Source organism: Micromonospora sp. NPDC050417 (assembly GCF_044458865.1).
GTDB lineage: Bacteria > Actinomycetota > Actinomycetes > Mycobacteriales > Micromonosporaceae > Micromonospora_G.
The window spans coordinates 15461-130528 of sequence record NZ_JBITIH010000003.1 but is presented as its reverse complement, the minus strand read 5'-3'; the positions used below and the strand labels follow the sequence as shown (position 1 = coordinate 130528).

At 70.5% G+C, this 115068-nt stretch carries 101 protein-coding genes and 1 pseudogene (1 of these 102 running past the window's edge); 63 read left to right on the top strand and 39 right to left on the bottom strand.

Annotation, left to right across the window (positions count from 1 at the left end; all coding sequences use genetic code 11):
* A protein-coding gene (locus ACIBF5_RS05735) for an ABC transporter permease (RefSeq protein ID WP_396808836.1) crosses the window boundary here: on the top strand, nt 1-234 show its final stretch. It extends 594 nt beyond the left edge of the window; the window shows 234 of its 828 coding nt (coding positions 595-828); the start codon falls outside the window, past its left edge; its stop codon occupies nt 232-234.
* 123 nt (nt 235-357) lie between these two features.
* On the opposite strand, the gene ACIBF5_RS05730 is transcribed toward ACIBF5_RS05735, so the two are convergent.
* A complete protein-coding gene (locus ACIBF5_RS05730) occupies nt 358-1548 on the bottom strand; it encodes an ABC transporter substrate-binding protein (RefSeq protein ID WP_396808496.1) in 1191 nt (396 codons plus the stop codon).
* A 480-nt stretch (nt 1549-2028) separates the two neighbouring features.
* On the opposite strand from ACIBF5_RS05730, the gene ACIBF5_RS05725 reads away from it, so the two are divergent.
* The 4 genes from ACIBF5_RS05725 to ACIBF5_RS05710 all read left to right on the top strand — a co-directional run bounded on the left by ACIBF5_RS05725 (nt 2029) and on the right by ACIBF5_RS05710 (nt 6617).
* The gene (locus ACIBF5_RS05725) at nt 2029-5169 is read left to right on the top strand and encodes a nitrate- and nitrite sensing domain-containing protein (RefSeq protein ID WP_396808494.1); all 3141 of its coding nucleotides are present in this window, start codon (nt 2029-2031) and stop codon (nt 5167-5169) included.
* Entirely contained in the window at nt 5166-5576 is a 411-nt protein-coding gene (locus tag ACIBF5_RS05720) for a roadblock/LC7 domain-containing protein (protein ID WP_121158446.1), read from the top strand. The genes ACIBF5_RS05725 and ACIBF5_RS05720 overlap by 4 nt, the downstream gene beginning before the upstream one ends.
* A 65-nt stretch (nt 5577-5641) precedes the next feature.
* Nucleotides 5642-6013 (top strand): DUF742 domain-containing protein, encoded by a 372-nt coding sequence (locus ACIBF5_RS05715; protein ID WP_121158447.1) that lies wholly within the window; start codon nt 5642-5644, stop codon nt 6011-6013.
* Complete coding sequence (locus ACIBF5_RS05710) at nt 5994-6617, top strand: ATP/GTP-binding protein (RefSeq protein WP_121158448.1); 624 nt, start codon at nt 5994-5996, stop codon at nt 6615-6617. The genes ACIBF5_RS05715 and ACIBF5_RS05710 overlap by 20 nt, the downstream gene beginning before the upstream one ends.
* Before the next feature lie 273 nt (nt 6618-6890).
* Here the strand turns inward: ACIBF5_RS05710 and ACIBF5_RS05705 are convergent, their stop codons facing one another.
* From ACIBF5_RS05705 to ACIBF5_RS05685, 5 genes are read right to left on the bottom strand one after another with little or no spacing between them, the layout of a single operon-like run.
* A complete protein-coding gene (locus ACIBF5_RS05705; protein ID WP_396808491.1) occupies nt 6891-7979 on the bottom strand; it encodes a uroporphyrinogen-III synthase in 1089 nt (362 codons plus the stop codon).
* Nucleotides 7979-8335 (bottom strand): nitrite reductase small subunit NirD, encoded by a 357-nt coding sequence (gene nirD, locus ACIBF5_RS05700; RefSeq protein WP_396808489.1) that lies wholly within the window; start codon nt 8333-8335, stop codon nt 7979-7981. The genes ACIBF5_RS05705 and nirD overlap by 1 nt, the downstream gene beginning before the upstream one ends.
* Nucleotides 8332-10905, bottom strand: coding sequence for a nitrite reductase large subunit NirB (gene nirB, locus ACIBF5_RS05695; RefSeq protein ID WP_396808487.1), 2574 nt, complete (start codon nt 10903-10905; stop codon nt 8332-8334). The genes nirD and nirB overlap by 4 nt, the downstream gene beginning before the upstream one ends.
* A complete protein-coding gene (locus ACIBF5_RS05690; RefSeq protein ID WP_396808485.1) occupies nt 10902-12377 on the bottom strand; it encodes an FAD-dependent oxidoreductase in 1476 nt (491 codons plus the stop codon). Before ACIBF5_RS05690 ends, nirB begins: the two co-directional genes overlap by 4 nt.
* Nucleotides 12374-14542, bottom strand: coding sequence for a molybdopterin oxidoreductase family protein (locus ACIBF5_RS05685; RefSeq protein WP_396808483.1), 2169 nt, complete (start codon nt 14540-14542; stop codon nt 12374-12376). Before ACIBF5_RS05685 ends, ACIBF5_RS05690 begins: the two co-directional genes overlap by 4 nt.
* A gap of 145 nt (nt 14543-14687) precedes the next feature.
* Here ACIBF5_RS05685 and ACIBF5_RS05680 point away from each other — a divergent pair, with 145 nt between their 5' ends.
* From ACIBF5_RS05680 to glmM, 5 genes are all read left to right on the top strand, one after another.
* Nucleotides 14688-15389, top strand: a complete 702-nt coding sequence (locus ACIBF5_RS05680; protein WP_396808481.1) for a class I SAM-dependent methyltransferase — start codon at nt 14688-14690, stop codon at nt 15387-15389.
* A 199-nt stretch (nt 15390-15588) separates the two neighbouring features.
* Complete coding sequence (locus ACIBF5_RS05675) at nt 15589-17016, top strand: nitrate/nitrite transporter (RefSeq protein ID WP_396808834.1); 1428 nt, start codon at nt 15589-15591, stop codon at nt 17014-17016.
* Nucleotides 17017-17313: 297 nt separating this feature from the next.
* Entirely contained in the window at nt 17314-17757 is a 444-nt protein-coding gene (gene rplM / locus ACIBF5_RS05670; protein WP_396808479.1) for a 50S ribosomal protein L13, read from the top strand.
* Nucleotides 17758-17777: 20 nt separating this feature from the next.
* Nucleotides 17778-18266 carry a 30S ribosomal protein S9 gene (gene rpsI / locus ACIBF5_RS05665; RefSeq protein WP_396808477.1) on the top strand — a complete coding sequence of 163 codons (489 nt, stop codon included), beginning with the start codon at nt 17778-17780 and terminating at the stop codon, nt 18264-18266.
* Between the two features lie 115 nt (nt 18267-18381).
* Nucleotides 18382-19740, top strand: coding sequence for a phosphoglucosamine mutase (glmM, locus tag ACIBF5_RS05660; protein ID WP_396808475.1), 1359 nt, complete (start codon nt 18382-18384; stop codon nt 19738-19740).
* 28 nt (nt 19741-19768) lie between these two features.
* On the opposite strand, the gene ACIBF5_RS05655 is transcribed toward glmM, so the two are convergent.
* Both ACIBF5_RS05655 and ACIBF5_RS05650 read right to left on the bottom strand, forming a co-directional pair.
* On the bottom strand, nt 19769-20950 hold the full coding sequence (locus ACIBF5_RS05655; protein ID WP_396808473.1) for a pyridoxal phosphate-dependent aminotransferase: 1182 nt from the start codon (nt 20948-20950) through the stop codon (nt 19769-19771).
* Between the two features lie 27 nt (nt 20951-20977).
* On the bottom strand, nt 20978-21784 hold the full coding sequence (locus ACIBF5_RS05650) for an MmpS family transport accessory protein (RefSeq protein ID WP_396808471.1): 807 nt from the start codon (nt 21782-21784) through the stop codon (nt 20978-20980).
* Between the two features lie 318 nt (nt 21785-22102).
* On the opposite strand from ACIBF5_RS05650, the gene glmS reads away from it, so the two are divergent.
* A complete protein-coding gene (glmS, locus tag ACIBF5_RS05645; RefSeq protein ID WP_396808469.1) occupies nt 22103-24016 on the top strand; it encodes a glutamine--fructose-6-phosphate transaminase (isomerizing) in 1914 nt (637 codons plus the stop codon).
* 119 nt (nt 24017-24135) lie between these two features.
* On the opposite strand, the gene ACIBF5_RS05640 is transcribed toward glmS, so the two are convergent.
* A complete protein-coding gene (locus tag ACIBF5_RS05640; protein ID WP_396808467.1) occupies nt 24136-25761 on the bottom strand; it encodes an alpha/beta hydrolase in 1626 nt (541 codons plus the stop codon).
* 4 nt (nt 25762-25765) lie between these two features.
* Entirely contained in the window at nt 25766-26068 is a 303-nt protein-coding gene (locus ACIBF5_RS05635; protein WP_396808465.1) for a hypothetical protein, read from the bottom strand.
* 170 nt (nt 26069-26238) lie between these two features.
* Here ACIBF5_RS05635 and ACIBF5_RS05630 point away from each other — a divergent pair, with 170 nt between their 5' ends.
* The 16 genes and pseudogenes from ACIBF5_RS05630 to ACIBF5_RS05555 all read left to right on the top strand — a co-directional run bounded on the left by ACIBF5_RS05630 (nt 26239) and on the right by ACIBF5_RS05555 (nt 40741).
* Nucleotides 26239-26607: a holo-ACP synthase gene (locus tag ACIBF5_RS05630; RefSeq protein WP_396808463.1), complete on the top strand. Its 369-nt coding sequence runs from the start codon at nt 26239-26241 to the stop codon at nt 26605-26607.
* A gap of 144 nt (nt 26608-26751) precedes the next feature.
* Nucleotides 26752-28212, top strand: a complete 1461-nt coding sequence (locus ACIBF5_RS05625; protein ID WP_396808832.1) for an NAD(P)H-hydrate dehydratase — start codon at nt 26752-26754, stop codon at nt 28210-28212.
* An 88-nt stretch (nt 28213-28300) separates the two neighbouring features.
* A pseudogene (gene alr / locus ACIBF5_RS05620) lies at nt 28301-29407 on the top strand (alanine racemase); the annotation flags it as partial.
* An 83-nt stretch (nt 29408-29490) separates the two neighbouring features.
* Nucleotides 29491-30606 carry an alpha/beta fold hydrolase gene (locus tag ACIBF5_RS05615; protein WP_396808461.1) on the top strand — a complete coding sequence of 372 codons (1116 nt, stop codon included), beginning with the start codon at nt 29491-29493 and terminating at the stop codon, nt 30604-30606.
* Nucleotides 30603-31154: a tRNA (adenosine(37)-N6)-threonylcarbamoyltransferase complex ATPase subunit type 1 TsaE gene (gene tsaE / locus ACIBF5_RS05610; RefSeq protein ID WP_396808459.1), complete on the top strand. Its 552-nt coding sequence runs from the start codon at nt 30603-30605 to the stop codon at nt 31152-31154. Before ACIBF5_RS05615 ends, tsaE begins: the two co-directional genes overlap by 4 nt.
* Before the next feature lie 178 nt (nt 31155-31332).
* Nucleotides 31333-32019: a uracil-DNA glycosylase gene (gene ung / locus ACIBF5_RS05605; protein WP_396808457.1), complete on the top strand. Its 687-nt coding sequence runs from the start codon at nt 31333-31335 to the stop codon at nt 32017-32019.
* Nucleotides 32020-32093: 74 nt separating this feature from the next.
* Nucleotides 32094-32807 (top strand): tRNA (adenosine(37)-N6)-threonylcarbamoyltransferase complex dimerization subunit type 1 TsaB, encoded by a 714-nt coding sequence (gene tsaB / locus ACIBF5_RS05600; protein WP_396808455.1) that lies wholly within the window; start codon nt 32094-32096, stop codon nt 32805-32807.
* Nucleotides 32804-33241 (top strand): ribosomal protein S18-alanine N-acetyltransferase, encoded by a 438-nt coding sequence (gene rimI, locus ACIBF5_RS05595; RefSeq protein WP_396808453.1) that lies wholly within the window; start codon nt 32804-32806, stop codon nt 33239-33241. Before tsaB ends, rimI begins: the two co-directional genes overlap by 4 nt.
* Nucleotides 33234-34280 (top strand): tRNA (adenosine(37)-N6)-threonylcarbamoyltransferase complex transferase subunit TsaD, encoded by a 1047-nt coding sequence (tsaD, locus tag ACIBF5_RS05590; protein ID WP_121158472.1) that lies wholly within the window; start codon nt 33234-33236, stop codon nt 34278-34280. Before rimI ends, tsaD begins: the two co-directional genes overlap by 8 nt.
* A gap of 171 nt (nt 34281-34451) precedes the next feature.
* Nucleotides 34452-34706, top strand: a complete 255-nt coding sequence (locus ACIBF5_RS05585; RefSeq protein ID WP_396808830.1) for a hypothetical protein — start codon at nt 34452-34454, stop codon at nt 34704-34706.
* A gap of 386 nt (nt 34707-35092) precedes the next feature.
* On the top strand, nt 35093-36097 hold the full coding sequence (locus ACIBF5_RS05580) for a TerC family protein (RefSeq protein WP_396808451.1): 1005 nt from the start codon (nt 35093-35095) through the stop codon (nt 36095-36097).
* Between the two features lie 170 nt (nt 36098-36267).
* Entirely contained in the window at nt 36268-37464 is a 1197-nt protein-coding gene (locus tag ACIBF5_RS05575) for a cytochrome P450 (RefSeq protein ID WP_396808449.1), read from the top strand.
* 105 nt (nt 37465-37569) lie between these two features.
* Entirely contained in the window at nt 37570-38115 is a 546-nt protein-coding gene (locus tag ACIBF5_RS05570) for a SigE family RNA polymerase sigma factor (protein WP_396808447.1), read from the top strand.
* On the top strand, nt 38102-39460 hold the full coding sequence (locus ACIBF5_RS05565; protein ID WP_396808445.1) for a hypothetical protein: 1359 nt from the start codon (nt 38102-38104) through the stop codon (nt 39458-39460). The genes ACIBF5_RS05570 and ACIBF5_RS05565 overlap by 14 nt, the downstream gene beginning before the upstream one ends.
* Nucleotides 39461-39581: 121 nt before the next feature.
* A complete protein-coding gene (locus ACIBF5_RS05560; RefSeq protein WP_396808443.1) occupies nt 39582-40169 on the top strand; it encodes a helix-turn-helix domain-containing protein in 588 nt (195 codons plus the stop codon).
* Nucleotides 40166-40741, top strand: a complete 576-nt coding sequence (locus ACIBF5_RS05555; RefSeq protein ID WP_396808441.1) for a GNAT family N-acetyltransferase — start codon at nt 40166-40168, stop codon at nt 40739-40741. The genes ACIBF5_RS05560 and ACIBF5_RS05555 overlap by 4 nt, the downstream gene beginning before the upstream one ends.
* Here the strand turns inward: ACIBF5_RS05555 and ACIBF5_RS05550 are convergent.
* From ACIBF5_RS05550 to ACIBF5_RS05520, 7 genes are all read right to left on the bottom strand, one after another.
* Nucleotides 40707-41033, bottom strand: coding sequence for a DUF1707 domain-containing protein (locus tag ACIBF5_RS05550; RefSeq protein WP_396808439.1), 327 nt, complete (start codon nt 41031-41033; stop codon nt 40707-40709). The two genes, ACIBF5_RS05555 and ACIBF5_RS05550, sit on opposite strands and share 35 nt — an antisense overlap.
* A gap of 65 nt (nt 41034-41098) precedes the next feature.
* Nucleotides 41099-42283, bottom strand: coding sequence for an ROK family protein (locus ACIBF5_RS05545; RefSeq protein WP_396808437.1), 1185 nt, complete (start codon nt 42281-42283; stop codon nt 41099-41101).
* 28 nt (nt 42284-42311) lie between these two features.
* Nucleotides 42312-43574, bottom strand: a complete 1263-nt coding sequence (locus ACIBF5_RS05540; protein WP_396808435.1) for a sugar ABC transporter permease — start codon at nt 43572-43574, stop codon at nt 42312-42314.
* Nucleotides 43571-44386 carry an ATP-binding cassette domain-containing protein gene (locus ACIBF5_RS05535; protein ID WP_396808433.1) on the bottom strand — a complete coding sequence of 272 codons (816 nt, stop codon included), beginning with the start codon at nt 44384-44386 and terminating at the stop codon, nt 43571-43573. The genes ACIBF5_RS05540 and ACIBF5_RS05535 overlap by 4 nt, the downstream gene beginning before the upstream one ends.
* A 286-nt stretch (nt 44387-44672) precedes the next feature.
* Complete coding sequence (locus ACIBF5_RS05530) at nt 44673-45764, bottom strand: sugar ABC transporter substrate-binding protein (RefSeq protein WP_396808431.1); 1092 nt, start codon at nt 45762-45764, stop codon at nt 44673-44675.
* A 357-nt stretch (nt 45765-46121) separates the two neighbouring features.
* A complete protein-coding gene (ybaK, locus tag ACIBF5_RS05525; RefSeq protein ID WP_396808429.1) occupies nt 46122-46601 on the bottom strand; it encodes a Cys-tRNA(Pro) deacylase in 480 nt (159 codons plus the stop codon).
* 11 nt (nt 46602-46612) lie between these two features.
* Nucleotides 46613-47905, bottom strand: a complete 1293-nt coding sequence (locus ACIBF5_RS05520; protein WP_396808427.1) for a methyltransferase domain-containing protein — start codon at nt 47903-47905, stop codon at nt 46613-46615.
* 343 nt (nt 47906-48248) lie between these two features.
* Between ACIBF5_RS05520 and groES the strand changes: the two genes are divergently transcribed.
* From groES to ACIBF5_RS05505, 3 genes are all read left to right on the top strand, one after another.
* Nucleotides 48249-48563: a co-chaperone GroES gene (gene groES, locus ACIBF5_RS05515; protein ID WP_121158486.1), complete on the top strand. Its 315-nt coding sequence runs from the start codon at nt 48249-48251 to the stop codon at nt 48561-48563.
* Nucleotides 48564-48645: 82 nt separating this feature from the next.
* Nucleotides 48646-50280 (top strand): chaperonin GroEL, encoded by a 1635-nt coding sequence (groL, locus tag ACIBF5_RS05510; RefSeq protein ID WP_396808425.1) that lies wholly within the window; start codon nt 48646-48648, stop codon nt 50278-50280.
* A 242-nt stretch (nt 50281-50522) separates the two neighbouring features.
* Nucleotides 50523-52115, top strand: a complete 1593-nt coding sequence (locus ACIBF5_RS05505) for a sulfite oxidase (RefSeq protein ID WP_396808423.1) — start codon at nt 50523-50525, stop codon at nt 52113-52115.
* A 133-nt stretch (nt 52116-52248) separates the two neighbouring features.
* On the opposite strand, the gene ACIBF5_RS05500 is transcribed toward ACIBF5_RS05505, so the two are convergent.
* Nucleotides 52249-52632 (bottom strand): WhiB family transcriptional regulator, encoded by a 384-nt coding sequence (locus ACIBF5_RS05500; RefSeq protein WP_396808421.1) that lies wholly within the window; start codon nt 52630-52632, stop codon nt 52249-52251.
* A gap of 339 nt (nt 52633-52971) precedes the next feature.
* Between ACIBF5_RS05500 and ACIBF5_RS05495 the strand changes: the two genes are divergently transcribed.
* Entirely contained in the window at nt 52972-54009 is a 1038-nt protein-coding gene (locus ACIBF5_RS05495) for a response regulator transcription factor (RefSeq protein ID WP_396808419.1), read from the top strand.
* A 26-nt stretch (nt 54010-54035) separates the two neighbouring features.
* Here ACIBF5_RS05495 and ACIBF5_RS05490 read toward each other — a convergent pair whose 3' ends face one another.
* Entirely contained in the window at nt 54036-54446 is a 411-nt protein-coding gene (locus ACIBF5_RS05490) for a DUF5319 domain-containing protein (protein WP_396808417.1), read from the bottom strand.
* 309 nt (nt 54447-54755) lie between these two features.
* On the opposite strand from ACIBF5_RS05490, the gene guaB reads away from it, so the two are divergent.
* From guaB to ACIBF5_RS05475, 3 genes are all read left to right on the top strand, one after another.
* Nucleotides 54756-56246 carry an IMP dehydrogenase gene (gene guaB, locus ACIBF5_RS05485; protein WP_396808828.1) on the top strand — a complete coding sequence of 497 codons (1491 nt, stop codon included), beginning with the start codon at nt 54756-54758 and terminating at the stop codon, nt 56244-56246.
* 48 nt (nt 56247-56294) lie between these two features.
* Nucleotides 56295-57419, top strand: coding sequence for a GuaB3 family IMP dehydrogenase-related protein (locus tag ACIBF5_RS05480; protein ID WP_396808415.1), 1125 nt, complete (start codon nt 56295-56297; stop codon nt 57417-57419).
* Nucleotides 57420-57568: 149 nt separating this feature from the next.
* The gene (locus tag ACIBF5_RS05475; protein ID WP_396808413.1) at nt 57569-59038 is read left to right on the top strand and encodes a M1 family metallopeptidase; all 1470 of its coding nucleotides are present in this window, start codon (nt 57569-57571) and stop codon (nt 59036-59038) included.
* 9 nt (nt 59039-59047) lie between these two features.
* Here the strand turns inward: ACIBF5_RS05475 and ACIBF5_RS05470 are convergent, their stop codons facing one another.
* Entirely contained in the window at nt 59048-60235 is a 1188-nt protein-coding gene (locus tag ACIBF5_RS05470; protein WP_396808411.1) for an LCP family protein, read from the bottom strand.
* 308 nt (nt 60236-60543) lie between these two features.
* Between ACIBF5_RS05470 and guaA the strand changes: the two genes are divergently transcribed.
* On the top strand, nt 60544-62097 hold the full coding sequence (gene guaA / locus ACIBF5_RS05465) for a glutamine-hydrolyzing GMP synthase (protein WP_396808409.1): 1554 nt from the start codon (nt 60544-60546) through the stop codon (nt 62095-62097).
* A 10-nt stretch (nt 62098-62107) separates the two neighbouring features.
* Here the strand turns inward: guaA and ACIBF5_RS05460 are convergent, their stop codons facing one another.
* Complete coding sequence (locus ACIBF5_RS05460) at nt 62108-62422, bottom strand: PspC domain-containing protein (RefSeq protein WP_396808826.1); 315 nt, start codon at nt 62420-62422, stop codon at nt 62108-62110.
* 253 nt (nt 62423-62675) lie between these two features.
* Between ACIBF5_RS05460 and ACIBF5_RS05455 the strand changes: the two genes are divergently transcribed.
* The 3 genes from ACIBF5_RS05455 to ACIBF5_RS05445 all read left to right on the top strand — a co-directional run bounded on the left by ACIBF5_RS05455 (nt 62676) and on the right by ACIBF5_RS05445 (nt 65957).
* Complete coding sequence (locus tag ACIBF5_RS05455; RefSeq protein ID WP_396808407.1) at nt 62676-63623, top strand: NUDIX hydrolase; 948 nt, start codon at nt 62676-62678, stop codon at nt 63621-63623.
* A 134-nt stretch (nt 63624-63757) separates the two neighbouring features.
* Complete coding sequence (locus ACIBF5_RS05450) at nt 63758-64747, top strand: NUDIX hydrolase (protein WP_396808405.1); 990 nt, start codon at nt 63758-63760, stop codon at nt 64745-64747.
* Nucleotides 64748-64943: 196 nt separating this feature from the next.
* Nucleotides 64944-65957: a CDP-alcohol phosphatidyltransferase family protein gene (locus ACIBF5_RS05445; RefSeq protein ID WP_396808403.1), complete on the top strand. Its 1014-nt coding sequence runs from the start codon at nt 64944-64946 to the stop codon at nt 65955-65957.
* Nucleotides 65958-66039: 82 nt separating this feature from the next.
* On the opposite strand, the gene ACIBF5_RS05440 is transcribed toward ACIBF5_RS05445, so the two are convergent.
* From ACIBF5_RS05440 to ACIBF5_RS05430, 3 genes are all read right to left on the bottom strand, one after another.
* Nucleotides 66040-67293, bottom strand: a complete 1254-nt coding sequence (locus ACIBF5_RS05440) for a phosphatidylserine decarboxylase (protein ID WP_396808401.1) — start codon at nt 67291-67293, stop codon at nt 66040-66042.
* A 151-nt stretch (nt 67294-67444) separates the two neighbouring features.
* Nucleotides 67445-67744, bottom strand: coding sequence for a hypothetical protein (locus ACIBF5_RS05435; protein WP_396808399.1), 300 nt, complete (start codon nt 67742-67744; stop codon nt 67445-67447).
* A complete protein-coding gene (locus ACIBF5_RS05430; protein WP_396808397.1) occupies nt 67741-69387 on the bottom strand; it encodes a PspC domain-containing protein in 1647 nt (548 codons plus the stop codon). The genes ACIBF5_RS05435 and ACIBF5_RS05430 overlap by 4 nt, the downstream gene beginning before the upstream one ends.
* Nucleotides 69388-69622: 235 nt before the next feature.
* Between ACIBF5_RS05430 and ACIBF5_RS05425 the strand changes: the two genes are divergently transcribed.
* From ACIBF5_RS05425 to ACIBF5_RS05395, 7 genes are all read left to right on the top strand, one after another.
* The gene (locus ACIBF5_RS05425; RefSeq protein ID WP_396808824.1) at nt 69623-70864 is read left to right on the top strand and encodes a PspC domain-containing protein; all 1242 of its coding nucleotides are present in this window, start codon (nt 69623-69625) and stop codon (nt 70862-70864) included.
* Nucleotides 70865-70894: 30 nt separating this feature from the next.
* Nucleotides 70895-71572, top strand: a complete 678-nt coding sequence (locus ACIBF5_RS05420) for a LuxR C-terminal-related transcriptional regulator (protein ID WP_396808394.1) — start codon at nt 70895-70897, stop codon at nt 71570-71572.
* Between the two features lie 332 nt (nt 71573-71904).
* Entirely contained in the window at nt 71905-73542 is a 1638-nt protein-coding gene (locus ACIBF5_RS05415) for an ABC transporter substrate-binding protein (RefSeq protein WP_396808393.1), read from the top strand.
* A gap of 214 nt (nt 73543-73756) precedes the next feature.
* On the top strand, nt 73757-74692 hold the full coding sequence (locus ACIBF5_RS05410; protein ID WP_396808391.1) for an ABC transporter permease: 936 nt from the start codon (nt 73757-73759) through the stop codon (nt 74690-74692).
* Nucleotides 74685-75620 carry an ABC transporter permease gene (locus ACIBF5_RS05405; RefSeq protein ID WP_396808390.1) on the top strand — a complete coding sequence of 312 codons (936 nt, stop codon included), beginning with the start codon at nt 74685-74687 and terminating at the stop codon, nt 75618-75620. The genes ACIBF5_RS05410 and ACIBF5_RS05405 overlap by 8 nt, the downstream gene beginning before the upstream one ends.
* Nucleotides 75621-75629: 9 nt before the next feature.
* A complete protein-coding gene (locus ACIBF5_RS05400; RefSeq protein ID WP_396808388.1) occupies nt 75630-76664 on the top strand; it encodes an ABC transporter ATP-binding protein in 1035 nt (344 codons plus the stop codon).
* Nucleotides 76657-77667 carry an ABC transporter ATP-binding protein gene (locus ACIBF5_RS05395; RefSeq protein ID WP_396808386.1) on the top strand — a complete coding sequence of 337 codons (1011 nt, stop codon included), beginning with the start codon at nt 76657-76659 and terminating at the stop codon, nt 77665-77667. Before ACIBF5_RS05400 ends, ACIBF5_RS05395 begins: the two co-directional genes overlap by 8 nt.
* 157 nt (nt 77668-77824) lie before the next feature.
* Here ACIBF5_RS05395 and ACIBF5_RS05390 read toward each other — a convergent pair whose 3' ends face one another.
* Together ACIBF5_RS05390 and ACIBF5_RS05385 are read right to left on the bottom strand one after the other, a co-directional pair.
* A complete protein-coding gene (locus ACIBF5_RS05390; RefSeq protein ID WP_396808822.1) occupies nt 77825-78142 on the bottom strand; it encodes a chorismate mutase in 318 nt (105 codons plus the stop codon).
* Between the two features lie 294 nt (nt 78143-78436).
* Nucleotides 78437-80272 carry a bifunctional metallophosphatase/5'-nucleotidase gene (locus ACIBF5_RS05385; RefSeq protein ID WP_396808384.1) on the bottom strand — a complete coding sequence of 612 codons (1836 nt, stop codon included), beginning with the start codon at nt 80270-80272 and terminating at the stop codon, nt 78437-78439.
* A gap of 160 nt (nt 80273-80432) precedes the next feature.
* Between ACIBF5_RS05385 and pcrA the strand changes: the two genes are divergently transcribed.
* Nucleotides 80433-82943, top strand: a complete 2511-nt coding sequence (gene pcrA, locus ACIBF5_RS05380) for a DNA helicase PcrA (protein ID WP_396808382.1) — start codon at nt 80433-80435, stop codon at nt 82941-82943.
* 100 nt (nt 82944-83043) lie between these two features.
* Here pcrA and ACIBF5_RS05375 read toward each other — a convergent pair whose 3' ends face one another.
* Complete coding sequence (locus ACIBF5_RS05375; RefSeq protein WP_396808380.1) at nt 83044-83964, bottom strand: M23 family metallopeptidase; 921 nt, start codon at nt 83962-83964, stop codon at nt 83044-83046.
* Nucleotides 83965-84165: 201 nt separating this feature from the next.
* Nucleotides 84166-84888, bottom strand: coding sequence for a M23 family metallopeptidase (locus tag ACIBF5_RS05370; protein WP_396808379.1), 723 nt, complete (start codon nt 84886-84888; stop codon nt 84166-84168).
* Nucleotides 84889-85291: 403 nt separating this feature from the next.
* Here ACIBF5_RS05370 and ACIBF5_RS05365 point away from each other — a divergent pair, with 403 nt between their 5' ends.
* The 3 genes from ACIBF5_RS05365 (at nt 85292) to sucD (ending at nt 88278) form a co-directional block, all read left to right on the top strand.
* The gene (locus tag ACIBF5_RS05365; protein ID WP_121162491.1) at nt 85292-85696 is read left to right on the top strand and encodes a cobalamin B12-binding domain-containing protein; all 405 of its coding nucleotides are present in this window, start codon (nt 85292-85294) and stop codon (nt 85694-85696) included.
* Nucleotides 85697-86210: 514 nt separating this feature from the next.
* Nucleotides 86211-87389 carry an ADP-forming succinate--CoA ligase subunit beta gene (sucC, locus tag ACIBF5_RS05360; protein WP_396808377.1) on the top strand — a complete coding sequence of 393 codons (1179 nt, stop codon included), beginning with the start codon at nt 86211-86213 and terminating at the stop codon, nt 87387-87389.
* Between the two features lies 1 nt (nt 87390).
* Nucleotides 87391-88278 (top strand): succinate--CoA ligase subunit alpha, encoded by an 888-nt coding sequence (gene sucD / locus ACIBF5_RS05355; RefSeq protein WP_396808375.1) that lies wholly within the window; start codon nt 87391-87393, stop codon nt 88276-88278.
* A 122-nt stretch (nt 88279-88400) separates the two neighbouring features.
* Here the strand turns inward: sucD and ACIBF5_RS05350 are convergent, their stop codons facing one another.
* The gene (locus tag ACIBF5_RS05350; RefSeq protein WP_396808373.1) at nt 88401-88658 is read right to left on the bottom strand and encodes a hypothetical protein; all 258 of its coding nucleotides are present in this window, start codon (nt 88656-88658) and stop codon (nt 88401-88403) included.
* Between the two features lie 412 nt (nt 88659-89070).
* On the opposite strand from ACIBF5_RS05350, the gene ACIBF5_RS05345 reads away from it, so the two are divergent.
* The 3 genes from ACIBF5_RS05345 (at nt 89071) to purH (ending at nt 92698) form a co-directional block, all read left to right on the top strand.
* Entirely contained in the window at nt 89071-90375 is a 1305-nt protein-coding gene (locus ACIBF5_RS05345; RefSeq protein ID WP_396808820.1) for a DUF6350 family protein, read from the top strand.
* Between the two features lie 134 nt (nt 90376-90509).
* Nucleotides 90510-91130 (top strand): phosphoribosylglycinamide formyltransferase, encoded by a 621-nt coding sequence (purN, locus tag ACIBF5_RS05340; RefSeq protein ID WP_396808371.1) that lies wholly within the window; start codon nt 90510-90512, stop codon nt 91128-91130.
* Entirely contained in the window at nt 91127-92698 is a 1572-nt protein-coding gene (gene purH, locus ACIBF5_RS05335) for a bifunctional phosphoribosylaminoimidazolecarboxamide formyltransferase/IMP cyclohydrolase (protein ID WP_396808370.1), read from the top strand. Before purN ends, purH begins: the two co-directional genes overlap by 4 nt.
* A 301-nt stretch (nt 92699-92999) precedes the next feature.
* On the opposite strand, the gene ACIBF5_RS05330 is transcribed toward purH, so the two are convergent.
* A complete protein-coding gene (locus ACIBF5_RS05330; RefSeq protein WP_396808368.1) occupies nt 93000-93596 on the bottom strand; it encodes a hypothetical protein in 597 nt (198 codons plus the stop codon).
* A 126-nt stretch (nt 93597-93722) separates the two neighbouring features.
* Entirely contained in the window at nt 93723-94478 is a 756-nt protein-coding gene (locus ACIBF5_RS05325) for a helix-turn-helix domain-containing protein (protein WP_396808366.1), read from the bottom strand.
* A gap of 235 nt (nt 94479-94713) precedes the next feature.
* Between ACIBF5_RS05325 and ACIBF5_RS05320 the strand changes: the two genes are divergently transcribed.
* Both ACIBF5_RS05320 and ACIBF5_RS05315 read left to right on the top strand, forming a co-directional pair.
* Nucleotides 94714-95376: a DUF4097 family beta strand repeat-containing protein gene (locus ACIBF5_RS05320; protein WP_396808364.1), complete on the top strand. Its 663-nt coding sequence runs from the start codon at nt 94714-94716 to the stop codon at nt 95374-95376.
* An 11-nt stretch (nt 95377-95387) separates the two neighbouring features.
* The gene (locus tag ACIBF5_RS05315; protein ID WP_396808362.1) at nt 95388-96224 is read left to right on the top strand and encodes an alpha/beta fold hydrolase; all 837 of its coding nucleotides are present in this window, start codon (nt 95388-95390) and stop codon (nt 96222-96224) included.
* Between the two features lie 96 nt (nt 96225-96320).
* Here ACIBF5_RS05315 and ACIBF5_RS05310 read toward each other — a convergent pair whose 3' ends face one another.
* The 5 genes from ACIBF5_RS05310 to ACIBF5_RS05290 all read right to left on the bottom strand — a co-directional run bounded on the left by ACIBF5_RS05310 (nt 96321) and on the right by ACIBF5_RS05290 (nt 102238).
* Nucleotides 96321-97349 (bottom strand): ABC transporter ATP-binding protein, encoded by a 1029-nt coding sequence (locus ACIBF5_RS05310; protein ID WP_396808360.1) that lies wholly within the window; start codon nt 97347-97349, stop codon nt 96321-96323.
* Nucleotides 97336-98373 carry an ABC transporter ATP-binding protein gene (locus tag ACIBF5_RS05305; RefSeq protein ID WP_396808358.1) on the bottom strand — a complete coding sequence of 346 codons (1038 nt, stop codon included), beginning with the start codon at nt 98371-98373 and terminating at the stop codon, nt 97336-97338. The genes ACIBF5_RS05310 and ACIBF5_RS05305 overlap by 14 nt, the downstream gene beginning before the upstream one ends.
* Nucleotides 98374-98380: 7 nt before the next feature.
* Nucleotides 98381-99337, bottom strand: coding sequence for an ABC transporter permease (locus ACIBF5_RS05300; protein WP_396808356.1), 957 nt, complete (start codon nt 99335-99337; stop codon nt 98381-98383).
* Between the two features lie 93 nt (nt 99338-99430).
* Nucleotides 99431-100369 (bottom strand): ABC transporter permease, encoded by a 939-nt coding sequence (locus ACIBF5_RS05295; RefSeq protein ID WP_396808354.1) that lies wholly within the window; start codon nt 100367-100369, stop codon nt 99431-99433.
* 231 nt (nt 100370-100600) lie between these two features.
* Nucleotides 100601-102238, bottom strand: coding sequence for an ABC transporter substrate-binding protein (locus ACIBF5_RS05290; RefSeq protein WP_396808352.1), 1638 nt, complete (start codon nt 102236-102238; stop codon nt 100601-100603).
* A 532-nt stretch (nt 102239-102770) separates the two neighbouring features.
* Between ACIBF5_RS05290 and ACIBF5_RS05285 the strand changes: the two genes are divergently transcribed.
* The 3 genes from ACIBF5_RS05285 (at nt 102771) to ACIBF5_RS05275 (ending at nt 106168) form a co-directional block, all read left to right on the top strand.
* Entirely contained in the window at nt 102771-103631 is an 861-nt protein-coding gene (locus tag ACIBF5_RS05285; RefSeq protein ID WP_396808350.1) for a bifunctional methylenetetrahydrofolate dehydrogenase/methenyltetrahydrofolate cyclohydrolase, read from the top strand.
* Between the two features lie 195 nt (nt 103632-103826).
* Nucleotides 103827-104777 carry a malate dehydrogenase gene (mdh, locus tag ACIBF5_RS05280; protein WP_396808348.1) on the top strand — a complete coding sequence of 317 codons (951 nt, stop codon included), beginning with the start codon at nt 103827-103829 and terminating at the stop codon, nt 104775-104777.
* Between the two features lie 173 nt (nt 104778-104950).
* A complete protein-coding gene (locus tag ACIBF5_RS05275) occupies nt 104951-106168 on the top strand; it encodes an NADP-dependent isocitrate dehydrogenase (RefSeq protein ID WP_396808346.1) in 1218 nt (405 codons plus the stop codon).
* A 409-nt stretch (nt 106169-106577) separates the two neighbouring features.
* On the opposite strand, the gene galT is transcribed toward ACIBF5_RS05275, so the two are convergent.
* Nucleotides 106578-107660, bottom strand: a complete 1083-nt coding sequence (gene galT, locus ACIBF5_RS05270) for a galactose-1-phosphate uridylyltransferase (protein WP_396808344.1) — start codon at nt 107658-107660, stop codon at nt 106578-106580.
* The gene (locus tag ACIBF5_RS05265) at nt 107657-108427 is read right to left on the bottom strand and encodes a DeoR/GlpR family DNA-binding transcription regulator (RefSeq protein ID WP_396808342.1); all 771 of its coding nucleotides are present in this window, start codon (nt 108425-108427) and stop codon (nt 107657-107659) included. Before ACIBF5_RS05265 ends, galT begins: the two co-directional genes overlap by 4 nt.
* A 286-nt stretch (nt 108428-108713) precedes the next feature.
* On the opposite strand from ACIBF5_RS05265, the gene ACIBF5_RS05260 reads away from it, so the two are divergent.
* The gene (locus tag ACIBF5_RS05260) at nt 108714-109475 is read left to right on the top strand and encodes a Scr1 family TA system antitoxin-like transcriptional regulator (protein ID WP_396808340.1); all 762 of its coding nucleotides are present in this window, start codon (nt 108714-108716) and stop codon (nt 109473-109475) included.
* Nucleotides 109472-109654: a DUF397 domain-containing protein gene (locus ACIBF5_RS05255; RefSeq protein WP_396808339.1), complete on the top strand. Its 183-nt coding sequence runs from the start codon at nt 109472-109474 to the stop codon at nt 109652-109654. Before ACIBF5_RS05260 ends, ACIBF5_RS05255 begins: the two co-directional genes overlap by 4 nt.
* Before the next feature lie 96 nt (nt 109655-109750).
* On the opposite strand, the gene cysC is transcribed toward ACIBF5_RS05255, so the two are convergent.
* Nucleotides 109751-111280 carry an adenylyl-sulfate kinase gene (gene cysC, locus ACIBF5_RS05250; protein ID WP_396808337.1) on the bottom strand — a complete coding sequence of 510 codons (1530 nt, stop codon included), beginning with the start codon at nt 111278-111280 and terminating at the stop codon, nt 109751-109753.
* A 222-nt stretch (nt 111281-111502) separates the two neighbouring features.
* On the opposite strand from cysC, the gene ACIBF5_RS05245 reads away from it, so the two are divergent.
* From ACIBF5_RS05245 to ACIBF5_RS05230, 4 genes are read left to right on the top strand one after another with little or no spacing between them, the layout of a single operon-like run.
* Nucleotides 111503-112423: an ABC transporter ATP-binding protein gene (locus ACIBF5_RS05245; protein ID WP_396808335.1), complete on the top strand. Its 921-nt coding sequence runs from the start codon at nt 111503-111505 to the stop codon at nt 112421-112423.
* Entirely contained in the window at nt 112410-113288 is an 879-nt protein-coding gene (locus ACIBF5_RS05240; protein ID WP_396808333.1) for an ABC transporter permease subunit, read from the top strand. The genes ACIBF5_RS05245 and ACIBF5_RS05240 overlap by 14 nt, the downstream gene beginning before the upstream one ends.
* Complete coding sequence (locus tag ACIBF5_RS05235; protein WP_396808331.1) at nt 113285-114196, top strand: ABC transporter ATP-binding protein; 912 nt, start codon at nt 113285-113287, stop codon at nt 114194-114196. The genes ACIBF5_RS05240 and ACIBF5_RS05235 overlap by 4 nt, the downstream gene beginning before the upstream one ends.
* A 1-nt stretch (nt 114197) precedes the next feature.
* The gene (locus ACIBF5_RS05230; RefSeq protein WP_396808329.1) at nt 114198-114908 is read left to right on the top strand and encodes an ABC transporter permease subunit; all 711 of its coding nucleotides are present in this window, start codon (nt 114198-114200) and stop codon (nt 114906-114908) included.
* Nucleotides 114909-115068 lie beyond the last annotated feature (160 nt).

Below are 115068 nucleotides of genomic sequence, written 5' to 3'. Positions count from 1 at the left end.
CTGAAGGTGGCCATGCCGCTGGCCGCGATCGGCGCGGTGATCGGCGAGTTCCAGGCGGGTGCCGGGCGGGGACTGGGCACCCAGATCATTCAGTTCGGCGGGTCGGGCGACAGTGCTACCGCGTGGGTGGCGATCCTGCTGGTCGGGGTCATGAGCATCACGCTCTACTACGCGCTGGTCCTGGTCGAACACCTCGCGCTGCCCTGGGTACGGGAGACCACCTCGTCGCGCTGAGTCGTGCCTCGACCGTCCGGCTGTCGCGGCCGGGAACGGTCGGACCGCGGGTACAACCGGCGGCGGCCACGGTCCCGACCCGTCACCCGGGTCCGGGACCGTGGCCGCCGAGGAGCGTTCCGGTCAGCTGGCCAGGCGCCAGCGGCCACCACGGGCCACCAGCATGCTCAGCGCCTGCGGCATGAGGCCGGAGTGGTTGTCCGGGGTCAGCCGGATGGGGCCGGAGAGGCCGTCCATCTGCGACGTCTCCAGCACGTCCCGCAGCCCGTCCCGATTGACACCCTCGCTGGTGCTGTCGGCCCGTACCGCCGCGTCGGTGAGGAGCTGTAGCGCGTCGGCGGCGAACGAGGAGGCGCCGTGGTAGCCGCCGAACCGGGCGGTGTAGTCCCGGAACCACTGCTTGCGAGCTGCCTTCGCGGGCGTGGTGGCGATGACGTCATCGATCACCATTGTCTGGCTGAAGACCATTTTCGTGTCCTCGGCCGCGACACCTCCCTGCCCCTCCAGGAACAGGTCGCCGGCGGCGTGGGCGTCGAAGTACAGGCCACCCTTGAAATCGTCCGCCTTCGCCTGCGTGGCGGCCAGGAGGGATTGTTCGGAGTTGGTCCACACGACGATCGCGTCCGATTTGGCCTCGACCAAGGCGCTCACCGCCGCGGTGAGATCGGTCTCGCCGGCTCTGATCGCCTCAGTAGCGGCAATTTTGATCCCGGCCTTCTCCAGTTCACCCTTCATCGCGGTGTGTCCGTCACGGCCGTAGGCGTCATCGGTGTAGATCACACCGACGTCCTTGACTTTGGTTGGGGAGAGCTTCAGTTCGGAGACCAGGGTGGCGGCGCTGTCGAGTGCGTTCGGTGCGAGTTTGAACACATAGCGCCGATCGCTGATCGGGGTCGCCACTTCGTTGGCCGAGGCCAAGGCGATGGTGGGGATCTTCTTCTCGTTGATGGTCTTTGCCGCGGCGACCGCACAGGCGTCACAGCTACCCATGATGATGGCGCTGACCGAGGGGTCGTTCGCGAACTCACCGATGTTGCGCAGTGATTCGTTCGGGTCGGAACGGTTGTCCTTGACCTTGAGCGAGAGGGTCCGGCCACCGAGTACGCCGGACGCGTTGATCTGTTCGACCTTGAGTTCCAGGGCGCGTTGGTACGCCTCGCCCGCCGGCGCCGCCGCGCCGGAGAGTTCCAGGTCGGCACGGATGACGATCTCGCCGGTTTGCTGCGGATCGTCGCTGAACTGGCAACCGGTGAGCGACGTGGCCAGAATGGCCGAGGCGAGCACCGTGAGTGTCGCGGAGCGGATGGGCGTCAACTCAGTCCTCCATGTGCGCGGCTAGGGCGGGGTGCCCGGTCACCGGCGACGAATTCCGTCCTCAGTAGAAGGACGGGGGTGGTCTGTCGTACGGTGTGCGCGAAGCCTTCAAACCTGGAAAACCTTGCCAATGGCGAGCGCCCGGGTCAAGCGGGCGTTGTCGAGCATGTTTCAGGACGGTGATCCTACATTCGGGACACCGATCCCACATGTTGGCCGCGGCCGGCGTTTGCGGGCCTTAACTTTCCAGATGCAAGCGACCACTCTGACGATATTTGCCCAGTTCACGGGGCCTGTCAAAAGAAGGGATTCGGTGAGCAGAGTAGTGGTTCAGTCTCGTCCGACCGATTCCTGCCGTACCGCCGCTTCCCAAATCGGCCTGCTTCTGATGAAATCGCGGCCGTGCCGCGTGCGGCCCCATCCGTGGCAGCAGGCACCGGAGGGCTGGCCACGCGTGGAAGAAACGACGGAGGCGATGTCGTGAGCACCGGACCTACGACCCTGCCCGAAAACGGCCCGCCGGAACACGGGGCGCGGCGCCGCTGGTTTCCCCGACTGCGGGACACCAGGATTCGGTCCAAACTTGCGCTCATCCTGGTGGTGCCAGTCGCGGCGGTCCTCGCGCTGGCCACGGTCCGTTTGGTCGACGTCGGCCGGACGGCCTTGGACGCGAACATGATCCGGTCGTTGACCGCGCTCTCGACCGACGTGTCGGCGCTGACCCAGGATCTGCACAAGGAGCGAATGGCAGCGGCGGTTTACCTTGCCGACCCGGGCACCGACCCGGAGCAGTACAACCTGGCGGTCCGCCGTACGGACGAGCGGATCACCGCGTACTCCGACGAGCGCAACAGCATCGGCAACGTGCCGGAGTCGATGCGGGCGCGGATCGACAAGATTGACGACCACCTGGAAACCCTGAACGGCACCCGCCAGGAGGTGCTCGACCGCAAGCAGATGCTCGTCGTCGAGGCGGTGCTGCGCTACGGCGTGATCATTACCGACCTCGGGGACTACGGCGAAACGCTGGGTGAACTCTCCGGTGAGGGCCGGGTGGCGGACAGCCTTCGTGCCGTCGCCGCCTTCGCCCGTGCCAAGGCGGGCGCCGCGGAGGAACAGGCGGTGGGTTACACCGCTCTGCGGTCGGGTCAGCTCGACGAGGAGCAGTTCTCCGCGTTCCTGGCCACCCAGACCAGCCAGCAGGAGGCGTTGGCCTCCTTCGAGCTGGCCGCCTCCGCGAGCCAGAACGAACTGGTGGACCGGACCTACAGCGGTGACGCGGTCACCCTGGCGGAGCGGGCCGCCTCCGACGTCGGCCGTGCGGTCAACTCGCCGACCTCGCCCGCCTTCGCCAAGACCACGTCGGACGCGATCGGCGCGGTCATCGACCTGATGCGCTGGGCGGAAATCCAGCTTGAGGTCGAGCTGCTCGCCCAGGCGGACCAGGCCCAGTCGGACGTGGTCCAGCAGGCCGTGATCGAGTCGATCGTGGTGTTGATCACGCTGATCGTCGCCATCGCGCTCGCCGTGGTGCTGGCCCGGTCACTCAACGCCTCGCTGCGGAAACTACGTGAGGGCGCCCTCTCGGTGGCCAACCACGACCTGCCCGACGCGGTCAGCCGGCTGCAGAACGTCGGCAGCATCGGCGACGGCGGCGTGGAGGAGATCGTCCGCCAGGTCCGGGACCCGATCCGGTTGGACAACCGGGACGAGGTCGGACAGGTGGCGCTAGCCTTCAACGTCGTACACCGGGAAGCCGTCCGGGTCGCGGCGGAACAGGCCGCCCTGCGGACCAGCGTCTCGGCCATGTTCCTCAACCTGGCACGTCGAAGCCAGGCGCTGGTCGACCGCATGATCGGCGAACTCGACATGATCGAGCGTGGCGAGGAGGACCCGAAGCGGCTGGCCCAGCTCTTCGAACTGGACCACCTGGCCACCCGAATGCGCCGCAACGACGAGAACCTGTTGGTGCTCGCCGGCGCCGACTCGACCGCGCCCCGGCGCGACGACGCGCTCCTGGTGGACGCGTTGCGGGCCGCGCAGTCCGAGGTCGAGGCGTACAACCGGATCGAGTTCGGCACGGTCGACACGGACATCTCGGTGGCCGCGCACGCGGTCAACGACGTGGTCCGGCTCGTCGCCGAACTGCTCGACAACGCGACCCGCTTCTCCTCGCCGAACACGGTCGTGGTCGCCGACGCACGGCGGATCCGCGACTACGTCCTGATCCAGGTCGAGGACCGGGGTCTGGGGCTGAGCGAGGAACAGCTCGACGCGCTCAACCGCCGGTTGGCGGCTCCGCCGACGGTGGACGTGGCCGCGTTCCGGCTGATGGGTCTCGCCGTGGTCAGCCGCCTCGCCTCCCGGTACGGCATCCGGGTGGAGCTGCGCCGCAACGTCGAGGGTGGAACGGTCGCCCAGGTGACCCTGCCCAGCGACACCGTGGTGCTGCCGCAACTGCGGGGTCGCGAACCGCTCGCGACCCGACCCCGTCAGCCGCTCGCGGTCGAACCGGGTCCGGCCGCCGCACTGCCGGCCGCGCCGGCCTGGTCGGAGCCGATGGCACCGGCCGGTGCCCGCAGTTCTGCCGCCACCCTCACCGATCAGTGGCGGACCACCCCGCCGGCCCCGCCGGTCCCGGCGCCGGCCCAGCCTCCCGTGCAGTGGCAGACCGCCGACGTACGGGACAACACCTTCCAGGTCGGCGCCACCACCGCGCCGTCCACCCAGCACATGGCGGTGCAGCCGACGGCCGCCCACCCGCTGGTGACCCCGCCGACCGTGCACGCCAGCCTGGCGCCGCCGGTCGACACCCACGCCGGATCGCCGACCATGGCGTACCCGACGGTTCGTTCACTGCCGCAGCGGACCGCCGGCGCCTCGGCGGTCCCGAGCGCGACCCCGGCAGTCCCGGCACCCTCCGCCGGACTGCCGGCCGGGCCGGTCGCCGGCCTGGTCGCCGCCACTCCGCCGGCTCCGGTGGCCCCCGCGCCTCGGGTGGAACAGCCGGGCGAGGCGCCCATCTTCCGCGAGATGGAAGCGGTCTGGTTCCGTTCCCACGGACAGGACTCGACCGCGATTTTCAATGTTCCCCCGGGGGGTTACCAGACCCCGCCGGCACCGGCCGTGCCGGCGCCCCGGGCCGCCGAACCGGCGGCCCAGCGCGCCAGCCTCGCCGAGAGCGTCGCGGCTCGTGGTCGGGCCACGCTGCCGGCCCGCACTCCCGGCCAGACCAGCACGACCGGATACGGGGGACAGCCGGCCGCGCCGGTTCGGGCTCCGGAGCCGGCGCCGCCGGTGCTGACCCCGGAACCGGTGGCAGCACCCGTCGGCCCCGGTAGCGAGGCGTGGCGGACGGCGGCGGACGAAGGCTGGGCCCGCGCCACCCGCGCGGCCGAGCCGGCCAACGCCGGCACCACCCGGTCGGGCCTGCCCAAGCGGGTGCCGCAGGCACAACTCGTACCGGGAGGCGTCGAGACCAAACCCGGTCAGGCGCCGAGCCGCCGAACCCCGGACGAGGTACGGGGACTGCTGTCCGCCTACCACCGCGGTGTGCAACGCGGCCGTACGGCCGGCAGTGAGCAGAACGGCACGACATCAACCAAGGAGACGAGCCGATGAACAGGCCAGCAGCGATGCAGGACATGGGTTGGCTGCTCAGCAACTTCGCCGACAGTGTGGCGGGGATCGCGCACGTGGTGGCCGTCTCGGCCGACGGGCTGCTTCTCGCCTCCTCGCGGGACCTGCCGCAGGACCGCGCGGACCAGCTTGCCGCGATCACCTCCGGCGTGGTCAGTCTGACCGATGGCGCTTCCCGGATGTTCAGCGCCGGTGGAGTGCTCCAGACCGTCATCGAGATGGACAGCGGATACCTGTTCCTCATGTCCATCAGCGACGGTTCCTCGATGGCCGTGCTGGCCGCCCGGAGTTGCGATGTCGGTCAGGTGGGCTACGAGATGGCGCTCCTGGTCGAGCGGGTGGGCGCCGCGCTGGTGCCATTGCCACGTGAGGCGGTCGTTCGCCCCTAGTACGGATGTGACCAAGGACGGATGTCGGTGGTGCCGCGACCTCACCGGAAGGAGGTGACCGTTAGATGGACTATCCCCCACGTCGTGACGATCCGCGCGGCGCGCTGGTTCGGCCGTACGCGGTCACCCGCGGCCGTACCGAACCTCGCCAGGACATCGCCCTCGAGGCGGTGCTCACGGCGACTCCGGCGGCGGTTGCGGAGTCCCGGTTCGCCGGGCATGACAAGCACCGCATCGCGACTGTCTGCGAGGGAAGAGCGCAGTCGCTGGCGGAGATCGCCGCGTACACCCGGCTACCGCTCGGTGTCGCACGGGTGCTGGTCGCCGACATGGTGGCGGACAGCTTGCTGACGCTGCACAGTGCTGCTCCCGCGGAAGCGTACGAGGAGCGGATGGAACTGCTTGAGAGGGTGCTAAGTGGACTTCGCAGGCTATGACCCCGTCGGGGCACGCCGCAACCGGGGGATCACCTCCGCGAAGATTGTGGTTGCGGGCGGCTTCGGTGTGGGCAAGACGACGCTCGTCGGCGCGGTCTCGGAGATCACTCCGCTGACCACCGAGGCGGTGATGACAGCGGCCGGCGTCGGCATCGACGATCCGTCGAAGGTGCCGGGCAAGGAGACCACCACGGTCGCCATGGACTTCGGCCGTATCACCATGGCCCAGGACCTGATCCTCTACCTGTTCGGGACACCGGGTCAGACCCGGTTCTGGTTCATGTGGGACGAGATCATCCGTGGCGCGGTGGGTGCCGCGGTGCTGGTCGACACCCGGCGGATCACCGACGCCTTCGCGCCGCTCGACTACTTCGAGAACCGGAAGCTGCCGTACGTGGTGGCGTTGAACCGTTTCGACGGCGCGCCCCAGTACGCGCCGGAGGAGGTGCGGGAGGCCCTGGCCATCGCCCCGCACGTACCGCTGGTGATGACCGACGCCCGGCACCGGGAATCGGTCAAGCAGGTGCTGGTCACGGTGGTGGAGCACGCCATGGCGACCCTTCAGGCGCAACACGGCCGGGGCTTCCCCACCCCGGTCGGCTGATCCTCTCCGCCCCGGTGACCAGCGCCGGGGCGGAGCGTCCTCTCGGTACGGCTCGGCACCTGGTTCCCGTCGCGCGCAGGCGCGTCGCGAACCCGGTTGCCGAGTGCGGCGGGCGCCAGGGTGGGCCTCCGCTGGCGATCCTCCACGCCCACGGCTCCCGGATCTTGGCACAGTTCTGCCATTGGGGGGTCACTTTCCCATGTCTTTCCCGCGAAGCGATCCGTCGATGATGTATAGGCGTTCTTCGCTGAGTAAAGCGGCCGACTCCGCCGCTCAGTCGACCGGTAGTCGGTAGCCTCGTTTCACCACGGTCTGCACCACTCCCGGCGTACGCAGGGCTGCCCGGAGCCGGGCGACGGCCATTTCCACCGCGTGTTCGTCGGCGCCTCGGGGGAGGGTGCGCAGCAGGTCGGCGCGGGAGAGCACCCGGCCCGGGGTGGCGGCCAGGGCCCGCAGCACCGCCATCGGGGCCGGCGCCAGGGGGCGCAGCTCACCGTCGAGCATCGCGGCGTGGCCGCGCAGGGTGAGCAGGTGGTCGGCGACCTTGACGTGCACCGCCCGACGGGGAAGCTCGTCCACGATGCTGCGGACCAGGGCGCCGAGTCGGGCCCGGGTCGGGGCGAGCACCGGTACGCCGTGCCGGCGCAGTGGCGCGGCGGTCACCGGACCGACACAGGCGGCCATGACGTCCGACCGGAGCGCCTCCAGGACGGCGTCGCCGCTGTTGCCGGCGGCGCGCAGCAGGGCGCCGGCGGCCGGTGCGGAGGTGAAGGTGACCGCGTCCACCAACCGGCTGGTGATCAGGTCGACCAGCCGGTGCAGCGGGGCCGGGTCGGTCGGCGGAGCCCAGCGGTAGACCGGCACCTCGATCACGGTGGCTCCGGCGTCCTCCAGGGCGCTGGTGCACTCGGGTTGCCGCTCCCCGTGCAGTTGCATGGCGATCACCCGACCCGAGACGCCTCGTCGGCACAGGTGGTCGATCACCTCGTCGCAGCTCTCCGAGAGCGGCGACCACTCGTCGTGCAGACCGGCGGCCCGGATCGCACCACGTGCCTTCGGCCCCCGGGCCACGATGTACGCCTCCGAGAGCACCGAACGCAACGGCTCGGCGAGCCCCCAGCCCTCGGCCGCCTCCAGCCAGCCGCGCATGCCGATGCCGGTGTTCGCCATCACCACGTCGGGCGGGTTGTCGAGGCAGGCGCGGGTGGCCGCACGGAGTTCGGAGTCGTCGGCCAGCGGCACGATCCGCAGCGCGGGGGCGAGCACCACCCTGGCCCCCCGTCGTTCGAGCAGGGCGGCGAGTTCGTCACGTCGCCGGTCGGCGGTCACGCCGATGGTGTAACCGGCCAGCTCGTCGGACATCAGTTCTCCCGCCGGGTGCCGACCTCGACGACGTTGTCCCGGCAGCGGATGCGGTACGTGGGCAGGGCCACCCCGGGTTCGTCGAGGCACTCGCCGGTACGCAGGTCGTACACCTGCTTGTGCAGTGGGGACGCGACCGTGGGGGTGGTGCCCCGGCTGCCGACGATGCCACGCGACATGACGTACGCGCCGCCGATCGGGTCGAGGTTGCCGATCGCGAAGAGCTGCCCGTCGTGGGTCCGGAAGACGGCCACCTGCTCGTCGCCGACGAGTGCGGCGACGCCCCGCTCCGGCTCCACCCTCGGGTACGGGCAGACCGCCGTCCACTCCCGCGTACCGCCGTGGTCCTCACTCATCGCAGCACCCCATCGCTCGTGGTCGGCAGGCCCGTGCCACCGGTTGTCGGCAGGCCGAGCACCACCGGCTGACGTCTGGTGGTGGAGGGGACGGGCTGGCCCCGTTCCACCTCGAAGCTGATCGAGGGGTCGGGTGTGTTCGGCGCGTTGACGAAGGAGGTGAACCGACGCAGTCGCTCCGGGTCGTCGAGGGTCGCCCGCCACTCGTCGGCATAGTCGGCCACGTGCCGGGCCATCGCGGCGTCGAGTTCCGCGCAGAGCCCGAGGCTGTCGTCGACGATGACCGACCGGAGGTGCTCCAGGCCCCCGTCCATCGCCTCCAGCCAACCGGCCGTGCGTTGCAACCGGTCGGCGGTGCGGATGTAGAACATCAGGTACCGGTCGAGGTGGCGGACCAGTTCCTCGGTGGTGAGGTCGGTGGCGAAGAGTTCCGCGTGCCGGGGCCGGAAACCGCCGTTGCCGCCGAGGTAGAGGTTCCAGCCCTGGTCGGTGGCGATGATGCCGAAGTCCTTGCTGCGCGCCTCGGCGCACTCGCGGGCGCAACCGGAGACCGCGGACTTGAGCTTGTGTGGTGCGCGCAGCCCCCGGTAACGCAGTTCGAGGGCGATCGCCAGCCCGACCGAGTCCTGTACGCCGTACCGGCACCAGGTGGAGCCGACGCAGGACTTCACCGTACGCAGCGCCTTGCCGTACGCGTGGCCGGACTCGAAGCCGGCATCGACCAGTCGCCGCCAGATTCGGGGGAGCTGCTCGACCCGGGCGCCGAACAGGTCGATCCGCTGCCCGCCGGTGATTTTCGTGTAGAGGTTGAAGTCCCGCGCCACCTCGCCGATCACGATCAGCTTCTCCGGGGTGATCTCGCCGCCGGGGATCCGGGGCACCACCGAATAGGTTCCGTCGCGCTGGATGTTGGCCAGGAAGTGGTCGTTGGTGTCCTGGAGTGCGGCCTGCTCCCCGTCGAGCACGTAACCGCTGCCGAGCGAGGCGAGGATCGAGGCGACCACCGGTTTGCAGATGTCGCAACCACGTCCTCGGCCGTGTTCGGCGACGAGTTGGGAGAAGGTCCGGATGCCACGGACCCGGACCAGGTCGAAGAGTTCCTGTCGGCTCTGGTCGAAGTGTTCGCAGAGCGCCTTGGACATTCGTACGCCGGAGACGGCGAGCAACTGCTTGAGCATCGGTACGCAGGATCCGCAGCTCGTACCGGCGCGGGTGCACGCCTTCAGCCCTGGTACGTCGGCACAGCCGTCGTCGATGGCGGCCACGATCTGGTCCTTCGTCACCGCGTTGCAGGAGCAGACCTGCGCGCCACCGGGTAGGGCGCCGATGCCGACTCCCGCGCCACCACTGTCGCCGGCCGGGGCGAGCAGTGCCAGCGGGGGACCGGGCAGCGGACCACCGACACTGGCCCGCAGCGTCGGGTAGGCGGAGGCGTCACCGACCAGCACCCCGCCGAGCAGGGTCCGGGCGTCGTCGGAGAGGACGAGCTTGGCGTAGCTGCGGGTGGCTGGGTCGGTCCAGGTGACGTCGAGGCTGCCGGGGGTGGCGCCGTGCGCGTCACCGAACGACGCCACGTCCACCCCGAGCAGCTTCAGCTTGGTGGCGGTGTCCGCACCGGGGAAGGTGGCCGTGCCGCCGAGCAGTTGGTCGGCGACCACCTCGGCCATCGCGTACCCGGGGGCGACCAGGCCGTAGCAGACGCCGTCGACCGAGGCGCATTCGCCGATCGCCCAGATGCGATCGTCGGTGCTGCGGCAGTTCTGGTCCACCTGGACGCCGCCGCGCACACCGAGGGAGAGCCCGGCGTCGCGGGCCAGTTCGTCGCGGGGCCGGATACCGGCGGCGACCACCACCAGGTCGGTGGCGACCGTCTCGCCGGAACTCAGCACCAGTTCGCCGACGCCGCCGTCGGGGCCGGGTCGGATCGCGGTGGTGGCGGTGCCGAGGTGTAGTGCGACCCCGAGGTCGTCGACGTAGCGGCGGAGCATGGCACCGCCGGCCTCGTCGACCTGCACCGGCATCAGCCGGGGCGCGAACTCCACCAGGTGGGTGTCGAGCCCGAGCAGTCGCAGCGCGTTCACCGCCTCCAGCCCGAGCAGGCCGCCGCCGATCACCGTGCCGACCCGTCGGCCACGGGCGTGGTCGCGGATCGCGTCCAGGTCGTCCAGGGTGCGGTAGACGAAGACCCCGCGCCGCAGCCCGCCGGCCCCGTCGGGCCCGGTGGCGCCGTCGATCGGCGGCACGAACGGGTACGACCCGGTCGCCAGCACCAGGGCGTCGTACGGGTACTCGCCCGCGACGGTGCGTACCACCCGCCGTTCCCGGTCGATCTCGCGTACCGGTTCGCCGAGCCGTTGGTCCACCCCCTCGTCCGGGGTGTGCAGGCTGAGTTCCTCGGCGCTGACCCCGTCCAGGTAGGCCGAGAGCCGGACCCGGTCGTACGCCGGCCGGCTCTCCTCCGCGAGCACGGTGACCTGCCACCGCGCGCGGCTGTCGCGGGCTCGTAGCGCCTCGACGAAGCGCTGGCCGACCATTCCGTTGCCGACGACGACGAGTCTGTTGCCGTTCACCCTGTCACCTCCGCGGAGTCGACCGTGGACAACCAGTTGACGATTCCCTCGACCGCGTCCCGGCAGCTTCCGCAGCCGGTGGTGGCCCGGGTCGCGGCGACCACCTCGGTCACCGTGCGGGCACCCGCCCGCCAGCACCGGACCAGTGCTCCCTTGGGCACGGTGTTGCACTGGCAGACGGTGGCCGCGTCCGGCATCAGCGCCGGGGATTCGACCGGGGTGGCGGATTGGCCGCCGAGTGCCCGGCCGAGCAGCAGCGCCCGGCGGTCGCTCGGCACCGGTGTGCCCCGGTCGAAGAGCTGGATGACGGTGCCGACGGCCGGGTTGTCGCCGAGCATGATCGCCCCGGTCAGTCGTTCGTGGACGATCCGGAGCCGGGCGTAAGTGCCCCGGGCCGGGTCGGTGAAGCTCAGTTCCTCCACCGCCGGTTCGGCCGCGTCGGTGGGGGTCAGGTCCCCCATCGCGGCGAGGTCGATGCCGGCCGCCTTGAGCCGGGTGACCGGTGCCTGCGGCCGGTACCGGGCCTGCGGGTCGTCGCCGGTCAGCACCTGGGCCAGCACCCGGGCCTGCGCCCAGGCGGGGGAGACCAGCCCGGTGAGCTGTCCCTCGTGCTGGGCGCAGTCGCCGATCGCCGAGATGCGAGGGTCGCTGGTGCGCAGCCGGTCGTCGACCACGATGCCGCGTTCCACCGCCAGGCCGGCGGCCCGCGCCAGTCCGGTCTCCGGCCGTACGCCGCAGGCGAGCACCAGCAGGTCGGCGGTGAGCCGCTGTCCGGTGGCGAGGGTGAGGGTGACCTGGTCGGGTTCGGCGCCGACCGCGGTCGCGGTGGTGTCGAGGTGACTGGTGACGCCGAGCCCGGCGAGGGTCTGGGCCAGCACGGCGCCGGCGGCCGGGTCGAGTTGGCGTTCCATCAGGTGCCCGACCGGGTGCACCACCCGTACGTCGAGGCCCCGGGCGGCGAGGCCACGGGCGGCTTCGAGGCCGAGCAGGCCGCCGCCGAGGACCAGCGCGGTCCGCGCGCCGGTGGCGGCGTCGAGGATCCGCCGGCAGTCGTCCAGGGTACGGAAGGTGACCACCCGTCGCGGCAGTCGTTCCGGGTCGGGTGCGGTCTGCCGGTCGGGTACGAGTCCGGGCAGCGGCGGCACCAGGGCCCGGCTGCCGGTGGCGAGTACGAGGTGGTCGTACTCGATGATCTCCTGCCGGTCGGTGGTGACTGTCGTGGCGGCCGGGTCGACGGCGGTGACCGTGACCCCGGGCCGGATGTCCACTCCGTGTCCGGCGGCTTCGGTGAGTTCCACCTGCGTCTCGTCGATCTTGCCGGCGAGCAGGTTCGACAGCATGATCCGGTTGTACGCCCGGTGCGGTTCGGCCCCGAGCACCATGATCTTCCGGTCCCCGTCCCGGGCCCGCAGTTCGCTCGCCAGCCGGGAACCGGCCATGCCGTAGCCCACGATCACCACCCGGCCGGTCATGCCCGCTCCACCCGTACCGCGCAGATCTTGAACTCGGGCATCCTGGACGTCGGGTCGAGCGCGTCGTTGGTCAGCGAGTTGGCCCTGGCCACCCCGGCCCAGTGGAAGGGGGCGAAGACGGTGTCGACCCGGATCGTGTCGCTGAGCCGGGCCGGTGCCCGCATCTCACCCCGGCGGCTGCTGATCCGTACCTCGTCGCCGTCGACCACGCCGAGCCGGTGGGCCAGGTCCGGGTGGAGTTCGAGGAAGGCGTTCGGTGCGGCGGTCCGCAGCGGCGCCACCCGGCGGGTCTGCGCGCCGGACTGGTACTGGGCGAGCACCCGCCCGGTGGTCAGGTAGAGCGGGTAGTCCGGGCAGACCTCCTCGGCGGCCGGTCGGTGCTCCACCGGCACGAACCGGGCCCGCCCGTCCACCGTGGGGAAGGTCGTGGTGAACAGTCGCGGGGTGTCCGGGCGGAACGGTGCCGGACAGGGCCAGAAGATGCCGTTCTCGGCGTCGATCCGCTCCCACGTCACCCCCGCGTAGTCGGCGATCCCGCCGGCCGACGCCCGCCGCAGTTCGTCGAAGACCAGCCGCGGATCGTCCGGAAACGTCGGCCCGCTCGCGTCGGCGTCGGCCATGCCCGGGCCGGTGACGCCGAGCCGGCGGGCCAGTTCGGCGATGACGGCCAGGTCGGTGCGGACACCGGGAGGTGGCGGGCGCAGTGCCCGCCGCCGGAGCACCCTGCCCTCCAGGTTGGTCATCGTGCCGTCCTCCTCCGCCCACTGCGCGGTCGGCAGCACCACGTCGGCCATCGCCGCCGTCTCGGAGAGGACGAAGTCCGCGACCACCAGCAGGTCCAGATCGGACAGACGACGCTGGATCCGACCCGCCCGGGGTGCGGAGACGACCGGGTTCGAGCCGAAGACCAGCAGCGCCCGGGGGCCGTCCGGCGAGCCGATCGAGTCGAGCAGTTCGTACGCGGACAGACCGGGACCGGGCAGGTCGTCCGGGCGTACGCCCCAGACACCGGCGACGTGCGCGCGGGCCGCCGGGTCGTCGATCCGCCGGTAGCCGGGGAGCTGGTCGGCCTTCTGCCCGTGTTCGCGTCCGCCCTGGCCGTTGCCCTGTCCGGTCAGGCAGCCGTAACCGGAGCCGGGCCGGCCGGGCAGCCCGAGGGCGAGTGCGAGGTTGATGAAGGCGGTGACCGTGTCGACACCCTTGGTGTGCTGCTCGGCGCCACGGGCGGTCAGGATGATGGCCGTACCGGCGGTGCCCAGCGCCCGCGCCGCCGCCTCCAGGTCCGCTACCGGTACGCCGGAGAGTCGCTCGACCTGCGCCGGCCAGTAGCCCGCGACACTTCGGCGTACGGCGTCGAAGCCGGTGGTCCGGTCCTCGACGTACTCCCGGTCGGCCCAGCCTTCGGCGAGCGCGATGTGCAGCAGGGCGTTGGCCACCGCCAGGTCGGTTCCGGGCATTGGTTGCAGGTGCAGGGTGGCCTGCCGTGCCGTGGCGGTGGCCCGTGGGTCGATCACGATCAGGGTGCCGCCGCGTTGCTTCTGTTCGACCAGGTAGCGCACCAGCGGTGGCATGGTCTCGGCCACGTTCGCCCCGACCAGCAACAGGGTGTCGGCGCGGGCCAGGTCGGCCAGGGGGAACGGTAGTCCCCGGTCGACGCCGAAGGCCCGGTTCCCGGCGGCGGCGGCCGAGGACATGCAGAACCGTCCGTTGTAGTCGATCTGACGGGTACGGAGCGCCACCCGGGCGAACTTGCCCAGCGCGTACGCCTTCTCGTTGGTCAGTCCGCCACCGCCGAAGACAGCGATGCTGTCCCGGCCGTGCGCCGCCTGGAGCGCGGTGACACCGTCGGTCACCCGGTCCAGTGCCTCGTCCCAACTCGCCGGTCGCAGTTTCCCGGTGTGCCGGTCGCGGACGAGCGGGGTGGTCAGTCGGTCGGGGTGGTCGAGCAGTTCGGCGGCGGTCCAGCCCTTCTGGCAGAGCCCGCCCCGGTTGGTGGGGAACTGTCGGGGCCGGACCTCGACTCGTTCGGGTGTGGCGCGCAGCGTCATCCCGCATTGCAGCGCGCAGTACGGGCAGTGCGTGTCGACCTCTGCTGCCGAGGTGGGGGGTGTCGTACCGGGCCGTGGCGCATCGGCGTGCGTCTCGCTCCGCGCAGGGTCCGTCATGTCGGAAGCGTGGATGGGGGTGGTTTCGCCGCCGGGTCACCTTTGTTTCGTGCCTGCTAAGAGGCGCTCACAGTACGTGGGGGCATAGGGTTACCCGCCGGGGTCTATAATCTGGGAAAGTCGTCTCACATCCCGGGAGTCATGGATGAGTGTGGTGCAACTGTTCGAGGCCGCCGCCGGCACCTATGACCAGGCGCGACGACGGCTCGTGCCGTGCTTCGACGACTTCTACGGCACAACGGTCGAGGTGGCCTCGCCAACACTGCGGGCGGCACTGGCCGACGGCCGTACCCCCGAGGTGCTCGACCTGGGCGCCGGCACCGGGCTGCTCTCGTCCCTGATCGGCGCGGCCGTACCCGGTGCCCGGCTGACCCTGCTCGACGCGGCGCCCGCGATGCTCGCGGTGGCTGCCGGACACCTCACCGCCCAGGGGGTGCCGCACCGGATCGAGGTGGCCGACCTGGCCGCGCCGCTACCTGCGGGACGCTACGACGCGGTGGTCTCCGCGCTCGCCATCCACCACCTCGACGACGACGGCAAACGCGCCCTCTATCAGCGGATAGCCGAGGTGCTCCGGCCCGGCGGCGTCTTCGTCAACGCCGAACAGGTAGCCGGCCCCACCCCTGAACTCGACCGGCGGTACCAGCGGGTGTGGCTGGACCAGATCACCGCACTCGGCTCGGACGAGGCGGAGATCGAGGCCGCCCAGCAACGGATGTCGTACGACCGCCCGGCTCCGGTCGCCGCCCAGTGCGACTGGCTCGGGGCGGCGGGTCTCGTCGACGTCGACTGCTACTTCAAGGCATGGCGCTTCGCCGTCTTCGGCGGACGGCGACCCGAGAACTGAACCCGACCCGCGCCTGACCTTCGTGGCGAACTTCTCACCGGGGCGCGCCGACGATGGTGCGGGGAAGGTTGCGGCGCGGACTCATCGCACGAACGGCTCGGAAATCGACCGTCCCTAGTTTCGTCTCGTCACCGAACGAGGGGAGCCGGCCGTGAGCAGAGCCGCGAGCACCGCAGATGCCGCCGAGGTCCCGCCGGTCATGCCAGTCGTGCCGGCTCCGGCGAGGCCGGATCCGTTGCCGGGCGGTACGGGTCTGGCCGCTGGCGGCCGACGGCACCGGATCGACGACTGGCGTCCGGAGGACCCGACCTTCTGGCGGACCACCGGTGCCGCCGTCGCCCGCCGGAACCTGATCTTCTCGGTCCTCTCCGAGCACATCGGCTTCTCGGTCTGGAGCCTCTGGTCGGTGCTGGTGCTCTTCCTCGGCCCCGAGTACGGCATCGACCCGGCCGGGAAATTCCTGCTCACGGCCGTACCGACGGCACTCGGGGCGGCGCTGCGGCTGCCGTACACCTTCGCCGTGGGAGTCTTCGGGGGACGGAACTGGACCGTGATCAGCGCGGCCCTGCTGCTCCTGCCGACCATCCCGATGGCGATCCTGATCGAACCGGGCGTCTCCTACCAGACGCTGATGATCCTCGCCTGCCTCGCCGGCGTCGGCGGCGGCAACTTCGCCTCGTCGATGGCGAACATCAACCAGTTCTACCCGGACCGGCACAAGGGCTGGGCGCTTGGCCTCAACGCGGGTGGCGGCAACCTAGGCGTACCGGCGGTGCAACTGGTCGGCCTGCTGGTGCTGGCAACGGCGGGCGCGGCGTACCCCCGGTTGGTCCCGGCGGTCTACCTGCCTCTGATCGTGCTGGCCGCGCTGCTCGCCGCGCGCCACATGGACAACCTCTCGCCGGCGGCAACGGCACGTGGCGGGGTGCCCGGGGTGCCGGGCGAGCGGGGGGCGATGCGGGAGGTGGCCCGGGACCCGCACACCTGGATCATGTCCTTCCTCTACATCGGGACATTCGGCTCGTTCATCGGGTTCGGGTTTGCTTTCGGACAGGTGCTCCAGGTGCAGTTCGGTGACCGGTTCGCCACCCCGCTGGACGCCGCGTACCTCACCTTCCTCGGGCCGCTGGTGGGATCGCTGATCCGACCGTTCGGCGGCTACCTCGCCGACCGGCTGGGCGGGGCCCGGGTCACCTGCTGGAACTTCGTCGCGATGGCGGTCGGCGCCAGCGTGGTGCTGTACGCCTCGGGCCGGGGTTCGCTGCCGCTCTACCTGGTGGGGTTCACCGCGCTCTTCGTCTTCTCCGGGATCGGCAACGGGTCGACGTACAAGATGATCCCGGCGATCTTCCGTGCCCGGATCCGGAACGCGGCCGGTGCCGATCCGGCGGCGGGTGAGGACCCGGTGCGGCGGGCGGCGCGGCTGGCGGGGGCGTTGATCGGGATCGCCGGGGCGGTCGGGGCCTTCGGGGGAGTGCTGGTCAACATCGCCTTCCGGCAGTCGTTCCTGGCGTACCGGTCGGCGGACGCCGCCTACCTCAGCTTCATCTGCTGTTACGCGCTCTGCGTCCTGGTGACCTGGGCGGTCTACCTCCGTCCGTCACCGCGCCGCCTGCCGGGCGTCTGAACGCGCCGACCGGGTGGCGGTGACGGGCGGGCGAGACGGGTGTGATTGGCTTAGGGGGCGCGATCAGCTGTGGCTTTTGATCGAGTGGCCGGCTTGCTGCCTGGCCCGGGCCGACGGGCGGGGCGGGTGACCAGCGGCGACCCGAGCCCCCGTTTTGACCGCGTGCGGGCCGGAAGAGTAACATCGCCTGCTGTTGTGTGACAGCCGAGGGCGTGCCCCATCAGGTACGCTTGGTCGTTCGTGCGCGCCTGGTTTCCGGTGCGTGACCCCAGACCGACGACGAGACAAGGTAGACCTGTGCGTACGTACAGCCCGAAGCCGGGTGAGATCGAGCGTCAGTGGCACGTAATCGACGCCGCTGATGTCGTGCTGGGCCGTCTGGCCACCCATGCCGCCACGTTGCTGCGTGGTAAGCACAAGCCGACTTTCGCGCCGCACGTCGACACCGGTGACTTCGTCATCGTCGTGAACGCGGGCAAGGTCGCGCTGACCGGCAACAAGCGGCAGACCAAGATCGCTTACCGTCACTCCGGTTACCCGGGCGGCCTCAAGCAGGTCCGCTACGAGGAGCTGCTGGAGAAGCGCCCCGAGCAGGCCATCGAGCTGGCCGTCAAGGGCATGCTCCCGCACAACAAGCTCGGCCGGCAGCTGATCAAGAAGCTGAAGGTCTACCCCGGGGCTGAGCACCCGCACACTGCGCAGGCGCCGGTGCCGTTCGAGATCAAGCAGATCGCGCAGTGAGCGCGGACGAAGGAATCAGCATGACCGACACGTTTGAGGCTGAGGCCACCCCGGTCGCCGAGACCGTCATCGAGACCGAGGTCGAGGCCCCGGCTGCCCCGGTCGTCCGCGCCCCCCGGGGTGACCGGCCGATCCAGACCGTTGGCCGCCGCAAGGAGGCCATCGTCCGGGTTCGCATCGTCCCCGGCAGCGGCAAGATCACCTGCAACGGCCGTGAGCTTGAGGCCTACTTCCCGAGCAAGGTGCACCAGCAGCTCATCAAGGAGCCGCTGGTGACCGCCGAGAAGGCCGAGCAGTTCGACGTGATCGCGAACCTCCGCGGCGGCGGCACCACCGGCCAGGCCGGCGCGCTGCGCCTCGGCATCGCCCGTGCGCTGATCGTGAACGAGCCGGACGACCGTCCGGCGCTCAAGAAGGCCGGCTTCCTCACCCGGGACGCCCGGGTCAAGGAAAGCAAGAAGTACGGTCTCAAGAAGGCCCGTAAGGCGCCTCAGTACTCGAAGCGCTAATCAGCCTCACCCCCCTTGCACGTCTGACGGACGGCCGGGTCCGCCTCCCCCTCGCGTGGTGGCGGCCCCGGCCGTTCGCTTTTTCCAATGGTCTGCTCCCCGGAGGTACTCGCGCATGGGCCGGTTGTTCGGCACGGATGGCGTACGTGGACGTGCGAACGCCGACCTGACCCCCGAGTTGGCGCTCGCGGTCGCGGTCGCGGCGGCGCACACCCTGGCCGAGTCCGATCTTGGTCACCGGCCGCTGGCCGTGGTCGGCCGGGACACCCGGGCCAGCGGCGAGATGCTGGAGGCGGCGGTGGTGGCCGGCCTCGCCAGCGCCGGGGCGAACGTGGTCCGGGTCGGCGTACTCCCCACGCCGGCGGTCGCGTACCTGGTCAGCGAGGCCAAGGCCGACCTGGGTGTGATGCTCTCCGCCTCGCACAACCCGATGCCGGACAACGGGATCAAACTCTTCGCCGCCGGCGGACACAAGCTCCCCGACGAGGTCGAGCTGAAGATCGAGGCGGCCATCGAGCTGAACGGCTCGGCCGACTGGCACCGCCCCACCGGCGCCGACATCGGGCGGGTGCACGACCTGCTCGACGGCGCCGACCACTACATCCAGCACCTCGTCGGCAGCATCTCGCACCCGCTCGACGGGCTCAAGGTGGTGGTGGACTGCGCCAACGGCGCCGCCTCCGACCTGGCGCCGGTGGCGTACCGGGAGGCCGGTGCCGAGGTGATCGCGATCCACGCCGAGCCGGACGGGATCAACATCAACGACGACTGTGGCTCCAACCACCTGGCCGGCCTCCAGGCCGCGGTGGTCGAGCACGGGGCGGACCTCGGCATCGCGCACGACGGCGACGCCGACCGGTGCATCGCGGTCACCGCCGACGGTCAGGAGATCGACGGCGACCAGGTCATGGCCATCCTCGCGGTGGCGATGCGCGACGCTGGGACACTCACCCAGAACACCCTGGTCGCCACCGTGATGAGCAACCTCGGTCTGCGCATCGCCATGTCCCAGCAGGGCATCCGGCTGATCGAGACCAAGGTCGGCGACCGGTACGTGCTGGAGGAGTTGCGGGCCTCGGGCCTGTCCCTCGGCGGCGAGCAGAGCGGACACATCGTGCTCCCCGAGTTCGCCACCACCGGCGACGGGCTGCTCACCGCCCTCCAGCTCATGTCGCGGATGGCGCAGACCAAGCGCTCCCTCGCCGACCTGGCATCGGTGATGACGAAGCTCCCGCAGGTGCTGATCAACGTTCCGGTCGAGGACCGCACCGTGGGAGCCGGGGCGTCGTCCGTACTCGCCGCGACCGAGCAGGCCGAGGCGGAACTGGGCGAGACCGGTCGGGTGCTGCTCCGGCCGTCCGGCACCGAACCGCTGGTCCGGGTGATGGTCGAGGCGGCCACCCAGGAGGTCGCGCAGGCGGTCGCCGAGCGGATCGCGGCCGAGGTACGCCTCGCCAGCCCGGTCGCCGCCTAGCCGCGCGTCAATCGGGTTCCGGGCCGGATCAGCGGAGCGTACGGAGCCGGTTCGTCGCCTCGGTGAGCACCTCGGGGCGCTTGCAGAAGGCGAACCGGACCTGCCGACGCCCGGCGTCGACGTCGTCGTAGAAGACCTGGCTCGGGATCGCCACCACGCCGCACCGCTCGGGCAGCGTACGGCAGAACTCGATCCCGTCCCGGCCGCCGAGCGGACTGATGTCGGTGGTCACGAAGTACGTGCCCTCGGCTGCCAGCACGTCGAACCCGGCGTCGGTGAGCCCGGCGCTGAGCTGGTCGCGCCGGGCCTGGTGGGCGGCCCGGAAGTTGTCGAAGTAACTGTTCGGCAGGGCCAGCGCCACTGCGACCGCGGGTTGCAGCGGGGCGCCGTTGACGAAGGTCAGGAACTGCTTGACCCGCTGCACCGCGGAGACCAGCGCGGCGGGGCCGCTGGCCCAGCCGACCTTCCATCCGGTGCAGGAGAAGGTCTTGCCCGCCGACGAGACCCGCAGGGTCCGTTCCGCCATCCCGGGCAGCCCGGCCAGGGGGAGGTGCGGGGTCACGGAGTCGGTGTAGACGAGGTGTTCGTACACCTCGTCGGTGACCGCGTAGGTGTCGTACTCCTGGCAGAGTTCCGCGACCAGGGCCAGTTCGTCGGCGGTGAAGACCTTGCCGGTCGGGTTGTGCGGGGAGTTGAGCAGGACCAGCCGGGTGCGTGGTCCGAACGCGGCGCGCAGTTCGTCCGGGTCGAAGACGTACCGGCCGTCGGCCGCCGGGCGGAGCGTGACCGGCCGGCGGACCGCGCCGGCCAGGGCGATCGATGCGGCGTACGAGTCGTAGTACGGCTCGAAGCAGACCACCTCGTCGCCGGCTTCGCAGAGTGCGAGCAGTGAGGCGGCGACGGCCTCGGTGGCTCCGGCCGTGATCACCACCTCCCCGTCCGGGTCGTACGAGAGCCCCCAGAAACGGCGCTGATGCTCGGCGACCGCCGCGCGTAGCGGCGCGATTCCGGGCAGCGGGGGGTACTGGTTCTGCCCGGAGCGCAGTGCGTCGGCGGCGGCGGCGAGCATCTCCACCGGGCCGTCCGTGTCCGGGAAGCCTTGCCCGAGGTTGACCGCGCCGGTGCGAACCGCCAACGCCGACATCTCCGTGAAGATGGTGGTGCCGAAGGGACGCATCCGCTGCGCCAGCGGGTCGTGGGTGGTGGTCATCCGGCCAGCCTAGGACCGGCGGTCGGTTCAGTCGATGGTCAGCGCGGCGCAGGTCGCGGTCGCGTACGCCCCACTGGCCTGGTTGCTCACCACCTCCTCCCCGTCCACCGTGATCCGGCAGGTGATCTTTCCCGGCTCGGTGGTGGCCCGGATCGCGAGGACGGTCACCACCCCCGGGTCGGGCATGGCGAACTCCACCTGCCACGGCAGGGCGGTGGTGTCGACCTGGCGGGGGAAGTTCGGGTACTCCAGATAGTTGATCTGGACCGGCCCGTCTCCGCTCACCTGGTACGTCACCCGGGGACCGGAGATCTCAGTTGGCCCGGCGTCCGGCAGTTCCGAGGCGTCCGGCAGTTCCGACGCGTCCGGCAGTTCCGGGGTGGCCGGCAGTTCCGGGGTGGCCGGTGCGAGCGGCCCGCCGCCCTGCCCGTTCGGCAGCGGGGCGGACGCGGTGCGCCGGTCGTCCGCGTCGCGTTGCTGGTGGACCAGGAGGGCACCAGCCACTCCCGCACCGCCGCAGAGCAGCGCCGCGAGTACGGCGACGAGCGCGACGGGACCGGTGCGGGCGCGTCGGCGTACGGGTTCGGGCGCTCCCGGCCAGGGCGTCGGGGGAGTCGCCGGTGGGGTGGCCGGCGGTGGGGTGGCCTGGTGTTCGATCGGCGCGGGCAGGTAGGTCGGCGACGACGGTCGCGCCCAGGGCGACAGCTCGGCCGGCGGCGCCGGAGAGGCTCCGGTGGGGAAGGCTTGGGCGGCGGGGAGGTCTTCGGTGGTCGGGAGGTCTTCGGCGGTGGGGGCGGGTTCGGTGGGCGGCTGCGGTGGTGCCGGTTCGGTCATCGGCTCGCTCCAGGGGCGTCGGGTGGCGCCGGTTACGCGGCCCGCAGGGCCACTCCCACCGTCCCGGACGGACGGGCCGCCAGCAAGCAACTCGGCGACAACGAGCAATATTGGCCACACGGAGCGCCACGGGCGATACCTGGGCGAGACCGGCATCGGGGATCGTGGCCGCGCTCCGGCACCCCCCGACCGGGCCTGGCCGACTGCCGCGAGTGGCGTCCCGTTGTTCCCCCCGATTCACTTATCGCTCACAAGAGATGCTTGATAGGCGGGCTTTCGAGCACACATGCTGAGCGGAGTTCGACTAAGCTCCGGGTTATGTGTGGAATCGTGGGATACGTCGGCGCCCGCCCGGCGCTGAGCATCGTGCTGGACGGGTTGCGGCGCCTGGAGTACCGCGGCTACGACTCGGCAGGGGTGGCGATCGTCTGCGACGACGAGTTGCTGACCGAGAAGAAGGCCGGCAAGCTGGCCAATCTGGAGAAGACCCTGGCCGAGCGGATGAGCGCCGACCCGGACGGCTGCCCGACCCCGAAGCTCGGTATCGGCGACGGCACCACCGGCATCGGCCACACCCGTTGGGCCACCCACGGCGGGCCGACCGACCGTAACGCCCACCCGCACCAGTCCCGAGACGGCCGGGTCGCCGTCATCCACAACGGCATCATCGAGAACTTCGCCAAGCTCCGGGCCGAGTTGGAGGCCGACGGGGTGGAGTTCGACAGCGACACCGACACCGAGTGCGCCGCCCACCTGCTCGCCGCCGCGCTGGCCGAGTTGCGCGCCGCAGGGGAGCCGGACGGCCCGCAACTGCTCGCGGCGGCGATGCGTACGGTCAGCCAGCGGTTGGAGGGCGCGTTCACCCTGCTCGCGGTCGACGCCGCGATTCCCGGTGCCGTGGTCGGCGCGCGGCGCAACTCGCCCCTGGTGGTGGGTCGGGGCGATGGGGAGAACTACCTGGCCAGCGACGTCTCCGCGTTCATCGAGCACACCCGTGAGGCGGTCGAACTGGGTCAGGACCAGGTGGTCCTGATCACGGCGGAGAGCATCGAGATCACCGACTTCGACGGCATCCCGGCCATCGGCAAGAACTTCCACATCGACTGGGACGCCTCGGCCGCCGAGAAGGGCGGCTACGACTACTTCATGCTCAAGGAGATCGCCGAGCAGCCGCAGGCGGTCGCCGACACGCTGCTCGGCCGGCTCACCGAGGGCGGCGAGATCATGCTCGACGAGGTCCGCCTGACCGACCAGGACCTCCGGGACGTGGACAAGATCTTCATCGTCGCCTGCGGTACGGCGTACCACTCCGGACTGGTGGCGAAGTACGCGATCGAGCACTGGACCCGGATCCCCTGCGAGGTCGAACTGGCCAGCGAGTTCCGCTACCGCGACCCGGTGCTCGACCGGTCCACGCTGGTGGTGGCGATCTCACAGTCGGGCGAGACGATGGACACCCTGATGGCGCTCCGGCACGCCAAGGAGCAGAAGGCCCGGGTCCTGGCCATCTGCAACACCAACGGCTCCACCATCCCGCGTGAGTCCGACGCGGTGCTCTACACCCACAGCGGACCGGAGATCGCGGTCGCCTCCACCAAGGCGTTCCTGACCCAGTTGGTGGCGTGTTACCTGATCGGACTGCACCTGGCCCAGGTCCGTGGGGTGAAGTACGCCGACGAGGTCGGTGCGGTGGTGGCCCAGCTCCAGGAGATGCCGGGCAAGCTGCGGGACCTGCTCGCCGACATCGAGCCCGTACGTGAACTGGCCCGGGATCTGAAGTCCGCGCCGACGGTGCTCTTCATCGGACGCCACGTCGGCTACCCGGTGGCGCTGGAAGGCGCGTTGAAGCTGAAGGAACTGGCGTACATGCACGCCGAGGGTTTCGCCGCCGGTGAGCTCAAGCACGGCCCGATCGCCCTGATCGACCAGGGCACGCCAGTGGTCTGCGTGGTGCCCTCTCCAGCCGGTCGCGGCATGCTGCACGACAAGATCGTGTCGAACATCCAGGAGGTGCGGGCGCGTGGCGCCCGGACCATCGTGATCGCCGAGGAGGGCGACACCGCCGTCCTGCCCTACGCCGACCACCTGATCACGGTGCCGCGTACGCCGACCCTGCTCGCCCCGCTGGTTACCACGGTCCCGTTGCAGGTGCTCGCCTGCGAGATCGCGGCGGCCCGGGGGCACGACGTCGACCAGCCGCGAAACCTGGCCAAGTCGGTCACCGTCGAGTGAACCGGCGCTGCCGGGCCTGAACCGTCCCGGACCGGCTCCCGGCGCTCGTGCCCCCGGGGTGGGACCGCCCACGCGGACCAGCCCACCGCGGCACGGGTGCCGGGCCGGCGCCGCGACATTCAACGGGCCCGACCGTCGAGAGTGATCCGGGTAATCGCATCCAGTGCCGGGTTTCCGGCGTTCCAGTAGCCGGTGTGACCGTCCGCCCGTCCGCCGAACACCTGTGCGCCGAAGTCGGGACCGCTCGGGTCGGCGCCGAACCAGAGGTCCTCGGCCGGGCGGCCCCACGCGATCGTCGCGCCGACGCCGGGCAGGACGCCGCTGACCGCGAGGCGCCCGAGCAACTCGACCGGACTCGCGGCGTGCCGGATCACGTCGTCACCCGCGGTGCTGGCCCAGACCCGATCCGGCGGCAGGTGCAAATCGGCGGCCCGGTCCACGCCGACGCCGGGCGAGCCGATGAAGACCACCTGGTCGGCCGCGATGCCGTGATCGCGTGCCGTCGTCCCGACCACCAGCGACCCATAGCTGTGGCCGAGCACGGTCTGCTGGGCCGGCGGCCCTTCGTGGGTGGCGCGCAACCCTTCCTGGAAGCTGTGCAGGGCCGGTCCGGCGTCGTGGGCCTGACCAGGGTGGAGCGCCTGGTCGAGGAAGTCCGGCGCGTCGTAGTCGAGCCAGAGCACCACCGAGGTCCGTTCGGTCGGCGCCAGCTCCGCGCAACGGGCCGCCATCAGCTCGGCTCGGCCCAGTTCCCCGGCGATGGTGGGCAGGTCGGTGGTCATCCCCGGCACGTAGGTCAGCACGTTGTCCGCCTGGTCGGGGTTGCCGAGCGCGACGACCGCGCGCCCGTCGCCGGCCGGGTCCAGGCCGACCAGGTAGGCACGGGGACCGGTCTCGGCGACCAGGCGGTCACCGAGCACGTCGAGCCCGGCGAGCATCCGCTCGATCCGGGCCAGCTCGACCGCCACCGCAGGGGTGATCCGGCCGGTCAGCAGGGCGGAGCGTTCGGCGAGCAGCGTCGCCCGCTGGCGTTCGAGCAACAGCCGGTTCGCCTGGTCGCGATCGCCCACCGGCACCCCGTCCAGACGCCCGACCAGGGCCGGCTCGTGCCCGACCAGCCAGCGCCGCTGCGCCGGGGTGAGCCCGGCCCACCAGCCTCGCACCACCGCCGGATCGCTGCCCGGTGGCGGGGGGCCGGTCGGCGGCGCGGTGGCCCAGCCGGCACCCGCCCCGGCGGCCAGGTCAGCCAAGCGCCGGGCCGCCTCGCGGTCGGCCGTCGTCGCCAGTTCCAGCGCTGCCGCTATGCCGGCCGCGATCTCCGGTACGGCCGCCGGATCCGGTCCGCTCCGCTGCCCGGTGGCGGTCGGGTCCCGGTGGTGGGGTGTTGTCGCGGTGTCCGCCGACACGACGCCGCGTCGGTCCACCCGTACTCCTCGGCGGGCGGCGTCGCGGACGGTCGCGTCGAGCATCGCCTTGGCCGTGCTGATTCGGGCCCCGTGTTCGGTGAGGATCTGCTCGACCTCGATGAAGACCGGCCGACTGCAGACGAGTTCGGTGGCGAGCCCGTGCAGCCGCCGGTCGGCTGCCTGCCCGGCCGGACCGGCCCAGCCGGCACGCAGTCCAGCGGCGGTCCCGGTCACCTCGGTGGCCCGTCGGCCGGTCAGTCCGGCCACACCCCGCCAGGTGGCACCGGCCGCCCGCCAGGCCGCCGGATCGGCCGACCAGAGCTGTGCGTACCCGATCACGGGTTCACCGTCCCGTGCTGAGCCGGGTCGCGGCCCGGTCGTCGGCGGCGTCGTAGCCGTCGGCGGCGGCACGCAGCCCGTCGGCGGTCTGCGCGGTCCGGCTGCCGATGTCGGCGAACCACTCGTGCACGGCCGACTCCAGCATCGACAGGGCCGACGCGGCGGCCCAGCCGGGCGCCGGGACCAGCAACACCGCCCCGGCCGTGCCACCGGCCGGTCCGTGGCCCAGCCGGTATCCGGTGCCGGCGAGGCGGTCGGCCGCCCCGCGTAGCTCCCCGGTCCGCACCTGGATGAGATCGTCGTTCATGCCTGCCCCCGATCGACGTCGACGCGTCCGACGGTAGGCCGGTGTCGTCGCTGCTCGGAAGCCCTGTGGACAACCAGGCGGCTACGGGCCCGACGGTTGTCCACAGGGGTTGTCCGGCGAGAGGCCGGGAGCTAATCTGCGCGCGTCGGCGAGCCGGCTAGGGTGGGATGGTGATCGTCGCAGTCGGCATCGACGTGGTCCTCGTCGACCGGTTCACCCGTGCGCTGGCGCGTACGCCGCTTCTGGCCGACCGGTTGTTCACGGAGGCCGAGCGGTTCACCGGGTCCGGTAACCCACGCTCGCCGGAATCGCTCGCCGCCCGCTTCGCCGCGAAGGAGGCGGTGGCGAAGGCACTCGGCGCCCCTGCCGGCCTGCGCTGGCACGACTGCGAGGTGGTCGCGGACCCGGACGGCCGGCCCTGGCTGACCGTCTCCGGTACGGTCGCCGCCGTCGCCGCCGAACGCGGCGTCAACCGGTGGCACCTCTCGTTGTCGCACGACGGCGGCATCGCGTCGGCGATGGTGGTGGCGGAGCGGTAGCTTCGCCGTATCTCCGGCAGCCGTGGTCGTGGGCGGTGGTCGGGGGTGGCACGAACGGCCTTGCGCGGCTCGATGGCGAAGACGAGCGGAGGGTACGGCGATGACCGGACGGGTACGACCGGCGCGGACCGGGCGGGTGACCAGGTGAAGCCGGCCTGGCGGGTGTCGGACGTACGACGGGCGGAGGCGGCCCTGATGGCGACCCTGCCACCGGGCACGTTGATGCAACGGGCCGCCGCCGGACTGGCCCGCCGCTGCGCGCTGCTCCTCGACGAGCGGGGCGGGGTGTACGGCGCCACCGTGCTGCTGCTGGTCGGCTCCGGCGACAACGGCGGGGACGCGCTCTACGCCGGCGCCCGGCTCGCCGAGCGGGGAGCGGCGGTGCGTGCCCTGCTGCTCGACCCGGACCGGGCACACCAGGGCGGACTTGCCGCGTTGCGTGCCGCCGGTGGTCGTACCGTCGACAACCTGCCGGACCGGGCGGACCTCGTCCTGGACGGGATCGTCGGGATCGGGTCCAGCGGGGGGCTGCGCGAGCCGGCCGCCCGCCTGGTCGGCCGCCTCGCCGGGCTGCGCGGGCGGGCCGGGCGGCGGGCGGTGGTGGTCGCGGTGGACGTACCCAGCGGAGTCGAGGTGGACACCGGGCACGTGGCGCCCTCGAACGACGGCAGCGGCGCGGTGACCGCCGACGTGACCGTCGCGTTCGGCGCGTGGAAACCGGCGCTCGTGGTGGGGCCGGCGGCGGTTCGGGCCGGGCAGGTCGAGCTTGTCGACATCGGTCTGGAGCCGTGGCTGCGGGGCAGCCCGGCGCTGCACGTCACCGAGTGGGCGGACGTGCTCGACTGGTGGCCGTGGTCCGGTCCGGAGTCGGAGAAGTACAGCCGGGGCGTGGTCGGGGTGGCGACCGGTTCGGCCATGTACCCGGGCGCGGCGGTGCTCTCCGTCGGCGGGGCGCTGGCCGGGCCCACCGGCCTGGTCCGTTACGCCGGCAGCGCCCGGGAGGAGGTGCTGCGTGAGCATCCCTCGGTGATCGCCACCGGACGGGTGGCCGACGCCGGCCGGGTGCAGGCGTGGGTCTGCGGCTCCGGGCTCGGCACCGGGGAGTCGGCCGCAGCCGAGTTGCGCTGCGTACTCGCCGCGCCGGTGCCGGCGATCCTGGACGCCGACGCGTTGACCCTGCTGGTCGACGGGTCGATGGCGGAACGGCTGCGACAGCGGGACGCGCCGATCGTGATCACCCCGCACGATCGGGAGTTCGCCCGGCTCTGCGGGGAGACACCGGGCGAGGACCGGGTCGGCGCGGCGCTGCGGCTGGCCGCCTGGATGGACGCGGTGGTGCTGCTCAAGGGCGACCGTACGGTGGTCGCCACACCGGACGGCCGGGCGGTGGTCAACCCCACGGGTACGTCGGCACTCGCCACCGGCGGCACCGGTGACGTGCTCTCCGGTCTACTCGGATCGCTGCTCGCCGCAGGGCTGCCGGCGGACCGGGCCGCGATCGTGGCCGCGTACCTGCACGGGCTGGCCGGGCGGGAGGCGGCCCTGCGGGGGCCGGTCACCGCGCCCGACGTGGTCACCGCGCTGCGGGAGGTGGTCCCGCACTGAGCGGGACCCGGGGAGGCGTGGCGACCTGACCGGTGTCGCCGGCCGGTTGTCCGGTCCCCATCCTGATCCTCATCAGTAGTCTGGCCTCATGTGGCAGGCTGAACTGCGTGTCGATCTTGATGCGATCCGGGAGAACGTGTCCCGGCTGCGCGCCGGGACGGACGCCGAGTTGATGGCGGTGGTGAAGGGCGACGGGTACGGCCACGGCATGTTGCCGGCGGCGTACGCGGCGCTGGACGCCGGAGCCGACTGGCTTGGCGTCTGCACCCTGGACGAGGCGCTGACCCTGCGCCGGTCGGGGATCACCGCGCCGGTGCTGGCCTGGTTGCTTCCGCCCGGGGTGCCGTTGCACGAAGGGCTGGTGGCTGGTGTCGACCTCGGTGCGGCCAGCCTGGACCAGCTCGGCGAGATGATCACCGCGAGCCGGTTCGCCGGGCGCCCGGCCCGGGTCCACGTCAAGATCGACACGGGCCTCTCCCGAGGTGGCGCGACCATCGACGACTGGCCTGCGCTGGTCGAGGCGGCGGCCAAGGCCGAGGCCGACGGGTTGATCGAGGTCGTCGGGGTGTGGAGCCACTTCGTCCACGCCGACGCCCCCGGCCACCCCACGGTCGACCGGCAGCTCGCCGTCTTCCACGAGGCGCTCGCCCTCGCCGAGCGCGTCGGGATCCGGCCGCGCTACCGGCACCTGGCCAACTCGGCCGCCACCCTCACCCGCCGGGACACCCACTTCGACCTGGTCCGTCCCGGGGTCTCCGTCTACGGTCTCTCGCCGATCGCCGGTGAGCAGTACGGCCTCCGGCCGGCGATGACCGCCCGCGCCCGGGTGATGCTGACCAAGCGGGTGCCGGCCGGCACCGGCGTCTCGTACGGCCACACCTACGTCACCGAGCGCGAGACCACCCTGGCCGTGGTGCCGCTCGGTTACGCCGACGGAGTGCCCCGGCACGCCTCCAACGCCGGTCCGGTCCAGGTCGCCGGGCGGGTCCGCCGGGTCGCCGGCCGGGTCTGCATGGACCAGTTCGTGCTCGACTGCGGCGACGACCCGGTGGCCGCCGGCGACGTGGTCACCCTCTTCGGCGACGGGAGCGACGGCGCACCCACCGCCGACGACTGGGCCGAGGCCGCCGACACGATCAACTACGAGATCGTGACCCGGTTCGGGGGCGTCCGGGTGCCCCGGGTCTACGACGGGGCGCCGGTTCCGGTCGCGCCGCCGTCCGCGACCCCGCTCGCCGGAGCCGCCGAGGCGGTGTCCGTGACGCCCGAGGTGTCCCGATGAGCCGAGCGGGTATCCGGGGCAGGCTGAGTCGGGGCGTACCCCGTTCCGGGCTGGCCAGGGCGGTCGGGATCGTCGGCGCGGCGGTCGGTGTCGCCGCGGCCGGGGTGGCCGCCGGACTGGCCGCCGAACGGGCCGTGGTACGCCGTGCGAAGGCGGTACCGGGCGACCCGTACGCGGAGGAGGATTTCGGGGAGTTGCCGTACGACAGCGCGTGCACCGTCGAGACGGCGGACGGCACCGACATCCACGTCGAACTGGTCGAGGTGACCGATCCGGACGCCCCGCCCCGGCCGACCGTGGTCTTCGTGCACGGCTTCTGCCTCGACATGGGCACCTTCCACTTCCAGCGCAAGGCCGTCGCCGAGCGCGGGGAGCATCGCCTGCTCTTCTACGACCAGCCCGGTCACGGCCGCTCCGGAAAACTCGAAACGGGCGAGTACGAGCTGCCAGCGCTCGGCGAGACGCTCCGCTCGGTCATCGACCAACTGGTGCCCGAGGGTCCGCTTGTGCTGGTAGGGCACTCGATGGGCGGTATGACCATCATGGCGTTCGCCGAGCGGTATCCGGAGATGTTCGACAGCAGGGTCGTCGGTACCGTGCTGATGGCCACCTCCGGTGGACTGCTGGAGGAGACGAAGATCGGTCTGCCGGCCATCATCGGGCGGCTCGGCACCCCGCTCCTGCCGCTGGTCAACAACGCCACCAAACTCACCGGCGGCATGATCGACCGGGCCCGGAAGGCCTCCGCCAACATGGCCTGGCTGCTCACCCGCCGGTACGGCTTCGGCACCTCGAACCCGAGCCCCGCACTGGTGTCGTACGTCGAGCGGATGAACGCCGGCACCTCGGCCGAGACCGTCGCCCGCTACCTGCGGACGCTCTACACCCACGCCCGTTACCCGGCCCTGATGGCGCTGAAGAACACGCCGACCCTGGTCATCGTCGGCGACCAGGACATGATCACTCCGGTGACCCACTCGGAGGAGATCCTGCGCCGGCTGCCCGACGCCGAGTACGTCAAGGTCCCCGACGGGGGCCACGTGGTGATGCTTGAGCACGCGGACGAGGTCAATGCGGCCCTGCTCGACTTTCTTGACAGACTGGCCCGATGAACGTGGTTGACCCGACCGTCCCGGCGGCCCCCGCCCCCCGGCCTGCCTCCGCCGCTCCGGACGCCCCTGTCTTTCCGGTCGTCGAACTTTCCACCGTGGAGGAGACCCGGGCCTTCGGGCGACGGCTCGCCACCCTGCTGCGCGCCGGTGACCTGCTGGTGCTCACCGGGCCGCTCGGCGCGGGGAAGACCGCGCTGACCCAGGGGATCGGTGCCGGCCTCGGCGTACTCGGCGACGTCACCTCACCCACCTTCGTGATCGCCCGGGTGCACCGCCCCGGGCCGGCGAGCGGCAAGCCGGCGCTGGTGCACGCCGACGCGTACCGCCTCGGCGACGCGGTCGACCCGCGGGCCGAGATCGACGACCTGGACCTGGACGCGTCGGTGGACGACGCCGTCACCGTGGTCGAGTGGGGCGAGGGTATGGTCGAGCAGTTGGTCGACGCGCACCTGCGGGTCCGGATCGACCGGCGGGACGACGACTCCCGGCTGGTCGAGCTGGTCCCGGTCGGTGGAGACTGGGTCGACCGCCTGGCCACCCTCACCTGAGCCCCCTCGCTGCCCCGCCTCCCGCCGCCGCTCCCCGCCGGCCGGGTTAACCGGCCGGGGTTAACAAGGGGCCCTTCCTCTACCGAATGCGATAACAAGGGGCCCTTCCTTACTCGCGTGCTGTCGTAGGGGACTTCTAGAGTGCGGGCGAGCGTTTGACCGATCCGGAAGGTTTTCGATGACCCTCGATCTGCCCGCCCTCCTCCCGTCGGAGTGGCGCACGGTGCTGGAGCCGCACCTGGACCCGGCCCGCACCGCCGAACTGGCCAAGTTCGTGGCCGACGAATACGCCACCCAGACCGTCTTCCCGCCGGTCGAGGACCTCTTCTCGGCCTACCGGCTCTGCGCGCCGCAGGACTGTCGGGTGCTGATCCTGGGGCAGGACCCGTACCACAAGGCGGGCCAGGCCCACGGGCTGAGCTTCAGCGTCCGCGAGCGGGTGTCGGTCCCGCCGTCGTTGCGCAACGTCTTCAAGGAACTGGCCGAGGACCTGAGCGTGCCGGCGCCGCGCGGCGGCAACCTCTCCGGCTGGGCGGCCCAGGGGGTGCTGCTGCTCAACGCCGTACTCACGGTCCGGCAGGCCACCCCGGGTTCGCACGCGAACAGGGGCTGGGAGGAGTTCACCGACGCCACCATCCGGGCGCTGGACGCCCGCTCGGAGCGGGTGGTCTTCCTGCTCTGGGGTGGTTACGCGCGCAAGAAGCGGGCGCTGGTGACGAACCCGGCGCACGTGGTGCTGGAGGCGGGTCACCCCAGCCCGATGAACCCGCGCGGGTTCCTCGGCAGCCGTCCGTTCAGTGCGGCGAACAAGGCGCTCGCCGACGCTGGCCTGCCCACCATCGACTGGGAGCGGACGGCTGCCTGACCCTGGTCGGATCGGCGGTCGTGCACCGGCCGGGCCGTGACGGGCGGTGATCAGGGTCGGGCTAGGGTTCTGGGGTGCTCGTACTCGTGGTGGACTCGTCGACTCCGGCGGTGACCGCGGCGCTGGCGGAGGTGACGACCCACGGGGTCGTGCTCCGCGCCGAGCGTCGCACGGTCGATGCCCGTGCCCACGGTGAACTGCTCGCCCCGCAGATCGAAGCGGTGCTGGCTGAGGCCGGTGCACGTCCGGCCGATCTGGCCGCGATCGTCGCCGGGCTCGGCCCCGGGCCCTTCACGGGCCTGCGGGTCGGCCTGGTGACCGCGGCGACCATGGGCCAGGTGCTCGCCATTCCGACCTACGGTGTCGGTTCCCTCGACGCGCTCGGTCGGGAGGCCGTGCTCGGTCGGGAGGCGGAACCGAGCCGGGAGCCCGGCACGGGTCGGCGGGTGCTGGTCGCCTCCGACGCTCGCCGTCGGGAGATCTACTGGGCGCTCTTCGACGCCTCGGGTGATCGGGTGGCCGGGCCGGCCGTCGACGCGCCAGCGGCGGTGGCCGGGCGGATGGCCGAGTGGGGCGCGACGCTCGCGGTGGGCGAGGGAGCCCAGCGGTACGCCGAGACGCTGGCCCTGCCGGTGCTGCCCGAGCCGACGTACCCGTCGCCGTACGCGCTGGCCGAACTCGCCGCCGAGCGGATCCGCGCCGGTGCGCCGGGCGAGTCACTGGTCCCGCTCTACCTGCGGCGCCCGGACGCGGTGGCGGCGACCGTGCACAAGTCGGTGCTGCCGTGATCCTGACCCGGTTCCGCTGGTGGCACATTGACGACGTGCTGGCGATCGAGGCCGACCTGTTCGGTCCCGAGCAGTGGTCACCGGGCATGTTCTGGAGTGAGCTGGCGAACGGGCACCACTACCTGGTGGCGCTGGACGACGAAGGCGTGTTGATCGGTTACGCCGGGCTGGCGGTGACGCCGGACGAGTCCTGGGTGCAGAACATCGCGGTCCGCCGGGACGCCCAGCGCGGCGGTGTCGGCCGGGCGCTGCTGGAGGCGCTGCTCGCCGAGGCGGGCCGGCGCGGCGTACGCAAGACCCTGCTGGAGGTGGCGGTGGACAACGCCGGTGCCCAGAAGCTCTACGCGGCGTACGGCTTCGAGCCGGTCGGCATCCGCCGTGGCTACTACCAACCGAGCAACACCGACGCGCTGGTGATGATGCGAGATGGCTGACGAACCGCTGATCCTGGGGATCGAGACCTCCTGCGACGAGACCGGGGTCGGGATCGTACGCGGCCACACCCTGCTCGCCGACGCGCTGGCGTCCAGTGTCGACCAGCATGCCCGGTTCGGTGGGGTGGTGCCGGAGGTGGCCAGCAGGGCGCACCTGGAGGCGATGGTGCCGACGATGCAGCGGGCCCTGGACGACGCGGGCGTGACCCTGGCCGACATCGACGCGATCGCGGTCACCGCCGGCCCGGGGCTGGCCGGGGCGCTGTTGGTGGGGGTGGCCGCGGCGAAGGGCTACGCGGTCGCCGCGGACAAGCCGGTGTACGGGGTGAACCACCTCGCCGCCCATGTCGCGGTCGACACCCTGGAGCACGGCCCGTTGCCGGAGCCGGCCATCGCCATGCTGGTCTCCGGTGGCCACTCGTCGTTGTTGCTGGTGGACGACCTGGCGACCGGGGTCACCCCGCTCGGGGCGACGATCGACGACGCCGCCGGCGAGGCGTTCGACAAGGTGGCCCGGTTGCTCGGCCTGCCGTTCCCCGGCGGACCGCCGATCGACCGGGAGGCGCGGGCCGGCGACGCCTCGGCGATCCCCTTCCCGCGTGGACTGACCGCGCCGAAGGACCTGGCCGCGCATCGGTTCGACTTCTCCTTCTCCGGTCTCAAGACGGCGGTCGCCCGTTGGGTGGAGGCCCGTCAGCGGGCGGGCGAGCCGGTGCCGGTCGCCGACGTGGCCGCCTCGTTCCAGGAGGCGGTCTGTGACGTGCTGACCGCCAAGGCGATCGACGCCTGCCGCAGCCGGGGTATCGAGACGTTGGTGATCGGCGGCGGGGTGGCGGCCAACTCGCGGCTGCGGGTGCTGGCCGAGGAGCGCGCCGCGAAGTACGGCATCAGGGTGCGGGTGCCCCGACCCAAGCTCTGTACGGACAACGGCGCGATGGTGGCGGCTCTCGGTTCACATCTGGTGGCTGCCGGGGTCGCGCCGAGCCGGCTGGACCTTCCCGCCGACTCGGCTCTGCCACTGACCGTGGTGAGCGTGTAGTCGATCGTCGGGCGGGTCGTCAACGGTGGTGGGCGTGTAGTCGATCGTCGGGCGGGTCGTCGACGGTGGTGGGCGTGTAGTCTGCCGGCGGCATCGCAGCCGTTCGATCGGATCGTCGCCCGGTTGGGCTCGCGGCGGCACGCCGGGAAAGAGGGAACGGAGATGGCGGACGTGATCGTGCGGATGTGGGAGGCGCGGGCGGAGCCCGCCGGATTCGCCGACCTGATCGCCTGGGTCACCGAGGACGCACTGCCCGAGTTCGATCATCATCCGCTACACATGTCGAGTGAGGTCTTCTCCTCCACCGACCACCGGCTCGTGGTGATCTCCAAGTGGCGGGGAAGCCCGCTGGATCTGCCCGAGCCGCCTGCCCGGCTGGTGGCACGTCCACCGCACGTGTGGGATTTCGCTCAGGTCGACCGCTGACCCGAACTCTCCGCCCAACCCGTACCCGTCCCTGTTTTGCCTGGTCAGCGGGCTTTTGTGGGCGTGTTGTCGGTGCCTCCGGACGGCTCAGGTGATCTTGTCGCGGCGCTGTCACCGAGCGGAATCTTGACGCCGGGGGCGGCTGATGGGCAACAATGGATGGCAAGGAGGGGAGTATTCCCCGACGATGGTGTCGTCAGCACGGCGGACGTCCGACCCAGTCGGGCCGAAACCCGGCGCCATCGGTCACCCCATGGGGCTAAGCTCCCGCGGCTCGGTGGCGGAAAAGACCTCCGACAGTCACCAGAGTCGACATCACCAACCGTTCCTGCCCCAGAATCGGGTCGGGTCAGCCGGTGATGTCCCGTGTCTGCCGGAGGATTTAGATGGACGTTTCCGCCCTGACCTGGATCATCACGCTCGTCGTGCTGGTCGGTGTGCTCCTGCTCGACCTGTTGATCATTGGTCGGCGGCCACACGAGCCGAGCATTCGGGAGTCGAGCCTCTGGGTCGGCTTCTACGTCGTACTCGCCCTGCTGTTCGGGTTGGGGGTCTGGGCCACCTCGGGCGGGAGGTTCGCCGGTGAGTTCTACATCGGCTGGTTGACCGAGTACAGCCTCTCGATCGACAACCTCTTCGTGTTTGTCGTGATCATGGGACGGTTCGCCGTACCCCGGCAGTACCAGCAGACCGTACTGCTGATCGGCATCGTGCTCGCCCTGGTCATGCGAGGCGGGTTCATCGCCGCCGGCTCGGCGCTGGTCTCGCAGTTCTCCTGGGTCTTCTACATCTTCGGCGCCTTCCTGGTCTACACCGCGATCAGCTTCCTCAGGCAGGGGGAGATGGACGCGGCGGACGTCAAGGAGAACGCGCTGGTCCGGTGGAGTCAGCGGCACCTGCCGCTGTCGAACTCGTTCAACGGCACCAAGCTGACCGTGATGAGCGAGACCGGTCGCCGGCTCTTCACCCCGATGCTGCTCGTACTGATCGCGATCGGCACGACCGACCTGATCTTCGCGCTCGACTCCATTCCGGCGATCTTCGGCGTGACCAAGGAGCCGTACCTGGTCTTCACCGCCAACGTCTTCGCCCTGATGGGGCTGCGGCAGCTCTACTTCCTGCTCGGCGGGCTGCTCGACCGGCTGGTCTACCTGAACGTCGGGCTGGCGGTCGTCCTCGGCTTCATCGGGGTCAAGCTGGTGCTGGAGGCGCTCGCCGACAACAGCCTGCCGTTCATCAACGGCGGCGAGCACGTGGGCTGGGCACCGCACATCCCGATCTGGCTCTCCCTCACCGTCATCCTCGGTTCGCTGATCATCGCCACCGTGGCGAGCCTGCTCAAAGCATCGAAGGACCGCCGCAAGGAGTTGGCCGACGTCGGCTCGCACTGACCGTCGGAAGGCGAGCGGGAGACCGTACGCCGTGTCGGGCCCGTCCGGGTGGTCATCCGTCCGGGCGGGCCCCCGCCGCGCACGGCACCACCGGTGGCTCGACAACGCGGGCGACGGCGACCAGGATTGACCCCGGTCGTTGGAACTGAACCACGGACGGGGAGTGGAAGATGTCGACGAGCGCTGCGGTCAACCCATTCGCATCCGCCAAGGCCGACCTGCACGAGGTGCTCGCCAACCTGCGTCAGGACCGTCCGGTGATGGAGATGGCACTGCCCACCGGTGCCACCGCGTGGCTGGTCACCCGCTACGAGGACGCACAGCGGGCGTTGACCGACCCCAAGCTCGGCAAGACCACCTCGGCCGGTGGATTCAGCTACCGGGACATGGTGCCGCCGGACGTGGCGAGCGCCGTCAGCCGACACATGCTCACGATCAACCCGCCCGACCACACCCGGATCCGTCGGCTGGTCTCCGGGGCGTTCACCGCGCGACGGGTGGCCGCGTTCCGGCCCCGCATCGAGGAACTGTCGGAACGACTGCTGGACGAGATGGAGGGCGGCGACCGGCTGGACCTGATCGACAGCTTCGCGTTCCCGCTGCCGATCCAGGTGCTCTGCGAACTGCTCGGCGTACCGAGCGAGGACCAGGCGAGCTTCCGGCGCTGGTCCGACGCGATCGTCACCGGCGGAGTGAACCCGGCCGGGCTGCCGCCCGCGTTGGTCGCGATCGTCGCGTACATCCGGGAATTGCTGGCGGCGAAGCGCGAGCACCCCGCCGACGACCTGCTCTCGGGCCTGATCGAGGTGCGTGACAACGACGACCGGCTCACCGACGACGAGCTGATCTCGATGGTCTACCTCTTCCTCATCGCCGGGCACGAGACCACGGTCAACCTCATCGGCAACGGGACCCTGCTGCTGTTGGCGCAACCGGAGCGGTGGGCCCGGGTGGTGGCCGAGCCGGAGCTGATCCCGAACGCCGTCGAGGAACTGCTGCGGTACGAGGGGCCGGTGCAGAGCAGCACCTTCCGTACCGCCCTGGCGCCGACCGAGATCGGCGGGCAGGTCATCCCGGAAGGCGCCTTCGTGCTGGTCTCGCTCCTGTCGGCGAACCGGGACGGCGACCGGTTCGCCGACGCGGACCAGCTCGACCTCGACCGGCCGGTGACCCCGAACCTGGCCTTCGGGCACGGCATCCACTACTGCCTCGGCGCGCCACTGGCCCGGTTGGAGGGACAGATCGCGTTCCGCGCCCTGACCCGCCGGTTCCCGAAGATGCGGCTGGCGGTGCCGGTCGCGGAGATCGCCTGGCGGCCGGGCATGCTGCTGCGTGGGCTGACCGCACTACCGGTGATTCCCGGCTGAGGCGGGGCCGTCGCGATGTGATCCGTGCCGCTGTGCGGCCCTGCGGCACAACCAACCGGGATCCCGATCACCTTGACTCTCGGAGTCCACAGGAGGGATCGCGGCGTGCAGGAAGAGCTGGAGCAGGAGTACGTCGAATTCGTCACCAGCCGGCTGGCCCGGATGCAGCGGATCGCGTACCTGCTCTGTGGCGACGCCCACCGTGCAGATGATCTTGTCCAGCAGACCTTCACCACGCTCTACGTGCAGTGGCGTCGCGTACGCGCGGTCGAGTACCCGGACGCGTACGTGCGGACCATGCTGGTGCGTGCGTTCCTCAGCGAACGGCGGCTAGTCTGGTCGACCCGGGTCGAGCTGACCGATTCGGTGCCGGAACGGATCTCGGCCGACGAACCGGCGATCGAGGATCGGGCCGTGCTGCGAGCCGCGTTGAGTCGGGTGCCGAAGCGGCAGCGAGCCGTCCTCGTCCTGCGTTTCCTCTGCGACCTGCCGGTCGACGAGGTGGCCGAACTGCTGGGTTGCTCGCCGGGCACGGTCAAGAGTCAGACCTCGCACGGGTTGGCCGCGCTGCGACGCCAACTCGGCGCGGAGACGCTCGCCGCCTGGCAACCGCGCGGTGTGAAAGGGGAGCGGGTAGTTGCGCCAGTCTGACGACGACACAGCCCGTCGGCTGCTGGAGATCCTGGCCGAGGAACCGCCGCCGCCATCCCGGGTGAACATCGCCGCCCTGGTACGGGTCGGCCGCCGCCGGGCCCGAGCACGCCGGTTGATCGGCCTCGGTGGGGCGGTGGGGGTGACGGTGGCCGCACTCGCCGTCGTACCGGTGCTGGTGGACGTGGCGACCCGCGAACGGCTGGCGCCGGCGGACGAGCCCGTCGCGCAGGCGTCCGCGCAGCCGGACCCCGTCGCGCCGACGAGTTGTCAGCCGGCCCCCCTTCCGGTCCCGGCCGACACGTTCAGCAGTCAGGTCCTCGGCGGTGACCCGAGCGGTCGCTACCTGGTGGGTACCGCCACCGGCGGCAACCAGCGGACCTCGGTGCTGCGCTGGGACGACGGTCGGTTGCAGGTGCTCGACATACCGGTGACCGATCCGACCCACCTGGCGGTCAACTCGCGTGGGGACGTGGCCGGGGACGGCTACTTCCCCAAGAAGCTGGGCGGTCAGGCGGGCGCGTGGACCTATCGGGACAGCAGATTCGCCGAACTTCCCACCGTCTCCGGGCCGCCGGTCGCGGTCGTGGGCATCAACGAGCGGGGCGACGTCCTCGGCACGATCAGGGGCGCGGCGCCGCTGGTCATGGTGAGCCCGGAGTCGAAGCAGGGTCCGGTCAGTCCCACCACTGACGTACCGAACGTCCCGGAGGTGCCCGACGCGACGGGTCGGACGAAGCTGATCCAACCGGTGGTCTGGCCGGGTGACCAGCCCGACGCCGTACGGTCGTTGCCGCTCCCGGAGAGCCTGATGGTCGTGAACGTACAGGCGGTCGACGACAGTGGCACGGTCATCGGCACGGGCAGATCGTTCTCGGGTTCCCCGGCCGGTGCCTCGGGGACGCTCGCGATGCGTGGCCTGATCTGGGCGCCGGACGGGTCGGTACGGGAACTGGCGGCTCCGTCCGGACACGGCCCCGACACCGTGGCCCGTTCCATCCGGGGTGACTGGGTGGTCGGGTCGTACCAGAGCCCGGCCGAGCCTACGGTGGGCGCCCGCTGGGACCTGCGTACCGGAGAGGTCAGGCCGATGGCGCTGAAGTACATGACCGCGGTCAACCGTGCTGGTTGGGCGGCCGGGTACGTACTGGACGAGCGGGAACGACAGGCCCCGGCGGTCGCTTTCGACCAGCGGATCATGGTGCTGCCGATCCCGGCGAAGTTCGACCGGAACGAGGGGGAGCCGATCAGCGTCACGATCAGCGACGACGGCCGGCAGATCGGCAGTGTGCTCCGTACGAAGGGACGGTCGACGAGCGCCGCGTTCCGCTGGACCTGCACCTGAGGTTGCCAGGTAAGGAGGGGCCCCTTGTTAACGCTATGGGTTAACAAGGGGCCCCTCCTTACCTGGCCTACGTCGGTAGCCGATGTCACCGGCATCCCGCACCTGGGATAGATTCCCGGATGTGAGATACACCGAAGAGGCGGAAACCGTGCTCGGGTCGGTTGACGCGCGGCTCGCGTCACGGCTGGCCGAGCTGCGCGCGGAGCACGGTTGGTCGTTGGAGGAGTTGGCGAAACGCTCCGGGGTGAGTCGTTCGACCCTCTCCCGGGTCGAACGGGCCGAGATCAGCCCCACCGCCGTGCTGCTCGGCAAGCTCTGTACGGTCTACCGGCGGACCCTGTCCCGGCTGCTCAGCGAGGTGGAGTCGGACCCGATCGGTATGGTGCCGGTGCGGGCCCAGACGGTCTGGACCGACCCCGCCACCGGCTTCGTACGACGTTCGGTGTCACCGCCCGACGCCGGTCTCCGGGCCGAGCTGGTCGAGGCCGTGCTGCCGCCGGGAGCCGACATCGCGTACGACGCCCCCTCGGTGACCGGCCTGGAACAGCACCTCTGGCTCCTCGACGGCCGGTTACAGGTCACCGTGCGCGACGATGTGTACGACCTGGACCCAGGCGACTGCCTACGGTTCCGCCTCTGGGGCCCGTCCCGGTTCCACTGCCCAGGACCGGCGCCGGCCCGGTACGCACTGGTCCAGGTGCTGCCGTGAGCGGGGCGGCGACGTACGGGGTGGTGCCGGAGCACCCGACGTCGGTCGAGCGGCTCGACCCGGTGGGAGTCGACCGGCACCTGGCCGAACTCGCCGACGTGCTGCGTTCCTGTGTGGAAGGCGGCGCCAGCGTGGGGTTCCTGACGCCGTTCACCCCAGCCGAGGCGCACCGCTACTGGCAGGACGTACGCGACCTGCTCGGCGCGGGTGGGCGGGTGCTGCTCGTGGCCCGCCGCGACGGACGCGTCGTCGGTACCGCGCAGTTGGTGCTCGCGACGCCCGCGAACGGCGCCCACCGAGCCGAGGTGTGCAAGGTTCTGGTGCACCCGGACGCGCGGCGGGGCGGGGTCGGGCGTGCGCTGATGGACGCGATCGACACGGAGGCCCGACGGCACGGTCGCAGCCTGCTGCTGCTCGACACGGTCCGGGGGTCCGCGGGTGAGCGGCTCTACCGGGCGGTCGGTTACCAGGTGTCCGGCGTGATCCCCGGATACGCGCGCTCGACCGAGGGGACGCTGGAGGACACCACGGTCATGTTCAAGGCGCTGTCACCCACCCCGGTCCCCGGGTGACCGCCATGAAGACGAAGAGCAGGACCAGCGTCACCACCGCGACGGTGAAGAGGAGCAGCAGGTCGCGTCGGCCGTGGCTGGCGGCAGCGGTCGTCGGGTCCGAGGCCGGGGCCGGGGTCGCGGGCAGGTCATGGGTGACGGCGGCCAGATCGGCCAGCGTACGGGCGGCGTAGACGGCAGCGGCGCGCTCGGAGAACTCGTCCAGGTCCAACCGCCCTGCCGCGGTGTGCCGTTGCAGGGCGTCGAGCACCCGTTGCCGGTCATCGTCGGATGCCCGCATCTGCACGTCCACGCGAGACAGCGTACGCAAGAAAACCGCCCCGGGGCGATCAGCGGACAACGATCAGTCGGGGGCGTTCACGCTGCGGCGTCGAGCGGGTCGGCGAGCAACTGTCCGAAGGCGAGTTCGGCCGCCCCGATCAACACCGTGTCCTCGCCCAACTGCGGTGTACGCAACCGGACGTGGTCGCGAATGGCGGGCAGGGCCACCGCGTTGATCCGGCTGCGTACCCGGGTCGCCGCGGCGAGGTAGATGTCCCGCAGCGGTCCGCCGAAGATCACCACGTCCGGGTTGAAGATGTTGACCAGGTTCGCCACACCGAAGCCGAGCCAGTCGCCGACCTGTCGTACCGCGGTTTGCGCGGTCGCGTCCCCGTACGCCGCCGCCTCGACCACCGCTCGGGCCGCGCCCGGCGCGGTTACCCTGTTCCGGCCAGCGGCCTGGAGCAGAGCGTGCTCACCGATCTCGGTCTCCCAGCAGCCGTGCGAACCGCATCCGCACAGATGTCCGCCCCGGTTCACCACCATGTGGCCGACCTCGCCGCCGTAGCCGCCGTGTCCGGTCAGCCGCCGGCCGCCGACGATGATGCCGGCGTCGACCCCGACGTCGTGGTGCAGGTAGATGACGTTCTCCAGGCCGGCCGCCGCGCCCCGGGTGTGCTCGGCCAGTGCGCTCACGTCGGCCGCCCGGTTCACCAGCACCGGCCGGTTCGAGTCCAGGTCGGTGGCGAGCGCCGGGGCGAGCGACCCGTCGACCCAGCCCTGCGGCGGATGTACGTGCACCGCGCCGTTGTCGCCCCGCATCATGCCGCAGACCGCCACGCCCGCTCCGACGTAGACCGAGCCCTCCGGCACCGTCTGGTGCATCTCCTTGACGAAACCCGCCAGCACCGGCACCGACTCCTCGGCGGGCAGACCCGGTGTACGGACCAACTCCCGCCGGTCGAGCACGACCCCGCCGAGGCCGACGCGGGCAGCCCGCAACGTGTCCACCTCGATGCTGCACGCGTACGCATAGACCCGGGCGGACTCGGGCCGGACGACCAGGGATGGTCGCCCGGCCCGGCCGGTCTCCCGAGGGGCGCGTTCGCTGACCAGGCCGGCGGCGGTCAACTCGGCGGTCAGCGCGCCGATCGTGCTGCGGTTGAGCCCCAGCGAGGTGGTGAGTTCCGCCCGCGAGGTCGCGCCGTGGACGTGCACGTAGCGGAGCAGTGCGCCGAGGTTCTGACGGCGTACTTCCTCCTGGCTCGGCGCGGCGCGCATCGGGGTGTCACATCACTTTCGCGTGGTGTCATCGATTACCAGTGGCGGCGGCCCGGCGGCGGCTGAATGCGTCCACACCGGCGGCAGCGAGCAGCACCACACCGGTGAAGACGTACTTCGAGCCGGAGTCGACGTTCAGCAGTCCCATGCCATTGTCGATCACGGCGATGACAGCACCGCCGAGCACCGCGTCGAGCACCCGGCCCTTGCCACCGAAGAGGCTGGTGCCGCCGATCACGGCGGCGCCGACGGCGTAGAGCAGCACATTGCTGCCGCCGGTGTTGGCGTCGACCGAGTTGGCCCGGCTCACCGCGACGATGCCGCCGATGGAGGCCATCGCGGAGCAGATCACGAAGACCGAGATGCGGATCCGGTCGACGTTGATGCCGGCCCGGCGCGCGGCCTCCCTGTTGCCACCGACCGCGTAGACGTGCCGTCCGTACGCGGTCCGCTGCAGGACGAAGGTCCAGACGACCAGCAGCACCACGATGATCGGCACCACGATCGGCACGCCGCGCAGCGACGAGATCAGGGTGTTGATGCTGCGTTCAAGGTTGAGGATGTAGACCATCACGCCGACGATCACGGCCAGGGCGCCGATCCGGAACAGCACCACCGGGAACGGGTCGGCGACCAGGCCGCGCGCCGAGCGGCTGTAGTAGCGGCGCAGTTGCACCACGGCGTAGGTGCCGACACCGACGACGGCGAGCAGCCAGCCGAGCCACGGCGGCAGGTTGCGGTTGGCGATCGCCACCAGCACGTCGTCGCGGACGGAGATGTTGGTGCCGCCCTTGATCAGGATCAGCACCAGCCCCTGGAACCCGAGGAAGGCGGCGAGTGTGACCACAAAGGACGGGATGCCGACCTTCGCGACCAGGATGCCGAGCACCAGTCCGATCACCAGCCCGGTGCCGATCGAGGCGAGCACCGAGGCGTACCAGGGCCAGCCGTGCAGGGTGGTGAGCACGGCGAGCACGGCGGCGCAGACACCGCTGGCGAAACCGGCGGAGAGGTCGATCTCACCGAGCAGGAGGACGAAGACGAGACCCATCGCGATCAACGTGATCGCGGCGCCCTGGGTGAAGAGGTTCGCGAAGTTGCCGGCCGAGAGGAAGCTGCTCCGCAGGGACGAGAAGATGACGCAGAGCACGACCAGCCCGAGTACGGCCGGCAGCGCGCCGATGTCGCCACCGCGGACCCGAGCGACGTAGTCACGGACGTGTTCCCCGACCGTGCGGGTCGGTACGGGCACCGGCTCCTTGCGCACCGCTTTCGTGGTGGAGGTGCTCATTGCTCGGCTCCAGGGGTGATGAGTTCCGGGTGACCGGCGCCGTTGTCGCCGTTCTCGGTGCGCAGTCCGAGTTCACCGCTGCGTCCGGCGGTGATCAGCTCGACGATCTGCGAGTGGGTGATGTCGGTCGTCTTGACCTGGGCCACCATGCGGCCGAGGTAGAGGGCGGCGACCCTGTCGGAGACCGCGAAGACGTCGTTCATGTTGTGTGAGATGAGGACGACGGCGAGGCCGTTGTCGGCCAGGCGGCGGACCAGTTCGAGCACCTGGGCGGTCTGCGCCACGCCGAGTGCCGCGGTCGGCTCGTCCAGGATGACCAGCTTGCTGTTCCAGAGCACGGCCTTGGCGATGGCGACCGTCTGGCGTTGCCCGCCGGAGAGGCTGGCGACCAGTTGGCGCAGCGACTTCACGGTCCGTACGGAGAGCCCGGCGAGGGTTTCGGCGGCCATCTGCTCCATGCCCGCCTCGTCGAGCACCAGGCCGGCTTTCTTCTCCCGGCCGAGGAACATGTTCTGCACGATGTCGAGGTTGTCGCAGAGCGCGAGGTCCTGGTAGACGACCTCGATGCCGAGCGCGGCGGCGTCCCGTGGACTGCCCACGGTCACCGGCTTGCCCTCGAAGAGGAAATCCCCGCCGTCGATGGGGTAGATGCCGCTGATGCACTTGACGAGCGTTGACTTGCCGGCGCCGTTGTCGCCGACCAGTGCGGTCACCTCGCCCTGATGGGCGGCGAAGGCGACGTCGCGGAGGACCTGCACTGGACCGAAGTTCTTGTCGATCCCACGCAGTTCCAACAGGGGTGTCGCGGACACGGTGGTCTCCTTTACACGGGTGTCCGATCGCGGGGTCGCCGTTCGCGGGATGTTCCGTTCGCGGGGCTCCGGTCGCGGGAGTCCGATCTCGGGCTCCACGGGCCGATCGTGGACGGTTGTGCCTCGGCGGCACCGTGCACGGTCGATTGTGGATGCCTGGTGGGGTGCCGTTGGTGACATGGTGGGCGACGTGGCTCACCGTGGTCACCGATCGGGAGCGCCGGTGTGCCCGTCCGTCGAGGAGTCGACAGACGGGCACACCGGACCCGACCGGTTCAGCCCCAGGTCAGCTGATGCCGGCTGCGGTGCAGGCCGCGGCGAGCGCGGCGGTGCACACCTGCTCCTTGGTCACGAAGCCGTCGGCGATGACGTCCTTGACGTTGGACTTGTCGATGGCCTTCGGGGTCAGCAGCACGGACGGGACCTCACGGCCACCCTCCGGGTCCTTGACGGTCTGGCCGACGTCCTTGCGCTCGCCCTTGGCCAACGCGATCGCCAGCTCGGCACCGGCCTGCGCCTCCTGCTTGATCGCCTTGTAGACGGTCATGCACTGGTCGCCGGCGAGGATGTTCTGCAGACCCTGGACGGTCGCGTCCTGGCCGGTCACCGGCACCTTGCCGTTGAGGTTGTTCTTCTTCAGGATGGAGACGACCGCGTTGCCGAGACCGTCGTTGGCGGCCAGCACACCGTCGATCTTGCCGCCCTGGGAGGTCAGCATCTGCTCGAAGATGGTGCCCGCCTGGGTGTTGTCCCAGCCCGGAACGGACTGGTCCGGACCCTTGGTGTACTCCTTGGCGTCGTACTTCGGCTGGAGCACCGAGTCGTAGCCGTTCTTGAACAGGGTGGCGTTGTTGTCGGTCGGCGAGCCGTTGAGCTCGGCCACCACCGGGTTCTTGGCGCCCTTCTCGGTCAGGCACTTGACCAGGCCCTCGCCCTGCAGCTTGCCCACCGCGACGTTGTCGAAGCTGACGTAGTACTGGGCCGAGCCGCCGAGGGTGAGCCGGTCGTAGTCGATGGTGGCGACGCCCTGGGACTTCGCCTTGTCGAGGACCGCCTTGCCGGTGCCGGAGTCCAGGTTGACGATCATCAGCGCGGTGGCGCCGCCGGTCATCATCTGGTCGGCGATGGTCTGGAACTGGGTCTTGTCGCCCTGTGCGTTCTGGATGACGTAATCGACGCCAGCGGCCTTGAATGCCTCTTCCAGGAACTTGCGGTCCGCGGTCTCCCAGCGGTCCGAGGAGGCGCTGTCCGGCAGGATCACGCCGATCTTGGGAGTCTTGGCGCCGCTGCCGGCGTCGTCGGAGCTGTCGCCGCAGGCGGTCAGCGCGCCGGTGGCGAGCAGGCCCACGGCGGCGATGGTGAGGATCCCTTTGCGCATTGCACGGGTCCTTTCGGGGGTGGGTTAGGTCCGCTTGACTTCGTTGCGTGGCGCGGTGGGTGGGGAAGGTGCGGTCCGCCGCCACTGCAGGTTCAGAGTGGCTGTACTTACCTTTGTTGTGTCCGGCAACGTATTGCGCCTGGGAGCGAGGCACAAGGGTGCCGAGGCCATCAGTTTTGTTGCCCGCCATAACAATTCAGCAACGTGGGGGATACGTGCGCGTCATGGCGACGACGGTCCGCCGGTACGCCCCATTTGCGGTTTGCTCCACGCACCTGCCCGACCGATTCCCGAGCCGATTGGAGGGACCGGACCTCGGGCACCTCGGGCCGGAAGCCAGCGGCCTGGGACCGTACGTCAACCGGCGGCGATCGGCGCGGTGATCGCCGCGGTCAGGCGGATCAGGTCCGCCGGCGCGAGCTGGAGTTGCAGACCTCGGCGACCGGCGGAGACGTACACAGTGGAGTGCTGCTCCGCCGACGAATCGACCACGGTGGGCAACCGCTTCCGTTGGCCCAGCGGACTGATGCCGCCCCGGACGTAACCGGTGGTCCGCTCGGCCAGAGTCCGGTCGGCCATCACCGCCCGCTTGCCGCCGACCGCCGCCGCCAGCGCCTTCAGGTCCAGTTCGCCGGTGACCGGTACGACCGCCACGGTCAACGCTCCGTCGACCTCGGTCACCAGTGACTTGAAGACCCGCTCCGGCTCGACACCGAGCGCGGCGGCCACCTCCGCGCCGTAACGCGGCGAGTCCACCGGTACGTCGTACGGGTGGGTGCTGTGCACGACCTTCTGCTTGACCAGCAGTGCCGTCGCCGGCGTCCCCTGACCTGCCACGGCCGCGAACCCTACCCGGTCAACGGTGCCGGGCGGCAGACCAGCACGGTCGGCGCGCCGGCCACCCGGGTCAGTACCAGGCTCGCCGGCTCGGCACCGGAGAGCCGCAGATCCCGCCGGAGCCGTTCGGGATCGAGTGCCGAACCCCGTTTCAGGATCTCCACCCGTCCGACCCCACGTTCGCGCAGCAGGGTACGCAGCCGTTTGAGTGAGAACGGCAGCACGTCGCTGATCTCCAGACAGCGGGCGAACCGGGTCGGTACGGCTTGGTTGGCGTAGACGTACGCGATGGTCGGATCGGCCAACGTGCCACCGACCGTCGCGGCGAACTCGGCGACCAGGTGGGCCCGTACGACCGCGCCGTCCGGGTCGTAGACGTAGCGCCGTACCGGGCCGACCGGCGCCTCGACCGTGCCGCTCCCGGTCAACTGGTCGACCTCCGCGTCGCCGCTGTCCCGACTCCCACCGTCGCCGTCCCGCCCCCGGGCAGTGGGTTGGTAAGGGACCCTTCTACTACCGGAAGCGATAACAGGGGGCCCTTCCTTACCGCGAAGCAGGGTGGCGCGGCGGGGGACCTGTGCGAGTGCGCCGCACCAGAGGGTCGCCTCGACCAGGTCGTGGTCGACGCTGACCCATTCCGCCTCCGCACCGGGCGGGATCAGCCGGTGGTCCAGGCCGGGCCCGACCTTCACCACCGTGCGGGCGACCCGGTCGGCCAGGCCGACGACAAAGTCCCACGGTGGGGAGTAGGCGGCCGGGTCGAAGATCCGCCGGCCATCGGTCGCACGCCGGGCCGGGTCGCAGAAGACCGCGTCCACGCCGGTCAGATCGAACTGTTCGGCATCGCCGCAGACGACGGTGAACCGGTCGGCCAGGCCGGCGGCCTCGGCGTTCGCGGCGGCGAGCGCGGCGGTGGTCGGGTCGGCCTCGACGCCGTACACCCGGATGCCGGCCCGGGCGGCGGCGAGCGCGTCGGCGCCGAGGCCGCAACCGAGATCGGCCAGGGTGCGTACCCCGGCGGCCCGCAGCCGTCGCGCACGCCGGCCGGCGACCACCGACCTGGTGGCCTGTTCGAGCCCGGGGCGGGTGAAGAACATGCCGGTGGCGTCCGGACCGAACTTGTCGGCGGCGCGGCGGCGCAGTTCGGCCTGGGTGAGGGCGGCGGCGGCCAGCGTGCCGGGAATCCCCGCCGAACGCAGCGCGGCGGCGGCGACCAGTGGATCGCCGCCGGCGAGTTCGGCCGCCGAGGCGAGCGCGGATACCCCGACCGGAGTACGCAGCGCGGCGAGCTGGTCGACATCCATCGAGCCATTGTGAGGTAGTACACGTCTCGATGTGAGGCACCGCACGTCCCGCGCGTCGAGGCGGGCGGGTGGTGTCCTGATCGCCCTGGCGATGGTGGCCTGGTAAGGGGTTTCGTGGAACACGCGGGCGACCATGTTGGCACTCTCCTTGACGGAGTGCTAGCCACCGGCATAATCTGCCGTTAGCACTCTCGGACCGAGGGTGCCAGCTTCCGGGCTCCGGCCCGGCGGCTGAAACGCCAGGCGGACCGGCACCCGCGACGACGGAACCGCCCGGTGGCATGTGGCAGATTGACGCTGACCAGCCCGCTGGTCAGCATAGAAACCAGTACCCCAGGAGGGTATGCCCGTGACTACCGCGACCAAGGTTGCGATCAAGCCGCTCGAGGACCGGATCCTGGTCCAGGCGAACGAGGCTGAGACGACCACGGCGTCGGGCATCGTGATCCCCGACACCGCCAAGGAAAAGCCGCAGGAGGGCACCGTCCTCTCCGTCGGCCCGGGCCGCATCGACGACAAGGGCAACCGGATCCCGGTTGACGTCAAGGTCGGCGACACGGTCCTCTACTCGAAGTACGGCGGCACCGAGGTTAAGTACGCCGGCGAGGAGTACCTGGTGCTCTCCGCCCGCGACGTCCTCGCGGTCATCGAGAAGTAGTGATCTGACCGATCCAGTGATCACTGCCCCGGACCGGCATGCCGGGCCGGGGCAGTGCTGTGTGAAGGGACCCGAGTAAAACATGGCGAAGATTCTGAGCTTCTCGGATGACGCCCGGCACCTGCTGGAGCACGGTGTCAACACGCTCGCCGACACGGTCAAGGTCACCCTCGGCCCGCGCGGGCGCAACGTCGTTCTGGACAAGAAGTTCGGTGCCCCGACGATCACCAACGATGGTGTGACCATCGCCAAGGAGATCGAACTCACCAACCCGTACGAGAACCTTGGCGCGCAGCTGGTCAAGGAGGTGGCGACGAAGACCAACGATGTCGCCGGTGACGGGACCACCACCGCGACGGTGCTCGCCCAGGCGCTGGTCCGTGAGGGCCTGCGCAACGTGACCGCCGGGGCGAACCCGACCGGTCTCAAGCGGGGCATCGACGCGGCAGCGGCCAAGGTGTCCGAGGCCCTGCTGAAGAAGGCCGTCGAGGTCGGCAGCCGCGAGTCGATCGCGCACGTGGCGACCATCTCGGCGCAGGACGCGACCATCGGCGACCTGATCGCCGAGGCGATGGAGCGGGTCGGCCGCGACGGTGTCATCACCGTCGAGGAGGGCTCCACCCTCGCCACCGAGCTGGAGGTCACCGAGGGCCTGCAGTTCGACAAGGGCTTCATCTCGCCCAACTTCGTGACCGACGCTGAGTCGCAGGAAGCGGTCCTCGACGACCCGTACATCCTGATCACGACCCAGAAGATCTCCGCGATCGAAGAGCTGCTGCCGCTGCTGGAGAAGGTTCTCCAGACCAGCAAGCCGCTGCTGATCGTGGCCGAGGACGTGGAGGGCCAGGCCCTCTCGACCCTCGTGGTCAACTCGATCCGCAAGACGGTCAAGGTCTGCGCGGTCAAGGCCCCCGGCTTCGGGGACCGCCGCAAGGCGCTGCTGCAGGACATGGCCGTCATCACCGGTGCCGAGCTGGTCGCCCCCGAGTTGGGCTACAAGCTCGACGCGGTCGGCCTGGAGGTGCTCGGTAGCGCCCGTCGGGTCGTGGTCGACAAGGACAACACCACGGTCATCGACGGCAAGGGCCGTGACACCGAGGTGGCCGACCGGGTCGCCCAGATCCGCAAGGAGATCGAGGCTTCGGACTCCGAGTGGGACCGGGAGAAGCTGGCCGAGCGGCTGGCGAAGCTCTCCGGTGGCATCGCGGTGATCAAGGCCGGCGCGGCGACCGAGGTCGAGATGAAGGAGCGCAAGCACCGCATCGAAGACGCGATCGCCGCCACCAAGGCCGCCGTCGAAGAGGGCACTGTTCCGGGCGGCGGCGCCGCGCTGGTGCAGATCTCCTCGGTCCTCGACGACGACCTGGGCTTCACCGGTGACGAGAAGGTCGGTGTGTCGATCGTCCGCAAGGCGCTCGTCGAGCCGCTCCGCTGGATCGCGCAGAACGCCGGGCACGACGGTTACGTGGTCGTACAGAAGGTGGCGGGCAGCGCCTGGGGCACCGGCCTCAACGCCGCCACCGACGAGTACGTCGACCTGGCCAAGGCCGGCATCATCGACCCGGTGAAGGTGACCCGCAACGCGGTCCTCAACGCCGCGTCCATCGCCGGTCTGCTGCTCACCACCGAGAGCCTGGTCGTCGACAAGCCGGCCAAGGCGGAGGCTCCGGCCGCTGGTGGACACGGCCACGGCCACCAGCACGGTCCGGGCTTCTAGTTCGCCCGTACCACCGGTAGGACGGCACCACCCGCTTACGCGGTAGAACCAGGGTAGGTTCGCGTTCCTGGCCCCAACCGGCCATGTCGCGCGAATCTACCCTGGTTTGCGTCAGCCCCCGGGCGGCGCGGATCGCTCAGCGTCAGGTCCCCCTTGCCGTACGTGGCCAAGATGACGTTCTGCGAGTCTGGACCACCACCGCCCACTACCGGCTCCCCGCCGGGAGCGTCACCATTGGCCCGGTGAACACCGCACAGAGCAGGTACGGATCACTCGTCGGGATCGCCGCCGCCGCTGTCGCGATCGGCTCGGCCGAGTTGGTCGCCGCGGCGACCGGACCCCGGTCGGCCCCGCTGGTCGCGGTCGGCGCGGTCGTGGTCGACGTGGTACCCGAACCCCTCAAACAGTTCGCCATCGACGTGTTCGGTGTCCACGACAAGGTCGCGCTGCTGGTCGGCACCGGTGTGCTGTTGACCGGGTTCGCCGCGCTGATCGGTATCCGCGCGCTCCGTGTCGCCGCCGTCGGCTACCTCGGCATCGCTGGCTTCGGCCTGATCGGCGCGGTCGCGGCGCTGACCCGACCGGGCGCCGGGGTAGCCGCCGCCCTGCCCTCGCTGCTCGGCGCGGCTCTTGGCGCCGGGGCGTTCCGCTGGCTACGGGTGATCCTCGTACCGCGCCCCTGGCCGGACGCCCCCCTGGCCCGGAAGGAAGGGCCCCTTGTACAACCGAATGCGATAACAAGGGGCCCTTCCTTACCCGAGCAGGGGGGTGAGGAGCGGCGTCGGTTCCTGACCGGGGTGGCGGCGACGCTCGGCGCCGCAGCGGTGGGCGGGTTCGGTGGGCGCTGGCTCGGCACCCGGCGGGGCGTCTCGGACGCCCGTGCGGCGGTGATCCTGCCCGCGCCGGCCAGCCCGGCGGCGCCCGTGCCCGCCGGCGCCGATCTCGACCTGACCCAGCTCGCGCCCTACACGACGCCGAACAGGCAGTTCTACCGGATCGACACCGCGCTGGTCGTGCCGCAGGTCGATCCCGAGAAGTGGAAACTGCGCATCCACGGTCGGGTCCGGAACCCGATCACGCTGACCTACGCCGACCTGCTCGACCGCCCCCTGATCGAACGGGACATCACCCTCGCCTGCGTCTCCAACGAGGTCGGGGGCGACCTGATCGGCAATGCCCGCTGGCTCGGCGTACCCCTGGCCGACCTGCTCGACCAGGCTGGTCCGCTCGACGACGCCGACCAGGTGGTGGGGCGCTCGGCCGACGGCTGGACCTGTGGCACCCCGACCTCGGTGCTGCGCGACGGCCGGGACGCGATGCTGGCGATCGGGATGAACGGTGAACCGCTTCCGGTCGAGCACGGCTTCCCGGTCCGGGTCGTGGTGCCCGGACTGTACGGCTACGTCTCCGCGTGCAAGTGGGTGGTGGAGCTGGAGCTGACCCGGTTCGCGGACTTCGACGCGTACTGGGTGCCACGCGGTTGGGCGCCGGAGGGGCCGATCAAGACCCAGTCCCGAATCGACACGCCCCGGCCACGTAACCGCCCGGCCGCCGGCCCGGTCACCGTCGCCGGGGTGGCGTGGGCGCAACATCGGGGCATCAAGCAGGTCGAGGTGCAGGTTGACGGGGAACCGTGGCAGCCCGCCACCCTCGCCCCGACCGCCTCGATCGATACCTGGGTGCAGTGGTCGTGGCGGTGGGAGGCGACCCCCGGCGAGCACACCCTTCGGGTACGGGCGACCGATGCCACCGGCGCGACCCAGTCCGGCGAGCCCCGACCGGTGGATCCGGACGGCGCCACGGGTTGGCACAGCGTGCGGGTGACCGTCCGCTGACGGCTGTACGTCCGCCCGGGACGGGCGGGTTCGGACGGGACGGGCGGGTTCGCACGGACGCCGATGCCGGGACGGACACTGGGTCCGGACGGGGTGCTCCCGCCGGACCCAGCCTGAGTGGAGTGCGTGGACGTCAGCTCGCGGCGCGTTGGGCCGGCACGGTCGAACGGAACGGGCGGCCGAGGCGGGCCTCCAGTCGGGCGATGTCGACCCGGGTTCGGCGTCGGTCGGCGAGATCCTCCCAACCGACGGCGAGCAGCCGTAGCCGTTCGGACTCGCTGAAGCCGCCCCAGACGCCGTACGGCTCGCGCACGGTCAGCGCGTGGGCGGCGCACTCGGCCCGTACCGGGCAGGTGCCGCAGACCTTCTTCGCCCCCGCCTCGCGGCGGTTACGGGACGCACCGCGTTCACCGTCGGGATGGAAGAACTGCGCGGTGTCCCGCCCTCGGCAGGCACCGAACCGTTGCCATTCCCACAGATCGACGATGGGTCCGGGCAGTCTGCGTACGTTCGACATCTGCAACCCTCCTCCCGCGGCACCGACGGACACTCGACCAAGGCCGGTGTCCGGGCGGCGGGCCGCGTAGACACACCCGATTCCGGCCTCAGATCGGCCATACCCAGCCCGTCGCCGAATCACACGTCCCGGGACCCCGCAACCTGATCATTTCTGTCCCCGTGCGGGGTCGTCGGTGGCCTCTGCCCGGGACGGGTCTTACCGCCCAGCCGGCGCGAGCTGGGCCGCAAGTCGGTGCAACCGGCCGGAACGGGCAAAAACTTTCCTTTCCATCAGCCGGAAACTCGTCATGATCAGTGGCGGTCGTGGTCTGCTCGTACGTGGGGAAAGGAGACCACTGTGCGTACTGTCCTCGTCTGTGTCCGGACACCGCTCGCGGCGCAGAGCGTCGCGTCCGCCGCGGCCCGGCTCGGGCTGGCGGCCGTGGTGCGTACGGCGATCTCCGATCCCGAGGTGATGCTTCGGCTCTCCGAGCGGCCGGCGGACGTGCTGCTCGTGGACACCGCGCTCACCCGGCCGGACAGCGTCGGCTTCACCCGGCGGGTGTTGGCCCGTGCGCCCGGCGCAGCGATCCTGCTGCTCGGGGCGGAGGAGCCCGGGGTGGCGGCGGCGGTCATCGCCGCCGGTGGCCGGGGTCTGCTGCCCGGCACCGACCATGATCTGGTGAGCGTGGTGGCGAAGGCGATGCTGCTGCTCAGCACCCCGGGTCGGGGTGGTCGGGGCACGGGGCTGACCGGTGCCGGCGGTTCGAATGCGCCCGCCTCACCGGCGGAGGTTCCCGGCCGGACCGCCGCCGAACGGTTGCCCAACTCCGCCTCGCGTGTGCCGGCCCGCCCCGGCGCGGTGCCCGCCGGTACCGGGACGACGGTCGGCCCGCCTGTTGGTCCGGTGGAACCCACCGGTCGCGCCGAGTCGGTCGACGACGGCGGTCCCGGTGGTCCGCCCGGCGGGCCGACCGTCGTCCCGGTCCAGCGGGGTGAGGACGGGCCCGGCGGGTCGGGCGAGCGGGGCGCCGTCGAGGGGGACGCGACCGCTGTCGAGGGGGCCGATCCCCGGACCAACGTGCCGCCGGAGAACCGGTACGGGACGCCGCGTCGCAGTGACCCCGCCAACGCCGGTGGCTACGGCCGGCCGGTTGCCGCGACCGCCGGTGCGGGTGCCGCCGCCGGCCCGGCCCGGAGGGCCGCGCTGACCGAGCGGGAGCTACAGGTGCTGCTCGGCATGGCCGACGGCAAGAGCAACGCCGAGATCGGGCGGGAGCTGTTCGTCTCGGAGGACACCGTCAAGACCCATGCCCGCCGGTTGTTCCGCAAGCTCGGCGCCCGGGACCGGGCGCACGCCGTCGCCGCCGGTTTTCGGGCCGGTCTGGTTGCCTGACCGTACGGTCGCCGACCGCCGTGCGGTCAGCTCGTCGGTTCGTCCTCGTCGTCGGTTCCCTCGGCCAGGGTGTCGTGCACGCCGTCGGCGTAGCCTCGGGCGTACTCCCAGGTGACGTAGTGGTCCGGATCGGGGTCGAAGGCCGGCTCGTGCACCCGGGGTCGGCCGGAGCTGAGCAGGTGGCGGAGGTTGCCCCGGAGCAGGTCCCAGTCGAAGTAGTGCGGTTCGTGACAGTCCTCGCACTCGATCACCAGGCCGCGGACCCCGGTCGGACCCAGTAGCGCCTGGTAGATCTCCAGGTCGGCAAGGTCCTCCAGGACGTCCTGCCGTTCGACCTCGGAGAGCGGATCTAGCTGGGCGTCCTCCGCAGGGTCGTCCAGTCCCGCCGACGGATCGGCGGGGTCACCGTTGAACGGGTCGATCGGCTCGTCGTGCACCCCTCCACCGTAGTCGCAACGGCGCCTGTCGCGCCCACCCTCGTCGCCCGGCCCGCCGCGTCCGCCTTCCGGTCCCGGGGATCGCGGTCCATGCGGTGCCGCTCGCCACCGCCCGCTCGTGCCGGACCGCCGCAGCTCACTGGGTACGATGAACCATCGCGCCGCAACGTCCGGACACGCCGAGGCGTGTGTCCACGGCACCCGGCCAATCCCGAACCACCAGCTCAGGGAGAACTCGTGGACCACTCACCCACCCATCTTCCGACGGGCAGCGGCGACGCCGACCAGTTCGGTGGGCTCGTGCCCGAGTTGCCCTTCGGTTCCGCCCGCGCGGTTCCGCTCGGCCTCACCTTCGACGACGTGCTGTTGCAGCCCGCCGAGTCGGACATCGTGCCCAGCAAGGTGAACACCGTCACCCGGATGACCCGCAACGTCTCCATCTCCATCCCGCTGCTGTCGAGCCCGATGGACACGGTGACCGAGGGTCGGATGGCGATCGCCATGGCCCGCCAGGGTGGCATCGGTGTCCTGCACCGCAACCTGTCGATCGAGGACCAGGCGCTCCAGGTCGACCTGGTCAAGCGCTCCGAGGCCGGCATGGTGACGAACCCGATCACCTGTAGCCCGGACGACACGCTCCGCGACGTCGACGCGCTCTGCGGGCGTTACCGCATCTCCGGGGTGCCGGTAACCGACGCCAACGGTGCCCTGGTCGGCATCGTCACCAACCGGGACATGCGTTTCGTCACCGACGGCGACACCCCGGTTCGCGACATCATGACGCGGATGCCGCTGGTCACCGCGACCGTCGGGGTCACCAAGGACGAGGCGTTGGAGCTGCTGCGTCAGCACAAGGTGGAGAAGCTGCCGATCGTCGACACCTCCGGCCGGCTGCGCGGGTTGATCACGGTCAAGGACTTCGCCAAGAGCGAGCAGTTCCCGAACGCCACCAAGGACGACGCGGGCCGGCTGCGGGTCGCGGCGGCCGTCGGGGTCGGCGAGGACTCGTACAAGAGGGCACAGACGCTGGTCGAGGCCGGTGTGGACGTGCTGATCGTGGACACGGCCCACGGTCACCAGCGGGCCGTGCTGGAGATGGTCACCCGGCTGAAGAAGGACACCGCCGTCGACGTGATCGGCGGCAACGTCGCCACCTTCTCCGGGGCGAAGGCCCTGGTCGAGGCGGGTGCCGACGCGGTCAAGGTCGGGGTCGGTCCGGGCGCCATCTGCACCACCCGGGTGGTGGCCGGGGTCGGCGTGCCGCAGATCACCGCGATCATGGAGGCGGTCCGGGCCGCGCGGCCGGCCGGTGTCCCGGTCATCGCCGACGGCGGTATCCAGTACTCGGGCGACATCGCCAAGGCGATGGTCGCCGGGGCCGACACGGTGATGCTCGGCAGCCTCCTCGCCGGTTGCGAGGAGAGTCCCGGTGACCTGCTGATCATCAACGGCAAGCAGTACAAGGCGTACCGGGGGATGGGGTCGCTCGGTGCGATGCAGTCCCGGGGCCAGGCCCGCTCGTACTCCAAGGACCGCTACTTCCAGCAGGACGTGACCAGCGAGGAGAAGCTGGTTCCGGAGGGCGTCGAGGGTCAGGTGCCGTACCGGGGGCCGCTGGCACAGGTCGCCCACCAGCTCATCGGTGGGCTGCGGCTCGCCATGGGGTACGTCGGCGCGGAGAGCATTCCCGAGCTGCACCGCCGGGGCCAGTTGATCCGGATCACCGCGGCCGGGCTCAAGGAGAGTCACCCGCACGACATCCAGATGACCGTCGAGGCACCGAATTACCACACCCGCTGACCCGCGTCAGCGGCTCGCCGCCAACCTTCTCACCCGCTGGAGCACCCCATGCGTGACGTGGTCGAAATCGGGCTCGGTAAAACCGCGCAACGCGGTTACCACCTGGACGACATTGCGATCGTGCCGAGCCGTCGTACCCGGGATGTGGACGACGTCTCCACGGCCTGGCAGCTCGACGCCTACCCGTTCCGGATCCCCTGTGTGGGGCACCCGTCGGACGCGACCATGAGCCCCACCTCGGCTGCCGCCCTGGGTCGGCTCGGTGGGCTCGGCGTGCTCAACGTCGAGGGCCTCTGGACCCGGTACGAGGACCCGACCAAGATCCTGGAGGAGCTGAGCGGGCTGGGCGAGGACGCCCGCACGACCCGGCGCCTGCAGGAGGTCTACGCCGAGCCGATCCGGCCCGAGCTGATCACCGAGCGGGTCCGGCAGATGCGCGAGGGCGGCGGCACGGTTGCCGTCCGGGTCTCGCCGCAGCACACCCTGACGCTCGCCCCGGTGATCCTCGACGCCGGGGTGGACATCCTGGTCATCCAGGGCACGCTCGTCTCGGCGGAGCACGTCTCCACCACCGACGAGCCGTTGAACCTGAAGGAGTTCATCGCCGACCTCGACCTGCCGGTGGTGGTCGGTGGCTGCACCGACTACAAGACCGCGTTGCACCTGATGCGGACCGGCGCGGCCGGCGTGATCGTCGGCCTCGGTGGAGACGAGTGGTCGACCACCGAGTCGGTGCTCGGCATCCGGGTGCCGATGGCGACCGCGATCGCCGACGCTGCGGCGGCCCGCCGGGACTACCTCGACGAGACCGGCGGACGGTACGTCCACCTGATCGCCGACGGCGACCTGCGTACCTCCGGGGACATCGCGAAGGCACTCGGTTGCGGGGCCGACGCGGTGATGCTCGGCGAGCCGCTCTCGCTCTGCGACGAGGCGCCCGCCGGTGGTGCCTGGTGGCACCCGGCGGCCAGCCACCCGGACCTGCCGCGTGGCGCGTTCGGTGTCGCCGAGGAGTCGCTCGGTTCGATGGAGCGGCTGCTCTACGGTCCGGCCGACGAGCCGGACGGTCAGCAGAACCTCTTCGGCGGGCTGCGGCGGGCGATGGCCAAGTGCGGCTACCGCGACCTGAAGGAGTTCCAGAAGGTCGGACTGGTGCTCGACCTCGAACGCTAGGCACCACGGGCGGGGGCGGGGGGGGGGGGGGGGGGGGGGGGGGGGGGGGGGCGGCGGGGGGGGGCGGGGGGGGGGCCCCCCGCCCCCGCCCCCGCCCCCCCCCCCCCCCCCCCCCCCCCCCCCCCCCCCCCGCGCCCTAGGCTCGTCGGGTGACTCACGGTCGATGGCTTCGGAGCGGATCTGAACGTACGGCGGGCGGCGCACGCCCGGTCGTCGCGCTGGCGCTGGTCGGCGTACTGACCTTGGCGGTGGGTGCCTGTACGGGATGGGGTGACCCTGGATCGTCGCGTGCCGGGGGTTTCCAGCCCGGCGCCGACGGGGCCGGTGATCCTTATTTCCCCACCTACGGCAACGGTGGCTACGACGTGGCCAACTACGCCCTGACGGTGCGGTACGACCCGGCGAGCGATCGGCTCACCGGCACCGCCACCATCACGGCGACGGCCACCGCGAACCTGTCCCGGTTCAACCTTGACCTGGTCGGGTTGACCGTCAGCGCGGTGACGGTGGAGGGCGACCGGGCCGAGTTCCGCCACCACGAGGGGGAACTGGTCGTCACCCCGGAGCGGGGCCTGGCCCAGGACGGCCGGTTCACCGTCGAGGTGACGTACGACGGGGTGCCGGAGCCGGTCGACAGCCCGGATCTCGGCGAGGGTGGTTTCATGGCGACCGCCGACGGGGCGATCGCGCTCGGCCAGCCGGAGTCGGCCAGCACCTGGTTCCCGGTCAACGACCACCCGCAGGACAAGGCGAGCTACGAGATCGCGGTGACCGTCCCGGAGGGACTGAGCGCGTTGAGCAACGGCGTGCCGGGGGAGCGGTCGACGGCCGAGGGCTGGACCACCTGGCGCTGGTCCGAACGGACACCGATGGCGAGTTACCTGGCCATGCTGGTGATCGGCGACTACCGGGTACGCCAGGGCGTACACGCCGGCAAGCCGCTGGTGACGGCGGTGGCGTCGGGCCTGCCCGAGGGTGGGCCGGCCGAGGTGTCGCTGAACCGGACCGGGGAGATCGCCGACTTCCTGGCGACGCAGTTCGGCCCGTACCCGTTCGAGGCGTACGGCGGGGTGGCGGTCGGCGACCGCCGGATCGGCTACGCGCTGGAGACCCAGGCCCGGCCGGTGTACGGCCCGGCGTTTTTCACCTCCGGTCCCAACGACTCGGTGGTGGCGCACGAACTGGCCCACCAGTGGTTCGGGGACAGTGTGTCGGTTCGCCGGTGGAGCGACCTCTGGTTGAACGAGGGCTTCGCCACCTACGCGGAGTGGCTCTGGGCGCAGCATGACGGTGGGGTGACCGCGCAGCAGGCGTTCGACCGGGGGTACGCGGCAACGGACTGGTCGAAGCCGGCGCTCGACCCCGGCCGGTCGGCGCTGTTCGGGCGGCCGGTGTACCAGCGGGGCGCGTTGGCCGTGCACGCGTTGCGGCTGACCGTCGGCGACGAGGCGTTCTTCCGGATCCTGAGGACCTGGACGGCGGAGAAGCGTAACGCCAGTGTGGTCACCGGCGACCTGGTCACGGTCGCGGAGCGGGTCGCGGGCCGCCCGCTGGGTCCGCTCTTCGACGCCTGGCTCTCCGGCACCACGGCTCCGCCGCCTCCGCCGCCGGTGGCCTGACCGGGGTGGTTACCGGGCAACCACGAGTTCCGGGTTCGCGGCGAGGTAGGCGTCTGCCCGGCCGGCCCGCAGTTCGGTGAGGAAGCGGGTGCCGACCTGGGTGAGTTGTTCGCCCCGGTAGGCGTCGCCGTCGCCGACCGAGGTGCCGGGGAGTCCGACCATGGTGATCGCCTCCGGTCGTAGCCCGCTGAGGGCGAACGCGAAGTCGACCACCCGCTGGTTCCGGCCGCTGAAGGTGAGCGTCTCGCCCAGCGCGCGGAGTGTCTGGTCGAGCCGGTCGGGGTCGCGGGCCAGTTCCTCGCTGACCACCTTCGCGACGATCGCCTTGATGAGCTGCTGTTGGTGGCGCTGCCGGGCGTAGTCGCCCCCGGTGGTGTAGCGCTGCCGGGCGTAGTCCAGCGCCTGCCAGCCGGTGAGGTGCCGGTCGCCCTTCTCGTACACCATCTGCGGTCCGACGTACCCGTCGCCGTTGGTGTTGCCGGGCCGGTGTTTGCCGTTCGGCTGCCGGTGCTGTGAGACGACGCGTTGGTCCACGTAGAGGTCGATCCCGCCGAGTGCGTCGACCAGGTTGTCGAAGCCGCCGAAGGTCAGTACGGCGCTCGCGTCCCATTTCGTGATGCCGGTGTACCGGCTGACCGTCGCCTCGACGAGTTCGAGTCCCTGCGCGGTGTTCGGTTTGCCGTTCCCACCGTTGACCTTGCTGCCGTAGCTCATCGCGTGGGTCAGCTTGGTCTGTTGGCCGGGGAACTTCGCCTTCGCGAAGGGTGGGATGTCCACGACCAGGTCGCGGGGGAGCGAGAAGAGGTACGCGCGGTCCAGTTCCCGGCTCACCTGCATGATCAGTACCGCGTCCGCGTGCGGCTCCCAGGCCGGTTCGCCGACCCGGGTGTCGACGCCGACCAGGAGCAGGTTGAGTGGCCCGCGCAGACCGGCACCGGGTTCCGGGGTGGGGCTGGGGGTCGGCGTCGGCGAGGCCAGCGTTCCGGAGGTGTTCGTGCCGGACCGGTCTGCCGGGGTGCTCCGGTCGGGACCGCGGAGCATGGTGGTGGTGACGGCGGCTCCGGCGACCAGTAGCGCGACCACCACACCACCGGCGGCCCAGGTGATCCGGCGGCGTCGGAGCCGGCCCTTGGTGGCGTTTTCGGGCGCGTCGTCCGGTCCGTCCTCTGGCGCCCGGTGTTGTCCCGCCTCCGCCATGATGTCGGCTCCTTCCGGTCGGCCGTCATCGGCCTGCTCGTTGACCCGTGGTGCCGGCCGCGTGATAGCGGCAACCGTAATTCGTTTCGGTAACCTCTTGACAAACGCTTCGGCACCCTACTAGGAGAACGTCGTGGTGGTGCCTGAGGTTGCGTGTTCCGGCTGTTCAGATGATCGTGACCCGTCTCCGTCGGCCTGTTCCGTCGCTGCCGGCGGGCTGCCCGGCCCGGTCGGCGCGGCGGGTACGGGCCGCTCCCGGTACGCCGCGATTGGCTCCTGATCCGGGTGACTAGGTAGGCTTCCTGCACATGAGCACGCCGCGCCCCGTTCTGGTGGTTGACTTCGGAGCCCAGTACGCCCAGCTCATCGCCCGTCGGGTGCGGGAGGCCAAGGTCTATTCCGAGATCGTGCCGCACTCCATGCCGGTGGCCGAGATGCTGGCCCGAGACCCTGCCGCGATCATCCTCTCCGGCGGACCGTCGAGCGTCTATGCTCCCGGTGCCCCGCAGGTGGACCCGAAGCTGTTCGACGCGGGTGTGCCGATCTTCGGCATCTGCTACGGATTCCAGGCGATGGCCCAGGCGCTCGGTGGCACCGTCGCCCACACCGGGGGACGGGAGTTCGGCGGCACCGCGCTGAGCCCGACCGCCGACGGCGGTGTGCTGCTGCGCGAGCTGCCGGCGGAGCTGTCGGTCTGGATGAGTCACGGTGACTGTGTGACCGAGGCGCCGGCCGGCTTCGCGGTGACCGCCGCCTCCGCCGGTGCGCCGGTGGCCGCGTTCGAGGATCTCGCCGGTCGCCGCGCCGGGGTGCAGTTCCATCCCGAGGTGGGGCACACCGCCCACGGGCAGACCATGCTGACCCGCTTTCTCTACGACGTGGCCGGGATCGAGCCGACCTGGACGCCGAGCAACATCATCGACGAGCAGGTTGCCGCGATTCGGGCGCAGGTCGGGGAGAAGGAGGTCATCTGTGGCCTCTCCGGCGGGGTCGACTCGGCGGTCGCCGCGGCGTTGGTCCACCGCGCGGTCGGGGACCAGCTCACCTGTGTCTTCGTCGACCACGGCCTGCTGCGGTCCGGCGAGGCCGAGCAGGTGGAGCAGGACTACGTGGCGGCGACCGGGATCAAGCTGAAGGTCGTGGACGCGGCCGACCGCTTCCTCGACGCCCTCGCCGGGGTGACCGACCCCGAGCAGAAGCGCAAGATCATTGGCCGGGAGTTCATCCGGGTCTTCGAGGCCGCCGCGCGCGAGGTGGCCGCCGCCGGGGACGTGGAGTTCCTGGTCCAGGGGACCCTCTACCCGGACGTGGTCGAGTCGGGCGGTGGCACCGGTACGGCCAACATCAAGTCCCACCACAACGTCGGCGGGCTGCCGGAGGACCTGAAGTTCGCGCTGGTGGAGCCGCTGCGCACGCTCTTCAAGGACGAGGTACGGGCGCTCGGTGTCGAACTGGGGCTGCCCGAGGAGATGGTCTGGCGGCACCCGTTCCCCGGACCGGGCCTGGCCATCCGGATCATCGGCTCGGTCGATCGTGAGCGGCTCGACCTGCTCCGCGCCGCCGACCTGATCGCCCGTGAGGAGCTGACCGCCTCTGGCCTGGACCGGGACGTCTGGCAGTTCCCGGTGGTCCTGCTCGCCGACGTACGCAGCGTCGGGGTGCAGGGCGACGGGCGCACCTACGGGCACCCGGTGGTGCTCCGCCCGGTCTCCAGCGAGGATGCGATGACGGCGGACTGGTCGCGGTTGCCGTACGACCTGATCGGCCGGATCTCCACCCGGATCACCAACGAGGTGCCCGAGGTGAACCGGGTGGTCCTCGACGTCACCAGCAAGCCGCCGGGCACCATCGAGTGGGAGTAGCCCGGCCGAGTCACGCCGCCGGCGGGGCTCCGGGCGTACCGGGGCCGGGCTGCTGCCAGCCCGGGGCCGGCGGTGACCAGCCGGGTGCCGGGTGTGGCCAGGCGGGTGCGTCGGCCGGCTCGACCGGCATCAGGAACCACATCACCGGGTAGGCCAGCAGCGCGATGCCGCCGCTGAGCACCACGACCACGGCGAAGATCACCCGTACCAGGGTCGGGTCGACCGCTAGGTAGCGACCCAGCCCGCTGGCAACCCCGGCGATCATCCGGTCCGTGGTGGGCCGGCGAAGCTGCCGGTACGGCGGCTGCCGCGTCGGGTACTCCAACGGCGGCGCCTGCCACGGTGGGGCCTGCCGCGGTGCTTCCCGGTACGGCGGAGCCTGCGGCGGCGGTGACTGGGGTGGCGGAGTCTGGTGCGAGGGTGTCTCGGTCATGACTCCACGGTCCTCGGCGGCCACTTCGTCGGCCTCGGTGACCGCCCGGATCCTTACCCTGACTGTCCCCCGAAAGTGTGGCTAAGTGTCAGGAATCTGACTCAGTTCATCGACCCGAAGCATGATCCGGGGAGAATTTTGCCCTGTGACCCCTGCGCTTGAGCCGATTCGTAGGATCGCGGCCTACGCCGTTTGTACAGATTCCGAGGACCGGGTGTTGCTGGTACGCGCCTCGTCCCGGTCCGGTACCCCCGGTGTGTGGTCGCTGCCGGGTGGCGCGGTCGACCACGGTGAAGATCCCAACCACACGGTCGTCCGGGAGACCGCCGCCGAGACCGGACTCTCGGTCTCGGTCGCCGGCCTCATCGACGTCCTCGCCGACATGCGGTCGCTGCCACAGCGAGGTGTCACGATCCACACCGACCGGCTGCTCTACCGGGTATCGGTCCGGGGCGGCACGCTCTGCGACCGGATCGGCCAGCCGACCGACCTTGCCCGCTGGCACAGCCTGGACGAGGCGAAGCAGTTGCCGCTGCGCCCGTTCACCGCCCAGGCGCTGGAACTGCCCGAGGGTCCGATCGACCTCTGCCCGGACGAGGCGCCGGACTTCCCGTCGTTCTACGCCGTACCAGGACCGGACGGGCTGCACCGCGCGCAGCGCTTCGCCGCGTACGCGGTGGCGACCGACCCGGCCGGTCGGGTGCTGCTCACCCGGGTCGCGGACGGTTATCCGGGGGCCGGTTGCTGGCACCTGCCGGGCGGCGGCACCGACTACGGCGAGCAGCCGGGCGCGGCGCTCATCCGCGAGCTGGTCGAGGAGACCGGCCAGCGGGGGCGGCTGGTCGAGTTGCTCGGCGTGGCGAGCCACCGGGACGCCGCCTCGCTGGGCCCGGAGGGTTATCCGATCGACTGGCACGGCGTACGGGCCTTCTACCGGGTCGCGGTCGACGCGCCCGCGCCGCCGACGGTGGGGGACATCGGCGGGTCGACCTCGGAGGCGCGCTGGTTCGGCCCGGACGAGCTGGACGCGCTCCCCGTCGAGCGGCTCACCGAGGTGACCGCCGAGGCGGTCCAGGCCGCGCGTCGCGCCTGATCCCTCACCGGCCACCTGTAACCCGTCGGGGCGTCGCCGGGCGCGGTCGCGGGGGCCTCTACCCTGCCTGATTCTGCCGGTCCGGGGTCGTCGGAGCTAACCTCGTGATCAACGGTTGTCGAGACGGGGCGAGGGTGCTGATGCGGCGGCGGATCGGGGTATACGGATTATGCCGGGATGACCACGGTCGGGTGCTGCTTGCCCGGTCGTCGGCTACCGCCGGCATCGTCGGGATCTGGCAGCTCCCGGGCGGCGGGGTGGCCCAGGGCGAACACCCGGCGGCGGCGTTGGTCCGCGAGTTCGCCGAGAAGACCGGCCTGGCAGTCGAGATTGTCGAGGTGGAGGCGGTGCTCGCCGACGTGAGCCGGCTCGGCGGCCCGGACGAGGAGGTGCACACCGACCGGGTCGTGTACCGGGTCCGGTCGGTCGGCGGTGTGCTGCCCTCCGAGGCTCACGGCACCACCGACCTGGTCGCCTGGATCCCGCCGGAGCGGCTGCCTGACCTGCTACTGATGCCGTTCACCGCGGAACTGCTCGGTCAGCCGGTGACCCCGTTGCCGGAGCCACCGCCCGGGTCGGTACGGCGACCGCTGCCACCCCTGCCGCCCGACACCGTCCAGCGCTTCGCCGCGTACGGCCTCGTCACCGACCCCGGCGGGCGGGTGCTGCTCACTCGGATCGCGGAGGGCTATCCGGGCGCCGGTCGCTGGCACCTGCCGGGCGGCGGCACCGACCATGGTGAGCAGCCGGCCACCGGGTTGCTTCGGGAACTGGTGGAGGAGGCTGGTCAGCTCGGGCGGGTCACCGGTCTGATCGATGTCACGCACCGGCACAGCCGGGCCGCCCGGGGGCCGGAGGGCCGGCCGATGGACTGGCACAGTGTCCGGGTGACCTACCGGGTCGAGGTGGATGTGCCGACCGAGGCCCGGGTGACCGAGGCGCCGGGCGGATCGACCGACAGCGCTGCGTGGTTTGCTGTCCCGGAGGCGGTCGGGTTGCCGCTGACCGACGTCGCGTCGCGGGCGCTGGAGGGCCTGCGCAGGGCAAACTTCGCCGAAATGACCGTTGTGGATGATTCCGATACACTGGTTCCGTGGGTGTCGGGTCCCACGACGGAGGGATAACACCCGGGATAGGGTTTCTGGGCGGATCGCGCGGTATGCGAAAAATGCTCCGTCGCCAACTCTCGCCAAGGCGCTTCCGTCTGTGCGATGGTGTAGGCCGCAAAAGCTTGCCGGCCAACAACCCCAGGACCCCGGCATGAGCTGGCCGGGTCGTCACCATCGGTGGCGGTCGAGTCGATCGGGTAATGGAGGAAACGTGCCGAGAGCCCCTTGGCGTCGGCGTCACACGACGGACAACCCCCGCCCAGCAGGGCGTCGCTGGGCCGGGCAGCTGCGCCGTGGTGGTGCGTTCGCCCGCCAGGTGCTGCTGGTCCGGGTCGCGCGTCGTGACGACGAGCGGGGCGGTATGACCGCCACCGTCATCCGACCCGGGCAGGACTACCCCGGTGATCCACGCGCCCAGTTCCCGAGCCACTACGGCATCGACCGGTTGACCGAGGCGGAGATCGAGTCCGTCGTACCGGTCAGCCCGGCGATCGGACCGATGGGCCCGGTCGACGACGTGGTGCAGCCGATGGCGATCCCGCTGCTGCCGGGCGAGCGGACGGTCGCCCGGCGGTTCAAGTTCGCGCTGGTCAACGGCTGCACCCTGGCCAGCCTTTCGCTCGGCATGCTGGCGATCTTCCTGGGCATGCGGGGCGACGTACGGACCGCGGCCTTCTGCCTGATCGCCTGCGTGGTCTTCGACGGACTCGACGGCGCGCTCGCCCGCAAGCTCGGGGTGGCCAGCCCGTTCGGTGCCCAGATGGACTCCTTGGCCGACATGTGCTCGTTCGGCCTGGCCGCGCCCGTGGTGGTCTACGCCTCGCTCGCCGGTACGGTCTCCACTCCGGCCGCCGCGCTCGCATGTGCCCTGGTGGCGGCGTGCGCGGCGATCCGGCTGGCCCGGTTCAACGTCTCTCCCAAGGACGGCCGGTTCTTCTGCGGCGTACCGACCACGATGGCGGCGGCGGTGCTCGCCCTGGTTGTCCTGATCGGGCTGCCGGTTCCCGGGACGATCCAGATCGCCGGGGTCGCGCTGCTGGCCTTCGCGATGGTCTCCAGCTTCCCGTACGCGAAACTCGCCCGCCTGGTGAAGCTGCCGCCGTGGGTCTGGCTGGCCCCGGTGGTCGGCGCCCTGGTCGACGTACGACTCACCTTCGCGCTCCTGGTCGTCGGCTACCTGGCCAGCGGGCCACTGCTCTGGCTGCGGCAGCGCCACACCGCCTGACCCAGCACGCCGCCGCCGGCACCAGAAAACGCTCAGGGCGCTCCGGGTTCTCCCGGGGCGCCCTGAACTGTCGGTACCGTCCTCAGTGCCAGCGCGCGATCACCGACGCCCCACCGATCACCCGGTCGCCAGGCCCCACCAGCGGGTCGGCGGCGTCGGAGGGCAGGTAGACGTCGGTACGCGAGCCGAAGCGGATCAACCCGATCCGCTCACCCTTGGCCAGCAGCGCCCCCACCGGTGCCCGCTGCACGATCCGGCGGGCGATCAGACCCGTCCGTTGCGCCACCACGACCGTGCCGCGTTCGGTGTCCAGCACGGTGTACGCGGCCACGTTGTGTTCCGCGTCCGGCTTCATCGCTGCGGCGAAGCCACCGTCGGCGACGAAGTAGTCGACCACCTTGCCGGCCACCGGGGACCGGTTCACGTGCACGTCGAGCACGGAGAGGAAGACCGCGATCCGGAGGAATTCGCCGTCGCCGAACCGTTCGTCGGTCAACCGTTCGACCGACAGCACCCGACCGTCGGCCGAGGCGACCACGGTGGAGTCGTCCTCCGGCAGATCCCGCTCCGGGTCCCGGAAGAACGCGGCCACGGGGGCGGCGGCCAGCGCCGGCACCAGCCAGAGCCGGGACTTCGGCCGGGCGATCTTGGCGAGCGCGGCCAGCCCGAGCGCGATGCCGGCGGCGGCGACGCCGTTGGAGTCGATGTGCATGGTCCGGGTGATCGGGACGCTGGAGGGGCGGTAGGCGGGCGCGAGCTGCCCCGCCGCGGCCACCTCCGCCGGGGTGAACCGCAGCCGGTGCACCCGCAGCGGCGGCTGGTTGCGCAGGACCAGGTCGGTACCGACGCCGAAGAGGGCCGCCTGCCGGTCGAGTTCGGCACCCGCCCCCTCGGTCTGTCCGGGCAGCGCCGGCGCGGCCACGGTCAGCACCCCGCCCTTGGCGACGTGTGTACCGAGGTCGGCGAGGGCGGCCCGGGTCTCCTCGACGGTGCCGGTGAACGGGGTGGCAACCAGCACCACCTCCGCCGTACCGGCGTCGGCGAGCGTGTCGATGATCCGTACCCGGTCCGACACCCACGGACCCCGGGCGGAGATGTGCGTACGTAGTGCCTCGGCGTCGTACGGCACGGCCGGTACGACGGTGAGCGTGTCGCCGGGCAACAGGGCGCCGATCACCGCGCCGAGCACCGCGGAGTCCGCCTCCGCCCCGACCAGGAGCGCGGTCTTCGACCCGTGGTGTCGGGCCAGTTCGGCGGTGAGCGTACGGGCGGCCCGCTCGCCGAGGCGGACCGGACCCTGTCCAGCGGGGGTGGGCACGGCGGGGGACTGGGTCATCGGGGGCGAGCTCCTCGGTGGGTGAAGGCGGGAGAGCACGACTCGTCCCGGCGGGGCCGTAACCGGGCGCCTGACGCGGACCGGCCGGCGGAGGTGGAAACCTCCGCCGGCCAGTTTATGCACGAGTGGCCACGGTCCACAGCGATCGGTATCAGTCCCGGTGATCGTCGGCCCGTGCCTGGTCCGTGCCGGCCAGGTCGACGGCGGTCGGAGCTACCGGCTCCAGATCGAGGGTCGGGTCACCACCGGGGGTGGGTTCGGTCGCCGGCCGCCCCGACCGCAACGCCCCGAGCAGGCCCAGTACGCCGACCAGGATCAGGGCACCGGCCAGGATCCAGCCCACCGCCGGCAGGGAGAGATCGAGGACCTGGGCGACCAGCCACCAGGCGGCGATCCCCAGGAAGATCAGGGAGAACGTGAGGGAGACCCCGTCGGTCCGGTGCGCCTTCATCGGTAGACCTCCGCATCACCAGCGTTGACGTGCAGGAACAGGCGGAGTTTGCCGCCGCCGACACCATCCGGGCCGAGATCGGTGACCTGGCGGGAAGGATTGTTCACACCACTCCACCGGTCGCCGAAGATGCGGGCGTCACCGGCGTTCACCTCCGCGTCCGTGGTGACGTCCACGTCCGGCGGCACGATCACCCGGAGCTTGCCGAAGTTGACCCGTACCGTCACCTGGACGTCCCGGTCGGTGAAGTCGACGTTGCTGAGGTCGAGGGTGCCGTCGCCGAACCTGTTCTCGTACCGGGTCGCGAGTTCGTCGACGCTGTTCGGCGACCAGACCGCCTGCCCGTCCGGGCTGTGTGACGGTTGGACGGACTGCGCGATCGTGGAGATGCCGAGCGCCGATGACGCGACCAGGCCGAGTGCGATCAGCCACCGGGCCCGGCCGAACCAGGCGCCGACCAGGAGCCCGAGTCCGATGGTGATCAGAGCCGCCGCGAAGTAGGCGGAAGGGCTGACCTCGACCACGTTGGTGGTGTCCAGGATGACCACCACACCCATCGCCACGAAGATCAGCGAGAAGGTGGCGGCACCGAGCGGGGACCGTTCGCGTGGCGGCTTCGGCGGCTTCGAGGGCTTGCCCGTGGGCGGCCGGAAGGCGGGGCCGGAGCCGGCGTACGGGCCGTGCGGCGCGAACGGCGGACGGTAGCCGCTCGGCAGGGGACCGCTCGCCGCCGGGGTGAGCGGGTTGCCAGGGCCGGGGGCCGGCGGCCATCCGGCCGGAGGTACGGCGACCGGGCCGGCGGCTGGCGGCGCGGTCACCGGTGCGTGACCCCCCGGGTACGCCGGGCCGGGTGCAGCGGGGTAGGCCGTCGTGGGGCCGCCCGGGTATCCGGGGTGGGCGGGGGGCGCCGGCCGGTACCAGTCCGGGTACGACTCGGCCGGCGCTCCGAAGGGCGGGGGTCCGGCGGTGGGCCCGAATCCCGGTGCCGGGCCGGGCGGCGCGTCGGCCGTACCCGACGTACGGGCGTTCCGGTTGAGCAGCAGCGCCCCGCCGATCAGGATCGCCGCGCCGAGCATGATGGCCCGGAACGAGTCGGTCACGATCAGGCCGAACATCACCGCGACCAGCACCCCGAGGATGATCACGGTCACCGGGGACATGCTCGACCGGCCCCGACCCAGCATCGACTCCACCGGCGAGGCGCTGTCTCCCTCGGCCGGGATGATCAGCCAGGCGGCCAGGTAGACCAGCACACCGATGCCACCGAAGAAGCCCAGTACGGCGAGGAGCACCCGCCAGAGGATCGGATCGGTGTTGGTGGCCCGGCCGATCGCGGCACAGACTCCGGCGAGGTAGCGCCCCTCGCGGGGGCGGACCAGTCCGTACCGGGAGGTGAAGCCGGCCGGGCCGGTGGGTGGTGGGCCGGGGGGCGGCGCGTACCCCCACGGGGGTGGGGTGTCGCCCGGCGGCGGGCCGTCGGGGGGTGGGGTGTGATCGGTCCGGGGTGTTTCGTCCGCGTCGGCCGGCGCATCGGCTCCGGTGGCGCTCGTGGGCGAAGATGCCGGACCGGGCAGCGGAGGCTGCGGCGGATCGGCGCTCTCCGTCGGGGCCGGTCGTCCTGACGCGGCAGCTTCTTCGGTCATGTTTCCGAGTCTGGTCCGTCGACGGTCCGAGTGGCCTCAGGCGCGAACCCTGAGGCCACCCTGATAATTCCGGCGGAAAGGTTCCGGGGCGTCCCCGTGGTCACGGTGCCTGTCCGCGTGTGACCATCGAATCCGCAGGCCGACGTCGACCTGCGGGTCCTCCGCGACCACCCGTCCACGCGTCGGACCGGTTCCGCCCCCGGGCGGACCGACCGGCACGACCAGGGAGTGACCGATCAGCACCGCGATTGAGCCCCGCCTATACCGCGCCCGGCACCACCGCATGGTGGCCGGCGTGGCCGCCGGCATATCCGAACATCTGGGTATTCCGGTGATCCGGGTACGGGTCGCATTCGTGGTGTTGCTCGGTCTCAGTGGTCTCGGCCTATTGCTTTATGCGGCGTTCTGGGCGGTGGTGCCGGTACGCCCCGGCGAGACCGGTGAACCGCCCCGGCGTGACCTGCTGCAACTGATGCCGTTCGTGGCCATCGGGCTCGGCGTACTGGTGATTCAGCTGATGCTTTTCGGTCGCACCGGGGTGACCGGCACCGCGGGCTGGCTGGTTGCCATCATCGCGGTCGGTGCCGGCGTGATCTGGCACCAGTCGACTCCGGAGCGGCGCAGGCAGTGGAGCGAGACCATGCCGGTGCCGTGGCTCGGCGCGGTGTTGGAAGAAAGCGACCGACGGGCGTTCGTACTCCGGTTCATCGGCGGCGGCCTGTTGGTCGCGGTCGGGGTGGTCGGGGTGGCGGCGGTCTATTCCCCCCAGGCCGACTTCGACGCGGTGGCGAACGGGGTGATCTTCGCGTTGGTCGGGCTGGCCGGGGTGGGGGTGGTCGCCGCGCCGGTGCTCTGGCGGATGTTCAACCAGTTGCGGACCGAGCGCGAGGGGCGGATTCGGGAGCAGGAGCGGGCCGAGTTGGCGGCGATGGTGCACGACCAGGTGCTGCACACGCTCGCACTGATCCAACGCAACGCCGCCGATGTGAAGACCGTGCAACGACTGGCCCGGGGTCAGGAGCGGTCGTTGCGGAGTTGGTTGTACAAGCCGACCGGGTCGCCGACCGAGCGGTTCGCGGCGGCGTTGGAGCAGGTCGCGGCCGAGGTGGAGGACACCTTCGCGATCAGCGTGGAAACCGTGGTGGTCGGCGACCGGGAGACCGACGAGCGGATCGCGGCCCTGGTCGCGGCGGCCCGGGAGGCGCTGGTCAACGCGGCCCGGCACGCGAAGGTTGAGACGGTTTCGCTCTACGCCGAGGTCGAGCCGGAGCAGGTGAGCGTCTTCGTACGAGACCGTGGTGCCGGCTTCGACCCGACTACGGTAGAGGATCATCGACACGGGGTACGTGGCTCGATCATCGGGCGGATGGACCGGCACGGCGGCCGAGCGGAGATCCGCAGTTCGCTGGGGGACGGGACCGAGGTGCGGCTGTTCATGCCGACCCGGGAGAGCACCGGATCGGGCCGGGACTGGTAGCGCGATGACCGGGGCGGAGCGAGGAGAGCCATGACGGAGAACACCGACATCGCCGAGGGCGCGGAGCAGCGGCGGCTGCGCGTGTTCCTGGTCGACGACCACGCGATGTTCCGGGCCGGGGTCCGGGCCGAGTTGGGTGTGCACGTCGAGGTGGTCGGCGAGGCGAGCACCGTGGCCGAGGCGATCAACCGGATCGCGGTGGTGCTACCGGACGTGGTGCTGCTCGACGTGCACATGCCGGACGGTGGCGGCCGGGCGGTGCTGGACGCGATGCGGCGTACCCATCCGGCGATCCGGTTCCTGGCGTTGAGCGTCTCCGACGCGGCCGAGGACGTGATCGGTCTGATCCGGGCCGGCGCACGCGGGTACGTCACCAAGACGATCTCGCCAGACGAGCTGACCGCGGCGATCCGGCGGGTGGCCGACGGGGACGCGGTCTTCAGCCCTCGGTTGGCCGGTTTCGTGCTGGACGCGTTCGCCGCCCGTCCGGACGCCCCGGTCGCCGACCCGGAGCTGGACCAGCTCACCAACCGGGAGCGTGAGGTGCTCCGACTGCTGGCCCGGGGCTACGCCTACAAGGAGATCGCGAAGGAGCTGTTCATCTCGATCAAGACGGTCGAGACCCACGTCTCCAACGTGTTGCGCAAGCTCCAGATGTCCAACCGGTACGAGTTGTCCCGTTGGGCAGCAGATCGTCGACTCGTCTGAATCCACCGGCGCCGATCGCCGTCGCACCGGTCATCGACCAGTGGTCGAGAGGGTGTGTACGGTCAGTGCGCGTCTGACATCCGACAGTATTCGCTGGTCCTGTCGGGTGGTTGATCGGGGAACCCCGGGATCGGCGCCCCACGCGCCCTTGTTTGGGCTCTCGCGTACGTCGGTTCAGGTAGATCTACCAGGGCAAATTGTGATCTTGGTGAGTATTGACCGAGTGCGCTCGGTCTAACGGCTTGATAACGGCACCTTCACGCAACGGGCGTTGGGTGTCACAGTGTCAGTCACCTCACACCCCCTCGTGAGCGCCCTGAGGAGGCACTCCCATGCGCGGGAAAACCCTGAAGATGGCGGTCGCTACGACCGCCATCACGCTGATTGCCACAGGTTGCAGCAGCAGCGAGCCGGACGACTCCGGTTCGAGCAACAGCAACGCGGTGGTTTCCATCGAGATCGCCGAGCCGCAGCACCTGATCCCTTCCAACACCACCGAGACGAGCGGCGCGCAGGTCCTGTCCGCCCTCTTCTCTCCGCTGGTTGACTTCGACAAGGACAACAAGCCTTACGAGGTTGCTGCCGAGTCGATCACGTCCACGGACAACACCCTGTGGACGGTCAAGCTCAAGGACGGCTACACCTTCCACAACGGTGAGAAGGTCAACGCCGACAGCTACATCAACGCCTGGAACTACGGCGCGTACGGCCCGAACGGCCAGGGCGGCGCCTACTTCTGGGAGAAGGTCGACGGCTACGCCGACCTCCAGTCGACCGACCCCGACGGCGAAGAGGGCCCGCAGAAGGCTCCGGAGCCGAAGGCCAAGAAGCTGACCGGTCTGGCGAAGGTCGATGACCTCACCTTCACGGTCAAGCTGTCGGCGCCGTTCAGCGAGTTCAAGGCCGTCCTCGGCTACACCTCGTTCTACCCGCTGCCGGCGGCGGCGTGGCAGTCCGAGGGTGTGCTGAAGGAGGGCTTCGAGGACGCGATCGTCGGTAACGGCCCGTTCAAGCTCAAGGGTGCCTGGCAGCACGACCAGGGCATCGAGGTCGAGAAGTACGACGCCTTCCCGGGCGAGAAGCCGAAGGTCGGCGGCGTCAACTTCAAGATCTATCAGCAGCTCACCTCGGCCTACGCCGACCTGCAGGCGGACAACCTCGACGTGATCAAGACGATCCCGACCGAGGTTCTCTCCAGCGCCCAGACCGACCTGGGTGACCGGTTCAAGCAGTCGCCGGCCTCGACCTTCCAGTTCGTCGCCTTCCCGACGTTCCAGCCGGAGTTCGCCAAGCCCGAGGTCCGCAAGGCGATCTCGCAGGCGATCGACCGGGACGAGATCATCAAGGCGGTCTTCAAGGGCTCGCAGAAGTCGGCCCGCTCGTTCGTCTCGCCGGTTGTCGCCGGGTACCGGGACAACACCTGCGCCGACGCCTGCACCTTCGACGCCGCCAAGGCGAAGGCGGCGTACACCGCCGCCGGTGGCCCGGCCAAGCTGCAGATCTCGTACAACGGTGACGGTGGGCACAAGGAGTGGGTGGACGCCACCTGCAACCAGCTCAAGACCAACCTGGGTGTGGAGTGCGTCGGCACCGCCGAGCCGAAGTTCGCTGACCTGCTGACCAAGGTGGAGTCGAAGACTCCGGTCGGCATGTTCCGCATGGGCTGGGTCATGGACTACCCGTCGATGGAGAACTACCTCGGCCCGCTGTACTCCACCAACGGTTCGTCGAACTACTACGGCTACAGCAACCCGGCCTTCGACGCCCTGGTCAAGGAGGGTGCCTCGGCGCCGAGCCTCGACGAGGCGATCAAGAAGTACCAGGCGGCCGAGGACATCCTCGTCCAGGACATGCCGGTGATTCCGCTGCGGTTCGGGCAGAACACGTTCGGCCACTCGAACAAGGTCAAGAACGTGGAGATCGACCTGTTCAACCGGGTTGATCTGTTGAAGATCGAATCCGTCAGCTGAACTGACCGCTGAGCGGCGGACGGTCCGGGTCACCAGCTAAGAGTTGCGTGACCCGGACCGTCCGACGAGTGGTCCATTGTCGGGCCGTGCCCGAACCAGCCGGACCAGCTCCGTGGCGTCACCGGTGACCGTGCGGTGACGCCATCGCCGCGTCCATATGCGGTCCGCTGTCCACAAGGCAGCCACCGACGCCTGTCCCGTGAAGGACGAAGACATGTTCCGTTTCATAGTCCGGCGCCTGCTGCAGATGGTCCTCACGTTCGTCGGGGCCACCCTGCTCGTCTACGCGCTCATGTTCAGCAACCAGGGCTCCCCCGCACAGGTCATCCAGTCCCTGGTCGGCGAACGCCCGGTCACCCCGGCCCAGGTCCAGGTCCTGACCGAGCGCTACCACCTCAACGAAGGCTTCTGGGCCCAGTACGGCTACTACATGAAGGGCCTGCTGCAACTCGATTTCGGCACCTCCCTGACCGGTCGACCGATCGGCGACATGATTGCCCAGGCCTGGCCGGTGACCATCCGGCTCGCCGTGATCGGTGTCCTGTTCGCCATCATCTTCGGCGTGACCGCGGGCGTCGTCGCCGGCATCCGTCGCGCCGGCGTGTTCGACAATGCCACGCTGATCCTCACCCTGCTACTCATTTCCATCCCGGTGATCGTGCTGGCCCCGCTCGCGCAGTACTTCTTCGGCATCAAGCTGAGCTGGTTCCCGCCCACCGCCGGTGGTGACCCCGACTGGTGGGCGCTGCTCCTACCCGGTCTGGTGCTGGGATCGCTCTCGCTCGCCACCTACTCCCGGTTGACCCGTACCTCAGTGGCGGAGAACCTCCGCGCCGACTACGTCCGTACGGCCCGCGCCAAGGGCCTGCCGCGCAGCCGGGTGATCGGGGTACACGTACTGCGCAACTCGCTGATCCCGGTGGTCACCTACATCGGCATCGACATCGGTGGCCTGATGGCCGGCGCCATCATCACCGAAGGCGTGTTCAACATTCCCGGCGTCGGCTTCAACCTCTTCCGCGGCATCCGCACCGAGGACGGACCGCTCGTGGTCGGCTTCGTGAGCCTGCTGGTCATCGTCTTCCTGGTCGCGAACCTGATCGTCGACATCATGTACGCCGTGCTCGACCCGAGGATCCGCTATGAGTAATCTCGAATCGATCGCCGCGGCCGAGACCCCCGCCGCGAACCCCGTACCGGCCGGCGGCGCCAAGGCCGAGAAGCCGCGTAGCCTCGCCGGCGACGCCTGGCGGGACCTGCGCCGCAACCCGATCTTCTGGGTCGCCTCCGGGCTCGTCCTGCTCTTCGTGGTGATGGCGCTGGTGCCACAGCTCTTCACCCCGGCCGACCCCGCCAGTTGCGCACTGTCCCGGCAGTACGGGGCACCGAGCGGCCGGGCCTGGTTCGGCTACGACTTCCAGGGCTGTGACGTCTTCGCGCGTACGGTCTACGGGGCACGTGCCTCGATCCAGGTCGGCGTCTTCGCCATGCTGCTGGCCGGCGCCATCGCGCTGGTCATCGGGCTCTCGTCGGGCTACTTCGGCGGCTGGGTGGACACCGTCCTGTCCCGGCTCACCGACATCGTGCTCGGTATCCCGCTGCTGCTGGCCGCGATCGTGCTCGGCAAGCGGCTCGCCGGCGACCGGCAGGGAACCGGCATCTGGACCGTGGTGATCGTGCTCGGCGTACTCGGCTGGACCACCGCGTCGCGGGTGATGCGCTCCTCGGTGATCAGTGCCAAGAACCAGGACTACGTGGCGGCGGCCCGGATGCTCGGCGCCGGGCACGGCCGGATCATGTTCCGGCACATCCTGCCGAACGCGCTCGCCCCCTTCGTGGTCGTGCTGACGATCGCGCTCGGCGGGTTCATCTCGGTGGAGGCCACCCTGTCGTTCCTCGGCATCGGGCTGAAGGCACCCGCCGTCTCCTGGGGCATCGACATCTCCAGCTCGCAGCTGCGGGTACGGGAGAACGCCACCCCGCTGATGGCACCCTCCGCATTCCTGGCGCTGACCGTGCTCGCCTTCATCATGCTCGGCGACGCGATCCGCGACGCCTTCGACCCGAAGCTGCGGTAGGAGAATCCGGTGACCGACATCAAGGCACAAATCGACGTCCTACCCGGATTGGACCACTCCGCCCCACTGCTACAGGTGACCGACCTGCACGTGGAGTTCCGCACCGTCAACGGTGTCGCGCACGCGGTGAACGGGGCCAACTTCACCGTCCAGGCGGGAGAGACCCTGGCCATCCTCGGCGAGTCCGGGTGTGGCAAGTCCGTGACCGCCCAGGCGATCATGGGCATCCTGGACACCCCGCCCGGGTACGTGACCCGGGGTGAGGTCCGCTACCGCGGGCTCGACCTGCTGAAGCTCCCCGAGGAGCAGCGGCGGAAGGTACGCGCCAACAGGATCGCCATGATCTTCCAGGACGCGCTCTCGGCGCTCAACCCGGTCTTCTCGGTGGGCTTCCAGCTCGGCGAACTGATGCGGGTGCACCGGGGCATGTCCCGAAAGGCCGCGCAGCAGCGGTCGATCGAGCTGCTCGACCTGGTGAAGATCCCGGGCGCCCGGCAGCGGGTCAACGACTACCCGCACCAGTTCTCCGGCGGTATGCGGCAGCGGGTGATGATCGCGATGGCGCTGGCCCTCGACCCCGAGGTGCTGATCGCGGACGAGCCCACCACCGCGCTCGACGTCACGGTCCAGGCCCAGATCATGAACCTGCTGGCGGAACTCCGCCGGGAACGGAACATGGGTCTGATCCTGATCACCCACGACATGGGGGTGGTCGCCGACGTCGCCGACCGGATCTCGGTGATGTACGCCGGCAAGGTGGTAGAGGAGGCGGGAGTCTTCGACATCTACGCCCGGCCGGCGCACCCGTACACCAAGGCCCTGCTGGAGTCGATCCCCCGGGTCGACCTCAGGGGTCAGAAGCTGAACGTGATCAAAGGGCTGCCGCCGAACCTGACGAACATCCCGCCGGGCTGTGCCTTCAACCCCAGGTGCCGGTACGCCCAGGACGTCTGTCGGGCGGACCCGCCGCCGCAGGCGTACCAGGTGGCCGAGAACCGGACCTCGCGCTGCCACTTCTGGAAGGACGTGTTGGGCGATGAGTGACGTGGTGCTGCGGACCCAGAACCTGGTGAAGCACTTCCCGATCACCCGGGGCATCGTGTTCCAGAGCCAGATCGGCGCGGTCCGCGCGGTCGACGGGATCAACCTCGAACTGCGCCGGGGCGAGACCCTCGGTGTGGTGGGCGAGTCCGGCTGCGGCAAGTCGACCCTGGCGAAGCTGCTGGTCGGGCTGGAGAAGCCGACCTCGGGCACGATCGACGTCCGGGGTCAGGACATGACCCGGCTGACCGGCCAGACGTTGCGTCGGGCTCGGCGCAACATCCAGATGGTGTTGCAGGACCCGTACACCTCGCTGAACCCGCGGATGACGGTCGGCGACATCATCGGCGAGCCCTTCGACATCCACCCGGACGTCGCACCACGGGGCGAGCGGCAGAAGCGGGTGCAGGACCTGATCGACCTGGTCGGGCTCAACCCGGACCACATCAACCGGTACCCGCACCAGTTCTCGGGTGGTCAGCGGCAGCGGATCGGGATCGCCCGGGCGTTGGCGCTCAACCCGGAGATCATCATTTGTGACGAGCCGGTGTCGGCGTTGGACGTGTCGATCCAGGCGCAGGTGATCAACCTGTTGGAGAAGCTCCAGGACGAGTTGGGGCTCTCGTACGTGTTCATCGCGCACGATCTGTCGGTGGTTCGGCACATCGCGGACCGGGTGGCGGTGATGTACCTCGGCAAGATCGTGGAGATCGGTACGAACGAGGAGATCTACGAGCGGCCGACCCACCCGTACACGCAGGCGCTGCTCTCCGCCGTACCGGTCCCGGACCCCACCCTGCGTGGGCATCGGGACCAGATCGTGCTGGAGGGCGACGTACCGTCACCGGCCAACCCGCCCTCGGGCTGCCGGTTCCGTACCCGCTGCTGGAAGGCCCAGGGCATCTGCGCCGAGCAGGACCCACCGTTGGTGGAGCGGGAGCATTCCGGTCACCCGAGCGCTTGCCACTTCGCCGAGGAGCGGGACGTGGTGCACGCGGTCGAATAGGCCGGATCAGACGCCGGCGGTCGGCCCCACCCGGCTGCGCCACCGGTGAAGGTAGTGCCTCCTCAGTGTCCGGGGCGTCGGCCGTCATCCACACGACCGGCGCCCCGGACCGCTCACCGGGTTGCGTCGTCGGGCCATCGGTTCGGCGCCGGTCTGGTCAGAGCGGTCCGCGGCCGGCACGCAGCACCAGCAGCGCGAGCTGCGTTCCGTCCGCTCCCAGGGCGGTGCGGAACTTGTCCAGGATCTCCCGTTCGCGGGAGAGCACCAGGCGGGTGCCACCGGAGGCGACGCGGGTCGCGCCGACCTGTTGGGACAGGCTCGCCCGTTCCTGCCACAGCGCGATCAACGCGTTGTCGATCTCGTTGATCCGGTCGCGCATGGCGAGGATCCGTTGCGCGGCCTCGGGTGAGTCGGTGCCGGTCTGCGTGGTCCCGGACGTGTCGGTTGCGGCGGAGTTGGTCGGCTGCTCAAGCATGTGTGCGGTCATTTCTGGGCTCCCGAGCGGGTAGGCCCCCAGCGTCCAGACACCCGAAGCAAAACGCCCCGGGCTCCAGGAGCCCGGGGCGTTTCGTAGGTTTTAGATCAGGCGCTACCTACGGCTGCCGGACTCCCGGAGCCATAGTAAAAGTAGAAGTGCGCCTGCTGGATCACGAACCGAGTATGCACACCTCGGCCCTCCAGCGCAAGTGCCCGGGTAAGGAAGGGCCCCTTCTTATCGTTTTCGGTGGTAGAAGGGGCCCTTCCTAACGTTTCTGGTGGTGCTGGTCGGTCAGCCGAGGCGGGTGATGCGGTTGGCGGGACCGGGGGTGACGGGTGCCCCGGCGCCCAGGTGCGCGACCAGCGCGTCCACGTCGAACCCGGGCGCGGTGGTCCGGCCCGTGCCCCCGGTGAGCAGGGTGAAGCCGTCGCCGCCATTGGCCAGGAAGTCGTTCGTGGTGACCCGGTAGCTGGCGGCCGGGTCGACCGGCGTACCGCCCAGAGCCAGGGCGCTGACCCGCCCACCCGCGGGCAGGCTGGTGTCGTAGCTGTAGCTGAAACCGGCCGAGACCTGGAGCACCCGCTGGGTGGTCTGACCGTTGAAGCCGGCAAACTGCTGTTCCAGTACGTCCTTCAGCTGCGCGCCGGTGAAGGTCTGGGTGACCACCAGGTTGTTGAACGGCTGGACGGTGAACGCCTCGCCGTAGGTGATCTGGCCAGGCGCCTCGCCACCGGCCGACGCGGCGTACGACAGTGAGGCGCGGATGCCGCCCGGATTCATCAACGCGAGCTGTGCGCCGGTCGAGGCGGTCCAGGCGAGCTGTGCGTCGGCGATCACGTCGCCGAGTGGGCTCTCCTGGTTCGGCTGGTTGTCCCGGACGATGTCGGCGCTGATCGCACCGACCACCCGGTTCGCGATCGGGGCGACCGCGTTGCGGTACTTGTCGGCGAGCGTTTTCGCCGTCGGGTCCACCAGGGCCGGGTTGCGGACGAAGGTGCCGGGGGTGGTCTGCTGCCAGGTCCCGTCCGGGTTGCGTACGCCGTTCTCGACGATGACGTTGCGGGCGGTGATCTCGCTGAACCGGCCGGTCCGGCGGTCCAGCGAGTAGTCGATGTCGGTGATCAGTTGGCCGTTGGTGCCGGCGCTGGTGACGACGGTCCGCGCGCCCGACGAGTTCGGCAGCGAGCAGGAGTACGCGCGGTGCGTGTGGCCGCTGACGACCAGCCCGAACTCGGGCCGCAGCCCGGCCACGATCGGCACCAGCGGGCCGGAGAAGTTGGTGCACTCGGACGGCCCGCCGGACTGCGTGCCGCCCTCGTGCAGGAGCAGGACCTGGGCCTTCACCCCGGCGAGCCGGAGCAGTCCGCCCCAGAGGTTGGCCGTTTCGATCTCGTCGGTGAAGCGGACCGAGCTGATGCCGGCGGGGTTGACGATGCTCGGGGTTCCCTCCAGGGTGAGCCCGACGAAGCCGACCGGTACGCCGTCGACGATCCGGATGTCCACCGGCGGGAGGATCGGCAGTCCGGTGCGCCGGCTCACCGTGTTCGCGGCCAGGTAGCTGAACCGCGCGCCAGCGAAGCCGTCACCGTCCTGGCAGCCGTCGACCGGGTGGCAGCCGCCCCGGTTGATCCGGAGCAGTTCCTCGACGCCTTCGTCGAACTCGTGGTTGCCCACCGAGCTGATCTCCAGCCCGATCGCGTCCATCAGTTCGATCGTCGGTTCGTCATGGAAGGCGGCGCTGACCAGTGGGGTGGCGCCGATCAGGTCGCCGGCGCCGACGGTGGTGCTCCGCCGTCCCTCGGCGGCGGCCTCGGCGCGGAGCTTCTTGAGCCAGGTCGCCAGGTATTCGACCCCGCCGGCCGGGGTGCCGTTGACCGCGGCACCGCTGCCGGTCGGCGGGTCGATGGCGCCGTGGAAGTCGTTGTAGCTGAGGAAGTTGCCCTTGGCCGGGCGGCCGAGCGGCTGGTGGTAGGAGACCGATACCGGGTCGAGGGCGGTCCAGCGCTCGGCGCCGGCGGACGGGTCGCCGGCCGGGGCGAGGGGCAGGGTGGTGACGACGGCGAGGGCCAGGGCGGGCACCGCGAATCGCCGCAGTGCCGCCCAACCGCCCGTACGCGGTGTGCTCATCCGGATTCTTCCCATCGAGTGCGGTGGAGTTTTCCTGGTCGGTATCCGGTCATCGTTCTCGATCCGTCGGGAACCCACCAGTACACCTGGATGACGAGTTGGTTGCCGGTCGGCAGGGGAGTCCGAGGATGTCGGCCCGGCGGCATAGACTCGCGCTGCGATGCATGCTCTCTTCGAAACCCCGCCGATCCAGCCCTCGACCCCGCCCCAGCCTCCGGGGTCGTCCCAGCCCTCGTCGCCGCCCCGGTCCTCGTCGCCGTCGACGTCGGCTGTGGCGCGTCCGCCGTTTCCGGCCGGGGATCCACAAGCCCTGCTGACCGGGTTGAACGGCCCGCAGCGCGACGCGGTGACGCACGCCGGCTCCCCGTTGCTGATCGTGGCGGGTGCGGGCTCGGGCAAGACCCGGGTGCTGACCCACCGGATCGCCTACCTGCTCGCGGCCCGGCAGGTGCATCCCGGTGAGATCATCGCGATCACCTTCACCAACAAGGCCGCCGGTGAGATGAAGGAGCGGGTGGCCGCCCTGGTCGGTCCCCGGGCCCGGCTGATGTGGGTCTCCACGTTCCACTCCGCCTGCGTACGGATCCTCCGGGCGGAACACGAGCACGCCGGTCTGAAGTCGACCTTCTCGATCTACGACGCGGACGACTCGCGGCGGTTGATGCAGATGGTCACCCGGGAGCTGGATCTCGACCCGAAGCGCTATCCGGCGCGCGGGTTGGCGGCCCAGGTTTCCAATCTGAAGAACGAGCTGATCGACCCGGAGGAGTTCGCCGGCCGGGCGAAGGGGCCGAACGAGCGTGCGCTGGCCGAGGCGTACACCCGCTACCAGCAGCGCCTGCGGGAGGCGCACGCACTCGACTTCGACGACCTGATCATGACCACGGTGCATCTGTTGCAGTCGCACCCGCACGTGGCGGAGAGCTACCGGCGCCGGTTCCGGCACGTCCTGGTCGACGAGTACCAGGACACCAACCACGCCCAGTACACGCTGATCAAGGAGCTGGTCGGGAGCGAGTCGGGCGCCGGTGGGACCGACGGGCTGCCACCGGCCGAGCTCTGCGTCGTCGGTGACGCGGACCAGTCGATCTACGCGTTCCGGGGTGCCACGATCCGCAACATCCTGGAGTTCGAACGGGACTTCACCGACGCCCGGACCATTCTGCTGGAGCAGAACTACCGCTCCACCCAGACCATCCTGAACGCGGCCAACGCGGTGATCGACCGGAACACCTCCCGTAAGCCGAAGCGGCTCTGGAGCGACGCCGGTGCCGGGGAGCAGATCGTCGGCTACGTCGCCGACACCGAACACGCCGAGGCCGACTGGGTGGCCCGGGAGATCGACCGACTGACCGACGAGGGGCTGACCCGGCCGGGCGAGGTGGCCGTCTTCTACCGGACCAACGCCCAGTCCCGGGTCTTCGAGGAGGTGTTCATCCGGGTCGGTCTGCCGTACAAGGTGGTCGGCGGGGTGCGCTTCTACGAGCGCAAGGAGGTACGCGACGCGCTGGCGTACCTGCGTGCGGTGGTCAACGACGACGACACGGTGAGCCTGCGCCGGGTGCTCAACACACCACGGCGGGGGATCGGTGACCGGGCCGAGGCGTGCGTCGAGGCGCTCGCCGCCCGGGATCGGATCTCGTTCGGGGCCGCGTTGCGGCGGGCTGGCAACGCTCCGGGGATCTCCACCCGGGCAGCCAACTCGATCGCCGACTTCGTCGCCCTGCTCGACAGCGCCCGGGAGTTGGCCGAGACGGCCGCCCCGGAGGAGGTGCTGGAGTCCCTGCTCACCCGCTCGGGTTACCTGAGCGAGCTGGAGGAGAGCCTCGACCCGCAGGACGCCGGGCGGGTGGAGAACCTTCAGGAGCTGGTGAGCGTCGCCCGGGAGTACACCGAACGGGTTGAGGCGCAGGCCGAGGAGGGGGAGGGCGGGGCCACCCTCGCCGGTTTCCTGGAGCAGGTCGCGCTGGTCGCCGACGCCGACCAGATCCCCGACCAGGCGGGTCCGGCGGCCGACGACGAGGAGGCGGCGCAGCCGCAGGGCGTGGTCACGCTGATGACCCTGCACACGGCGAAGGGACTGGAGTTCCCGGTCGTCTTCCTGACCGGCCTGGAGGATGGTGTCTTCCCGCACCTGCGCGCACTCGGCGACACCCGGGAACTGGAGGAGGAGCGCCGGCTCGCCTATGTCGGCATCACCCGCGCTCGGCAGCGGCTCTACCTGTCCCGCGCGGTCACCCGTTCGGCATGGGGCCAGCCGTCGTACAACCCCGCGTCGCGGTTCATGGCCGAACTCCCGACCGACCTGGTGCGCTGGGAGCGGACCGAGGGCTCGTACACGTCCTGGTCGGGCACGGGTGGCGGCGTGGGCGGGCGTGCCGGCTACGCCGATTCTGGTTCGGCCGCCCGGGGTGGCGGCTTCACCGGCGGTACGCCGAAGGCCGCGCAGCTCGCCCGGAAGCTGGGCGTCGACGCGAGCAGGCTGGCAACAGCCAGCGAGTTGCCGCAGACGCCGAAGGTGGCGGCCGGGGACCGGGTCAACCACCAGCGGTACGGCCTGGGCCGGGTGATCGCGGTGGAGGGGCATGGGCCGGGTGCGCGGGCCCAGATCGACTTCGGTGACCAGACCATGTGGCTGGTGCTGCGGCACGCGCCGATCGACAAGCTCTGACCGTCCCGGCGATCCGCTTGGCGGAGGCACGGGCGACGGCTCCCCGCGCGGACCGTGTGGTCCGGGCGGGAAGCCGTCGGCGGGGTTCGGGGTCGGTGGTTCAGCAGCCCAGGTCGACGCCGTGTGCCCGCATGAACGGGGCCGGGTCGATCTGGTTCCAGAGTCCGCCCTGGTGCACCTCGAAGTGCAGGTGCGGACCGGTGGCGTCGCCGGTGGCGCCCTCGTACCCGATGACCTGACCGGCGGTGACCTTGTCACCAACCTGTACCGCGGTCCGGTTCTGGTGCGCGTAGTGGGTCAGGATGCCGTTGCCGTGGTCGATGACCACGGAGATGCCGTACCCGTCGTAGGCGGCGCCGGCTGTGATCACCGTGCCGGCGGCGGCGGCGTGGATCGGCGTGTTCTCGTCCCCGGCGAGGTCGATGCCGGCGTGTAGGACGCCGCCGCGCATGCCGTAGCAGGAGCTGACCGGAACACCGGGCATCGGGTTGACCCAGGCCGCGGCGGCCTTGGTCGGCTTCACCGTGGCCTTGGTGGGCGTCGGCTTCTTGGTTGCCGGGGTGGTTTTCGGGGCGGTCGGGGTCGGGCTGCCGCTGGGGGTGGCCGAGGGGGTCGGGCTGGTGCTCGGGGTGGGCGTGGCGAGCAGGCTGGTCGGAACTGCGGTCGGGCTGCCCGCGATCGGGTCGCGTTCGGAGCGGTTGGCGCGTTCGGCCGCGCGGGCTCGGGCGTCGGCGTCCGCCGCCAGTGTGGTCCGGGTCGGCTGCTCGTCCTCGCCGCCGACGGTCAGTGCCGCGGCACCGAATCCGATGAGTACGGCCAGCCCGGTCGCCACGTAGACGCCGCGACCGACCCGTCGGCGCGGGGCGCGGTGTCGGGCTACGTCACTGCCGACCCGGAGGTCCTCCCCGTCCTCGTCGCGGTCGTGGTCGTCGAGCGGCTGGCTGTCCTGCACGGGTGGAACCTCCGGGATACGGGAACTGACCCGGAAATGGTGGTCGGTCACCGCGGTGACCAGCGGCATCGGGGTTGTCACCGGGCGGGTTGGCCGGCGGGTACGGCGGAGAGATACGCCTGGATTGGGGCCGGTATCCGGTTGTCGGCGCGGCTGCGGCGTGTCTCCGGTCACATTGGCTGCTGTGACCGAGAAGACTTCTCCGGGTCATGGCGCGCGAAAAACCGCCCGGACCGAACAGTCCAGGCGGTTTCGACGCGGTACGTCGGGCTACTGCGCGGTCACTCCGCCGTAAATTGCCTCGACTTGGGTCTGAATGTCCACTCCCTTGTCCCGCAGGTACGGGATCGGGTCCCGAGGGACGCCGTTGACATGCACCTCAAGGTGCAGGTGGGAGCCGTAGGAGTGACCGGTGTTGCCGACCAGTCCGAGCTGGTCGCCGGCCTTCACCTCCTGGCCCTCCTGCACGAGGATCTTGGAGGAGTGGCCGTAGACGGATTCGGAGCCGTCCGGGTGGGTGACGATCACGCAGTAGCCGTAGCCGCCGTACCAGCCGGCGCGGGTGACCTTGCCAGAGTGGATGGCGTGGTACGGGGTGCCCTCGGCGGCAGCCAGGTCGACACCGGCGTGGAGCTTGCCCCAGCGCATGCCGTACGGGGAGGTGAAGTTGTAGCCGTGCAGTGGCAGGAGCCAGACGTCGGGTGCTTCGGCCATCGTGCTCGCGATGCCGGAGCGGTCGTCGTCACGGGTGGCGCGTTCGGCACTGTCGGCGCGCGAGGCGAGATCGTCGCTGGTCGCGGAGGCGTTCTCCAGGTCGGCCAGGGTGGCGGGGCTGACCGCCTTCGCGTCGGGCATGGCAGCCGCGCCCAGGGCGACGATGCCGGCGCCGACGACGGCGGTGGTGACAACTGCGGCGTAGCGGCTGCGCGGGGGGGTGGGTACGCGGCGTCGCCCGCGATATCGATCGGGCTCAGACGACAGGCGCTGGCGCACGCACACCCTCCGTTGTCGGGTATTGAAACCGACCCTGTCCGGGTGGCGGTAGTGCCAGCCACTCGTTGGGACCGTGTCGTCACCCGATCGAGGACCTGATGACAACCGTCGTCACGGTAACCGCCGCCTAGTCGACCCACAAGTCACACCACGGCTTTGTCGTCGTCCGGTGCGCCTGTCCGTCATGAAACGCCCAATTTCGTAACCATTGGCGGGTCTTATCGTTAGTAGCTCTCAGTCACCGATCCCGGTACGGCGGGTCAGTTGGATCGACCGGACGGCAACGGTGGGTGATCCGTGGAGACGGACTCGGACCGGGTTCGCCGGCCGGATTCCGAAGGGTACGGAGCGCGGGTTACCGTTCGTTAAGGTGGTTGCCGAAGTGCGCGGGAAAGGTGTTCTGATGAGCTCTCGAATCCGGGTCGTCGTCGCCAAGCCCGGCCTGGACGGCCACGACCGTGGCGTCAAGGTCGTCGCCCGCGCGCTGCGCGACGCCGGCATGGAGGTCATCTACACGGGACTGCACCAGACGCCGGAGCAGATCGTCGAGACCGCCATCCAGGAGGACGCCGACGCGGTTGGCCTGTCGGTGCTCTCCGGAGCGCACATGACCCTGTTCCGGCGGGTCGTGGAACTGCTCGCCGAGCGGGACGCCCAGGACATGGTCGTCTTCGGCGGCGGCATCATTCCGGACGCCGACATTCCGGAGCTGGAGCGGATCGGGGTCGCCAAGGTGTTCACCCCGGGTGCGACCACCCAGGCGATCGTGGAGTGGGTCCGGGCCAACGTCGCCCAGCCGGTTTCCTGATCCCTCGACCCGACCGACGCCCCGACTGTCGTCCCACATCGTCGATCGCGTGTCGCCCCACATCGTCGATCGCGCTGCGTGAGCACTCATGTGACGGATGTGATGCTGGGCACGGAAGCGTCCGTACCCAGACGGGGGGAGAGGCCGGACGCACCCCTCACACGTCCGGCCTCTCTATGCGCGATGCCCCGCCGCCACCCCTCGACCGACAGGGCATCGGCCGTCTCCCGTCATCGCGCGGCTCAGCGCTCCGACACCTGACTCAACGACGTCCTCCCGCAGGGGTTACGCGGTTGCGGTGACTTCGGTCAGAAAGCTTTCCGGGGTGCTTCGCCGCAGGCGTCGATGGCTGTGCAGTACCGCACACCGCGCACCCGCTCCATTGCCAACGGTGCCCGCATCGCTAGGCTGCCGCCGGAGGCCTGTTTCCTTTTTCGATGACAGGCATCAACTCATTTTTCACGCTGGCGGCGGCGCGACGGCGCGCCGCGGAGACTGGACGGGACGCGCAATCGTGGACCTGTACGAATACCAGGGGCGCGAGCTGTTCGAGCGGCACGGTTTGCCCGTGCTCGCCGGCGGCGTCGCCACCACCCCCGAGGAGGCCCGCGCGATCGCCGATCGCCTCGGTGGCCGAGTTGTTGTCAAGGCCCAGGTGAAGGTTGGCGGCCGGGGCAAGGCCGGCGGGGTCAAGCTCGCCGACAACCCCGAGGAGGCGGTGGCCCGGGCCACCGACATCCTGGGCATGGACATCAAGGGTCACACGGTCCACAAGGTCATGATCACTGTGACCGCGGAGATCGCCGAGGAGTACTACCTCTCGTACCTGCTCGACCGGGCGAACCGCACCTTCCTCTGCATCGCCAGCGTTGCCGGCGGCATGGACATCGAGCAGGTCGCCGCCGAGACCCCGGAGCGGGTCGCGAAGATCGCCATCGACCCCAATGTCGGCGTCGACCTGGACAAGGCCAACGAGATCGTCGCGACGGCCAAGTTCCCGGCCGCGGTCGCCGACCAGATCGCCGGCATCGCGGTCGTACTCTGGCGGGCCTTCGTCGCCGAGGACGCCACCCTGGTGGAGGTCAACCCGCTGGCCCGTACGGCCAAGGGTGACGTGCTCCTGCTCGATGCCAAGATCACCTTGGACGAGAACGCCGGGTTCCGTCACCCGGACCACGAGGCACTGGTCGACCAGGGCTCGGTGGACCCGCTGGAACAGCGGGCGAAGGAGAAGGACCTCAACTACGTCAAGCTCGACGGCGAGGTCGGCATCATCGGCAACGGCGCCGGTCTGGTCATGTCCACGCTCGACGTGGTCGCGTACGCGGGCGAGCGGCACGGCGGGGTCAAGCCGGCGAACTTCCTCGACATCGGCGGCGGCGCGAGCGCGGCGGTGATGGCGAACGGTCTGGAGATCGTTCTCTCCGACCCGTCGGTCAAGAGCGTCTTCGTCAACGTCTTCGGTGGCATCACCGCCTGCGACGAGGTCGCGAACGGTATCGTCCAGGCGCTGGCACTGCTCGCCGAGCGCGGTGAGCAGGTGGACAAGCCGCTGGTCGTACGGCTGGACGGCAACAACGCCGAGGCGGGTCGGGCAATCCTCGACGCCGCGGCGAACCCGCTGGTGCAGCGGGTGGACACGATGGATGGAGCGGCCGAGCGGGCCGCCGAGCTCGCGGCTGCGGGGGTCTGACATGGCAATCTGGCTGACCAAGGACTCGAAGGTCATCGTCCAGGGGATGACCGGCTCCGAGGGCTCCAAGCACACCCGGCGGATGCTCGCCGCCGGCACCAACGTGGTCGGCGGGGTGAACCCGCGCAAGGCCGGTCAGACCGTCGACTTCGACGGCACCGAGCTGCCCGTCTTCGCCAGCGTCGCGGACGCGATCGCCGGCACCGGCGCTGACACCACGGTCATCTTCGTACCGCCGCAGTTCACCAAGGGTGCGGTCGTCGAGGCGATCGACGCGGGCATCGAGCTCGCCGTGGTGATCACCGAGGGCGTACCGGTGCACGACACCGCCGCTTTCTGGGCGTACAACGTCAGCAAGGGCGAGCGGACCCGGATCATCGGCCCGAACTGCCCCGGCATCGCCTCCCCGGGCGCCTCCAACGCGGGCATCATCCCGGCCGACATCACCGGTTCCGGCCGGATCGGCCTGGTCAGCAAGAGCGGCACGCTGACCTACCAGATGATGTACGAGCTGCGCGACATCGGCTTCTCGACCTGCGTCGGCATCGGCGGTGACCCGGTCATCGGGACCACCCACATCGACGCCCTCGCGGCCTTCCAGGCCGACCCGGACACCGACGCGATCGTGATGATCGGCGAGATCGGCGGCGACGCCGAGGAGCGGGCCGCCGAGTTCATCAAGGCCAACGTCACCAAGCCGGTGGTCGGCTACATCGCCGGCTTCACCGCCCCGCCCGGCAAGACCATGGGCCACGCCGGTGCGATCATCTCCGGCTCGGCCGGCACCGCCGACGCGAAGAAGGCAGCGCTGGAGGCGGTCGGGGTCAAGGTCGGCAAGACGCCGACCGAGACCGCCCAGCTGATGCGGGAGATCATGTCCGGGAGCTGAGCTGACGGAACCGGTACGCGGGACGCGTACCGGTGATCCTGAGCACCACGAAGGGGCCGACCGCCACGCGGTCGGCCCCTTCACTGTCAGGTGCCGCCGGCAACCGCCGCCGGTCGGGCGGCTCAGTTCCAGCCGGGATAGTTGCCGGTGCCACGCAGGATCGCGGTGCCCAGGATGTTGAGCACACTGAGCCCGATCGCGATCCAGCCGAGCACCGGGGAGCTGCCGTACCGGCGAGCGTCCCGAATGGACAGGTAACCGAGGATCACCCCGAGGACGCCACAGCAGACCAGACCGACGACGATGCCGAGCACGCCCCAGAGGGTGGTCCGGTCCCGGCCCGCCCTCCCCGGCGGCTGGTACGGATACTGGCCCGCCACGCACACCTCCACCAGGGATGGCCCGGAACCCGCCCGGCGGAGGTACGCCGACCGCGCGGTCCGACGGGTTGGGCCGACGGTAACCCCGACAGCGGGCCGTTTGTAGAGAAATCGTGCAAGTCACCGGAGATAGTCGGTGGTGTCGCCCCCCAGCCCGCGGACCGGCGTGCCAAAGTAGGGCACGATGCCACCCATCACCCCCGATCATCCCGACCGTCCGGATCGGCCGGATCCGGCGGACCCCACGCCGACGATCGGCCGGACCGACCCGGTCGACGCGGTTCCGTCTGCCCGTCGCGGCGACCCGGACCGTCGTGGCGGCGCCGACCCGGACCGTCGTGGCGACCCGGACCGTCGTGGCGGCGCCGAACCGGACCGCCCTGGCGACCTGGACCGTCGTGGCGGCGCCGACCTGGACCGTCGTGGCGGCGCCGCACCGGAACGTAGCGACGACCGGCGACCGGGAGCGGGAACCACCGCCCGGCCGACCGGACCACCGGGCGGTGCCGCGCGCCGGTCCGGCCGCGCTCCGCTGCCGGTGGCCGCCGCCGTGGCGACCATCTGGGCGGCGATCCTCTCCTACCTGCCGGTCGCGGTCGTGCTCGGTTTCGCGCGGATCACCGAAGACGCCGGTGCGGTCGGTGGGGCGGCCCGGGTCGGGCTCGCCGGCTGGCTGGTCGGACACGGCGTGCCGCTCGACACCGACGCCGGAACCTTCCACCTGCCACCGCTCGGGCTCGCCATGTTCGCCGCCTGGCGGGTGGCGCGTGCGGGCGTACACACCAGTCGGGCGATCGGCGCCCGCCAGCACGGCACCCCACGCCAGGCACTCGCCGTCGCGGGCGCGGTCGGCATCGCGTACGGGCTGCTCGGCGTCCTCGCCGCCGTGATCGTCGCCCCCGGCGGGCAGGACGTGTCACCGGCGCGGGCCGGGCTCACCCTCACCGTCTTCGGCACCCTCGCGGCGTACGCGGGGGCGTTGCCGGTCACCGGCACGCTCGGCGCACTCGCCCGGCGTACCCCGGCGGTCTTCCGCGACGGGTTGCGGACCGGGCTGGTGGCCGCGTTGCTCATGCTCGGCGCGGGCGCCGGTGCGGCGGGCCTCGCGGTGGCCACCGGTGGCGGGGCGGCGTCCGACATGCTGACCGCCTACCGGACCGGGGTCGTCGGCCAGGCCGGGATCACCGCGGTCAGTGCCGGGTACGCGCCGAACGCCGCGGTCTGGGCCGCGTCCTACCTGCTCGGGCCGGGCTTCGCGATCGGCACCGGCACCACCGTGAGCACAACCGAGGTGACCGTCGGCGCACTCCCGGCGGTGCCGTTGCTGGCCGGACTACCATCCGGGCCGATCGGTGGGTTCCGCGCGGCGCTGCTCGCGGTGCCGGTCATCGCCGGTCTGGCCGCCGGCTGGCTGCTCACCCGACGGTCGCTGCGGCGGGCCGGACTGCCACCGCCGCCCGCCGCACTGCCCCGGGGGGCCGGGCGGGACCGGCTGGCGGTGCGCTGGCCGCCACTGCTCGCCGCCGCCCTGGTCGGTGGACCGGTCGCGGGCGTGGTGCTCGGAGCCGCCGCCTGGGCCTCCGGTGGCTCGCTCGGTGGCGGCCGGCTGGCCGAGGTGGGTCCGGTGAGCTGGCAGGTCGCCGTGGTAGCCACCGTCGTGGTGACGGTTGGGGCGACGGTCGGCGCTGCCGTCACCCGCGCCTTCGCCCGGCCCTGACCACCGGCCCGGCCTCCTGGCAGCGGATCGGTTCCCGGCGGCGGATGGGCCCTCTGGCGACGGGTTCGCCCCCGGCGGCGGATTTGGCCCGAGCCGCCGCAGAGCGGGTCTGAGCTGCCCGATAGGGTGCTGAGGTGACTGAGCCCGTGTCGGCCGCCCGAGTCGTCGTCCTCATTTCCGGGTCCGGTAGCAACCTCCAGGCGCTGCTCGACGCGTCCACCGATCCGGCGTACGGAGTGCAGGTGGTCGGCGTCGGTGCGGACCGCGCCGGCATCGCCGGACTCGACCGCGCCACCGCCGCCGGGGTGCCGGTCTTCGTCGACCAGGTCAAGGCGTACCCGGATCGGGAGGAGTGGGACCGCGCGCTCGCCGCGCACGTCGCCGACTACAAGCCCGACCTGGTGGTCTCGGCCGGTTTCCTGAAGCTCGTCGGCCCGCACTTCCTCGCCGCCTTCGGCGACCGCTACCTGAACACGCACAACGCGCTGCTGCCGGCCTTCCCCGGCATCCACGGCCCGCGCGACGCACTCGCCTACGGCGTCAAGATCGCCGGGGCCACCCTCTTCTTCGTCGACGCCGGCGTCGACACCGGACCGATCGTCGCCCAGGTGGCGGTGCCGGTGCTCGACGACGATGACGAGGAGACCCTCACCGAACGCATCAAGGTCGCCGAGCGGCGCCAACTCGTCGAGCAGGTCGGCCGGCTGGCGCGCGAGGGTTGGACGATCACCGGAAGAAAGGTCACGATCCCATGAGCACCACCTCCGACGGCCGCCGCGCGCTACGACGCGCGCTGGTCAGCGTGTACGACAAGACCGGGCTGACCGAACTGGCCCAGGCGCTGCACGCCGCCGGGGTTGAGATCGTGTCGACCGGGAGCACCGCCGCCACCATCGCCGGAGCGGGTGTGCCGGTGACCCAGGTCGAGGAGCTGACCGGCTTCCCCGAGACCCTGGACGGCCGGGTCAAGACCCTGCACCCGAAGGTGCACGCCGGTCTCCTCGCCGACCTGCGGTTGGAGCGGCACGCGGACCAGCTCGACGAACTCGGCATCGCCCCGTTCGACCTGCTGGTGTCGAACCTCTACCCGTTCACCGAGACGGTCGCCTCCGGCGCGGACTTCGACGCCTGCGTCGAGCAGATCGACATCGGCGGTCCGGCGATGGTCCGGGCCGCGGCCAAGAATCACGCCTCGGTGGCCGTGGTGACCTCGGTCGAGGCGTACCCGTCGATCCTGACGGCCCTGGCCGGCGGTGGTTTCACCCTCGGCGAGCGACGCGCGCTCGCGGCGCGGGCCTTCGCCGACATCGCCGAGTACGACGTCGCGGTGGCGCAGTGGTTCGCCCAGGATCTCGCCTCGGAGCCGGAGTGGCCGGACTTCGCCGGTCTCGCCCTGCGGCGCAGCGCCACCCTGAGGTATGGCGAGAACCCGCACCAGCGGGCCGCCATCTACCTCGACCCGGCAGCCGCGCCGGGGCTGGCGCAGGCGGAGCAGTTGCACGGCAAGGAGATGTCGTACAACAACTACGTCGACGCGGACGCGGCCTGGCGCGCGGCGAACGACTTCGGCGCGGACGTACCGACCGTGGCGATCATCAAGCACGCCAACCCGTGCGGCATCGCGAACGGGGTCGACGTGGCCGAGGCGCACCGCAAGGCGCACGCCTGCGACCCGGTCTCCGCGTTCGGCGGCGTGATCGCGGTCAACCAGACAGTCTCGGTGGAACTGGCCAAGCAGATCGCCGACATCTTCACCGAGGTGGTGGTCGCCCCGGCCTTCGCTGACGGTGCGGTCGAGGTGCTCGCCGGCAGGAAGAACATCCGGCTGCTCCGGGTGCCGGCCTGGCAGCCGGCGCCGGTCGAGTGGCGGGCGATCAGCGGTGGCGTACTGGCCCAGTCGGCGGACCGGATCGACGCCCCCGGCGACGAGGCCGCCGGGTGGAAGCTGGTCGCTGGTGACCCGGCCGGGTCGGAACTCATGCGTGACCTGGTCTTCGCCTGGCGGGCGATCCGTTCGGTCAAGAGCAACGCGATCCTGCTCGCCGCCGACGGTGCGACCGTCGGGGTCGGCATGGGACAGGTCAACCGGGTGGACTCGGCGCATCTCGCGGTGACTCGGGCCGGTGCGGACCGGGCCCGTGGATCGGCGGCTGCCTCGGACGCCTTCTTCCCGTTCGCCGACGGTCTGCAGGTGCTGCTCGACGCCGGTGTACGCGCGGTGGTGCAGCCGGGTGGCTCGGTACGCGACGAGGAGGTCATCGCCGCCGCTCAGCAGGCTGGCCTGACCATGTACCTCACCGGTACCCGCCACTTCTTCCACTGAGTTTTCCCTCGCACGGGTCTCCCGGCGCGCTGCGTTTCCCGCGTACCGGGTGTTCCGGCGCGCTGCGTTTCCCGCGTACCGGGTGTTCCGGCGCGCTGAGTTTCCCGCGTACCGGGTGTTTCGCGCGGCTGGGGTGGGTGGCCGACAGGCTACCCACCCCGGTGTCGTTCCGGCCGCGTGCCAGCGATGCGACCGGGGCGGGGTTCGCGGTGCCGCACCCCGGTGTCGTTCCGGGCCGGTGGTCGTCGACGGGCCGGGCCGGGGTCCGGGGTGCCGCGCCCCGGGACGACGTCGATGCTGGTCAGGCCGGCGCGACGCGGAGTACGACCTGGGCGGCGTGGCCGTCGGCGCGGCTGGCGCGCACGGTCCAGCAGCCGGCGGTCGGGAAGTGCCAGCCGGTTCCCCACTCGTCGCCGGGGCGCTTCCAGGTGCTGCCGCTGTGTCCGGTCGGTCCCCAGATCGGGGTGACCTCGGCGTTGGCCGGACCGGTGGCGCGGATGGTCAGGTCGCCGGTGCCGGTCATCCGCCAGACGATTTTCGTGTCCCTGCCGGCGGTCAACCTGTCGGTGGTGAGGAAGAGCAACGCCCAGAGCGTGGTGCCAGGCCCCCCGCCGCGCACCTCACGTGCCTCGTGATCGTCGCCGTCGGGGTAGTCGGCACCGGCAGGGCAGGAGTCCGTCGTCGGCGCCCCCGTGGCAGGCTGACCGCTCCCGGGACCGGTCGTGGAGTTGGCGTCGACCACGCTGGTGCTGGTGCTGGTGCTGGTGCTGGTGCTGGTGCTGGTGGCCGTGCCGCGCGGCCCCGTGTCCGGATCGGGGGAGGCTGCCGTGCCGCATCCCGCCAGCACACTGCCGCACACCACCACGGTGCAGAGGATCGCCGTACGTCTCCAGCTCATGCCGGACAGAGTCGTAGCCCTGCCGTCGCGTTCCCCGCGCCACTGCCGGGTTTCGGGAACGCGGCATCGGGACCATCGGTACAGCCGTCATCGGTAAGAACGATCATGGCCGTGGAGGCGGCTGTTTCATCCGTGGTCCGGGCGTGCGTGGGCGGCGTCGTTCGAGGTGGCTGCGGGCTTGGCGTGGAGGACTTCGCGAGCCTGTTCGGCAGCGCGGGTGATGCTTTCGCTGATGAAGTCGAGGAAGCGGGCGATGTTCTCCAGACGGGTGGCGGCGGGGGTGTGCGGGCCGAGGATGGCGACGCCTTGGCGTGCGGTTTCCATGAGTTGGTCGTTGGATCGGGCGCTGGCGATCGTCGCCTGGTAGAAGAGTTCGTCGTCGACGACGTAGCGGTCGCGGCGGCGTTCGTCGCGTTCTCGGCGGACGAGGCTCTGGCTCTCCAGGAAGGCGATCGCCTTGGAGATGGACGCCGGGCTGACCTGGAGGCGCTGGGCGAGTTGGGACGCGGTGAGGCTTCCCGCGTCGGTGGTGAACAGGCAGGTCAGCACCCGGGAGCTCATCTTGCTCAGGCCCGAGGCCATGAGGACGGTGGTGAACGTCTCCTCGTACTCCGCCACGGCCTCGTTGTCGCGCCCGTGCGGCTGGGAGGTTGACTCCGCTCCTCGGGAGGCGGCGGGCCCGCGCCGGTGGGCGCGACGCTCGGTGGCGCGGTGGGCCAGGTCGGCGCGGTAGGCGATGGGGCCGCCGTTGCGCATCACCTCACGCGTGACCGTCGAGGTGGGACGGTCGAGGCGTCGGGCGATCTCGGCGTAGGGGAGGCTGTCCGCCAGCCCCAGCGCGATCTGCTGGCGTTCTTGCTGGGTGAGTCTGCCTCCGGGCATCGCGATCTCCTCGGTGATCCTCCAGGCGGTCCTGACCCCTTGACTATAGCGTTCACCGCTCACCCATTGCAATGATCGAGATGGCTCTCGTTGCATTCTTGTCAGGCTCGTTGCAACGTTTTCATGCTAATTACCTGGGAAAATAGCAGTTCTACGCAACGAATGAGTTGCCTGGTTTTGGAAAGCAACGTAGCGTTTCCTATATCAGAAACAGCGAGTGAGCATGGAGGGCACAATGCAGAAGTTCGACACCCCCGCCCCGATCTCCGCCGTCCTGGACATCCCCGCCGGACGCATCCAGTTCATCGCCGCCGACCGCACCGACACCGCCGTCGAGGTCCTGCCCGCCGACCCCTCCAAGCGCCGCGACGTCCAGGCCGCCGAGCAGACCACCGTCACCTACGCCGATGGCGTCCTGCGGATCCTCACCGAGCCGAAGAGCCAGCTCTTCGGCCCCTCCGGATCCCTGGAGGTCACCGTCGCGCTGCCCGCCGGCTCCCGCGTCGAGGCCAAGGCCGCCAGCTCCGAACTTCGCGGCGTCGGCCGCCTCGGTGAGGTTGCCTTCGACGGCGCCTACCGCCAGATCAAGATCGACGAGGCCGAGAGCGTCCGCCTCACCGCGATCGACGGCGACGTCGAGGTCGGCCGGCTCAACGGCTCCGCGGAGATCAGCACCGCAAGGGGCGACATCCGGATCACCGAGGCCGTGCGCGGCGCGGTCGTGCTCCGTACCCAGTCCGGCGACATCTCGGTCGTCGCCGCCGCCGGCGTCTCGGCCTGCCTGGACGCCGGGACCGGCTACGGCCGCGTCAGCAACGCCCTCAAGAACGACGGCACCACCGAACTCGACATCCGCGCCACCACCCTCCAGGGCGACATCACCGCCCGCAGCCTCTGACGGAGCGGGACATGACGAAGCACAGCACTGCCCCGACCCATTCGACGTGGACCGGCATGGTGCCGGTGGACGACACCGCCCTGTCCGTCACCGACACCGGAGGTCCCGGTCTTCCGGTCGTCTACCTCAACGGCCAGTTCGCCACCCAGGGGTACTGGCGGCGGGTCATCACCCAACTCGGCCCCGACTTCCGGCACCTCACCTACGACGAGCGGGCTCGCGGCAAGAAGTCGTGGCGCTCGGCGGACTATTCCTTCGAGGCCGCCGTCCGGGACGTCGATGCCGTTCTCGCGGCCAGGGGTGTGGACCGGGCGGTGGTGGTGGGCTGGTCGTACGGAGCGGTCGTCGGGGCGCACTGGGCCAGCCGGAATCCGGAGCGTGCCATGGGAGCGGTCCTGGTCGACGGCGCGTTCCCGTACGACTGGCTCGACGAGGCCATGGAGCAGCGGATCCGAAAGCTGTTCCGGCGGATGGGCTGGTTCCTGCCGCTGCTGCGCCCGACCGGGCTGGCCCCGAGGATGACCGCCGAACAGATGGCGAACAGCAACATCGAACTCGGCAGGCTCTCCCGCGAGCGCGAGCTGGGCCCTGTGCTGGACGCCATCACCGTTCCGGTGAGGTACGTGGTCGCCTCGGGGACGTCCTTCGGAAGCAAGGGTGACGAGCAGGAACACATCCGCGCCGGCCTCGACACGGCGTGCGAGCGCAACCCGAACATCCGGCTCGCCGCGAAGGTCGCCAGCAACCACGGTGCGATCCTGAAGAAGGATTTCCCGGCCGTCGCCGAGGCCGTACGCGAGGTCGCCGCCCTCCATCGGAAGGGTGCTCCCAAGGCTCCTCCACGGTGAGTTGCCGGCACATCCGCTGCGGCAGCGCTCGGCCCGGAGGTTTGGAAGGGCCCCTTCCTATACAAAAAACGATAAGAAGGGGCCCTTCCTTACACCTCAGGCGACGACGTGCTTGAGCTCCGCGAAGTGGCAGGCGGAGGGGTGCGGGTCGGCGGGCCGGAGCACCAGCTGCGGGTCCTGGGTGGCGCAGATGTCCTGGGCCTTCCAGCAGCGGGTACGGAACCGGCAGCCCGAGGGCGGGTCGGCCGGCGACGGTACGTCACCGGTCAGCCGGATGATCTCCCGGTTGGCGCGGGCGGACGGGTCCGGGACCGGTACGGCGGAGAGCAGCGCCTGCGTGTACGGGTGGGTCGGCCGCTCGTAGATCTCCTCGTTCGTACCGATCTCCACGATCTTGCCGAGGTACATCACCGCCACCCGGTCCGCGATGTGCCGAACCACCGACAGATCGTGCGCGATGAACACGTACGAGAGCCCCAACTCGTCCTGGAGCTTCTCCAACAGGTTGATCACCTGCGCCTGGATCGACACGTCCAACGCCGACACCGGCTCGTCACAGACGATGACCTCGGGGTTGAGCGCCAACGCCCGGGCGATCCCGATCCGCTGCCGCTGACCACCCGAGAACTGGTGCGGGTACCGGTTGATGTGCTCGGGGTTCAGCCCGACGATGTCGAGGAGTTCGCGTACCCGCCGGCCACGGGAGCCCCTCGGCGCCGCCTCCGGGTGGATCTCGAACGGCTCACCGATGATGTCGCCGACGGTCATCCGTGGGTTCAGCGAGGTGTACGGGTCCTGCATGACCATCTGGACGTTGCGGCGGAGCCGGCGCAGTTCGGAGCCGGACATCTTGAAGATGTCCTTCCCCTCCAGCATCGCACTGCCGCCGGTCGGGGTCTCCAGCCGCATGAGGAGCCGGGCGAGGGTCGACTTGCCGCAGCCGGACTCGCCCACCACGCCGAGGGTCTCGCCCCGGCGCAGTTCGAAGCTGACCCCGTCGACCGCCTTGACGGCGCCGATCTGCTTCTTGAAGACCACGCCCTGGGTGATCGGGAAGTGCTTGACGACGTTGTCGACCTGCAGGATCGTTTCGCCACGCACCTTGGTTGCGCTAGAGCCGGCCATCGAGGACCTCCTGGGCAAAGTGACATGCGCTGGTCCGGCCGTTGCCGAGGTTCCGGTTCTCCGGCACCACGTCGACACAGACCTGCTGGGCGTACGGGCAGCGCGGGTGGAAGGGGCAGCCCGAGGGGATGCGCATCAGGTTCGGTGGCAGGCCCTTGATGGTGGAAAGCTCCTGGCCGCGCTGGTCCAGCCGGGGGATCGACTCCAGCAGACCCTTGGTGTACGGGTGGCCAGGAGACGAGTACAGCGAGTGTACGTCGGCGTGCTCGACGATCCGTCCGGCGTACATCACCGCGATCCGGTCCGCGACGTCGGCGACCACACCGAGGTCGTGGGTGATCAGGATCATGGCCATGTTGAGTTCCCGGCGGAGGTCGCCGAGGAGGTCCATGATCTGGGCCTGCACGGTGACGTCGAGCGCGGTGGTGGGTTCGTCGGCGATCAGCACCCGGGGGTTCAGGGCCAGCGCCATCGCGATCATGACGCGTTGCCGCATACCGCCGGAGAACTGGTGCGGGTAGTCGCTCACCCGCTGCTTGGCCGCCGGGATCTTGACCAGGTCCATCAGCTCGATCGCCCGCTTACGGGCGTCGGACCGGGACATGCCCTCGCGCTGGCGCAGCGTCTCGCCGATCTGCCAGCCGACCGGGAAGACCGGGTTGAGTGCGGAGAGCGCGTCCTGGAAGATCATCGCGATCTGCTTGCCCCGGACCTGCCGGCGCTGCTCCTCGGGCATCTTGAGCAGGTCGCTGCCGTCGTACAGGATCTCGCCGGACGGGATGACGGCCGGCGGCATGTCCAGGATGCCCATGATCGCCTGAGCGGTCACGGACTTGCCGGAGCCGGACTCGCCGAGTACGGCGAGGGTCTCGCCGGCGTCCAGGTGGTACGAGACACCGTTGATCACCTTCGCCACGCCGTCCCGGGTGCGGAACTCGACGTGCAGGTCCCGAACCTCAAGCAGGTGCGGGCGGTGGCTGCCGGCGGTGGGCGCCGGGCTGGGCTGGGCCGAAAGGTTGCTCATGATTTGATCACCGCAGCTTCGGGTCGAAGGCGTCTCGGATGGCGTCGCCGAGCATGATGAACGCGAGCACCGTCAGGGCGAGGAAGGTGGACGGGACGATCAGCGGCGTCGCCGATTCCCGCATGTGCACCCGGCCGGCGTCGATGTCCATACCCCAGGAGATCGTCGGTTCCTTCAGGCCGATGCCGAGGAACGACAGGGTCGCCTCGGCGGCGATGAACGAGCCGAGGGCGATGGTCAGGACCACGACCACCGGGGCGAGCGAGTTCGGCAGGATGTGTCGCCACATGATCCGGCCGTTGCCGGCGCCGAGCATCCGGGCCGCAGCGACGTAGTCCTGCTGCTTGGCGCTGATCACCGAGGAGCGGATGACGCGCGCGGCGGTGGTCCAGCCGAGGATGGCGAGGACGAAGATCAGCGCGCCGATCCGGGCCCACGGGTTGTCGCTGTCGATCCGCTTGAGCAGCACGATCGCGGCGAGCAGCAGCGGCAGCCCGAGCACGATGTCGATGACCCGGGAGAGCACCGCGTCGACCCAGCCGCCGAAGTAGCCGGCGAGCATGCCGACGACCACGGCGACGATGCCGGTGAGCAGGGCGGAGAGCGCACCTACCAACAGCGAGGCGCGGGCGCCGTACACCGAGCGGGCGTAGATGTCGCAGCCCTGGAAGTTGTAGCCGAAGATCGCGCCGCCGGACGGCCCCTGGTGCTGCCGCGAGAGCGTGCAGTCGGTCGGGTCGTTCGCGGTGAGCAGGCTCGGGAAGGCCGCCATCAGGGTGACGATGACGACCAGCGTGAGCGAGACCCAGAAGATCGGGTTGCGCCGCAGGTCCCGCCAGGCGTCGCCGGCCAGGCTGCGGGGCTTGTGGGCCGCGTCGACCTTGCCGGGGGCGCCGGGTTCTCCGGTGGGGCCGGGTCGCGCGGCCGGGTTCTCGGTCGCCGCGACGGTGTTGAAGTCACTCATGCCTGCACCTCGCTACACATGTGCGGACCGCGCTGACCGCGCTGACGGATCTGTTCACGTCCACTGCTGACGCTGGGGCCTTCGAATCGTCGCTCAGACATACCGGATCCTCGGGTCGAGGACGGCGTAGAGCACGTCCACCACGAGGTTGCAGATCAGGTAGACCACGACCAGGATGCTGACGATCCCGACCACCAGCGGGCCGTCCTCGGTGCGGATGCCGCGGAAGAGGTTGAAGCCGATGCCGGGGATGTTGAACACGCCCTCGGTGATGATCGCGCCGCTCATCAGGTTGCCCAGTTCGACGCCGAGGAAGGTGACCACCGGGATGAGCGAGTTCCGCAGGACGTGGACGCCGACGATGCGCCGCCGCGCCAGGCCCTTCGACTTCGCGGTCCGTACGTAGTCCGAGCGCATGTTCTCGGCGACCGATGTTCGGGTCAGTCGCAGCGCCGTGGCCAGGGAGAGCGAGCCGAGCACGATGCCGGGCAGCAGCAGGGCGTAGAAGGACGGCTGCGCGCCCGCGGTCGGCGGGAAGATCGAGAGCTTGACGCCGAGGAAGTACTGGGCCAGCGGGGCCAGCACGATGCTCGGGATGCCGAGCACCAGCAGCGTGAGCAGCAGGGTGGAGTTGTCGAAGAAGCCGCCGCGCCGGATGCCGGCGATCACCCCGGCGGTGACGCCGAAGAGGATCGCGACGGCGATGGCGATCAGGGCCAGCTTCAGCGTGACCGGCCAGGCGGTCTCCATCATCTTGCCGATCGGGCGCTGGGTCAGCGACATGCCCAGATCCCCGTGGAGCAGGTTGCCGATGTAGTCGAAGTAGCGGTAGAAGAAGCCGCCGACACCCTTTTTGTCGAGGTGGAAGGTCTCGGTCAGGTATGCCCGCTGGGCGGGAGTGACCGGCCGCTCGCCGGCAAGTGCCTGGATGGGGTCGCCCTGGCCGGCGAACATCAGCGCGTAGACGATCAGAGTGGTCCCGAAGAATGCCAGGACCATCTGAAGCAGGCGCCGCACAATATAGCGGAACATACCCTAACTTTCTCTCCGAATATGGACGAAAGTCGTACGACGCGGGCTTCTCGACGTACGCAAGTATCCGGGCCTGGGCCCGGATGGTTCATTCGACAGGGGGCACTCTGTGGTGCGCCCGGCGGAAGAAGTCCGGCGTCGGCGTTCTTGGGCGACGCCGGACTTCTTCCATCCATGGCCCGAGCCAACCGGGGGTTACCGGGGGGCACGAACCAGATTCGGGGGGTCAGCTCAGCTGACGGCCTCGATCTTGGTCAGGTTGACGACCTGGAACAGGTCCATCTCCACGTTCTTGACCTTGTTCGAGTAGCCGAAGTTGTTCTGACCGAAGCGCAGCGGGATGACCGGCATGTCGTTCGCCAGAATGTCCTCGGCTGCCTGGTACTTCTTGATCGCTTCCTCCGGGGTGGCCGCGGCCGACCCTTCCTTGACCAGCGCGTCGAACTGCGGGTTGCTGTAGCCGTAGTAGTTCGACGAACCGTTGGTGGAGTACAGCGGGCCGAGGTAGTCCTCCATGGACGGGTAGTCCATGACCCAGCCGAGGCGGAACATGCCGACCGGAGTCTTCTTCTCGACCTTGTCCAGCAGGTCGGCGAACTTCGGCTCGGCAACGCCCACGCAGTCCACGCCCAGGTTGGTCTTGAGCTGGTTGCAGGTGGCGTCCACCCAGTCCTTGTGCCCACCGTCGCCGTTGTACGAGATCTCGATCTTCGACGGGCCGCCCGCGGCGGTGTAGTCCGCCTTGGCCTTGGTCGGGTTGAACTCGCAGGCGGCGCCGCAGGTGTTGTCCCGGTAACCGGCCACGACCGGCGAGACGAACGAGCGGGCGGACTGCTGCGAGTCCTTGAAGACCGACTTGATGATCTCGTCGCGGTCGATCGCCATCGAGATCGCCTTGCGAACCTCGGGCTTGCTGAAGTTCGGGTCGAACGTCGGGAACGCGACGAACTGGAACGACGACATCGGGCTCTGCTGGAAGCGGTCGCCGAGGTCGGTCGTCACGCTGGTCAGGTTCTCGGTCGGGATCGTCGGGAGGACGTCCAGGTTGTCCGAGATGACGTCCGCGTACGCGGCGGTCAGCTGCTGGTAGATCCGGAACTCGACGCCGGCCACCTTCGGCTTCTCACCGGCGAACGCGTCGTACTTCTCGACCTCGATCTTGGCGTCGTGCTGCCAGGTGCCCTTCATCTTGAAGGGGCCATCGCCGATGATGGCGTCCTCGAAGCCGTCCTTGATCACTCCGGGGGAGGAGAAGGCGGCGTTCGGCAGCGGGTAGAACGCGTTGTACCCGAGCATCGCCTTGAAGTCGGTGTACGGCGCCGAGAGGGTGACGGTGAAGGTCAGGTCGTCGACCTTCTTCAGCCCGGTCAGCGTGTTCGCCTTCGGGGTCGGGGCCTTCTGCGGGCCGTCGCCGTCCGGGTCGGTCGACTGAAGGTCGTCGTAGCCGGCGATCTTCTCGAAGAAGTACGCGGCGCCCTGGCCGTTCGGGGCATAGGCACCGTAGTTCCAGGCGTTGATGTAGCTGTCGGCCGTGACCTTCTCGCCGTTGTGGAAGGTGTAGCCGTCCTTGAGCTTGATCGTCCACAGGGTGTTGTCCGTGGACGTGACGGACTCGGCCTGCTCTTCGACCGGCTTGTTCTGAGCGTCGTACGTCACGAGCGGGGTGAACAGGCCAGCGAGGACCTGGTTACCGGCCGTCTCGGTGGTGTTGGTCGGGATCAGGTGCTGCGGTTCGCCGATCTGGATCGACACCGTAGCGTTGGGGTTGCTGTCCCCGGAACCGCCATCGTCGCCGCTGCCACAGGCCGCGAGGCCCAGGGTTGCGACGAGCGGAACGGCGGCCCAGGCAGCGAGCCTACGGACCTGCATTGAGCCTCCTCATCTCCTCACGCTGGGCAGTCGTGCCTCGGGTACGAGTCACTCTGCGCAACGCTCGGCAAAGGTAGGCCGAGGCAGCACCCTAGTCCAAACCAGTAGATTACGACTGAATAACGGGTCGCGGAGAGTCTCCTTGCGGTGTAAGGCGACTCCTGGTAAAGAGGGCTCCGTGCCAGCCGGGGGATCGCTCGTAATATTTCAACATATGCAGGCCCAAACTCCGCAATCGGCGCCTGTCTTGGTGTGGGGGGCGCCACCTGGGGTTTGTCCGTCTTGTGCCTGGTCGCACTCTCGTGCTGTGCACAACTCCACACCTCGTTACCGGGCGTGACGAATAACACGGTTACGGAAAGTTACATCATCTTGGATTCTGAACTGCCTCCCGGAAAAGACCTGCTACCTCCCGGCACAGAGACGTCCCCGGTCTGGGAAGGGGACATCCGGTGCGCCGAGCCGGGGGAGCCGTGTGCGGGCAGCCGGGTGTGCCCGAAGCCGACCGCCCCGCCGTGAGACGATCAGGTACGTGACGGCGACCCTCTTGGACGGCAAAGCGACCGCGGCAGAGATCAAGGACGAGCTACGGGTGCGGGTGAAGGCCCTCGCCGAGCGGGGCATCGTCCCCGGCCTCGGCACCGTGCTCGTGGGTGCGGATCCTGGCTCGCAGGCGTACGTCAACGGCAAGCACCGCGACTGCTCCGAGGTCGGCATCGCCTCGATCCGACGTGAACTCCCGGCCGACGCCACCCAGGAACAGGTGGACGCGGTGATCGCGGAACTCAACGCGGACCCGGCCTGCCACGGCTACATCGTCCAGCTACCGCTGCCCCGGCACCTCGACACGCAGCGGGTGCTTGAGCTGATCGACCCGGAGAAGGACGCGGACGGGCTGCATCCGGTGAACCTCGGCCGGCTGGTGCTGGGCTACGACGGACCGCTGCCCTGCACCCCGCGTGGCATTGTCGAGCTGCTGCGCCGGCACGATGTGCCGCTGCGCGGCGCCGAGGTCGCGGTGGTCGGCCGTGGCAACACGGTGGGACGTCCGCTCGGCCTGCTGCTCACCCGTCGCAGCGAGAACGCGACCGTGACGCTCTGCCACACCGGCACCCTCGACCTCGCCAAGCACACCCGCAACGCCGACATCGTGATCGTGGCGGCCGGCGTACCGGGGCTGCTCACCGCGGACATGGTCCGGCCGGGGGCGACCGTTGTCGACGTCGGCATCACCCGCGTGATCGGACCGGACGGCAAGGGGCGCTACACCGGGGACATCGCGGCCGAGGTGGCCGAGGTGGCCGGTGCCATGGTGCCGATGCCCGGCGGCGTCGGGCCGATGACCCGCGCCATGCTGCTCACCAACGTGGTCGAGCGGGCTGAACTCGGCTGACCCGGGTACCCGGTACCGCGATGCCCGGCGGCCAGCCACACCCGGCCGTCCGGGCCGCTGTCTGACCGGTCGAACAGGGATGACAAGACCGGTCAACCAGGGATGATCTGGCAATTCAGCCCCTGGCCGGACCGGTGGTCCGTTGGCTGATACGGTCCGGAAAAGAACCCGTCGGTAACAGAGAGTGGGACGACCATGGGCAAAAAGGTCACCGTCGTCGGCGCCGGCTTCTACGGCTCAACGACCGCGCAGCGCCTGGCTGAGTACGACGTCTTCGACACGGTCGTGATCACCGACATCATCGAAGGCAAGCCCGAGGGGCTCGCGCTGGACATCAACCAGTCGCGGCCGATCGAGGGCTTCGAGACCAAGGTGGTCGGCGTGACCACCGGGCCGAACGGCGAGGGCTACGAGGCCATCGAGGGCTCGGACGTGGTGGTCATCACCGCCGGCCTGCCGCGCAAGCCGGGCATGAGCCGGATGGACCTGCTCGCCACGAACGCCAAGATCGTCCGCGTGGTGTCGGAGAACGTCGCGAAGTACGCCCCGAACGCGGTGGTCATCGTCGTCTCCAACCCGCTCGACGAGATGACCGCGATGGCTCAGCTCGCGACCCAGTTCCCCAAGTCTCGGGTCCTCGGCCAGGCCGGCATGCTGGACACCGCCCGGTTCACCACGTTCGTCGCCGAGGAACTCGGCGTACCGGTGGCCTCGGTGAAGACCCTCACCCTCGGCTCGCACGGCGACACCATGGTGCCGGTGCCGTCGCGCAGCACGGTGGACGGCAAGCCGCTGCGCGAGGTGCTGCCGGATGCCAAGATCGAGGAGCTGGTGGTCCGGACCCGCAACGGCGGCGCCGAGGTGGTCGCGCTGCTGAAGACCGGTTCGGCGTACTACGCCCCGTCCGCCGCAGCCGCCAAGATGGCGAAGGCCGTCGCGACCGACTCGGGCGAGATCATGCCGGTCTGCGCCTGGGTCGACGGTGACTACGGCATCTCCGGCGTCTACCTGGGCGTCGAGGCAGAGCTCGGTGCGGAGGGCGTGCGCCGGGTCGTCACCACCGACCTCGACGCGGACGAGCTGGCCAGCCTCAAGGAGGCGGCCGAGGCGGTCCGCGCCAAGCAGGGCGACATCGCCAGCCTCTGATCCAACTCTCGTGGGTGGTGTCCGGCCGTGCCGGGCGCCACCCACGCTGCTGTCCGCCCGACCCCGGTGAATGGCTGGGAACCGGTACGTGACGGGCCGGGCGTACGACATCCGGCGAATCCAGTACGCTCGTACTGCTTGAGCATGTGTCCCCCGAGAGGAGCGCCCGGCCGATGGCGAAGATCAAGGTGACCAACCCGGTCGTCGAGCTCGACGGCGACGAGATGACCCGGATCATCTGGAAGCAGATCCGGGAGCAGCTGATCCTGCCCTACCTCGACGTCGACCTGCACTACTACGACCTGTCGATCCAGTACCGCGACGAGACCGACGACCAGGTGACCGTCGACGCCGCCAACGCCATCAAGACCCACGGCGTCGGCGTGAAGTGCGCGACCATCACCCCGGACGAGGCCCGGGTCGAGGAGTTCGGCCTCAAGAAGATGTGGCGTTCGCCGAACGGCACCATCCGCAACATCCTCGGCGGCGTGGTCTTCCGCGAGCCGATCATCATGTCCAACGTGCCGCGCCTGGTGCCGGGCTGGACCAAGCCGATCATCATCGGCCGGCACGCCCACGGTGACCAGTACAAGGCCACCGACTTCGTGGTCCCCGGACCGGGCACGGTGACCATCACCTACACCCCGGCCGACGGCAGCGCGCCGGTCGAGATGGAGGTCGCCAACTTCCCCGGCGGCGGCATCGCGATGGGCATGTACAACTTCGACGAGTCGATCCGTGACTTCGCCCGCGCCTCGCTCCGGTACGGCCTGGATCGGAACTACCCGGTCTACCTGTCGACCAAGAACACGATCCTGAAGGCGTACGACGGCCGGTTCAAGGACATCTTCGCCGAGGTGTTCGAGACCGAGTTCAAGGCCGAGTTCGATGCCGCCGGCATCACCTACGAGCACCGGCTGATCGACGACATGGTCGCCGCCGCGCTGAAGTGGGAGGGCGGCTTCGTCTGGGCCGCCAAGAACTACGACGGTGACGTGCAGTCCGACACCGTCGCGCAGGGCTTCGGCTCGCTGGGCCTGATGACCTCGGTGCTGATGACCCCGGACGGCCGTACGGTCGAGGCCGAGGCGGCGCACGGCACGGTCACCCGGCACTACCGGCAGTGGCAGAAGGGCGAGAAGACCTCGACGAACCCGATCGCGTCGATCTTCGCCTGGACCCGGGGCCTGGCCCACCGGGGCAAGCTCGACGGCACCCCGGCGGTCACCGAGTTCGCCGAGAAGCTGGAGCAGGTCTGCGTGGAGACGGTCGAGGGCGGTCAGATGACCAAGGACCTCGCGCTGCTCATCTCGCGGGACGCGCCGTGGCTGAGCACGGACGAGTTCATGGCCGCGCTCGACGAGAACCTGGCCAAGAAGCTCGGCGCCTGAGCCGAGAACGCCTCGGTCGAGGACGCCCGGGTCGAGAACACCTGGGTCGAGAACGGCTGAAGTCGAGAACGGCTGAAAGAGCCCGCCGGTGGGTGCCGGCGGGCTCTTCGCGTACCCAGGGGTCGGTGGTCGTGGCGTCCGGGCGGTGCCATATCGACGTACCGCAAGATCGATTGTGGTGGGCCGTTACCGGCCTCGGGCCGTCCTCGTTGACCAGGGTGGACGTGATGCCAGTCGCGTCCAGGAAGACCAGTCGCTCGCGGTCGCCACAGGCGCTGTTCGGGCCGTCTTCCCGGCTGTTGCGCACAGCCAGCCGTCCCTTCCTGCGGGGGGCCCTGTCCCGGGCCCCCCGCACCCTTTCCTCCACAAAACTGCCGACGTGTCGCCGGCCCGCCGTGCGGGGTTACCGCTACCGGCCGGCCTGACGCAGCCGCTCGGCCGCCTGCTCCGGGCGGATGTCGTTGATGAACGCGCCCATCGCCGACTCCGAACCGGCCAGGTACTTCAACTTGTCCGCCGCCCGCCGGATGCTGAAAAGCTGAAGGTGCAGGTGGCTCACGTCGCGGCCCTCGTGCACCGGCGCCTGCTGCCAGGCCGAGATGTACGGCATCGGCATGTCGAAGAGCCGGTCGAACCGGGCCAGTACGTCCAGGTAGAGCGGCCCGAAGGCGGCCCGCTCCGCGTCGTCGAGAGCGGGGATGTCCGGCACCGCCCGGTGCGGGGCGATGTGCACCTCGAACGGCCAGCGTGCGGCGGCCGGCACGTACGCCGTCCAGTGCTCGTTCGACACCACCACCCGATCCCCGGCGGCCCGCTCAGCGGCGAGTACGTCGGCGTACAGGTTGCGCCCACCGGTCCGCTCGGCGTGCCTGCGGGCCGCACCGAGCAGTGCCCGGGTCCGGGGCGGCAGGAACGGGTACGCGTAGATCTGGCCGTGCGGGTGCTGGAGGGTGACGCCGATCTCCACCCCCCGGTTCTCGAACGGGAAGACCTGTTCGACTCCGGGGAGTTGGCCCAGGGCGGTGGTCCGGTCGGCGAGCGCGTCGACGACGGTGCGGACCCGTTCTGGCGACAGGCTGGCGAAGGAGGCGTTGTGGTCGGAGGTGAAGCAGACCACCTCGCACCGCCCGACGCCCGGCCGGGTGGGGGTGAACGGGGTCAGCTCTCCGGCCGGCTCGCCCTCCCGGTAGCTCAGCGACGGGAACCGGTTCTCGAAGACCGCCACGTCGTAGTCGTGCGCCGGGATCTCGCTGAAGTGGGTCTCGGTGGAGGCGCAGAGCGGGCAGTCGGCGGTGCTGGGCATGAAGATCCGGGTCTGCCGGTGCGCCGCGACGGCCACCCACTCGTCGACCAGCGGGTCGTAGCGCAGTTGCGAGGCGGGCGGCGGGGGGGGCAGGTCGCGTCGGTCCGGCTCGTTCCGGTCCGCGTCCTCGCGCTCGTCGAAGTAGATCAGCTCACGCCCGTCGGCCAATTTGATCTCAGTACGCCTCATGCCACGATCACCAGTTCCGTTACGTGTTCCCGGATCGTCGCCCGGGTTGGTTCGGGCAGACCTTCGTCGGTCACCACGGTGTGTGCCGCGCCCAGTTCCGCCATCGAGGAAATTCCGACCGTGCCCCACTTGGTGTGGTCGGCGAGCACCACCAGGCGCTCCGCCGCCGCGATCAGGGCCCGGTTTGTCTCCGCCTCCATCAGGTTCGGCGTGCTGTAGCCGGCCCGGAGGCTCATTCCGTGCACGCCGAGGAAGACCAGGTCGAGGTGGAGGGTGCGGATCGCACCGACCGCGACCGGTCCGACCAGCGCGTCCGACGGGGTGCGTATCCCGCCGGTGAGGATCACCGTCTGGTCCGGCCGTCCGGCCCGGTGGAACACCTCGGCGACCGGGATCGAGTTGGTTACCACGGTCAGGCCGGCGGTGTCGACCAGCCGGTGGGCCAGGGCGGCGGTGGTGGTGCCGGCGGAGAGGGCCACCGCCATGCCGGGCAGGACCAGGTGTGCGGCGCGGGCGGCGATGGCCGCCTTCTCGGAGAGCTGGCGGGCCGACTTGGCCGCGAAGCCTGGTTCGTCGGTGGAGCCGGTCTCGGCGACGGTCGCGCCGCCGTGCACCTTGGCCAGCAACCCCCGCTCGGCCAGGAGATCCAGATCGCGCCGGATGGTCATGTCGGAGACGCCGAACTCGCCGGCCAGGTCGCTCACCCGGATTCCGCCGGTGAGTCGCACCCGGTCCACGATCGCCGCCTGCCGCTGCTGGGCGAGCATCGACCGATCCCTGCCCGCGTCGCCGCCAGCCATCGCGCCCCCAACTAAGTCGCACGCAATCCAACAGATATGAACATTAGCGCGCGTCGACCGCTGTTGCCTCCCGGGGTGCCAGCGGAGCAACACCGGCAATCCGCCGAAACGTCGCAGACGTATCAGGACGTCCTGAGGGACGCCGATCAGACACCTGAAATTCCTGCTAGATGCCGGCCCCGCAGGGCAGACATAGACAGCCCTCCTCCCTATGGTCACTAGCCATCAGCACGTCTTGAACGGAGGTCTGGTCGTGAACGAAGCGCTGCGGGTGGCGATGGCGGAGCAAGGGCTGAGCTGCGAAGCGCTGGCCGAGAAGGTCGGCGTCGACGTGAAGACGGTGGGACGCTGGCTCTCGCCGGGGCGGATTCCGCACGGCCGGCACCGCATCGCGGCGGCCCGGGTCCTCCGACGGGAGATCGTCGACCTCTGGCCGGACCCGGGGCGGCGGCGGGACGTGCCGTGGTTCCGGCCGTGGCGCGAGGCGGAAGCCGCGGCGGACTCACTCCGGTGGTTCGAACCCAGCGTCATCCCGGGCCTGCTCCAGACCGAGGCGTACGCCCGCGCGGTGCTGGCCAGCGGCCCGATCGCCGCCGAGGACGTGGTGCGGTTCGTCAAGGTGCGACTGGAACGGCAGAAGGCGGTGTTCGACCGCCCCCGGCCGCCGCTCGCCGTCTTTGTCATCGACGAGGCGGCGCTGCGCCGGGGTGACCCCGAGCTGATGAACGAACAGCTCGACCACCTGGTCGAGATGGCGAGTCGGCCGAACGTGTTCGTGCACGTCATCCCGTTCAGCGCCGGACTCTACGCCGGGCAGGCCGGACCGTTCGTCATCGCCAGCATCGAGGGCTCCCGCGACGTGTCATACCTGGACAACCAGCTCGCCGGCCAGCTCGCGGTCGACACCAGGGAGCTGGCCGAGCTGTTGCGGGTCTGGGATGCTGTCCGTGGGCACGCGCTGCCCCGGGACCAATCGATCGAGTTGATGAAGGCCAGGCCATGGATGAAGCGATGATCAGCCCGCGTTGGCGCACCAGCACCCGCAGCAGCTCGAACGGCGGCGCGTGCGTCGAGGTCGCCGACAACCTGCCCGGCCGCGTGCTGGTCCGGGACACCAAGGACCGCGACGGCGGCACACTCAGCTTCGGCCCGGACGCCTGGCACGCCTTCGTGGAGCTGGCCAAGCGCCACTGACCCTGTCGTAGGTCACGCCCGTACCGTCACGCCCCCGTACCGTCCCACCAGACGGCACGGGGGCGTTGCCGTCTGCCGTGCCTCACCCGACGCAGGTCAGGCTGGTTGGAGGCGGGGCTCCAGCCAGCCGGTGTCGATCAGGTGCGCCAACACCGACTGGACCGCCTCCTCGACCGTCGACTGGCTCGTGTCCAGCACCAGGTCAGCGTCGGTCGGCTCCTCGTATGGGTCGTCGATCCCGGTCATCCCGACGATCTGACCCGCGCGGGCCCGCGCGTACAGGCCCTTACGGTCCCGCTGCTCGCAGACCTCCAGCGGAGTCGCCACGTGGACCAGCAGGAACCCGGCACCCGCCGCCTGGGCCATCTGCCGGGCCGTCGCCCGTGCCTGGGCGTACGGCGCGATCGGGCAGCAGAGCGCCAGGCCGCGATGCCGCGCCACCTCCGCCGCCACCCAACCGATCCGGCGTACGTTCAGATCCCGGTCGGCCTTGCTGAAACCGAGCCCGGCGGAAAGCTCCCGGCGCACCACGTCCCCGTCGAGCAGGGTGACCGTCCGGTCCCCGCTCTCCCGGAGCACGTCCGCCAGCCCACGCGCGACGGTCGACTTGCCGGAACCGGACAGACCGGTGAAGAAGACCACCACCCCCCGGTGCCGACGCGGCGGCCGGGCCCGCGCCAGTTCCCGGGCGACCGCCGGGGGAGTGTGCCACTCGGGCAGCGGGAAGCCCCGGTCCAGCAGGTCGTCGATCTCCTCCGGGCGCAGCGCCAGCCGCCGGTTGCGCGGCGGGATGTCGTCGCGCCACCGCCACTGCCCGTCCCGGTTGTCGTAGGCCAACTCGCGCGGGACCAGCACCCGCAGACCGGGGCCGGAGAGCATCTCGCCGGTGGAGAGGAGATGCGTCACGCCGTACGCGGCGGCGACCCGGGCACGCAGCAACGCGTCCCGGATCTCGTCCCCCCGCCCAGCCATCGGAATAGCGACCAGGGTCGCCGGGGGCATCCGGTCACGGGCCGCGAAGACGCTGCGGACCAGCACCTCCGGCGGCAGCCCGTCCGGGTTCGCCTCGGTGACCGGGATCAGGATGAGCAGGTGCGCGGCGAGAGTCCGGGCCGCGTGCGCGATCTGCGCCAACTGCGGGCGGTGCAACGGCCGGTCGGTGATCACACCGAGCACCCGGCCGGGCGGCAGCAGCTCGCGAACCTCGGCGGGAGAGCGGCGCAGCCGCTGGAACGGCCCGTGCCCGCCGTCGCCGAGCGGGCGTACCGAGCCGCCGACGCCGTACATCCCGTCCCGGGTGGGCCAGAGGTCGGTCACCTCCAGCAGCGCCACCGGGGCGTCCTCCAGGTCGGTGAGGACCAGGGCACGCTGCAACGGGTTGGCGAGATCCAGCCCATCGGCCACCCGCGCCGGCACGGTGAGGGTGACCGGAACCGGCCACGGGGTGCCGTCGACGAGCCGGCCCCGGCGGGCCAGCGCGGCCAGGTCGGCCCGGCCCAGGAAGCCGCTCAGCGGCGCGTACGCCCCACTGAGCAGCAATTCGAGATCGGCCAGTTCGTGCGGGCGCGGCGTGTACGCCGGCGCGTCCCGCAGCACCTCATCGGGTAGCACCCAACCGTTGCTCATCGCACCCCCAACTGCCCGACCGGCACACAGTTTCTCAGTCGACCGTCGATCGGTCGAGAGTGCCACCCCTCTCGACCGCGTCGAGTGATCGACAAGTCGGCGGCGGGCGGCGTTCCGGCCGGTCTCGGGACGTCCCCTAGTGGCCCGGACAGTGGTATCCCAGGGAAGGTCCAGGGTGTTCCGGGAACCCCGACGCACGTGTTCGGGCCTACGCTGAGCCGCGTGACACTGATCGCGACCCAGTCGCTGACCAAGACGTACGGCAACGGGGTGAGAGCCCTGGCCGATCTCACCGTGACGGTCGAGCCGGGCATCATCGGTCTGGTCGGCGCCAACGGTGCCGGCAAGTCGACCTTCATCAAGATCCTGCTCGGTCTGCTCGCGCCGACCGCCGGTCAGGTCCAGGTGCTCGGCCTCGACCCCACCGTGGAGAGCCACGCGATCCGGGCCCGGGTCGGCTACATGCCCGAACACGACTCGCTCCCGCCCGACCTGTCGGCGGCCGAGTTCGTCACCCACCTGGGACGGATCAGCGGCCTGCCGCGCACGGTCGCCCGCGAGCGGGCCTCGGAGGCGCTGCGCCACGTCGGCCTCTACGAGGAGCGCTACCGGCAGATCGGCGGCTACTCCACCGGCATGAAGCAGCGGGTGAAGCTCGCCCAGGCGCTGGTGCACGACCCCGACCTGCTGCTGCTGGACGAACCCACCAACGGTCTCGACCCGGCCGGTCGGGACGCGATGCTCAGCCTGGTCCACCGGATCGGGACCGAGTTCGGCATCTCCGTGCTGGTCTGCTCCCACCTGCTCGGCGAGGTCGAGCGGATCTGCGACTCGCTGGTCGCGATCGACGGTGGGCACCTGCTCCGCTCGGACAACATCACCGCGATGACCACGGCGATCGACGTACTCGCGGTCGAGGTGAGCGAGGGGACCGAACTGCTCGCCGCCCGGCTCGCCGAACTCGACCTGCCGGTCCGCCACGAGGACCGGATGCTCCTGGTCCGGCTCGACGACGACCGCACGTACGACCTGATCCTGACCGCGGTCGCCGAACTGGACCTGCCGCTGCACCGGCTCGACCAGCGCCGGCACCGCGTCTCCGAGCTCTTCGCCACCCGGGAGACGACCAATGCCCACGCCTGAACCGAGAACCGCCCCCGGCGGGGTCATCCACGACATCGGCTACCAGCGGTACGAAGGGCCACGGCTCGGCCGGCGGCACATCTTCGGCGCGCTCTACCTGCACAGCCTCCGTACCGCCTTCGGGCTGGGGCGCAGCGCCAAAGCGAAGATCTTCCCGCTGCTCATCATGAGCGTCATCGGGATGGTCGCCGTGGTGCTCACCGCGATCCGGGTCCAGACCGGGCAGGCCCCGGTCAGCTACGCGCAGTTCCCGGAGACGCTCACCATCCTGATCGTCTTCTTCTGCGCGGCGGTCTCCCCGGAACTGGTCAGCCGGGACCTCCAGAACGGTGTGCTGCCGCTCTACTTCGCCCGGCCGCTGGAGCGCACGGACTACGCGCTCGCCAAACTGGGCGCGTTGGTCACCGCGACCTTCCTGCTGCTGGCCGTACCGCTCACGGTGATGTTCGCCGGGGCCGCCTTCTCCGCCGCCAACCTCTCCGGCGTGTGGGACGAGTTCGGCGACTACCTGCCCGCACTGCTCTACTCGGGGCTGCACGCGGTGGTCTTCTCCTCGGTGGCGGTGCTGGTCGCCTCCCTGGTCAAGCGTCGGGCGGTGGCCGCCGCGGCGGTGGTCGCGGCCTTCCTGGTGACCACCCCGGTGCAGGGCGTGCTGCTGGTGCTGCCGTACCAGACCACCTCCGAACTCTCCGGCCTGGTCAACCCGGCCAGTCTGGTCGCCGGGGTCGGCGACTGGCTCTTCGAGAAGTCGAACGTGCTCGGCATCGGCGGATTCGGCCCGATCTACGGGCTGGTCACCGTCGCCCTGGTCGCCGGCTGTGTCGCCCTGCTCTTCGCCCGCTACCGGAAGGTTGCCCGCTCATGACCAACGTGGAGCTGAGCGGGGTCTCCCGCTGGTACGGCAACGTGGTCGCCGTCAACGACGTCAGCATGACCCTCGGTGCCGGGGTGACCGGCCTGCTCGGCCCGAACGGGGCCGGCAAGACCACCCTGCTGCACATGATGGCCGGCTTCCTCGCCCCGTCACGCGGAGTGGTCACCCTCGGCGGCGAGCCAACCTGGCGCAACCCCGGGGTGTACCGGCGGTTGGGACTGGTCAGCGAGCGCGAGGCGGTGCACAGCTTCCTCACCGCGTACGAGTTCGTGCTCGCCAGCGCCCGGCTGCACCGCCTGCCGGACCCGGAGGCGGCGGCCCGCCGGGCGATCGAGCTGGTCGAGATGACCGACGCCCAGGATCGGAAGATCGGTACCTACTCGAAGGGGATGCGGCAACGTACCCGGGTCGCGGCGGCGCTGGTGCACTCGCCGGAGGTGCTGCTGCTGGACGAGCCGTTCAACGGAATGGACCCGCGCCAGCGGATGCACATGATGCGACTGCTGCACTCGCTCGGCGCCGACGGGCACACCATCCTGTTCAGCTCGCACATCCTGGAGGAGGTCGAGGAGGTCTCCGGCACCGTGCAGGTGATCGTCTCCGGTCGGCTGGCCGCCTCCGGCGACTTCCGGACGATCCGGCGGCTGATGACCAACCGCCCGCACGTCTTCACCGTCCAGTCCAGCGACGACCGCCGGCTCGCGGTCGAGCTGATCGGCCAGCCCTCGGTCACCGGCGTCGAGCTGGACAAGGACGGGCTGACCGTACGTGCCGGTGACTACGGCAGTTTCACCCGCGCGCTGCCCAAGATCGCGCTCGGGTCGGGCATCCGGGTCCGCCGGCTGCTCCCCTCGGACGAATCCCTGGAGAGTGTCTTCTCCTACCTGGTGGAGGCCTGACATGTCGACGATCTCCTGGATCACCACCCGGGGCCTCTTCGGCCGCCGTCGATTCCTGCTGCTGGTGCCCCTGCCGATGCTGCTGGTGCTGCTGGCCGGCTTCTCCCGAGGACTGGGCGCCGACGTCCACGAGTGGGCCCCGGTGGTGCTGGTCGGACTCGGCCTCGCCGTCGTACTGCCGGTGATCTCCCTGATCGTCGGGACCGGTGTGCTCGGCAGCGAGATCGACGACGGCACGATCGTGCACATCCTCACCAAGCCGCTGCCCCGCTGGCAGATCGTGCTGCCGAAGCTCGCCGTCGCGGCCGGGGTGAGCGCGCTGACCGTCGCGATCCCGCTCTACGTCGTCGGAGTGCTCGCCGACTCCGTACGCCTGGGGTTGGCCCTGGCGGCAGCGAGCGCGGTCGGCGCGCTGGCGTACTCGGCGGTGTTCCTGGCGCTGAGCCTGGTCACCCGACGTCCGGTCCTGCTCGGCCTGGTCTACGTGCTGATCTGGGAGGGGCTGCTGGGCAACTTCGTCGGCGGCACCCGGAACGTGTCGATCCAGCAGTACGTGATCACCCTGGCCGACCGGATCGCCCCCACCGACCTGCTGAACAGTCAGGTCTCCCTGCCGGTCTCGATCATCATGAGCGTCGTCTTCACGGTCGGCTGCACGCTCCTCGCCATCGACCGCCTCCGCTCCTTCAGCGTCGCCGGCGAAACCAGCTAGGTGTAAGGAGGGGGGGGGGGGGGGGGGGGGGGGGGGGGGGGGGGGCGCGGCGCGCGGGCGGGGGGGGGGGGGGGGGGGGGGGGGGGGGGGGGGGGGGGGGGGGGGGGCGCGGGGGGGGGGGGGGGGGGGGGGGGGGGGGGGGGGGGGGGGGGGGGGGGGT

Bases quoted from the DNA above. Each gene is read 5' to 3' on its own strand.
- ACIBF5_RS05720 (WP_121158446.1), top strand. From the start codon at position 5,166: ATGAACAGGCCAGCAGCGATGCAGGACATGGGTTGGCTGCTCAGCAAC.
- ACIBF5_RS05715 (WP_121158447.1), top strand. From the start codon at position 5,642: ATGGACTATCCCCCACGTCGTGACGATCCGCGCGGCGCGCTGGTTCGG.
- ACIBF5_RS05705 (WP_396808491.1), bottom strand. From the start codon at position 7,979: ATGTCCGACGAGCTGGCCGGTTACACCATCGGCGTGACCGCCGACCGG.
- nirD (WP_396808489.1), bottom strand. From the start codon at position 8,335: ATGAGTGAGGACCACGGCGGTACGCGGGAGTGGACGGCGGTCTGCCCG.
- ACIBF5_RS05690 (WP_396808485.1), bottom strand. From the start codon at position 12,377: ATGACCGGCCGGGTGGTGATCGTGGGCTACGGCATGGCCGGTTCCCGG.
- ACIBF5_RS05685 (WP_396808483.1), bottom strand. From the start codon at position 14,542: ATGACGGACCCTGCGCGGAGCGAGACGCACGCCGATGCGCCACGGCCC.
- ACIBF5_RS05680 (WP_396808481.1), top strand. From the start codon at position 14,688: ATGAGTGTGGTGCAACTGTTCGAGGCCGCCGCCGGCACCTATGACCAG.
- ACIBF5_RS05675 (WP_396808834.1), top strand. From the start codon at position 15,589: ATGCCAGTCGTGCCGGCTCCGGCGAGGCCGGATCCGTTGCCGGGCGGT.
- rpsI (WP_396808477.1), top strand. From the start codon at position 17,778: ATGACCGACACGTTTGAGGCTGAGGCCACCCCGGTCGCCGAGACCGTC.
- glmM (WP_396808475.1), top strand. From the start codon at position 18,382: ATGGGCCGGTTGTTCGGCACGGATGGCGTACGTGGACGTGCGAACGCC.
- ACIBF5_RS05655 (WP_396808473.1), bottom strand. From the start codon at position 20,950: ATGACCACCACCCACGACCCGCTGGCGCAGCGGATGCGTCCCTTCGGC.
- ACIBF5_RS05650 (WP_396808471.1), bottom strand. From the start codon at position 21,784: ATGACCGAACCGGCACCACCGCAGCCGCCCACCGAACCCGCCCCCACC.
- glmS (WP_396808469.1), top strand. From the start codon at position 22,103: ATGTGTGGAATCGTGGGATACGTCGGCGCCCGCCCGGCGCTGAGCATC.
- ACIBF5_RS05635 (WP_396808465.1), bottom strand. From the start codon at position 26,068: ATGAACGACGATCTCATCCAGGTGCGGACCGGGGAGCTACGCGGGGCG.
- ACIBF5_RS05615 (WP_396808461.1), top strand. From the start codon at position 29,491: ATGAGCCGAGCGGGTATCCGGGGCAGGCTGAGTCGGGGCGTACCCCGT.
- tsaE (WP_396808459.1), top strand. From the start codon at position 30,603: ATGAACGTGGTTGACCCGACCGTCCCGGCGGCCCCCGCCCCCCGGCCT.
- ung (WP_396808457.1), top strand. From the start codon at position 31,333: ATGACCCTCGATCTGCCCGCCCTCCTCCCGTCGGAGTGGCGCACGGTG.
- tsaD (WP_121158472.1), top strand. From the start codon at position 33,234: ATGGCTGACGAACCGCTGATCCTGGGGATCGAGACCTCCTGCGACGAG.
- ACIBF5_RS05580 (WP_396808451.1), top strand. From the start codon at position 35,093: ATGGACGTTTCCGCCCTGACCTGGATCATCACGCTCGTCGTGCTGGTC.
- ACIBF5_RS05575 (WP_396808449.1), top strand. From the start codon at position 36,268: ATGTCGACGAGCGCTGCGGTCAACCCATTCGCATCCGCCAAGGCCGAC.
- ACIBF5_RS05545 (WP_396808437.1), bottom strand. From the start codon at position 42,283: ATGCGCGCCGCGCCGAGCCAGGAGGAAGTACGCCGTCAGAACCTCGGC.
- ACIBF5_RS05540 (WP_396808435.1), bottom strand. From the start codon at position 43,574: ATGAGCACCTCCACCACGAAAGCGGTGCGCAAGGAGCCGGTGCCCGTA.
- ACIBF5_RS05530 (WP_396808431.1), bottom strand. From the start codon at position 45,764: ATGCGCAAAGGGATCCTCACCATCGCCGCCGTGGGCCTGCTCGCCACC.
- ACIBF5_RS05520 (WP_396808427.1), bottom strand. From the start codon at position 47,905: ATGGATGTCGACCAGCTCGCCGCGCTGCGTACTCCGGTCGGGGTATCC.
- groES (WP_121158486.1), top strand. From the start codon at position 48,249: ATGCCCGTGACTACCGCGACCAAGGTTGCGATCAAGCCGCTCGAGGAC.
- groL (WP_396808425.1), top strand. From the start codon at position 48,646: ATGGCGAAGATTCTGAGCTTCTCGGATGACGCCCGGCACCTGCTGGAG.
- ACIBF5_RS05500 (WP_396808421.1), bottom strand. From the start codon at position 52,632: ATGTCGAACGTACGCAGACTGCCCGGACCCATCGTCGATCTGTGGGAA.
- ACIBF5_RS05480 (WP_396808415.1), top strand. From the start codon at position 56,295: ATGCGTGACGTGGTCGAAATCGGGCTCGGTAAAACCGCGCAACGCGGT.
- ACIBF5_RS05470 (WP_396808411.1), bottom strand. From the start codon at position 60,235: ATGGCGGAGGCGGGACAACACCGGGCGCCAGAGGACGGACCGGACGAC.
- guaA (WP_396808409.1), top strand. From the start codon at position 60,544: ATGAGCACGCCGCGCCCCGTTCTGGTGGTTGACTTCGGAGCCCAGTAC.
- ACIBF5_RS05440 (WP_396808401.1), bottom strand. From the start codon at position 67,293: ATGACCCAGTCCCCCGCCGTGCCCACCCCCGCTGGACAGGGTCCGGTC.
- ACIBF5_RS05435 (WP_396808399.1), bottom strand. From the start codon at position 67,744: ATGAAGGCGCACCGGACCGACGGGGTCTCCCTCACGTTCTCCCTGATC.
- ACIBF5_RS05430 (WP_396808397.1), bottom strand. From the start codon at position 69,387: ATGACCGAAGAAGCTGCCGCGTCAGGACGACCGGCCCCGACGGAGAGC.
- ACIBF5_RS05420 (WP_396808394.1), top strand. From the start codon at position 70,895: ATGACGGAGAACACCGACATCGCCGAGGGCGCGGAGCAGCGGCGGCTG.
- ACIBF5_RS05415 (WP_396808393.1), top strand. From the start codon at position 71,905: ATGCGCGGGAAAACCCTGAAGATGGCGGTCGCTACGACCGCCATCACG.
- ACIBF5_RS05410 (WP_396808391.1), top strand. From the start codon at position 73,757: ATGTTCCGTTTCATAGTCCGGCGCCTGCTGCAGATGGTCCTCACGTTC.
- ACIBF5_RS05405 (WP_396808390.1), top strand. From the start codon at position 74,685: ATGAGTAATCTCGAATCGATCGCCGCGGCCGAGACCCCCGCCGCGAAC.
- ACIBF5_RS05395 (WP_396808386.1), top strand. From the start codon at position 76,657: ATGAGTGACGTGGTGCTGCGGACCCAGAACCTGGTGAAGCACTTCCCG.
- ACIBF5_RS05390 (WP_396808822.1), bottom strand. From the start codon at position 78,142: ATGCTTGAGCAGCCGACCAACTCCGCCGCAACCGACACGTCCGGGACC.
- ACIBF5_RS05385 (WP_396808384.1), bottom strand. From the start codon at position 80,272: ATGAGCACACCGCGTACGGGCGGTTGGGCGGCACTGCGGCGATTCGCG.
- pcrA (WP_396808382.1), top strand. From the start codon at position 80,433: ATGCATGCTCTCTTCGAAACCCCGCCGATCCAGCCCTCGACCCCGCCC.
- ACIBF5_RS05375 (WP_396808380.1), bottom strand. From the start codon at position 83,964: ATGCCGCTGGTCACCGCGGTGACCGACCACCATTTCCGGGTCAGTTCC.
- ACIBF5_RS05365 (WP_121162491.1), top strand. From the start codon at position 85,292: ATGAGCTCTCGAATCCGGGTCGTCGTCGCCAAGCCCGGCCTGGACGGC.
- sucD (WP_396808375.1), top strand. From the start codon at position 87,391: ATGGCAATCTGGCTGACCAAGGACTCGAAGGTCATCGTCCAGGGGATG.
- purH (WP_396808370.1), top strand. From the start codon at position 91,127: ATGAGCACCACCTCCGACGGCCGCCGCGCGCTACGACGCGCGCTGGTC.
- ACIBF5_RS05330 (WP_396808368.1), bottom strand. From the start codon at position 93,596: ATGAGCTGGAGACGTACGGCGATCCTCTGCACCGTGGTGGTGTGCGGC.
- ACIBF5_RS05325 (WP_396808366.1), bottom strand. From the start codon at position 94,478: ATGCCCGGAGGCAGACTCACCCAGCAAGAACGCCAGCAGATCGCGCTG.
- ACIBF5_RS05320 (WP_396808364.1), top strand. From the start codon at position 94,714: ATGCAGAAGTTCGACACCCCCGCCCCGATCTCCGCCGTCCTGGACATC.
- ACIBF5_RS05315 (WP_396808362.1), top strand. From the start codon at position 95,388: ATGACGAAGCACAGCACTGCCCCGACCCATTCGACGTGGACCGGCATG.
- ACIBF5_RS05310 (WP_396808360.1), bottom strand. From the start codon at position 97,349: ATGGCCGGCTCTAGCGCAACCAAGGTGCGTGGCGAAACGATCCTGCAG.
- ACIBF5_RS05305 (WP_396808358.1), bottom strand. From the start codon at position 98,373: ATGAGCAACCTTTCGGCCCAGCCCAGCCCGGCGCCCACCGCCGGCAGC.
- ACIBF5_RS05300 (WP_396808356.1), bottom strand. From the start codon at position 99,337: ATGAGTGACTTCAACACCGTCGCGGCGACCGAGAACCCGGCCGCGCGA.
- ACIBF5_RS05295 (WP_396808354.1), bottom strand. From the start codon at position 100,369: ATGTTCCGCTATATTGTGCGGCGCCTGCTTCAGATGGTCCTGGCATTC.
- ACIBF5_RS05290 (WP_396808352.1), bottom strand. From the start codon at position 102,238: ATGCAGGTCCGTAGGCTCGCTGCCTGGGCCGCCGTTCCGCTCGTCGCA.
- mdh (WP_396808348.1), top strand. From the start codon at position 103,827: ATGGGCAAAAAGGTCACCGTCGTCGGCGCCGGCTTCTACGGCTCAACG.
- ACIBF5_RS05275 (WP_396808346.1), top strand. From the start codon at position 104,951: ATGGCGAAGATCAAGGTGACCAACCCGGTCGTCGAGCTCGACGGCGAC.
- galT (WP_396808344.1), bottom strand. From the start codon at position 107,660: ATGAGGCGTACTGAGATCAAATTGGCCGACGGGCGTGAGCTGATCTAC.
- ACIBF5_RS05265 (WP_396808342.1), bottom strand. From the start codon at position 108,427: ATGCTCGCCCAGCAGCGGCAGGCGGCGATCGTGGACCGGGTGCGACTC.
- ACIBF5_RS05255 (WP_396808339.1), top strand. From the start codon at position 109,472: ATGATCAGCCCGCGTTGGCGCACCAGCACCCGCAGCAGCTCGAACGGC.
- cysC (WP_396808337.1), bottom strand. From the start codon at position 111,280: ATGAGCAACGGTTGGGTGCTACCCGATGAGGTGCTGCGGGACGCGCCG.
- ACIBF5_RS05240 (WP_396808333.1), top strand. From the start codon at position 112,410: ATGCCCACGCCTGAACCGAGAACCGCCCCCGGCGGGGTCATCCACGAC.
- ACIBF5_RS05235 (WP_396808331.1), top strand. From the start codon at position 113,285: ATGACCAACGTGGAGCTGAGCGGGGTCTCCCGCTGGTACGGCAACGTG.
- ACIBF5_RS05230 (WP_396808329.1), top strand. From the start codon at position 114,198: ATGTCGACGATCTCCTGGATCACCACCCGGGGCCTCTTCGGCCGCCGT.